The sequence below is a fragment of the Phocicoccus pinnipedialis genome (genome assembly GCF_903994035.1).
Lineage (GTDB): Bacteria > Bacillota > Bacilli > Staphylococcales > Salinicoccaceae > Phocicoccus > Phocicoccus pinnipedialis.
The window spans coordinates 1-115,343 of sequence record NZ_CAJEWB010000005.1; the positions used below are offsets into that span (position 1 = coordinate 1).

Annotated in this window: 110 protein-coding genes, 1 other RNA gene, 1 pseudogene and 1 other annotated feature (1 of these 113 running past the window's edge); of the genes and pseudogenes, 43 read left to right on the forward strand and 69 right to left on the reverse strand. The window is 37.4% G+C overall.

Going from position 1 to position 115,343, the window contains the following annotated elements; translation table 11 throughout:
* Positions 1–380 precede the first annotated feature (380 nt).
* The 5 genes from recR to H9D55_RS01745 form a co-directional block, all read right to left on the reverse strand.
* Positions 381–977 (reverse strand): recombination mediator RecR, encoded by a 597-nt coding sequence (gene recR, locus H9D55_RS01725; RefSeq protein ID WP_186076318.1) that lies wholly within the window; start codon positions 975–977, stop codon positions 381–383.
* A gap of 1 nt (position 978) precedes the next feature.
* Positions 979–1,302, reverse strand: coding sequence for a YbaB/EbfC family nucleoid-associated protein (locus H9D55_RS01730; RefSeq protein ID WP_186076320.1), 324 nt, complete (start codon positions 1,300–1,302; stop codon positions 979–981).
* Between the two features lie 45 nt (positions 1,303–1,347).
* Positions 1,348–2,973, reverse strand: coding sequence for a DNA polymerase III subunit gamma/tau (dnaX, locus tag H9D55_RS01735; RefSeq protein WP_186076322.1), 1,626 nt, complete (start codon positions 2,971–2,973; stop codon positions 1,348–1,350).
* Between the two features lie 144 nt (positions 2,974–3,117).
* An RNA gene (ffs, locus tag H9D55_RS01740) (signal recognition particle sRNA large type) lies at positions 3,118–3,382 on the reverse strand.
* A 38-nt stretch (positions 3,383–3,420) separates the two neighbouring features.
* On the reverse strand, positions 3,421–4,218 hold the full coding sequence (locus tag H9D55_RS01745; protein ID WP_186076324.1) for a carboxypeptidase-like regulatory domain-containing protein: 798 nt from the start codon (positions 4,216–4,218) through the stop codon (positions 3,421–3,423).
* A gap of 104 nt (positions 4,219–4,322) precedes the next feature.
* On the opposite strand from H9D55_RS01745, the gene H9D55_RS01750 reads away from it, so the two are divergent.
* Both H9D55_RS01750 and H9D55_RS01755 read left to right on the forward strand, forming a co-directional pair.
* Positions 4,323–5,321, forward strand: coding sequence for an NADH:flavin oxidoreductase/NADH oxidase (locus H9D55_RS01750; protein ID WP_186076325.1), 999 nt, complete (start codon positions 4,323–4,325; stop codon positions 5,319–5,321).
* An 18-nt stretch (positions 5,322–5,339) separates the two neighbouring features.
* Positions 5,340–6,104: a 2OG-Fe dioxygenase family protein gene (locus H9D55_RS01755; protein ID WP_186076327.1), complete on the forward strand. Its 765-nt coding sequence runs from the start codon at positions 5,340–5,342 to the stop codon at positions 6,102–6,104.
* Positions 6,105–6,193: 89 nt separating this feature from the next.
* On the opposite strand, the gene H9D55_RS01760 is transcribed toward H9D55_RS01755, so the two are convergent.
* From H9D55_RS01760 to H9D55_RS01780, 5 genes are all read right to left on the reverse strand, one after another.
* Positions 6,194–6,466: a GNAT family N-acetyltransferase gene (locus H9D55_RS01760; RefSeq protein WP_186076329.1), complete on the reverse strand. Its 273-nt coding sequence runs from the start codon at positions 6,464–6,466 to the stop codon at positions 6,194–6,196.
* 16 nt (positions 6,467–6,482) lie between these two features.
* Complete coding sequence (locus H9D55_RS01765) at positions 6,483–7,076, reverse strand: alpha/beta hydrolase (RefSeq protein ID WP_186076331.1); 594 nt, start codon at positions 7,074–7,076, stop codon at positions 6,483–6,485.
* Positions 7,077–7,080: 4 nt separating this feature from the next.
* Positions 7,081–8,028, reverse strand: coding sequence for a VOC family protein (locus H9D55_RS01770; protein ID WP_186076333.1), 948 nt, complete (start codon positions 8,026–8,028; stop codon positions 7,081–7,083).
* An 11-nt stretch (positions 8,029–8,039) separates the two neighbouring features.
* Entirely contained in the window at positions 8,040–8,993 is a 954-nt protein-coding gene (locus H9D55_RS01775) for a VOC family protein (protein WP_245202378.1), read from the reverse strand.
* A gap of 81 nt (positions 8,994–9,074) precedes the next feature.
* Entirely contained in the window at positions 9,075–9,512 is a 438-nt protein-coding gene (locus H9D55_RS01780) for a MarR family winged helix-turn-helix transcriptional regulator (protein ID WP_186076335.1), read from the reverse strand.
* A 225-nt stretch (positions 9,513–9,737) separates the two neighbouring features.
* On the opposite strand from H9D55_RS01780, the gene H9D55_RS01785 reads away from it, so the two are divergent.
* Positions 9,738–10,547 (forward strand): gluconate 2-dehydrogenase subunit 3 family protein, encoded by an 810-nt coding sequence (locus tag H9D55_RS01785; protein ID WP_186076337.1) that lies wholly within the window; start codon positions 9,738–9,740, stop codon positions 10,545–10,547.
* Positions 10,547–12,298 carry a GMC family oxidoreductase gene (locus H9D55_RS01790; protein WP_186076339.1) on the forward strand — a complete coding sequence of 584 codons (1,752 nt, stop codon included), beginning with the start codon at positions 10,547–10,549 and terminating at the stop codon, positions 12,296–12,298. The genes H9D55_RS01785 and H9D55_RS01790 overlap by 1 nt, the downstream gene beginning before the upstream one ends.
* Before the next feature lie 166 nt (positions 12,299–12,464).
* On the opposite strand, the gene H9D55_RS01795 is transcribed toward H9D55_RS01790, so the two are convergent.
* Entirely contained in the window at positions 12,465–13,463 is a 999-nt protein-coding gene (locus H9D55_RS01795) for a DUF1307 domain-containing protein (protein WP_186076341.1), read from the reverse strand.
* 116 nt (positions 13,464–13,579) lie between these two features.
* Between H9D55_RS01795 and H9D55_RS01800 the strand changes: the two genes are divergently transcribed.
* Both H9D55_RS01800 and H9D55_RS01805 read left to right on the forward strand, forming a co-directional pair.
* Entirely contained in the window at positions 13,580–14,185 is a 606-nt protein-coding gene (locus tag H9D55_RS01800; protein WP_186076343.1) for a hypothetical protein, read from the forward strand.
* Positions 14,186–14,557: 372 nt separating this feature from the next.
* Positions 14,558–14,965, forward strand: coding sequence for a hypothetical protein (locus H9D55_RS01805; RefSeq protein ID WP_186076344.1), 408 nt, complete (start codon positions 14,558–14,560; stop codon positions 14,963–14,965).
* Positions 14,966–15,054: 89 nt separating this feature from the next.
* On the opposite strand, the gene H9D55_RS01810 is transcribed toward H9D55_RS01805, so the two are convergent.
* The 6 genes from H9D55_RS01810 to H9D55_RS01835 all read right to left on the reverse strand — a co-directional run bounded on the left by H9D55_RS01810 (position 15,055) and on the right by H9D55_RS01835 (position 19,648).
* Entirely contained in the window at positions 15,055–16,113 is a 1,059-nt protein-coding gene (locus tag H9D55_RS01810) for a nitric oxide synthase oxygenase (protein WP_186076345.1), read from the reverse strand.
* 51 nt (positions 16,114–16,164) lie between these two features.
* Positions 16,165–16,662, reverse strand: a complete 498-nt coding sequence (locus tag H9D55_RS01815) for a dihydrofolate reductase (RefSeq protein ID WP_186076346.1) — start codon at positions 16,660–16,662, stop codon at positions 16,165–16,167.
* Positions 16,663–16,812: 150 nt separating this feature from the next.
* Entirely contained in the window at positions 16,813–17,664 is an 852-nt protein-coding gene (locus tag H9D55_RS01820) for a M15 family metallopeptidase (protein ID WP_186076347.1), read from the reverse strand.
* A gap of 121 nt (positions 17,665–17,785) precedes the next feature.
* A complete protein-coding gene (locus H9D55_RS01825) occupies positions 17,786–18,259 on the reverse strand; it encodes a hypothetical protein (RefSeq protein WP_186076348.1) in 474 nt (157 codons plus the stop codon).
* Positions 18,260–18,404: 145 nt separating this feature from the next.
* On the reverse strand, positions 18,405–18,605 hold the full coding sequence (locus H9D55_RS01830; RefSeq protein ID WP_186076349.1) for a cold-shock protein: 201 nt from the start codon (positions 18,603–18,605) through the stop codon (positions 18,405–18,407).
* A 506-nt stretch (positions 18,606–19,111) separates the two neighbouring features.
* On the reverse strand, positions 19,112–19,648 hold the full coding sequence (locus H9D55_RS01835) for a cysteine hydrolase family protein (RefSeq protein ID WP_186076350.1): 537 nt from the start codon (positions 19,646–19,648) through the stop codon (positions 19,112–19,114).
* Positions 19,649–19,819: 171 nt separating this feature from the next.
* On the opposite strand from H9D55_RS01835, the gene H9D55_RS01840 reads away from it, so the two are divergent.
* A complete protein-coding gene (locus H9D55_RS01840) occupies positions 19,820–21,190 on the forward strand; it encodes a sodium/glutamate symporter (RefSeq protein WP_186076351.1) in 1,371 nt (456 codons plus the stop codon).
* A 123-nt stretch (positions 21,191–21,313) separates the two neighbouring features.
* Entirely contained in the window at positions 21,314–22,717 is a 1,404-nt protein-coding gene (locus H9D55_RS01845; RefSeq protein ID WP_208454717.1) for a YfcC family protein, read from the forward strand.
* Between the two features lie 308 nt (positions 22,718–23,025).
* Here the strand turns inward: H9D55_RS01845 and H9D55_RS01850 are convergent, their stop codons facing one another.
* From H9D55_RS01850 to H9D55_RS01890, 8 genes and pseudogenes are all read right to left on the reverse strand, one after another.
* A complete protein-coding gene (locus tag H9D55_RS01850; protein WP_186076700.1) occupies positions 23,026–24,321 on the reverse strand; it encodes an acetamidase/formamidase family protein in 1,296 nt (431 codons plus the stop codon).
* A 123-nt stretch (positions 24,322–24,444) separates the two neighbouring features.
* Positions 24,445–24,999, reverse strand: coding sequence for a hypothetical protein (locus tag H9D55_RS01855; protein ID WP_186076354.1), 555 nt, complete (start codon positions 24,997–24,999; stop codon positions 24,445–24,447).
* 43 nt (positions 25,000–25,042) lie between these two features.
* Complete coding sequence (locus H9D55_RS01860) at positions 25,043–27,886, reverse strand: DUF3427 domain-containing protein (protein ID WP_186076356.1); 2,844 nt, start codon at positions 27,884–27,886, stop codon at positions 25,043–25,045.
* A 135-nt stretch (positions 27,887–28,021) separates the two neighbouring features.
* Positions 28,022–28,827 (reverse strand): annotated as a pseudogene (locus H9D55_RS01865) (creatininase family protein).
* 16 nt (positions 28,828–28,843) lie between these two features.
* A complete protein-coding gene (locus H9D55_RS01875; protein WP_328795560.1) occupies positions 28,844–30,076 on the reverse strand; it encodes an APC family permease in 1,233 nt (410 codons plus the stop codon).
* Between the two features lie 319 nt (positions 30,077–30,395).
* Positions 30,396–30,890 (reverse strand): AroM family protein, encoded by a 495-nt coding sequence (locus H9D55_RS01880; protein WP_186076360.1) that lies wholly within the window; start codon positions 30,888–30,890, stop codon positions 30,396–30,398.
* Entirely contained in the window at positions 30,887–31,828 is a 942-nt protein-coding gene (locus H9D55_RS01885; RefSeq protein ID WP_186076362.1) for a DUF1177 domain-containing protein, read from the reverse strand. Before H9D55_RS01885 ends, H9D55_RS01880 begins: the two co-directional genes overlap by 4 nt.
* A gap of 13 nt (positions 31,829–31,841) precedes the next feature.
* Complete coding sequence (locus H9D55_RS01890; protein ID WP_186076364.1) at positions 31,842–32,888, reverse strand: S-methyl thiohydantoin desulfurase domain-containing protein; 1,047 nt, start codon at positions 32,886–32,888, stop codon at positions 31,842–31,844.
* A 195-nt stretch (positions 32,889–33,083) separates the two neighbouring features.
* Between H9D55_RS01890 and H9D55_RS01895 the strand changes: the two genes are divergently transcribed.
* Genes H9D55_RS01895 through H9D55_RS08190 form a run of 5 tightly spaced genes read left to right on the forward strand, consistent with a single transcriptional unit; the run spans position 33,084 to position 39,377 of the window.
* Positions 33,084–35,141 carry a hydantoinase/oxoprolinase family protein gene (locus tag H9D55_RS01895; RefSeq protein WP_186076366.1) on the forward strand — a complete coding sequence of 686 codons (2,058 nt, stop codon included), beginning with the start codon at positions 33,084–33,086 and terminating at the stop codon, positions 35,139–35,141.
* Positions 35,134–36,813 carry a hydantoinase B/oxoprolinase family protein gene (locus H9D55_RS01900; RefSeq protein ID WP_235963083.1) on the forward strand — a complete coding sequence of 560 codons (1,680 nt, stop codon included), beginning with the start codon at positions 35,134–35,136 and terminating at the stop codon, positions 36,811–36,813. The genes H9D55_RS01895 and H9D55_RS01900 overlap by 8 nt, the downstream gene beginning before the upstream one ends.
* Before the next feature lie 5 nt (positions 36,814–36,818).
* The gene (locus H9D55_RS01905) at positions 36,819–37,595 is read left to right on the forward strand and encodes an IclR family transcriptional regulator (RefSeq protein WP_186076369.1); all 777 of its coding nucleotides are present in this window, start codon (positions 36,819–36,821) and stop codon (positions 37,593–37,595) included.
* Between the two features lie 20 nt (positions 37,596–37,615).
* A complete protein-coding gene (locus tag H9D55_RS01910) occupies positions 37,616–39,208 on the forward strand; it encodes an OPT/YSL family transporter (RefSeq protein WP_186076371.1) in 1,593 nt (530 codons plus the stop codon).
* Positions 39,209–39,245: 37 nt separating this feature from the next.
* Positions 39,246–39,377, forward strand: coding sequence for a hypothetical protein (locus tag H9D55_RS08190; protein WP_268883996.1), 132 nt, complete (start codon positions 39,246–39,248; stop codon positions 39,375–39,377).
* Between the two features lie 405 nt (positions 39,378–39,782).
* On the opposite strand, the gene H9D55_RS01915 is transcribed toward H9D55_RS08190, so the two are convergent.
* The 4 genes from H9D55_RS01915 to H9D55_RS01930 form a co-directional block, all read right to left on the reverse strand.
* Positions 39,783–41,471 carry a DUF262 domain-containing protein gene (locus H9D55_RS01915; RefSeq protein ID WP_186076372.1) on the reverse strand — a complete coding sequence of 563 codons (1,689 nt, stop codon included), beginning with the start codon at positions 41,469–41,471 and terminating at the stop codon, positions 39,783–39,785.
* Positions 41,472–41,558: 87 nt separating this feature from the next.
* Positions 41,559–42,335, reverse strand: a complete 777-nt coding sequence (locus H9D55_RS01920; protein ID WP_186076373.1) for a DUF6339 family protein — start codon at positions 42,333–42,335, stop codon at positions 41,559–41,561.
* Positions 42,332–43,174 (reverse strand): hypothetical protein, encoded by an 843-nt coding sequence (locus H9D55_RS01925; protein ID WP_186076374.1) that lies wholly within the window; start codon positions 43,172–43,174, stop codon positions 42,332–42,334. Before H9D55_RS01925 ends, H9D55_RS01920 begins: the two co-directional genes overlap by 4 nt.
* The gene (locus H9D55_RS01930; RefSeq protein WP_186076375.1) at positions 43,158–45,101 is read right to left on the reverse strand and encodes a hypothetical protein; all 1,944 of its coding nucleotides are present in this window, start codon (positions 45,099–45,101) and stop codon (positions 43,158–43,160) included. Before H9D55_RS01930 ends, H9D55_RS01925 begins: the two co-directional genes overlap by 17 nt.
* Positions 45,102–45,219: 118 nt before the next feature.
* On the opposite strand from H9D55_RS01930, the gene H9D55_RS01935 reads away from it, so the two are divergent.
* Positions 45,220–45,918 (forward strand): gamma-glutamyl-gamma-aminobutyrate hydrolase family protein, encoded by a 699-nt coding sequence (locus H9D55_RS01935; protein ID WP_186076377.1) that lies wholly within the window; start codon positions 45,220–45,222, stop codon positions 45,916–45,918.
* Between the two features lie 13 nt (positions 45,919–45,931).
* Here the strand turns inward: H9D55_RS01935 and H9D55_RS01940 are convergent, their stop codons facing one another.
* The gene (locus H9D55_RS01940) at positions 45,932–46,447 is read right to left on the reverse strand and encodes an Rgg family transcriptional regulator (RefSeq protein ID WP_328795561.1); all 516 of its coding nucleotides are present in this window, start codon (positions 46,445–46,447) and stop codon (positions 45,932–45,934) included.
* 213 nt (positions 46,448–46,660) lie between these two features.
* Here H9D55_RS01940 and H9D55_RS01945 point away from each other — a divergent pair, with 213 nt between their 5' ends.
* Positions 46,661–48,085: an FAD/NAD(P)-binding protein gene (locus tag H9D55_RS01945; protein ID WP_186076380.1), complete on the forward strand. Its 1,425-nt coding sequence runs from the start codon at positions 46,661–46,663 to the stop codon at positions 48,083–48,085.
* Positions 48,086–48,160: 75 nt separating this feature from the next.
* Positions 48,161–48,856 carry a hypothetical protein gene (locus tag H9D55_RS01950; RefSeq protein ID WP_186076382.1) on the forward strand — a complete coding sequence of 232 codons (696 nt, stop codon included), beginning with the start codon at positions 48,161–48,163 and terminating at the stop codon, positions 48,854–48,856.
* 60 nt (positions 48,857–48,916) lie between these two features.
* Here H9D55_RS01950 and H9D55_RS01955 read toward each other — a convergent pair whose 3' ends face one another.
* The 3 genes from H9D55_RS01955 to H9D55_RS01965 form a co-directional block, all read right to left on the reverse strand.
* Entirely contained in the window at positions 48,917–49,399 is a 483-nt protein-coding gene (locus tag H9D55_RS01955) for a cupin domain-containing protein (protein ID WP_186076384.1), read from the reverse strand.
* Between the two features lie 111 nt (positions 49,400–49,510).
* Positions 49,511–50,104, reverse strand: a complete 594-nt coding sequence (locus H9D55_RS01960) for a hypothetical protein (RefSeq protein ID WP_186076386.1) — start codon at positions 50,102–50,104, stop codon at positions 49,511–49,513.
* Positions 50,105–50,481: 377 nt separating this feature from the next.
* On the reverse strand, positions 50,482–50,862 hold the full coding sequence (locus H9D55_RS01965; protein ID WP_186076388.1) for a RidA family protein: 381 nt from the start codon (positions 50,860–50,862) through the stop codon (positions 50,482–50,484).
* A gap of 263 nt (positions 50,863–51,125) precedes the next feature.
* Between H9D55_RS01965 and H9D55_RS01970 the strand changes: the two genes are divergently transcribed.
* Positions 51,126–52,622: a peptide MFS transporter gene (locus H9D55_RS01970; protein ID WP_186076390.1), complete on the forward strand. Its 1,497-nt coding sequence runs from the start codon at positions 51,126–51,128 to the stop codon at positions 52,620–52,622.
* Positions 52,623–52,679: 57 nt separating this feature from the next.
* On the opposite strand, the gene H9D55_RS01975 is transcribed toward H9D55_RS01970, so the two are convergent.
* From H9D55_RS01975 to H9D55_RS01995, 5 genes are read right to left on the reverse strand one after another with little or no spacing between them, the layout of a single operon-like run.
* Positions 52,680–53,429: an ABC transporter ATP-binding protein gene (locus tag H9D55_RS01975; RefSeq protein WP_186076392.1), complete on the reverse strand. Its 750-nt coding sequence runs from the start codon at positions 53,427–53,429 to the stop codon at positions 52,680–52,682.
* Positions 53,426–54,202 carry an ATP-binding cassette domain-containing protein gene (locus H9D55_RS01980; protein ID WP_186076394.1) on the reverse strand — a complete coding sequence of 259 codons (777 nt, stop codon included), beginning with the start codon at positions 54,200–54,202 and terminating at the stop codon, positions 53,426–53,428. Before H9D55_RS01980 ends, H9D55_RS01975 begins: the two co-directional genes overlap by 4 nt.
* Positions 54,195–55,007 carry an ABC transporter permease gene (locus H9D55_RS01985; protein ID WP_186076396.1) on the reverse strand — a complete coding sequence of 271 codons (813 nt, stop codon included), beginning with the start codon at positions 55,005–55,007 and terminating at the stop codon, positions 54,195–54,197. The genes H9D55_RS01980 and H9D55_RS01985 overlap by 8 nt, the downstream gene beginning before the upstream one ends.
* Entirely contained in the window at positions 55,004–55,951 is a 948-nt protein-coding gene (locus H9D55_RS01990) for an ABC transporter permease (RefSeq protein WP_186076397.1), read from the reverse strand. Before H9D55_RS01990 ends, H9D55_RS01985 begins: the two co-directional genes overlap by 4 nt.
* A 17-nt stretch (positions 55,952–55,968) precedes the next feature.
* Positions 55,969–57,483 (reverse strand): ABC transporter substrate-binding protein, encoded by a 1,515-nt coding sequence (locus tag H9D55_RS01995; RefSeq protein WP_208454718.1) that lies wholly within the window; start codon positions 57,481–57,483, stop codon positions 55,969–55,971.
* A gap of 493 nt (positions 57,484–57,976) precedes the next feature.
* On the opposite strand from H9D55_RS01995, the gene H9D55_RS02000 reads away from it, so the two are divergent.
* Positions 57,977–58,378 (forward strand): general stress protein, encoded by a 402-nt coding sequence (locus H9D55_RS02000; RefSeq protein WP_186076398.1) that lies wholly within the window; start codon positions 57,977–57,979, stop codon positions 58,376–58,378.
* Positions 58,379–58,416: 38 nt separating this feature from the next.
* Here the strand turns inward: H9D55_RS02000 and H9D55_RS02005 are convergent, their stop codons facing one another.
* The 4 genes from H9D55_RS02005 to H9D55_RS02020 are packed head-to-tail and all read right to left on the reverse strand — an operon-like array spanning position 58,417 to position 62,560.
* A complete protein-coding gene (locus H9D55_RS02005) occupies positions 58,417–59,352 on the reverse strand; it encodes a hypothetical protein (protein ID WP_186076399.1) in 936 nt (311 codons plus the stop codon).
* Between the two features lie 32 nt (positions 59,353–59,384).
* Positions 59,385–60,326, reverse strand: coding sequence for a DMT family transporter (locus H9D55_RS02010; RefSeq protein ID WP_186076400.1), 942 nt, complete (start codon positions 60,324–60,326; stop codon positions 59,385–59,387).
* Between the two features lie 18 nt (positions 60,327–60,344).
* Entirely contained in the window at positions 60,345–62,249 is a 1,905-nt protein-coding gene (locus H9D55_RS02015; protein WP_186076401.1) for a heavy metal translocating P-type ATPase, read from the reverse strand.
* A gap of 11 nt (positions 62,250–62,260) precedes the next feature.
* A complete protein-coding gene (locus H9D55_RS02020; RefSeq protein ID WP_186076402.1) occupies positions 62,261–62,560 on the reverse strand; it encodes an ArsR/SmtB family transcription factor in 300 nt (99 codons plus the stop codon).
* A gap of 261 nt (positions 62,561–62,821) precedes the next feature.
* On the opposite strand from H9D55_RS02020, the gene H9D55_RS02025 reads away from it, so the two are divergent.
* From H9D55_RS02025 to H9D55_RS02035, 3 genes are read left to right on the forward strand one after another with little or no spacing between them, the layout of a single operon-like run.
* On the forward strand, positions 62,822–63,154 hold the full coding sequence (locus tag H9D55_RS02025) for a DMT family transporter (RefSeq protein ID WP_186076403.1): 333 nt from the start codon (positions 62,822–62,824) through the stop codon (positions 63,152–63,154).
* Complete coding sequence (locus H9D55_RS02030; protein ID WP_186076404.1) at positions 63,151–63,465, forward strand: DMT family transporter; 315 nt, start codon at positions 63,151–63,153, stop codon at positions 63,463–63,465. Before H9D55_RS02025 ends, H9D55_RS02030 begins: the two co-directional genes overlap by 4 nt.
* A 27-nt stretch (positions 63,466–63,492) precedes the next feature.
* Entirely contained in the window at positions 63,493–64,410 is a 918-nt protein-coding gene (locus H9D55_RS02035; RefSeq protein ID WP_186076405.1) for an ornithine cyclodeaminase family protein, read from the forward strand.
* A gap of 104 nt (positions 64,411–64,514) precedes the next feature.
* Here H9D55_RS02035 and H9D55_RS02040 read toward each other — a convergent pair whose 3' ends face one another.
* The 3 genes from H9D55_RS02040 to nadX are packed head-to-tail and all read right to left on the reverse strand — an operon-like array spanning position 64,515 to position 68,169.
* Positions 64,515–65,543, reverse strand: coding sequence for a M42 family metallopeptidase (locus tag H9D55_RS02040; protein ID WP_186076406.1), 1,029 nt, complete (start codon positions 65,541–65,543; stop codon positions 64,515–64,517).
* 57 nt (positions 65,544–65,600) lie between these two features.
* Positions 65,601–67,376: a DUF2207 domain-containing protein gene (locus tag H9D55_RS02045; protein ID WP_186076408.1), complete on the reverse strand. Its 1,776-nt coding sequence runs from the start codon at positions 67,374–67,376 to the stop codon at positions 65,601–65,603.
* 25 nt (positions 67,377–67,401) lie between these two features.
* Positions 67,402–68,169, reverse strand: coding sequence for an aspartate dehydrogenase (gene nadX, locus H9D55_RS02050; RefSeq protein WP_186076410.1), 768 nt, complete (start codon positions 68,167–68,169; stop codon positions 67,402–67,404).
* A gap of 101 nt (positions 68,170–68,270) precedes the next feature.
* Between nadX and H9D55_RS02055 the strand changes: the two genes are divergently transcribed.
* Entirely contained in the window at positions 68,271–68,933 is a 663-nt protein-coding gene (locus H9D55_RS02055; RefSeq protein ID WP_186076412.1) for a YoaK family protein, read from the forward strand.
* 192 nt (positions 68,934–69,125) lie between these two features.
* On the opposite strand, the gene H9D55_RS02060 is transcribed toward H9D55_RS02055, so the two are convergent.
* Positions 69,126–69,827, reverse strand: coding sequence for a VOC family protein (locus H9D55_RS02060; protein WP_186076414.1), 702 nt, complete (start codon positions 69,825–69,827; stop codon positions 69,126–69,128).
* 264 nt (positions 69,828–70,091) lie between these two features.
* Here H9D55_RS02060 and H9D55_RS02065 point away from each other — a divergent pair, with 264 nt between their 5' ends.
* The gene (locus tag H9D55_RS02065) at positions 70,092–70,808 is read left to right on the forward strand and encodes a 3-ketoacyl-ACP reductase (protein WP_186076416.1); all 717 of its coding nucleotides are present in this window, start codon (positions 70,092–70,094) and stop codon (positions 70,806–70,808) included.
* A gap of 269 nt (positions 70,809–71,077) precedes the next feature.
* Here the strand turns inward: H9D55_RS02065 and H9D55_RS02070 are convergent, their stop codons facing one another.
* The 3 genes from H9D55_RS02070 to guaB all read right to left on the reverse strand — a co-directional run bounded on the left by H9D55_RS02070 (position 71,078) and on the right by guaB (position 74,769).
* Complete coding sequence (locus H9D55_RS02070; protein ID WP_186076418.1) at positions 71,078–71,383, reverse strand: DUF4298 domain-containing protein; 306 nt, start codon at positions 71,381–71,383, stop codon at positions 71,078–71,080.
* 353 nt (positions 71,384–71,736) lie between these two features.
* Positions 71,737–73,281: a glutamine-hydrolyzing GMP synthase gene (guaA, locus tag H9D55_RS02075; protein ID WP_186076420.1), complete on the reverse strand. Its 1,545-nt coding sequence runs from the start codon at positions 73,279–73,281 to the stop codon at positions 71,737–71,739.
* 18 nt (positions 73,282–73,299) lie between these two features.
* A complete protein-coding gene (gene guaB / locus H9D55_RS02080) occupies positions 73,300–74,769 on the reverse strand; it encodes an IMP dehydrogenase (RefSeq protein ID WP_186076422.1) in 1,470 nt (489 codons plus the stop codon).
* Positions 74,770–74,968: 199 nt separating this feature from the next.
* Between guaB and H9D55_RS02085 the strand changes: the two genes are divergently transcribed.
* On the forward strand, positions 74,969–75,385 hold the full coding sequence (locus H9D55_RS02085) for a general stress protein (protein ID WP_186076424.1): 417 nt from the start codon (positions 74,969–74,971) through the stop codon (positions 75,383–75,385).
* A 66-nt stretch (positions 75,386–75,451) separates the two neighbouring features.
* Here the strand turns inward: H9D55_RS02085 and H9D55_RS02090 are convergent, their stop codons facing one another.
* Both H9D55_RS02090 and H9D55_RS02095 read right to left on the reverse strand, forming a co-directional pair.
* A complete protein-coding gene (locus tag H9D55_RS02090; protein WP_186076426.1) occupies positions 75,452–75,958 on the reverse strand; it encodes a hypothetical protein in 507 nt (168 codons plus the stop codon).
* Positions 75,959–76,159: 201 nt separating this feature from the next.
* Positions 76,160–77,005, reverse strand: coding sequence for a helix-turn-helix domain-containing protein (locus tag H9D55_RS02095; protein WP_186076428.1), 846 nt, complete (start codon positions 77,003–77,005; stop codon positions 76,160–76,162).
* Positions 77,006–77,114: 109 nt separating this feature from the next.
* Between H9D55_RS02095 and H9D55_RS02100 the strand changes: the two genes are divergently transcribed.
* The 3 genes from H9D55_RS02100 to H9D55_RS02110 all read left to right on the forward strand — a co-directional run bounded on the left by H9D55_RS02100 (position 77,115) and on the right by H9D55_RS02110 (position 78,707).
* Positions 77,115–77,507, forward strand: coding sequence for a general stress protein (locus H9D55_RS02100; protein ID WP_186076430.1), 393 nt, complete (start codon positions 77,115–77,117; stop codon positions 77,505–77,507).
* A 71-nt stretch (positions 77,508–77,578) separates the two neighbouring features.
* The gene (locus tag H9D55_RS02105; RefSeq protein WP_186076432.1) at positions 77,579–77,854 is read left to right on the forward strand and encodes a hypothetical protein; all 276 of its coding nucleotides are present in this window, start codon (positions 77,579–77,581) and stop codon (positions 77,852–77,854) included.
* Complete coding sequence (locus tag H9D55_RS02110) at positions 77,841–78,707, forward strand: prohibitin family protein (RefSeq protein ID WP_186076433.1); 867 nt, start codon at positions 77,841–77,843, stop codon at positions 78,705–78,707. Before H9D55_RS02105 ends, H9D55_RS02110 begins: the two co-directional genes overlap by 14 nt.
* A gap of 194 nt (positions 78,708–78,901) precedes the next feature.
* On the opposite strand, the gene rpsR is transcribed toward H9D55_RS02110, so the two are convergent.
* From rpsR to rpmH, 18 genes are all read right to left on the reverse strand, one after another.
* The gene (rpsR, locus tag H9D55_RS02115) at positions 78,902–79,141 is read right to left on the reverse strand and encodes a 30S ribosomal protein S18 (RefSeq protein WP_186076434.1); all 240 of its coding nucleotides are present in this window, start codon (positions 79,139–79,141) and stop codon (positions 78,902–78,904) included.
* Positions 79,142–79,270: 129 nt separating this feature from the next.
* Positions 79,271–79,927 (reverse strand): molybdate ABC transporter permease subunit, encoded by a 657-nt coding sequence (modB, locus tag H9D55_RS02120; RefSeq protein ID WP_186076435.1) that lies wholly within the window; start codon positions 79,925–79,927, stop codon positions 79,271–79,273.
* A gap of 9 nt (positions 79,928–79,936) precedes the next feature.
* Complete coding sequence (gene modA / locus H9D55_RS02125; RefSeq protein WP_186076436.1) at positions 79,937–80,671, reverse strand: molybdate ABC transporter substrate-binding protein; 735 nt, start codon at positions 80,669–80,671, stop codon at positions 79,937–79,939.
* 3 nt (positions 80,672–80,674) lie between these two features.
* Entirely contained in the window at positions 80,675–81,472 is a 798-nt protein-coding gene (modA, locus tag H9D55_RS02130; protein ID WP_186076437.1) for a molybdate ABC transporter substrate-binding protein, read from the reverse strand.
* Between the two features lie 186 nt (positions 81,473–81,658).
* Positions 81,659–82,138, reverse strand: coding sequence for a single-stranded DNA-binding protein (ssb, locus tag H9D55_RS02135; protein ID WP_186076438.1), 480 nt, complete (start codon positions 82,136–82,138; stop codon positions 81,659–81,661).
* 24 nt (positions 82,139–82,162) lie between these two features.
* Positions 82,163–82,465, reverse strand: a complete 303-nt coding sequence (gene rpsF / locus H9D55_RS02140; RefSeq protein WP_186076439.1) for a 30S ribosomal protein S6 — start codon at positions 82,463–82,465, stop codon at positions 82,163–82,165.
* Positions 82,466–82,604: 139 nt separating this feature from the next.
* On the reverse strand, positions 82,605–83,876 hold the full coding sequence (locus tag H9D55_RS02145) for an aminotransferase class I/II-fold pyridoxal phosphate-dependent enzyme (protein ID WP_208454719.1): 1,272 nt from the start codon (positions 83,874–83,876) through the stop codon (positions 82,605–82,607).
* Between the two features lie 127 nt (positions 83,877–84,003).
* On the reverse strand, positions 84,004–85,104 hold the full coding sequence (gene ychF, locus H9D55_RS02150; RefSeq protein WP_186076440.1) for a redox-regulated ATPase YchF: 1,101 nt from the start codon (positions 85,102–85,104) through the stop codon (positions 84,004–84,006).
* Between the two features lie 22 nt (positions 85,105–85,126).
* On the reverse strand, positions 85,127–85,312 hold the full coding sequence (locus H9D55_RS02155) for a DUF951 domain-containing protein (protein ID WP_186076441.1): 186 nt from the start codon (positions 85,310–85,312) through the stop codon (positions 85,127–85,129).
* 1 nt (position 85,313) lies between these two features.
* Positions 85,314–86,252 (reverse strand): mechanosensitive ion channel family protein, encoded by a 939-nt coding sequence (locus H9D55_RS02160; RefSeq protein WP_235963084.1) that lies wholly within the window; start codon positions 86,250–86,252, stop codon positions 85,314–85,316.
* 1 nt (position 86,253) lies between these two features.
* Positions 86,254–87,051 carry a ParB/RepB/Spo0J family partition protein gene (locus tag H9D55_RS02165; RefSeq protein WP_186076443.1) on the reverse strand — a complete coding sequence of 266 codons (798 nt, stop codon included), beginning with the start codon at positions 87,049–87,051 and terminating at the stop codon, positions 86,254–86,256.
* Between the two features lie 11 nt (positions 87,052–87,062).
* Positions 87,063–87,872 (reverse strand): ParB/RepB/Spo0J family partition protein, encoded by an 810-nt coding sequence (locus tag H9D55_RS02170; protein ID WP_186076445.1) that lies wholly within the window; start codon positions 87,870–87,872, stop codon positions 87,063–87,065.
* Between the two features lie 11 nt (positions 87,873–87,883).
* Positions 87,884–88,600 (reverse strand): 16S rRNA (guanine(527)-N(7))-methyltransferase RsmG, encoded by a 717-nt coding sequence (gene rsmG, locus H9D55_RS02175; RefSeq protein ID WP_186076447.1) that lies wholly within the window; start codon positions 88,598–88,600, stop codon positions 87,884–87,886.
* A gap of 44 nt (positions 88,601–88,644) precedes the next feature.
* Positions 88,645–90,528 carry a tRNA uridine-5-carboxymethylaminomethyl(34) synthesis enzyme MnmG gene (mnmG, locus tag H9D55_RS02180; protein WP_186076449.1) on the reverse strand — a complete coding sequence of 628 codons (1,884 nt, stop codon included), beginning with the start codon at positions 90,526–90,528 and terminating at the stop codon, positions 88,645–88,647.
* 13 nt (positions 90,529–90,541) lie between these two features.
* Positions 90,542–91,915 carry a tRNA uridine-5-carboxymethylaminomethyl(34) synthesis GTPase MnmE gene (gene mnmE / locus H9D55_RS02185; RefSeq protein ID WP_186076451.1) on the reverse strand — a complete coding sequence of 458 codons (1,374 nt, stop codon included), beginning with the start codon at positions 91,913–91,915 and terminating at the stop codon, positions 90,542–90,544.
* 13 nt (positions 91,916–91,928) lie between these two features.
* A complete protein-coding gene (gene jag / locus H9D55_RS02190) occupies positions 91,929–92,873 on the reverse strand; it encodes an RNA-binding cell elongation regulator Jag/EloR (protein ID WP_186076453.1) in 945 nt (314 codons plus the stop codon).
* The gene (rnpA, locus tag H9D55_RS02195) at positions 92,874–93,221 is read right to left on the reverse strand and encodes a ribonuclease P protein component (RefSeq protein ID WP_186076712.1); all 348 of its coding nucleotides are present in this window, start codon (positions 93,219–93,221) and stop codon (positions 92,874–92,876) included.
* 113 nt (positions 93,222–93,334) lie between these two features.
* Positions 93,335–93,472 (reverse strand): 50S ribosomal protein L34, encoded by a 138-nt coding sequence (rpmH, locus tag H9D55_RS02200; protein WP_186076455.1) that lies wholly within the window; start codon positions 93,470–93,472, stop codon positions 93,335–93,337.
* Between the two features lie 439 nt (positions 93,473–93,911).
* Between rpmH and dnaA the strand changes: the two genes are divergently transcribed.
* The 16 genes from dnaA to H9D55_RS02280 all read left to right on the forward strand — a co-directional run.
* Complete coding sequence (gene dnaA, locus H9D55_RS02205) at positions 93,912–95,240, forward strand: chromosomal replication initiator protein DnaA (protein ID WP_186076457.1); 1,329 nt, start codon at positions 93,912–93,914, stop codon at positions 95,238–95,240.
* A gap of 167 nt (positions 95,241–95,407) precedes the next feature.
* Positions 95,408–96,541, forward strand: coding sequence for a DNA polymerase III subunit beta (gene dnaN / locus H9D55_RS02210; protein ID WP_186076459.1), 1,134 nt, complete (start codon positions 95,408–95,410; stop codon positions 96,539–96,541).
* A 192-nt stretch (positions 96,542–96,733) separates the two neighbouring features.
* The gene (locus tag H9D55_RS02215; protein ID WP_186076461.1) at positions 96,734–96,958 is read left to right on the forward strand and encodes an RNA-binding S4 domain-containing protein; all 225 of its coding nucleotides are present in this window, start codon (positions 96,734–96,736) and stop codon (positions 96,956–96,958) included.
* Positions 96,949–98,046 carry a DNA replication/repair protein RecF gene (gene recF, locus H9D55_RS02220; RefSeq protein ID WP_186076463.1) on the forward strand — a complete coding sequence of 366 codons (1,098 nt, stop codon included), beginning with the start codon at positions 96,949–96,951 and terminating at the stop codon, positions 98,044–98,046. Before H9D55_RS02215 ends, recF begins: the two co-directional genes overlap by 10 nt.
* A gap of 4 nt (positions 98,047–98,050) precedes the next feature.
* Positions 98,051–99,979 (forward strand): DNA topoisomerase (ATP-hydrolyzing) subunit B, encoded by a 1,929-nt coding sequence (gene gyrB, locus H9D55_RS02225; RefSeq protein WP_408634752.1) that lies wholly within the window; start codon positions 98,051–98,053, stop codon positions 99,977–99,979.
* 12 nt (positions 99,980–99,991) lie between these two features.
* A complete protein-coding gene (gyrA, locus tag H9D55_RS02230; protein ID WP_186076467.1) occupies positions 99,992–102,514 on the forward strand; it encodes a DNA gyrase subunit A in 2,523 nt (840 codons plus the stop codon).
* Between the two features lie 206 nt (positions 102,515–102,720).
* Entirely contained in the window at positions 102,721–103,158 is a 438-nt protein-coding gene (gene hutP, locus H9D55_RS02235; protein WP_186076469.1) for a hut operon transcriptional regulator HutP, read from the forward strand.
* 89 nt (positions 103,159–103,247) lie between these two features.
* Complete coding sequence (gene hutH, locus H9D55_RS02240) at positions 103,248–104,735, forward strand: histidine ammonia-lyase (RefSeq protein ID WP_186076471.1); 1,488 nt, start codon at positions 103,248–103,250, stop codon at positions 104,733–104,735.
* A 13-nt stretch (positions 104,736–104,748) separates the two neighbouring features.
* Complete coding sequence (gene hutU, locus H9D55_RS02245) at positions 104,749–106,401, forward strand: urocanate hydratase (RefSeq protein WP_186076473.1); 1,653 nt, start codon at positions 104,749–104,751, stop codon at positions 106,399–106,401.
* Positions 106,402–106,404: 3 nt separating this feature from the next.
* Entirely contained in the window at positions 106,405–107,637 is a 1,233-nt protein-coding gene (hutI, locus tag H9D55_RS02250) for an imidazolonepropionase (RefSeq protein ID WP_186076475.1), read from the forward strand.
* A gap of 59 nt (positions 107,638–107,696) precedes the next feature.
* Positions 107,697–107,886, forward strand: a binding site (T-box leader).
* 59 nt (positions 107,887–107,945) lie between these two features.
* Positions 107,946–109,223, forward strand: a complete 1,278-nt coding sequence (gene serS, locus H9D55_RS02255; protein ID WP_186076477.1) for a serine--tRNA ligase — start codon at positions 107,946–107,948, stop codon at positions 109,221–109,223.
* Between the two features lie 62 nt (positions 109,224–109,285).
* Positions 109,286–110,209, forward strand: coding sequence for a DUF2232 domain-containing protein (locus H9D55_RS02260; protein WP_186076479.1), 924 nt, complete (start codon positions 109,286–109,288; stop codon positions 110,207–110,209).
* 5 nt (positions 110,210–110,214) lie between these two features.
* On the forward strand, positions 110,215–112,191 hold the full coding sequence (locus H9D55_RS02265) for a DHH family phosphoesterase (RefSeq protein WP_186076481.1): 1,977 nt from the start codon (positions 110,215–110,217) through the stop codon (positions 112,189–112,191).
* A complete protein-coding gene (rplI, locus tag H9D55_RS02270) occupies positions 112,188–112,634 on the forward strand; it encodes a 50S ribosomal protein L9 (RefSeq protein ID WP_186076483.1) in 447 nt (148 codons plus the stop codon). The genes H9D55_RS02265 and rplI overlap by 4 nt, the downstream gene beginning before the upstream one ends.
* A gap of 12 nt (positions 112,635–112,646) precedes the next feature.
* Positions 112,647–114,050, forward strand: a complete 1,404-nt coding sequence (gene dnaB / locus H9D55_RS02275) for a replicative DNA helicase (protein ID WP_186076485.1) — start codon at positions 112,647–112,649, stop codon at positions 114,048–114,050.
* 108 nt (positions 114,051–114,158) lie between these two features.
* Positions 114,159–115,343: the 5' portion of an adenylosuccinate synthase gene (locus H9D55_RS02280; protein ID WP_186076487.1), read on the forward strand. 102 nt of this gene lie beyond the right edge of the window; 1,185 of the gene's 1,287 nt are visible here — the first part of the coding sequence; its start codon is at positions 114,159–114,161; the stop codon falls past the right edge of the window.

A 115,343-nucleotide genomic window follows, 5' to 3' on the forward strand; every position in this document is an offset into this window, starting at 1 on the left:
TATATCCGTGTTTTATACTGTTCTCTCAGTCACTCCGTAGAGTGTATTTTTGGAATTAACGTTGACATATTGTCATTCAGTTTTCAATGTTCTTGTTTGAAATCGCCTGTTTCAGCGACATATTCAATCATAACACGTTCAATTTATTAATGCAAGCATTAATTTGATTTTTTGTGTTTCGTTTGAACCATGTGGCGAATGTCTCTCGCTCACAAGATATAACTATACATGGTTTGAATATATTATGCAACTGTTTTTTAAGAATTTATTCATTTTTTTCTAGATTTTTTGCTAGAGCTTGATAAAACAGGCTTTAATCTGTCTTTTTTATATAACAGAAATTAAAAAACGCATCAATAGCTCCCTATCAATGCGTAAGATTACATTTCTGTTCGATGTGCGATTGCTTTTGAAAGTGTTACTTCGTCTGCATATTCCAAATCTCCTCCGATGGATAGACCTTGCGCTGGTCGCGTTGTCTTTATTCCAATCGGATTGATCAGTCTTTGAATATACATTGCAGTTGTTTCACCCTCGATGTTTGGATTCGTCGCGAGTATCACTTCTTTAATCTCATCATCTTTAAGTCTTTCTAATAGACTTGGTACGTTAATGTCTTCAGGTCCAACTCCATCCATCGGACTGATTGCACCATGCAAAACATGATAGAGCCCTCTATATTCACGCATTTTTTCCATTGCAATGACATCTTTCGTGTCTTGCACGACGCAGAGTGTAGAACGGTCTCTTGTTTTGTCGCTACATATATAGCATGGATCTACGTCTGTGATATGTCCACAGACTGAACAATAGAGGAGTTCTCTTTTAACTTCTATTAAGCTCTTCGAGAAACTGACTACGTCCTCTTCTTTCATATTAAGTACATAAAAAGCAAGGCGTTGGGCCGTCTTCGGTCCAATGCCTGGCAATTTCATGAAACTATCGATCAGCTTCGATATGGGTTCTGGATAATGCATATTACATCAATCCTGGAATGTTAAGACCCTTAGTGTGTTGTCCAAGACGACTCGATGCTAACTCATCTGCTTTAGATAATGCATCGTTTGTCGCTGCTACTACTAAATCTTGTAGCATTTCGATGTCTTCTGGATCTACTACTTCTTCTTTAATTTCAACATCCATAATTTCTTTATGTCCATTTACTGTTACAGTGACCATTCCACCACCAGCAGTACCTTCAATTTTTTCTTCTTTAAGCTTCGCTTGCTCTTCTTCCATTTTCTTTTGCATTTTTTGCATTTGTTTCATCATGCCTTGCATATTACCCATTCCGCCACGCATATTAAAAACCTCCATGTTTAATTTACTAGTCTTATTGTAATCGGCTTATTCTTTTATTTCAATAATACTGCTATCAAATATCTCTTTCGCAACGTCTGAAGGTTTCTTCTCTTCCTTCACACCTTGTCGTCTTTTATCAATATATTCCTGTCTGACTTGTTGCCAATTCGATTCCGGAACTCCAACGACTCGAACTTCTTTACCTATAATGGAAGGAATCAGGTTTTCTAATTCCTTTTTCTTCTCATCATCATTGTTGATGAGTTCAGAGTGTACATCACTTTGGAACATGATTAACACCTGCGTTTCACTCGCAGCTACTGGTTCCGACTCTTTCACAAGTGCACGCAGTGGTTGGTTGTCCATCTCTTCGATCTTCCTATAGACGTTCGGCCACTCTGCTTTTAACTTTTCAAGATCTTCCCGGTTTGCTCGATCTAACACTTCTTTAATTTTCTCAACCGAGAACACATTGCGGTTACGACGTACTTTTTCTGGACGTTTGCGTTCAGGGCGTGTGAACTTACCATCCTCGAGTTTCGCTTCAAGAGCTCTAATCTGAGATTCAAGCCTTCTAATTTCATCACTCGAAACACTTGAAGTGCTTGCTTCTGTTTTGTTCAGTGCTTGAACCATCTTCACGATCACTACTTCAAGGTGCACGGATACATTTACGCTGTAACGCATCATGACCATCGAGTCATTCAAGATTTCGATTAAATCATAAATCACGGAGTCATCGAGTGTGACGAATGCCGTGTTATCATCGACTTGATTTGAATGTTTCATTAAGATGACATCTCTTAAAAAGTATAGAAGTTCGTGAACGAGACGCACTGGATCTTTACCCTCATCAATAAATTGATGATATTTCAGGAATGCATCTTTCGTGTTCTGTGTTTCAACAAGCTTCATCCACTCATTTAAATCTTCAGTCTTAATACCACCTGTGATGATTACCGCGTCGTCGAGCGTGATTTTATCTCCACTATAAGCAATTACTTGGTCAAAGATTGATAATGCGTCACGCATACCACCTTCTGCAGCGCGTGCGATATACTCGATCGCTTCATGCTCATATTCAATACTTTGGTTTTCTGCTACATATTTCAAGTGTTCAACAATCTCATTCAGCTCAATCGCCTTGAAATCGAATCGTTGCGTTCTCGAGATAATAGTCGCCGGAATCTTATGTGGTTCAGTTGTTGCTAAGATAAAAATAGCATGTACTGGTGGTTCTTCTAATGTTTTTAGGAGTGCGTTAAACGCGCCAGTCGTCAACATATGAACTTCGTCTATAATGTAGACCTTGAACTTCGCTTCACTTGGCGCATATTTTACACGGTCTCTAATATTTCTAATTTCATCTACACCGTTGTTTGACGCTGCATCAATTTCAATCACGTCGTTTGCGCTACCGTCCGTAATCGTCTGACACAGATGACATTCATTACAAGGCTCTCCATCTAAGCCATTTGGACAGTTCAATGCTTTTGCAAAGATTTTAGCAATCGATGTCTTCCCAGTGCCCCTAGGGCCTGAAAATAAATATGCGTGGGACTCTTTACCACGCTTTATTGCGTTTCTTAGTGTTTGAGTGATATGTTTTTGACCCACTACCTCACCAAAACTCTGGGGTCTAAACGCACGATACAGTGCTTGGTACTCCATGTGCCCGCACTCCCTTTTTACAAATTAATTCTTACATATTATATCACAGTCTCATTTTATTATTCCTTAAATACCTCACTTACACTCTATGCATGATTTAAAAATGGCATAAAAAAAAGACCACATTAGTGATCAATTTAAAAGCCGTGCACCACTTCTTCGAATATTTAACACAAGCGTTACGCTTACTTTCAGCTCAACCTCGGCTACCCTACGGCACATAGAATGGGTTACTTAATGCTGCTTCCTTCCGGACCTGACATGGTTCGTAACGTTCTATTGCATAGGACCGAGATCTCAACACCTCTGGTAAGCGGCAGTCCTCACATCCAATTCCTCAGAAGTGGAATTCAGTCTTGCTAGAGCGGATTGCAAGTACAGGGCACCGCTAATTCCCCACTTAGCACGGTAAGTCTAATAATAGCAAAACCATCTTACTTTTTCAACTTAATTCCTCTTAAAAACGAAATAAAGAATGACTGAAACAGGAACGAGTATAGATAGTACAACAATCAACCATCTTAAATATATAGGTAATCCTTCGTCTTCTTTAGAATCATCAGATTTAATTAGAAATTCTTTTTCATTTTCCTCTTCTTTTTTCACGTCATTATTGATATCAAAGTTGATGTTTACTTTATCACGATTCTTTATTTCAACAGTGATAGGAGAAATACTGCCTTCGATATCTTTGTCATTTACAGAGATATTATATTTCCCTGGAGATAATTCGGTAAATACAAACTTCCCATTTTTATCCGTTTTTACAGTTTGTTCAGCATCCCCTGAGACAGTGACTTCAATATCTTTCATAAGTACCCCATTCACGCGCACGTGTCCTTTTATGAGAAAGCGTTCCGTTTTAATTTCTTTTGTGAGTGGTTCTTCAGATGGCGATTCGTAGACAGGTTCTTCGGAAACAGGCGCTTCATAAGTTATCGGTTCTTCGTATACTGGTTCTTCATATGTATCGTCTTCATACGTGTTATCGTAAGTATTCTCTTCATCAGTTGCAGGCTCTTCTAATACCGAGGATTCACTATCACTTCCTGGATCTGTCATACCAGGATCTGTCCATGTATTGGTGTCATCAGTGCTCGTGTCTGAATTTTCATATCCATCTGTGGGTGTTTCATTCACACTCTCATCGGGATTAGTCGTTGTATCATCTACAGTTGTCTCATCTGCCACAGCAGTATTCGCAAGCATTATTGAAATCAGAAAAATCGGCAGCCATTTCTTCATCAGTAAGGTCCCCTTTTATATTCTATTCCTTTTATTATACATGAGTCGTGACACGTGACAAACCATGTTTTTTATCTCAAAATAAATTAATGAGGAGTGATGAAATGAAAATTTTTGAGCCATATAAAATTAAAGATTTAGAATTAAAAAATAAGGTTGTGATGGCACCAATGTGCCAATACAGCGCAACGTATGGCTATCCGAATGACTGGCACCATGTCCATTACACGACACGTGCTGTTGGTGGTGTTGGGCTAATCGTTATAGAAATGACTAACGTTGAACCAGACGGCCGTATTACTAACAACTGTCTTGGTCTTTGGGAAGACGGTCAGGTCGAGGCTTTTAAAGGTATTATTGATTCGCTACATTCATATGGTGCGAAAGTGAGTATTCAGATTGCCCACGCAGGACGTAAGGCGACAGATGCAAAAGTTCCTGTATCTGCATCAGATATTCGCTATAGTGACAAATACAAAACACCCAGAGCGCTGACAACTGAAGAAACGTATGAAATGATAGAAAAGTTTGGTCAATCGGCAAAGCGTGCAGTGGAAGCAGGTGTGGATTCCATTGAAATTCATGGCGCACACGGATACTTGATTCACCAGTTTTCATCTAAAAGGACCAATAATCGTACAGACGAATTTGGCGAAGACTTAAGCCTGTTTGGTCGCAAAGTGATTGAACGTGTGAAAGAAGAGATGCCTACGGGGATGCCACTCGCAATTCGTATGTCTGCAAAAGAGTATGTGACAGACGGATACGATCTGGATCATGGTGTTTATCTTGCAGAACAGTTTAAAAATGCAGGTGTCGATATGATCCATGTGTCTGCTGGCGGTGAAGGGACACCGGACAAATCACGACTCGGAACGATTGGCCCAAGTTACATGGTACCTTTTGCGAAAGAAATTAGAGAAAAGGTAGACATCCCGGTCATTGCTGTTGGTATACTAGATGATGTAGAAGATGCAGAGGCGGCACTCGGGTCTGTCGACCTCGTTGCGCTTGGGCGTGTGTTACTGCGTAATCCATATTGGGTTGTGAATAATGATGAAAAACATCGATTTGCAGCTAAGCAGTATCAACGCGGATATTAACGAAAAGGATGACACATAATGAACGATTTACAAACGGTTGGGTTTGCGCGTTATGATTATATGAAAGAACTCGCATATGATGGTATTGAGAGTGATTACGACGCGCTCTTGAAATATTTTGAAGACTTGCCGAAAGATGACTATGCGGTAGGACTCAATCGCTATCGAAGATATTCACGCGCACTCGTGTTACCGACTTCGAAAACAATCGAATGGTTACCGAATATTGAGAAAAATGGCAGCGCACGCGCCGCTTATTTCCAAGGGAAATTCAACCCGGAACACCCTGGGGATTATAGAGAATTTCCAGCCATAGATGAGGACATTTTAGATAACAAATTACTGCAAAAAATTATAATCGCAGATTATGAAAAGACATTCTGGAATGCTGAAGATACAATCATGCCAATCCATGTGGGCGTCCACTTCGTGAAGTTGAGTGTGGAAGAGAAAGACGATGTTGCAGTATCTAGTCCAAACAGTCTACACCAAGATGGCGAGCCATTTACGTTCGCACACTTGATTGAGCGATATAATGTAGATGGCGGAACAAATGCGATTGGTATTCCAGAAGTACGTCATAAGTTACCTGAAGAAACAGAAGAAGGACAGTTGCACGATATATTTGAAATAACACAACCACTGGAGTCATATGGTGTAAATGACAAAAAAGTCAGTCACTATGTATCACCAATTACGCGTGGACCTCTAGACGAATCAGGACGTAGATCCGTTATCTTGATTGACTACCAGCTGACTGTCGTTGCAGAAATGGAAGAGTAACAATAAGAAAGAATGCCGAACTCGGCATTCTTTTTTTATATTAGAAAATAAAAAAAGCCGCAAGCATCTCAAGCTCGCAGCGGATTATCCTACAAAATATCTTCTAGTTTTTTCTTATGTCGCTTGATCATCACAACACCGAATGAGCACGTCGCATCCTGCTTCAATTTCAAGTCATGTTCTCTCGCATATTCTACAACTTCTTTGAACAGTGCTTCTCCTACACCTTGTCCACGAAGTTCTTCTGATACTAGAGTATGGTTAATGTCTATTACGTCGTTTTCCACGCTAAACTTCATTACTGCTTCTGGTTTATCGAGTTCTCCTACATAAAACTGATGTTCTTTTTGTTTTATATCCATAAAGCTCACCTCGTTTTTATTGGTGCAGCCAATCTTTAGCTGCCATAACCGCTTCACCTGTCAATTCATGACCATTTACCCAGTATTCTTTTACCCTTGAGCCACGCGATTTAAACAACTCCACGACGGTGTTGTTATCTGCCAACGATGCCATCGGATCATTTTTACCCATAGTGATAAAAACATCCAGTCCACTTAAGTCTTTGTTATCCTTTAGTTCAATTGAATAGAGTGGCGCAAATAAAATTGCACGTTTAAAGTTTGCATCGTCTCGAAGCAACATATTGATTGCGATATTTGAACCGTTTGAGAATCCAACAAAAATTGCATCGTCAACATCGAAGTCGTTCTTCTCAGCTTGTTCTTTTATGAAATCAAGCAGCTCACGCCCTCTAAAATCTAAGTTCTCCAAATCATACTGCCCCATGCCTGTTCTTCTAAAGAATCGATTCATGCCGTTTTCTGGCTCTTTTCCGCGAACAGATAACACACCATATTCACTGTCTAACATTTCAGCAAGTGGTAAGAGATCACGCTCATCTCCACCCGTTCCATGCAACAGCACAAATACTGGCATGCCTTTTTTACCTGGTTTAAAAATATGTTCCATATTTTTATCTCCTCGTTTCAAATAATTTTAACTCGTTTTCAATTTCTTCTCTTTTTGGTTCTAAGAAAGGGGGCAATGCAAGGTTTTCACCAAGCGTTTCATATGCTTCATCCGTCATGAATCCAGGTCCTTTCGTCGACAGTTCAAATAAGATGTGTTTGATTCGGACGTATAGCGCACTGAAATAAAAGCGATCGCGTATTCCAGAATGGTTCAGTCCTCTAGACTCATAAAGACTTTCCCAATACTTCAATGCGTCCATATCCTCTACCATTAGTGCAACGTGGTGTATTTCTCCAGAGCCTGGTCTAGCAGATTTTTCATTACTTTTCTTTAAAATAACACTCGCTTCGTTTCCACCATCATGTACTTCTAATAATACATATGAACCTTCTTCTCTTGATAGCTGAAAACCATATAGTTCCGTTAACGTGTCTATCATTAATTCAGGGTACTTCGTATGAATTTCAACAGGTCCTAATGCATGAACTGCGTACGCTTCAGGTACCGGGCCATTTTTCCATGGTGTACCTTTAAGTTTTGAATGATCATTTTCATCAGAAATCAAGAAATACTTCATTCCGTCTGGTTCTTCAAATCTTAAAATTTTTCTTCCAAAAAGTTCTGTGATTTCACCTGATAAAACCCCGAACTCTTCAAATCTCTTCTTATAATATATAATCGCATCATCACTCGGCACTCTTAATGATGCTCTGTGAATAGAGTTGTTCCCTGAAACCCCCCGTTTTTGACCAGGTACATCAAAGAACGTCATGTCCGTACCCGCATGGCCCACATCATCTGAGTAAAACGCATGATACGTTCTTGTATCATCTTGGTTGACCGTCTTTTTAACAAGTCTCATTCCTATTATTTCTGTGAAAAATTTATAATTACGTTCGATGTCATCTGTCATAGCTGAAACATGATGCGTGCCTAGAATTGGATACATACACTCGCTCCTTAATTCATTGTCGTATCAAACATTCTAATCTGACTTTCGATGTACTCACGCTTTGGTTCGAGTTTCGGTGGTAATGCGAGACTTTCTCCCATCGTCTCGTATGGTTCATCTGTGTCGAAACCTGGTCCATCAGTAGAAATCTCAATTAAGATATGTCCAATTCTTGCATACAATGCTTTGAAATAGAAACGGTCAATAATGGTTGAGTTTGGAATACCCATGCCTTTATAGCGTGCTTCCCATTCTTCAATCGCTGCGTCATCTTTAACTCTGAATGATACATGGTGAACTTCACCATATCCTTGTACACCTTCTGTTTCTTGATTGTTATATAAGAACACACGTCCGCCGTTTCCACCTTCGCCGACTTCTAATACTGCAAATTCATCATCTTTATGGATTTCTCTCATCTTATAAATTTGTTTTAAAGTTATTAAGAAATCTTCGTAATAAGATACATGGATTTCAATTGGACCTAAACCATAGATCGCATATTGTTCAGGAACTGGACCATTTTTCCAAGGTGTTCCTGCTGCAACACCTGTATTATTCTCATCTGAGATTAATTGGTATAGTTGTCCATCCTCTTCTTCAAATCTAAGTACTTTATTACCAAATACTTCACTAATATCTTCATGTTTTACATTGAATTCTTCAAATCTCTTCTTATAATATTCAAGAGCCTCATCACTTGGCACACGGAATGATGTTCTATAGATTGAGTTTGTTCCAGCCTTACCCTTAGGTTGACCTGGGAAATCAAAGAATGTCATATCCGTACCTGCAGTTCCACCATCATCTGCAAAAAATGTATGGTATGTGTGAATGTCATCTTGGTTGACCGTTTTCTTTACAAGTCTCATTCCGAGTACTTTAGTGAAAAATTCATAGTTTCTTACTACATCATCTGTCATCGCTGTTACATGGTGAATACCTAATAAATTATTTTTCATTATCCATTACTCCTAATAGCAAGTTTATAAATACATTATATCTCGATTTCGAGATATATATCAAAAATTATGCTCAAAGTATCAAATGATATTTGATACCCGAGCAGAAACTTTCTTTAATGCTTCTTTTAATATTTCTAATTCATCATCTTCTAAGCAATCAAAGAAAGATTGAATCATTGCTGCGTGCATTGGAAAAATCTCTTCCATAACAGTTCGCCCTGCGTCTGTAATGCTCACATAAAATGTTCGTCTATCTTTTGTGTCTTGTTCTTTAATTACATACCCTTTTTCAATAAGTCTCTCAATTACATATGTTGTTGAGCTACTAGCAATTAAAATACGGTCTCTAATGGTTTGAATCGTTAACGGGCCTTTTGTATAAAGCACCTCGAGTACTGCAAATTCCGTAACAGACAAGCCATATTTTCGAATATCTTTACGAATTGCAATATCAATAGCATCATTCGTACGCTTTAATGCAATAAACGCTTTTAACGAGGTTTCATCTCTTTTCATATAATTTACACCTCTATTTAGTTCGAATTTGAGATAATTATACTACCTTGATTTCGAACTGTCAATTTTGCATATATAAAAGTCATTAGCCTTAATTACAATCTCCTTAATGTTGAAATATCCATTAAATTTTGACTAAATTGTGAAATTCGTTAAAATTATCAATATATGATTCATGTATTAGAGTATAGAATCATTAATACATAAAAAGGGGAGGTAATTTCAATGTCAAACGATGAAAAGAGACCACATGAGCGTAATGAAAAACAATTTTCAAGACGTGATTTCTTGAAAACAACTGGGGTAGCAACTGGTGGTATTTTAGCAGGTAGCTTACTTGGTGGTGTGGTCACTCACTTTGGTGACTCTGGACTCAAAGACCAAGAACCTAATGGTGAAGGTGGTACAAATGAAACTCCGGAATCTCAGAAAGGTAATCTTACGGATGCACGTGTATTCTTCAATAGAAAATCAGACTTCAGTACATTAGCTGCTGCAGCTGAACGTATTTTCCCTGAAGATGATCTTGGTCCAGGTGCAATCTCACTTGGTGTTCCTTACTTTATCGACAAACAATGTCACAGTTGGTGGGGATTCAATGGTAAAAACTACACAGATGGACCACACGACTTTGAAAAGACGCCAGAATTCGGTATACAAGAGAAGCTAAACCGTGGTCAAATCTTTAAGCTTGGCCTTGAGAAAATGAATGAAATAGCGAACGATGAATTCGACGGTAATTTCTGGGAGATCGATTCAAAAGATCAAGACGAGATCCTAAAGAAATTTGAATCAAATGATGACGATGTAAAAATGAATGGTGTGCGTGCAGACGTATTCTTCAGTTTACTTCGAGATACAACTATTTGGGGTGTATATGCAGATCCCGCATATGGTGGAAATCGCGATATGGAAGGTTGGAAAATGATTGAATTCCCAGGTCCACGCATGGGCTGGGCGAACATTATTCAAGAAGAAGAATTCCATAAAGAAGCACCACAAAGCTTAAGAACATACCAAGGAGGTAAAATGTAATGGCTAAAAAACTTGATAAAGTAGATGTAGTTGTCGTTGGTATGGGATGGGCTGGCGGTATTGTTAGTGCTGAGATGGCAAAAGCAGGAAAAAAAGTTGTTGGTCTTGAAAAAGGAGACCACATTAAACGAGAAGATTATATCGGCGTTAAAGACGAACTACGTTTTGACAATCAATTCCAAATTATGCAAGAACTTAAAAAAGACACTGTGACTTCTCGTAACGAAATAGACGAAACTGCTTTACCTATCCGTACACGTAAAAAGATGCAGATTGGAGCAAATCTAGGCGGTGCATCTGTACACTGGGCTGGTGCAAGCTATAGATATTGGCCATACGAATTTGAAATACGTTCTAAAACTATTGAAAAATATGGTAAGGATAAGATTCCTGAGGATATGAACCTACAAGACTGGGGCCTTACGTATGATGAAATGGAACCTTATTATGAAAAATGGGAATATACAGCTGGGATCTCTGGAGAACAGGATCCAAACGCGCCAAAACGTAACAAGCCTTGGCCAAACCCACCACTTCTAGAATCACCATCACTAAGACTTTTTAAAGATGCATGTAAAGAACTTGGGCATAAACCGTTCCAAATTGCTGCGGGTAACATGTCCGAGAACTATGAAAACCCAGATGGCGAGAAGCTAAATGCGTGTATGTACTGTTCATATTGTACACGTCATGGCTGTGACTTCGATGCTAAATCGGATCCACTTGCAACAGTTATCCCAACAGCTATGAGACATGATAATTTTGAACTACGTACACGTGCAAACGTACGACGCGTGATATATGATAAAGATTCTAAGAAAGCAACTGGTGTACTTTATGTTGATGAAAATACAGGTCAAGAATATGAACAACCAGCTGAGGTTGTTGTACTAGCAGCATTCGCATTTACAAATAACCGTCTGCTCATGCTTTCTGATATTGGTGAACAATACGATCCGAAAACACGTAAGGGTATAATCGGTCGTAACTTCAACGGACAATACAATAACGCATTTGCTGGTGTAAGAGGTTTCTTTGATAATAAGAAATTTAACTTATATGCCGGTGCTGGGGCAATGGGGGCAGCAATCACTGATTTCGCTGCTGATAACTTCGACCACACAGATCTTGACTTCCTGGGTGGAGGTGCAATTGAGTTACGTCAGTACGGCTTTGCAGCAATCAAGAGTTCTGGAAACATTAAGTCTGGTACACCAAATTGGGGTGCAGAGTATAAAAAAGAATCTCTTAACTATGCGCATCGTATGCTCCAAATTTGGTACACAAACAACACGTTCTCATATTGGCATAACTACGTAGATCTCGATCCAACATATAAGGATGAATATGGCGATCCACTCTTACGTGTGACGTATAAATTTGGTTCAGGATCAAAAGAAATCATGGAGTTCGGTGTAGAGAAATGTCGAGAAATTATGGAAAAAATGGGTGCAGATCATATTGAAGAAGATAGTATCCCAGAAGAATTTGACCATGAGTTCTCAGGCGGACACTATACTGGCGGTGTTGTAATGGGAGAAGACCCAGAAACATCGGCAGTGAATAACTACCTACAAATGTGGGATGTCGACAACCTATTCGTAGTTGGTGGCTCTGCTTTCCCACAGTTTGGCGGACACCACCCAACACCAACAATCGGCGCACTCTCGTACAGAGCAGCTGAAGGTGTCGAGAAATATCTTAAAGATAAAAAACCGCTTGCAAAAGCAAAGAAAACAACAAAAGCATAACTTTATTTTGAAATTTAAAAAACCTTGGAATTAAATCCCAAGGTTTTTTTATGATTATCTTACACTGACTCAAAACACTTATTCTATAAGAAAATAATATTAACAGTTAAATTATAATTTAACTAAAAAACACATCTCCCGAAATTTCAGGAAACGTGCTTCTTTCTTACTTTTTAGTTTCGATATACTGTAGTCCATTTGATAGAAGTCCACTAGCAGTTACTGTATAGTTTCTTGCTTCTTCTTTTGCTTCTTTACTCGTTGGATCAATGCCCATTATCGCTAATACTTTGTCTATATCTGCAATTTTTTCATAATCAATGACACCGTCTACCGTGAATTTATCTTCTTCAAATTTCATTTCAAAGCTCACGCCGTCTTCTTTACTTAATTCTTCGTACCCTTTAACCGTATCTTTAAATTTTTCTTCTGCAGCTGCCTTGTCCGCTAAGTCTAGTGATGCATATGTTTGTTCATTATACGTCGTTTGTTTCAAGACTTTATTTTTACCATCCTGCAAGATCGCTACTTCGTAAAGATATCCTTCTTTTTCGCCACGGAATACTTCAGTCGTTTGTTCGCCTTCTAAATAGTATCCTTGCTTTTTAAAGTTATCAACACTTAACTGATAACTTACAAACTGCGATTCTTTGCTTGTGCCCTCTGGCATTGATGCGACTAAATTAAGGTCTGCTACTGTGTAGTCTACTTTGAACGTTTCAATAAATGTGTTATCCGTGTACTCTACTTTGTACTCGACACCCTCTTGATCTTTGTATTTTTCCGCGTCACCGATATCTTTAATTTTATCGCGTGCTTCTTGTTCGTTTTCTACTCCAAGGGTGCTATAATCGCCTTCAGTAATTTGAGTTTGCTCAAGCAATACATCCTCTGCATGCTTCATCTCAATAGAGCTTTCTAATCCAGTCGCTTCTTTCTTCATAACATTGGTTTTAGCTTTCGACTCATCGTATAATGATTTTGATGTCGTATTATTATCCGCTTCACTATCAGTTGCTTCCTCAGAAGACGTCGCTTCTTTCTCTACCTCTTCCGTCTTTTCATTCTTCGACTCTTCGGTGCGTTCAGTTTTTTTATCATCATTCGAACACGCGACAAGTGTTATGAATGATAAAGACAGCAATACCAACCAAAATTTTCTCATTAAAAATTCCCCTCCCATAAATTATGTAACATTCACACTGCACCTATTATGGTAGCACGTTTAAAGAATCAGATAATAGTGTATAGATACATAAAGAACCATTAAAGGAGAACAGTATGCAACTTATAAATCTATCATTCCTACCAGAAAGCGTACTTGGATGGGCAGTGTTCCTTATAACTACAGTTACCTTATTTATACTACTTCTAAACCTAAGGTCTAAAAAGTATAAAACACCCTACGCCGAAGATTTACTAAGTCCGGTTATTCAAGATCCATTTCAACTCGTGAAAGAAAAGGCGCTTGCGACTGCACATAACAGAAAATCTGAAGCGGCTAATGATCGTAACAGCGATGTATTTATTTCATTTAAACCCGAAATAAACGAAGCATCCGTAGTAAAGTTAACGCATAATCAGGCAGTCGTTACTGAAATTGAGCGTACGACGTATTTTATACATCACGAAGAAATATCTGTCGATAATCTCGATGAGACAAAAGATAAACTCAATACAGCGGTAGATAAAGGTATCGATGCATTCAATAATATTCTTTCTGTCGATTCAGATACGTTCGTAGAAGCTGATAAAGTGATTGGAATGACAAACGTCGTTCAAAAAGTAGATGAAAACACAGGTGAGACTGTACTTTTTATTGCAAGTGATCTTGACTACGAAAAATATGAAAACAAGCTCTACCATGAAGGTTATGAAAAAGCTTAAGCGTGCCTCGGCACGTTTTTTTATTTAAAATAGCCATTCTATTTATTTCATAGAAATAATAAGATTGATGATAGTCTCAACCTTGCGACAAAAATATCGCCACGATTATCGTGGATAGCTAAACAGTATGAAGAGAAAGTCATGCTTGATATTCACCCGCTTACTTATTGAATTTAAGCAGATCTTTTATAGGATTTATTTACAAATCTAAGATACTTCGTGTACGATTAAAAGAAAGCGCAAGGAGTACTTATGTATATTATCTCTCTTATTATCGCTGCTGAGTTACTGATTTGGGTGTGTATTAGTCTTATAATCTTTTCTCGTTATAAGTTAAAGAATAAGCCTCTGTCAGTCTTCTTTTTTATTTGGATGATTATAATTAATATTATCTTACTAATTTTGACAGCAGTAGATTTAAAATCTGGAAGTACCGTAACGTTTGCTCATGGACTTGCTGCAATATACATTGGGATTAGTATCGCATTTGGTAGTCAAATGATTGGGTATGCAGATCGCATGTATCAGAACTATTTTTTAAAAGAACATACCCCTATTGAAAAGCCAACTAAACGGCAAAAGCTCATGACGACTTTGCGTCACTTCTTAGCTTATATTATTGGTGCTGGGTTGCTTTACATTATGATTCAATATATTGGAAACGAGCCAGCAACAGGCAAATTACAATGGTTCATTAAAATTTGGACAATTGTGATCGCAGTTGATCTCGGGATTACAATTGTTGCACTCACAAAACAGAATAAAACCAAAAAAGCTTAGACTGCTGGTCTAAGCTTTTTTGGTTGAGTACACTTATTCTCTAGAAGAAGCTTTATAACTAGACACTCTCTTATCACAAAACATCTACTCTAATGATATGGACAGGTCTCTATAACTTCCTTCTTGGCATATTTAAATCTCGGACTGTGAACTGTATTATCAAAGCCATAATGATAATTATGAACGAGTGAAGGGGATAGTGGCGGCGCCAGCCAACTCCACTTTCCTGTCACTTTTCGTCCAGCTTTCTTTTCTTTGTCTTCAAAAAGTTTAAATTGCTTAGATGCTGTGATGTGGTCAACCATCGATACGCCACTCTTTTTAAATGAGTGATAAACCGCATAGTTAAACTCGACGAGTGCGCGGTCGCGCCAATAAGAATCCGTACGGTTTGTGTCTAAGTCAAACGCCTCAGCAATCGGCTTCAATTTATTATACCGATACGTATCAGTAAAGTTTCTCACGCCGATTTCCGTCTCCATATACCATCCGTTAAACGGCACAGTATGATATTCGATGCCACCAATTTCTAGTATCATATTCGATATCATCGGCACCGCATACCACTTGAGCCCAAGTGCTGCGAGCTTCGGATAATCGTCATGCACAATATCAATCTCGGTTATAACTTCTCGATTATACTCGTGCACATGCCACTGACCATCAAAATGAAATGTAAGTGGCAACAGATTAAAGTCCGCTTCACTCTTTTTCCATCCTAAAGACTCAATGAACTGTGTCGTATCTCTTGAACGTGGATCGCCTTTATTTTCGTATCCAGCATAGCGTAAAATCTGCTCATTTTTGAGTTTAAAATCGTTACTAAAAATTGATATCATTGGCCGGATTTTTCCAGCATTTGTCGCATCAACAATATGCGTTTCAATCTCACTAATAAACACTTCAGGCGAATCCACATTTCTTAAGTCTCGCACGATTAAGGTCTCCCAAAAGAGTCGCCCAATGCAGTGGTTCGAGTTACGCCACGCAACACGCGCACCATACTCTAATTCAGCTGTCGTATGGGTGTATGTGCCAGTCTCATTAATTTCATCTTCTATTTTGCGTAAGCGTGTGTCTTTATCTTGTGTCTCTAAACCACACTCTTCGTACATCATTTCAATAAATTTTTTCGCTTCATTAAACATCTAGTCACCTCACTCACCTAGTATATATGAGCAATATGACTTCCGTGTGAACTATTCCCGAATTCTTTTCCACACTTCAAACGTGTGCGGGTAGATGTTTTTATCGTCCACCACACCATCCCAATATTTCACTCGCTCGAACTTAGAATAATCAAAATCACCCGGGAAATACGTATCTCCGTTGAACGATTCATGTATCACTGTACGGTACAGCTCATCCACCTCATTTTCAAACATCTCGAACAAGGTCGCACCACCGATAATATAAAAATCCTCACCGGAGTGCTCATGTAACCTTAAAATTTCTTCTTTAGAATGAACAATAATTGCACCGTTACCATCGTAATCTTCTCGGTGCGTGAGTACGATGTTGCGTCGCCCTTTCAGAGGACGTTTCGGAATCGTCTCATACGTGTCACGCCCCATCACAATATCCCCCCGCATCGTGACATCCTTGAAAAACTTTACATCTCCAGGAAGTCTCCATGGAAGTTCATCATCCTTACCAATTAAACGATTTTCATCCTCTGCCCAAACATACGCTAACATACACTCACTCCTATATTTACTGTTTCTATACTATACCCGCTCTTTATAATGATAAAAACACGATCTTATTGGTGAAAAAAGACAGACGCGATCGCGTCTGTCTTCATTCCTACTATACAGAAAATTTTAATGTGTAATCATATTTCTAAATTAATTCTTTACATCGATCCCTTGCTCCCATAGATACTCTTCATACGTGAGTCCAGACTCATAAAGAGCATATGAAAGTTCTATTCCTACGTAGCGAAGGTGCCACGGCTCGTACATATAGCCCGTAACACGATCTTTTCCATATGGATATCGAATAATAAATCCGAAACGGTGTGCATTGTCATTTAACCAAACGCCGTCGTCTGTGTTTCCAAATGTGTCTACAAGTTGATAAGCGACGTCTTCACTCGTTACGTCAATCGCAAGACCCGTTTGGTGCTCGCTTGCTCCAGCTGGAGCGCTAAATGTGCGCGCAACTTCTTCGCCATGAGACGCAACGTAGTTATCGTAAAGCTCTGCTTGATAGTCATATGAACGGTATCCACTCACAGCATAGAGTGTCGATCCATTTTTCGATGCATCGTCAAAAAGTTGTGTTAACGCTTCGCTCGCTTCATTTCTGAGTTGGTTAACCATCGGAATTTCATTCACGTATGGTACCTCAATCGTCACGAGGTCATCAGGTACGTACGAAGGTTCGAGCGTTTCCCCACGGTTTACAATGGCTAAGATGCTCGACTGATCGTAAATATTATTCTCATTTGGCATTTTTTCATCTACTTCTTCTTTTTCTACTTCAGTCGTTTCATTCGATTTTTCCTTTGAAGCGTCAGATTTTTCAGCTTCAATAGATTCCTCTTCGATTTCAGCCAAATCTGTAATCTTCGGTTCATTCTTTTTATTCCCAAAAGGAATATTGTTCAACTCTGCATTTTTTTCGTTATTCGTGCACGCAGCGAGCATCATCACCGACACCCCAATGAGCGCAAATTTAACATTTCGTTTCTTCAAACCCATCTTCCTTACTCAATATGTATTCGTTACTTTATTATTTTATCACGTATTTAAACCTCATTACCAACATCCTAATATCGTCATAAAAATAAAAAAGCGCACTGTAAATGTACGCTTTTTAATATGTCGTTTCTGTAATAATAAGCTCTCCAAGATCGTCAGGTGAGAACCTGCTCGCTCTCTCATTGAACCACTTCACGACAACCGCATTGTAGAATCCGTCGTGTAGCGTGTTTTTATCCTCTTCATTACCTGTAAAGTTCAGTACTAACGCGTTGCTGCCTTTTTTATAGCTTGCCACGAGTTGTGAATCACCCTTTATGACAATCGTCTCTAGTCTTTCATCATCATCGAAATGGAACGTCGTCACCGTGCGATCAATTCCATTTGATAATTCCTCTTTCGGAACATTCACTTCATATGTATATACTTTGTCTTCATGTGACTTAATATTTGTCTCTTGCGTCTTTGTAATTGAATAAATTTCTTCAAATACATTATCGTATTTTGTGTGTTGAGAGATTTTTACACCCATTACAATTAAAGCAACAGCCAAGATTATTGTTGCACCAATCACGAAACTGCGTTTCATGACCTCCACTCTCCTGTTCTTTTCATATATTATAAGTGTCCTACTTTTTTGTAAATATGTCCACATATCTATGGATCGTTCACATATTTTGACATAAAAAAAGTCCCAACACGTATGTTGGGACCCTTTGTACTGTCTTTAAAAATTAAAGCGCAGTAACGTTTGTAGCTTGCTCGCCACGTTGACCTTCAGTGATTTCGAATTCTACTTCTTGGCCTTCTTCTAATGATTTGTATCCATCGCCATTGATTCCTGAGAAATGTACGAATACATCATCTCCGTCTTCTCTTTCGATAAAACCGAAACCTTTTTCAGCGTTGAACCATTTAACTGTACCTTTATTCATAAAGAATACCTCCGCGTGCTTTTGCACAAATATTTGTAACTTATTTCATAAATCATCGGAGAGAATTCTATAACGAAATTACTAACCTATCACGAAATATTACTTAACCTAAGTATACTCGTCCTTAGAGGAAATGTAAAGCAGAATCGACTAAATAGTTTTGAAATGTTTACAAAACCCACTTATATCAAGGTTTTTAAAACTAAAAAGTTTCGAAATTCGGCAGTTTTATCTAAATTTGCTATGATATTTATACCAAATATTTTTGGAGGCCACTATGCTCTTAAAAAGATATGCCCAATCGCTTATCCTTTTCCTGATGATCGAATGCTCACTGCTTTCATTTTATTTCATAGATAAACACATCGAAACCACGAGACTTACCATTACAATAATCACCGTCGCCATTGTTTATGTCGTGTGGTTGGTGGTGGATATGTGTAAGAATCGTCGTTGAATGCACCACGCCTTACTTCACACACCATGAAACAAGCCAAATACAATATCTACACTATCTCCGTGTGGAAGCATCGTGTCATGTGCTCGAGCATCGTGTCGCCAAGATCTGTAAATGTTGCCACACCGCACTTATGTACCACAGTCTTAAAGCCTTCCGCGTCTGCGCCGGCCACCGTCATGAAATCGCAAATGTCTGTTGTCACCCCAACAACGTGGACCTTTTCAACTTTACGTGCTCGCAAGAGTTCAGCTAACCCAGTCTTAAAAAACGCATTATAATTTTCTTTTTCAGAGTAGATCAAATTCTCGTGTTCTTTATTTTTATCGAACCAAATGCCTAGTTCACCAAATGGTTTCTGCCCTTCAGTGCCAACAACATTATGCACTGGCCAAAGGTCAAAATGTGGATCATTCTCCTGGTGAGCATCCATCGAAATGACCACTGTTTTTCCTTCAGATAAAAATCCTTCTGCGAGCTCTGTCACGTAAGGAACGATGTCTATCGCCGGCTGTCCAACAGTAAGTCCGCCATCCAATGCCACAAAATCATTACTCATATCAACAATTAATAAAGCTTCCTTCATTTAAACCTCTCCTTTAAGTTGTTTTACTTACTATTCATGATACGCTTTTTAATCATCTAAAACTATAGAACTTGCTATAATATAAATGTTATAATAGTGTTTGCTTTTTATAACATACATTTATATAAGCGTTTTCAAAATTTTAGATTGATTAGATATAGGAGGGTTTTTATGACAGTCGCTGATTTACTCATTGACTTCGGTATTGCTTCAGTCTTAATTTTAATTGGACAACTCATGCGTTCCAAACTGAAAATTTTCCAAAAGTTTTTCATACCGGCAAGTGTGCTTGCTGGATTCCTAGGCTTAATTTTCGGGCCAAATGTACTCGGATGGTTACCATTTACTGAGAACATCGGTACATACGCTGGATTCTTAATTATTCTCGTATTCACAGTGGTCGGTGTAAATGGTTTCGAGATATCAAAAGGTAGTGGTAAAGAACAAACAAAACGAATTCTCGGTTATCAAATCTTTAAGGTACTCACTTGGGGACTTCAGATTATGATACCGATATTCTTTACAATGTGGATTTTAAAGCCATTATTCCCAACATTAAATGATGGATTCGCGATGCTCTTACATTCCGGATTTTATGGTGGACATGGAACAGCTGCAGCAGTAGGTCAAACATTCTTTGATCTCGGCTGGACAGAGGCTCGTGACATTGCGATGACATTCGCAACTATCGGTATCTTAACGGGCGTATTTGGTGGAATCTTATTCATCAATATTGCTGCTAAAAAGGGACAAACAGCCTATCTTAAAGATTTTAAAAATATCGATCCAGAGATGAAAACAGGACTGATTCCTCAAAAATTACGTAAGTCATTTGGTCAAGAAACAATTTCACCAATCTCACTCGATACATTAACATTCCACTTAGGGTTAATCCTTGCGGTTGCAGGCGGTGCGTACATGCTGAACTCATGGATTGGCGAGAACCTATTAAAAGGAATCCCAGATTTTACAGTGGCATTCCTAGTAGCGTTAATCGTGTTCTTATTAATTAGAAAGACACCTATGTATACGTATGTCGACAAAAACATCAACAACAGAATCGCCGGAACGTCAACAGACTACCTCGTATTCTTTGGTATTGCGGCAATCAAGTTAGACGTTGTACTTGCATACGCTGGTCCAATTATACTTTCAGTATTGCTCGGAATATTCCTTGTTGCAATTATAATCTGGCCATTCGGTCGTGCGTATAACACAGACAACTGGTTCGAACGTTCGATCTTCGTATTTGGTAACTACACTGGAGTATTCGCAATCGGATTTGTATTATTCCGTATCGTAGACCCTGAAAACAAATCAGGTACAATCGAAGATACTGCGATGACACCAGCGACGAATATTGCTGAAATTGCGATTTGGTCGACATTCCCAGCATTACTCATCAGTGGACAATGGATGATTGCAGGAATTGCATCCGTACTCATTGTTTTAGCAATGGTCATCCTCACTAAATTTACAGGTACTTGGGTATTCAATGTACCAGACAGTGAACGTAATATCTTGAAAAACAAAATAAATTAAATGAAGCAATACACACTCAGTCGATTTAACAATAATCGATTGAGTTTTTTTTATCTTTTAAAAGTATTGTCTGAATATTTAAAAATCTGTATAATATAAATTACCAATGAAAGGGGTTTTATGATGAATAATAAGAAGAATAAAAAAGAGTTTAAAATGCCTCATATTTATGTGATACTCTTTGTCATTATCGCTTTTGCATCACTGCTCTCATACATAATTCCTGCGGGAACATTTGACCGTGAAGAAGTAGATGGTGTCACACAAATTATTCCGAATACGTTTCATGTCGTAGAATCAAACCCTGTTTCATTTTTTGAGTTTATGACATCTATTCCAAGAGGTATACAAGAAACAGTTATAATCATATTTGGTATTCTCGCTATTGGAGCGATGTTTAAGGTATTAGAAAAATCAGGTATTATTAACCTAGCTATAGACGGCTTAATGAAAGCATTTGGAAATAAGAAAGTACTCATTATTCCAGTTATCGCATTTGCACTTGCACTTATTGTGTCACTGACAGGGATGATTGAATCGTCACTTATTTTCTTACCCGCTTTAATTCCATTATTTTTAAAACTTGGATATGACCGATTAACAGCCACAGGAACCATTTTAATTTCCACTGTTGTTGGGTTCACAGTAGGGCTTACCCCTGCAGCAAACCTTGGTACAGCACAAACAATAGCAGAACTTCCACTATTCTCAGGTATGGGATACCGTGCACTTATTCTTGTCGTAATGCTGACGATTGGTATATTTTTTGTCATACTCTACACAAGACGTATGCAAAAGCACCCAAAAGGATCGTTGCTATCAAACGCCGATGAGAATGATTCATTCTTAAAAAATGAAGCGATTATGTCATCAGAGAACAATAAGCGCGTCATTTTTGCTGCAGTGTTCTTCTTGCTCAGTCTTGGTTTTATGTTTTATGGAATATTCGTTCATAAATGGTACTTTATAGAACTTTCAGGATTCTATATCCTATCTGGTTTAATTTCAGGACTCATTGCAGGTCTGAAACCATCTGAAATTGCAGAAGCGATGAATGATGGTATGAAGCAAATTTTACTTGGTGCGCTAATCGTAGGTGTCGCACGCGCAATCTCTATCGTACTTGCCGATGGACAAATTTTAGATACAATGATTAACTCATTAAGTTCCGTTGTGACAATATTACCAGATACAGTTGTACCTGTTGCAATGATGATTGTACAAGGTTTAATTAACTTCCTGATACCATCCGGAAGTGGACAAGCAGCTGCAACAATGCCGATTATGATTGGTCTCGTAGACTTAACAAATATGACAAGACAAACAGCTGTACTTGCTTTCCTAATGGGAGACGGATTCTCAAACATCTTCTATCCAACATCAGGGTACTTCATGGCAGCACTCGCAATTGCAAAAATTAAATACAACGAGTGGCTTAAGTTTATTTGGCCATTACTGATCGTTTGGTACGTGGTAGGTGCAATCTTCTTAGTCATTGCACAACTCATTCAATACGGACCATTTTAATAACAGGGTGAACCCCTGTTATTTTTTTGTGTACAAAAAAGAGTGTCACGGTTATGTGACACTCTCCTAAAATTTTATGAAAAGTATGTTTCAAATCTAACCAAGAGAACTTTATTATTCGTTAGTCTCCTCCGCCGGTAATATTGTCTGGTTTATTTTTGAGTCCATTGCTTCGAATGCATCGAGTTGAATTATGTCGTACAAATCTTTTCGAGTTTGAAGTTCACTTAAAAATTCTTCTTGTGATCCGTTATTCCGTATAGACAGGGCTATCAAAGAAATAAGCACTCGTAACGAGTGCTTATTTCTTATTTATAAAATGATTGAACATACTGATCAATTTTAATTTTTTCTAGAATACTCTTTGGCACTAAGAATGTGACTGTAATTACACCTGGATTACGCCCAACATCAATGGATCCAGTAATTGTTGCTCTATTTTTTACCTCTTCAACTGAGAGACCGAGTAAATTTGCCGCACGACTCAGTCCATTATCAGTTGCCTCATTTAGATTAGCTCCAGTACCTACAAAACTGACAGGGTAACTTTCTTCCACATTACCCTCCATGCCCCATTCTTCAGATAGCAAACGCGCCGCTTCTAACTCTTTTTCACTAAAGGGCTTTGCAACGAGCGGGAGGTCTTCAACTAAAGGTAAGATGACCGGCCCCTCGAGTTTCAACCCTTTAATGACAGAAACTTCAAGCTTTACGTTACCAGATACATCCGTTGTATGCCCTGCAATTTCACCGTTCCCTTGCATTGCGTGCATGTCTCCCATGTAGACACCGCCACCTTCAACTTTAACCGGTGCAAAGACAACAGTACCTTCTCTCACACGATTAATATCCATATGCCCGTCCGTACGATGTTCAATATCGTCTACACTCATGGAGAAACTATGCGGTGCGTCAATTAAGAACTGAGCAAAATCCCCAGCGTTATGAGAATCAGGGAATGCTTTAGAAGGCGTCGTGCCAAGCTGACCGAGAAATGGGATAACACGTGCGGGTACATAAGGAATATCATGTTTTGCGAATGAAACAATCGGATTTTGTATCGAACACTTTGGTGTATTCATATACTTTTTAGGATCCTCTGTGATGATATCCACTGCTTGTTTATCTACAGTAATTCCAACTGTCTTATTGTCGTTAAATACCATCGTATATCCATGAGTAAGATGGAACGGTGTAACTGGATTACCACACGTTGCACAACGTACAGAATCCTCTCCTGTACCCTCAACTACTGTTTTAGGATTTTCGACTTTACACGTTTCACAGTAGCCAGCAACGAAAGGATCACCGTGGAACCTCCCCTCGACAGGCGCATCGGTACCCGAACTTGTTGCGATAGAAGTGACTTCGATAGACTTTATTTTGATAGCTATGGTATCTCCGACTTCAGCCCCTTCAACGTAGACAGGCTGAGTCACCTCATGTCCACCTTTTAATTCAGGAGTAATCATAGGCCCCCAACACCCAGGAGCCGTGTTAGCAACGATAGTACCACCATCTTTAACGTGAAAGCGCATCGGTTCATTAGGGTCAAGAACGCCATTAGTGAGCTGATCGACAAAAACTTCAGAACTAAACTTCATTTCAGTCATAATAAAACACCCCTATACTATAGTACTTTAAGTATAAGGGGGTTTAGATTGGTTTGAAAGGAAAGTGATGCTTAAATAGCTCTTTCATCTTTCTGGAGTTAATACATAGTAATTTTAGATACGTTTTGTTTCATCGTATATTTCATTCCATTGTTTGTTTAAGAACGCACCGATGCGTTCACGATAATCATTTCTTACAAGATTGAATTCGTTATTATATTTCTCTCTAAAATTATTTTTACCCTCTTTTATAATTTCAGAGGTTAAATTAACTGGAGTTTTAAAAGCACCATTGGTTAGATTTCTTATCACTCCATCATTATCTTCATCATCTAGCTCTGAGAAATAGAGGAGTAACTCATCTCTCTTATATTGCAAGTTATTTAGAAGCTTATAGAGCATGTCATAATCACCATTCTCAAACTCCCCTTTATTAATCATAGTATTAATAAAAGCTTTCATATCATAGGCCTCTCTTAAGTAATCAACAGAAAGTTTACGAATGTCTTCAATTCTCTTCATTTTTGAGTCAATATTTACTGTTGCATTTAATTGATTGATATGAAGTTTTCTATTTTCATGAATTCCCATGAAATAAACCGCAGCTGCAATTAGTAGAATAATAGCTGTTTGCCAAATAGGCATAGCACTTATATCTGTTTGAATCATAATATAAAATCCTTCCTAATTATCAATTTTAGTTTCTAAATAACTATATAGTTTCTAAATAACTATATAGTTCATGCTCAACAGGATTTATTAGGTGCATATTCATTGTTACCACTTCTTTTCCTGCTTGTGGCATTGTTGTTTCTTTTACCGTTGAATAATCGATCATAGTCTGTCCTAAATAATAGAAATCTGTACCCTCATCGTCGTCCTTTTTAATAAATAAGTATATTGGTAAATCATGAATTTGATGATTTCTAAGTAAACTACTTATTTGTTTGTCTTTTATATTCCCAGGTCGCGTGTACCAATGAAGAGTATGAGGATCTAAAAGTTCATCTTCATAGAGTTGTGTATCTACTTTTGTTTTGTCTTTATGATATGTAATAAAGATTGGCAAAGTATTATATTTTTCTCGATAACCATATATTGTTGATGATTCATCTGTTTCCCAATTTAACAATCGGCAAAAATCTTTTCTTGTGTACTTTTTATATAAAGTTAAAGGTTCCGTCTGTTCATATTTTTTCGCGTTTTCTTTACCTATTTGCACCAAATGCTCTAAATGTTCCTTTAGCTTTTTATTGTTCAGGGCATCTTTTAGTTCATTTCCAGGTAATAGTAAGTTTCCATTCTTTACCAGAATTGGATATTCATATTTCTTTTTGCTCTGCATAGTAAAAAATGATAAATCTAAATATCTAATCAGTGCAGATATATCTGCTTCAGTGGAAGGCAATCCTAGTGCATTTAATTTTATCCGCAATTGATTAATAGATATTCCACCATGCATCAAGTGCTCTAAAAGAATCACCTCACCTAATCTCTTTCCATCAATAATTTCGTGACTAATGAAGTGAAGCATCTTAGAAAACCGTTGTGGCAAATTTGTTTTATTTTCTCCAACTTTATTTAAAAACTCTATGTAGTGTTTAACTTTAGAAAAAACGAGAGCTAAGTCGGGTGTATCTAAATCATTATAAAACTCTAATACATTAGGCTCATGACCCAGTTTGTGTTTTAAATTAAGAAAAGCTGATTTTAATTGGCGTATAGAATTTACAGTAGCACTTGTTATAGATTTAAAAATCCGTTCTTTTGCTACTTCCTCAAAGTTTACTGTAGAGGCTCCTGTTACAATTGTTTTTCCTAGTACTTCTTTTCGCAAATGATCTTTGTTATAGGAATTATCACCCGACAGTGCAACAGGAATTAAATAGTTATTTTTATAATTTCCAATAAAATCAATTACTGTTAAAAACTCTTTTTCATCATGCTTTCTAAGCCCTCTTCCAAGCTGTTGAATAAATATAATTGCCGATTGAGTTTGCCTCAGCATAACTACTTGGTTCACTGACGGTATATCCACTCCTTCGTTAAATATATCGACCGTTATCAAGTAATCTAAAAAGCCATTTTCTAGGTCTTTGACTGCTGATTCTCTTTCTTCGTTGCTCTTATCACCGGATAAAGCTTTCGCTCTAAAGCCGTATCCTGCTAATTTTTCTTCCAACATGTAAGACTCGGCAACATTTCTCGCGAAAATTAACCCACGTAGCGTTTCGCCGGAGTGTCCATAATAATTTATTTTATCTACTATATTTTTAATACGGCTTTCTTCAGAAAGTTCATCAATTTTACTTTCTTCATCTACCTCAAAGTCTGTAACCCCGAAATAATGAAATGAAGTAAGAATACCAGATTCCAGTGCTTGTTGTAATCTAATTTCATACGCAATATTGTAGTCAAATAATCTAAAAATATCTGCATCATCTGTACGTTCGGGTGTTGCTGTCATTCCAAGTAAAAATTTAGGTTTAAAATAGTTTAATAATTTTTTATATGTATTTGCAGCAGATCTGTGTGCTTCATCAATTACAATATAATCAAACTCATCTCTGTTAAATTGTTTAAGATGATGCTCTTGAGACAGAGTTTGTACTGTAGCGAAAATATATTGTGCGTCCTTTTTTTTATCATTTCCACTATAGATACCAAAATTGTTTAAATCACCTTTAATAAGTCCTGCATAATCATCCCTGGTTTTTCTTAAAATTTGTTCTCTATGTGCTAAAAACAACATTTTTTTAGGCTTAAATTCTATAACGTCAAATGCTGATAAATAAGTTTTACCCGTTCCAGTTGCAGATACAATTAACCCTTTATTTTCACCTGTTGCTCTCAATTCTTTTAAAGATTGTAGTGCATTTGTTTGCATTATGTTTGGTGATATTATCTGTTCTTCTACGTGATGATATTGATATCTTGATGGATCCTCAACAATAGAAATTAATTTGTCCTTGCCTTTATTCTCTTTATAAATTTCTTTATATTTACGAATCCAGTCATCGTCCAGAGTTTTTGATGTTTCCCAAAGCTCTTCAAATTTCTGGTAAAAATGTTGAATCACTTCACCATTTTCAAGGCTTGTAAGTTTCACATTATATTCATAGTTCTTTTTAAGAGCAGTGTCAGTTAAATTTGAGCTACCAATAAACATCGAAATGTATTTACTATTTTTAAACACATAACCTTTGGCATGAAATCCCTCAATGTCCGTTATTCTTACATCTAAATTTTCTATTTTTAATAACTCTTTAAACACTTTTGGTGCATTAAAATTCAAATAGGTAGACGTAATAAGTCGACCTCTCACACCATTCTCTTTTAACTTCAAAAGCATTGCTTTTAAGGTAGCAAGGCCTCCTTCCGTTACAAAGGCAACAGAAATCATAAAATCATGGCACTTATCCATTTCATCTAATATTGGTGAAAGTAAATTTTCATCAATATTATTTACAATTAACTCAGGAGGATAAGCCGTTAATTTATTGGAACTTCTATCAATAAATCCACGTTCATAAGAATTCAATAGGGACTTACTCACATTATAACTTCCTTTCTGTATCTATCTTATTTAACTATAGTTTAACCAGTAAATAGTTCAAGAGCTTAGTATATAATTAAAAAATCAGGTTCACCTAAAAATTTAGGTTACCCTGATTTAGTTGTTATTATTTAGTTAGAGTGGTATTTCTGTTTGGATAATTTCTATATTTAAACCTTCTAGGTATAGTACAAATTCCGATATATTATCCACCATTCTTTGCTGATATTCGCTGTCTTTTTCTTTATTTGCTGTAGTGGAATCTCCCATTACACCAATATCTTTTGTTCTCTCTCTATATTGATGCACGTCACTTGCAGTCAGAATTTTATCACAAAAAACGTTTGGATCATGTTGTAGATATTCATTCCTTTCCTCAGGGATATTATTCACTGCATTTTTTGGTGAGCATAGATCGGGGTATCTATCATACATAATAGATGTCTCAAGCTCTTCAGCATGACCGATACCTCCAGGTTCAACATCACTCAATTCTTTACCTGCTAAAGCATTAATATAAAATGGGTCCGCAATTCCTATAAACGCCCCTGTTTTATTTCGAACTCTACCCATTGCTATTTTTAATGGTGGTAGGTTAGCTTCTCTATGCCCATTTACAATGATGATCTTTTTGAAACCATGATAAATTAAAGAATTCAATATATCCTCAACCATATTTGTTAGTGTTTCTGGTCGCAATGTAACTGTACCTGAGTATGCCATATGATGAGGAGTCCATCCATACCAGACTGGTGAAGCTATCAATGTGTTCGTTTGTTTAGCAACATCCTCTGCAATTTCCTGAGATAATAACGAATCTGTTCCAAGCGGTAAATGTTACCATGTTGTTCTACACTTCCGACTGGTAAAATAATTACATCGTTATTTTTTAAGTAGTCCTCAATGTCTTCCCATTTATTTTCATGCAAATAATATTTCATAATTATCTAAAACTCCTTACTGTAAATTTTCTATATCTTCAGGTGTTAAGAAATTCCAATTCTTTCTTGCATATACGAAATACCAAATCGTAATAAGTATCATCCAAATTAAACCAATACCTATCGCAATTGGATTCACGAATGTAATGACAATAATGCACCCGACAATGGCAATAACAGCCATTATTGGAATATTTTTTATATTTAATGGGTATCTAAAATTTGGCTTTAAGTCTGGTCTTGTTTTTCTTACGATTATTAATGCGATATTCATCAATATCATCATTAGCCAGTTCGAGAAAACCGCTGCACTAATCAATATATTTAATACACTCGCATACCCAAAAACACTCATGAGTGTTGCAACTAAAGCCAATACTCCAGAGGCTAAAACTGCTGTATAGGGAACACCATTTTTAGTTAATTTTCCAAAAAATAGTGGAAATGCATGCTCCCTTGCACCTGCATATAGCATTCTAGATGATCCCAGTAAGCAGCCGATTGTTGAAGTTACAGTTGCTGTAAGTGCTGCAATTACAATAAGTATCTTACCAAATGATGGGAAGATGTTTTCTACAGCAAGTGCTAAGGGCGCCACTGATTCTGCAAGATCATTTACTGGTGTACTTGATACTACTCCATATCCAACTAGGACATATAAAATAACTACCGTTACTAATGCAGAAATTTGAGCACGTGGTAAATTAATTCTTGGTCTCTTAGCTTCCTCACCTAACGTTAGTACCGCTTCAACCTGCATCTGTCCAAATGCAATCAGTGCGACAGCTGCTAGAAGTCCACTAAAACCATGTGCTAAAAATTCAGTTGTCATAAATGGGCCAAAGGGACTCACTGAAATTGTTAAAACAGCTATGAGGAATAGCGATAAAATTTGAATAATTGATAATAACGTATTTACTTTCCCTGTAAAGTTAACTCCAAATAACAACATTACTGTAATTACTATTGAAACACTTGGGCCAGTAATATATGTAGGAACACTTGGGATTAATACACTTAAATAACCTGCAAATCCTAAGTTAACTTCACCTGCCGCAAATGAAAAGGATAGAAAGTAAAGTCCAGAACACTGCAAAGCAATTAATTTTGCTAAATCTCTAGAAACTGGGTAGAATGCATACTTCGCGTACACATAAGAAGCACCTTGATATGGCCAGTATGATGCAAGTTCCGCATAACTCATAGAAGAAAATAGTGCGATTAATCCTGCAATTAAAATGCAGCAAATAACGAAGGCCCTGTCTCACTTACAGCTGGACCAATAACTGTGAAGATACCTCCTCCTACTAATGCACCGACTCCTATACTTCATAAATCTACAAATCCTAAGCTCCTGATAATCATTCCTTGTTGTCTTGCTTCCATTTATATCTCCCTTCTATTACTAATTATTAGAATAGCGATTTAACATAATTTGCAACGAATTCTCTTGCAAGTACAACTGCTATACCATAATGCTCTCTCAGTTGCTTTTTTATGACCCTCACTGTATCCCATACAATTTAAGACAATAAGTGATGTTTCTGATTTTTAAAAATGAATATTCTCTAAATCCAATTGTTCTGAATCATCATAAGGTGAACATTCTTATTGGTATTTATTCGATTCCATTTCTCTGTAATCTTTTCTCTTTGTTCCTCTAAAGGAATGAGTAACCCCATCTTCTGATTAAAATTTAGTGCATCTACCATATTTGTTAATACTTTATCTGGATATATTATTGGTTTATTGTAATTGAGCATAGGAAAGTCACCTGTACATAACATCACTACCATATCCACCTGCTTTTCCAAATCTTTTAATTCCTTTTTTAATAATGGAACAAGTTTATCTTCACTTATTTTAATGCTTTGACCATTTCTTAATTTTGAAACATAAGTAACTTCTTCATCTGTTGCTCTTACCTCATCCAGTTCTTCTTCTGATAACGAATCGAGAGCCCCTTTTTGTATCAGTTCGATATCATCACTTAAAACACTTTCAAACGTGGACACAATATCATTTCTCGGAGGCTGTCCAATAGTTAAAAGTCCTAACTTCAAGTTTCATCAACTCCTAGGGTTTGTAACTGCTTCATCGATCCGTACAATTTAACCATTCTCTCAAATTCAGCTTGATCATGGAATGATAGTTTTTCTTGACCAAACTCTTTTGCAACTTCAATACAATATCTAGCAGCTTCTGCAATGTCCACTTCATGACTTGCGCCTGTTCCGCTTCCTGGTACCGTACTTTGAGTTGTGATTGCAAGTCCAACAACTGGTGCATCTGTTGCTGTACATGGCTGTAATATACTGTTGATATGGTATATATCATTGCCGTATGGTGTGACATCTTGCATAGATAGTGCAAATGTTTGGGCCAATTTTCCTGTTACCATTTCAAGGATTCTTACTAAATCATTAGAAATTCTTAAAATGTAACCTTCTTTAACTGTTGGAGAAATAGATATTCCTCTATGATTAAATACATTATTTCCTTTCGTTGTATCTATAGAAATAATTGCTTCCATCTCAGGAAGAACCTCATAGATATTCATCGTTATCATATCTACAGGTGCCCCCATGAATTCTACCGGTTCATGCGGAATTGTTGGTGCTGTTGGACATACATGTGTTGAAATCCATACGTCACCAACTACACGGTCTCCTCTTTCACTCATTTCTGCTAACTTTAGAGCTGATGTTAGTGCTGCTGCTGCACCATCTCCATCCGAAACAAAACCAATTCTTTCTGGTCTCGCTCCAATACCGCCTAATCTTCCGATGATTCCCATCGTCGGAGCACTACCTCCACCACTTTTACCTGAAGTTCCTTTAATTAAAATATTTACAAAATCTGTAGAGCCTTTTTCTCCTTCAATTGTTTGTGTTGTTGCTTCTGCATATTTGTATCGCTCAAATAGCTTTATAATATCTGTCCCATTTACTTTAGGGTGATCTAATTGATCTAAAATTTCTAAAGTTTGTTTTAAAGTCATTTTAAGCACCTCTTTATAATATTTGTTTATGAATAATTGATTCAATCTGTTTTAATAGGTTGTGATTATACATTGTACTTCCTAGAATTAAGTTCTCTTTCGGAACACTTATAACTGTAATATGCATTCCTTCTTTTAAGTTTGCAGATACAACTGGCAATCCTGTTTTTGTATCAAATGTCATGATTAAATCAGGGAATGTACTTACTCTCTCTTCTCCTTTTTCAAGTGTCATATATTCATTGAAAAATGTGAGTTCATGGTCAATAATATTACAGATCCCTATATCATAACCACCTTCCATTTTTAATTCATAGTCACTAACCGTACCACTTGTAACAACACTTCCTTGTAAATGTTCTACTACATTTTTAATCTTTTCTTCTGGTGATTTAGAATTTAAATATACTTTTCCAAGTTCTATAGCAAAAGAAACTCCTCCGATTGCTGCATTTTCTTTTAAATAATTTACTGTCACTGGATTTCTACAAACAGCCACCATTCCACCTGCAAGAACGGATGTATCTCTCACACCTTTTGACGTAGTATGAAGTCCTCCTTTAAAATATCCTTCTATATGATATTCATCTTTACCACCAGAATATGTTTGAGTTGAGACATATGTTTTATCTTCTGATAAATTTAAAGAGCCCATTTCACCTGTTGGATGTGCTCTACCGTTGCTCGGAGCATCAATCACGGGTAGTCCTGTTAATACAGATTGTAACCATCCATTAATTGTCGTAGCTGCTCCATTCTCATTTGTCGTTAGCCCTTTTAATTCTTTTGATAATAGTGATGACATAAGATCTACAGTAAATTTATAGTCTTTCTCTCGAATATGTTGGTAAGCTGCTGATGGAGCACCTACTAGAGATACGTTAACGACTATATCATCATCGTTTAAATCTTCAACGTCTATAATCTCTAAATCACCATGTTTAAAAATGATGTCTACAGTCTTTAAACCCTCCTCAATGTGACCACCACCTCCTCCACCTAATATTGCTCCCCCGTATACTGCTGAAATCCCATTGTCTTTTGTAAGTTTTCTTCGCATTTTTACCCTCCGATTTCATTCTTTATATTTATTAATATACTAAAATGAGTAAATACTTCACATCATTTATCTTAATTTTCTATAAATTCTCTCAATTTAATAAAATATGCTTGCAAAATATTTTTGAAACAATTAATATTGATTCAAACTAAGGACCAACGGTTCCTTAAACGAACCAAAGGAGGTTTTAATGTCATGAGAACAACAACTGATATTGGTGGTACATTTACTGATTTAGTTTATCTAAATGAATCTGGTGATATTGAATTCAATAAATCAGACTCTACTCCACCTAATTTTGAAACCGGTATCATGGAAGTGCTTAAAAAATCTAAAATCACTCTAGATGATATTAGTATGTTTATACATGGTTCTACAGTTGTTATAAACACACTTACTGAACGAACTGGTGCAAAAGTGGGATTAATTACGACTAAAGGCACTAGAGATGTTTTAGAAATCGCTAGAGGAAATAGGCCTGATCTGTACAATTTTAGATATCAAAAACCAAAACCTTTTGTAGAAAGATATCTACGACTTGAGGTAGATGAGCGATTGAATCATCGTGGTGAAGTATTAAGACCAATTATCTTAAAAGAAATTGATGCTATTATAGAAACATTTAAAAAAGAGAATGTAGAATCTATTGCAATTTCTTTTCTTCATTCATACAAGAATCCTGTACATGAGATTGCTGTAAAAAACTATATAAAGAGTATAGATGAAAATATCTCTGTTACAGCATCACATGAACTCATTAAAGAATGGCGCGAATATGAGCGTACAAATACTACAGTTTTAAATGCATATGTTCAACCTGTTACGAAAAAATATATTAACAATTTAGAGTTAGAACTTTCTAAAGTTACGCAAACTAAAAATAAATATGTAATGCAATCTAATGGAGGCCTCACCTCTTTTGCAGACTCAAAAGAATATCCAATTCATATGGTTGAATCTGGACCAGTTGCTGGTGTATATGGCTCTCAATTATTAGGAGAATTAATAAACGAGCCAAATGTAATCGCATTTGATGTTGGTGGCACAACTGCAAAATGCTCATTAATAACAAACAGTGAAGTAAAAATAACAACTGAATACTATATAGAAAAGAGTGAAAAAACTTCTGGTTACCCCATTAAAGTACCTGTTGTAGATATTGTAGAAATTGGGAACGGCGGTGGCTCTATTGCATGGATAGATGAACTTGGTTCTCTAAAAGTTGGACCAAAGTCAGCAGGTTCAACACCTGGACCACTTTCCTATGGTAAAGGGGGTAAAAACATTACCACGACAGATGCAAATTTATATATTGGTCGATTATCTGATAAAAATTTCTCAAATGATGTTGATCATGACGCATTAAAGAAAGCGATTTCTGAACAAGTAGCAAAACCTTTTAATTCTTCAACTGAAGATGCAGCACTAGGTATCATTGAAATTGCAAACTCAAATATGCTAAATGCATTAAAGTTAATTTCTGTAAGGAAAGGCTATAACCCCCAAGATTTCACGATGATTGCTTTTGGTGGCGGTGGTCCGATTCATGCAGCACAACTCGCAAGAGATTTAAGAATGAAAAAGGTTGTCATCCCTATCGCTGCTTCAGTTTTTTCAGCTTGGGGCATGTTAATGTCTGATATCCGAAAAGACTTTATTCAAACAAACTTAATTCCATTAAAAAATGTTACTGAAATGACTATGGATGACAACTGGAAAAGAATAGAACTAGAAGCTACAGAAGAATTTAAGAAAAATCATTTTGATAATATTCCAATTGAGCTCCATCGTTCTGTTGATATGAGATATAAGGGACAAGAACATACAGTACACTTAAAAATCGATAATCAAAATTGGACGAATAATTTTTTGAAAGATCTTAGGGAAAAATTTCATAAAGAACATGAATTTGCATATAACTTTAAACTAGATGAAGCAGAAATCGAACTTGTAAATATACATTTAACTGCTTTTGGTAAGATTGAAAAACCATCAATTAAAAAGATTGATCAATTAGATGATCCCATTGAAGAAAGGGCATTAATTGAAGTTAGAAAAGTGTATTACAGAAATGATAACTGGCAAGATACAAAAGTATTTCGTAGAGAATCTCTCGGATATAAAGACCAGATCTCTGGCCCAGCAATAATCGAAGAAAAAACGACTTCGACCCTTGTTCTTAAAGACCAATTGGCAGAGATTGATGCATACGGAAATATCATTATAGAAGTGGATGTGGATAACAATGAGTAATCAAAATCCTTTCATTAAAGAAGTAATCAAAGATTCTCTATTATCAATTGGGGAAGAGATGTTTATCGCTTTAGCTAGAACTTCTATGAGTCCTATCATCTATGAAGTACTCGACTATGCATGCGGTTTAACTGACCATAAAGGAAATCTCATTAGCCAAGGTAACGGTGTTACTTCATTCATTGGCATGCTAAGTCCGATGGTTAAATCTGTAATTGAAAAATTTAATAATGGTGAATATCTAAAAGAAGGAGACATTATAATAATTAATGATCCTTTTGTAGGTGGTGGTTCACACCTTTCTGATGTTGGCCTTGTATTACCTATTTTCCATGAGGGTAAACTTATCGCCTTCTCTGCTAATAAAGGACACTGGACTGACGTTGGTGGTAAAGACGCAGGATCTATCACAAGTAATTCAACTGAAATTTACCAAGAAGGTCTTCAACTTTCCGGAGTCAAACTGTTTAATGCAGGTAAATTGAATCAGGCAGTTCATGACATCATCAGAGATAATATAAGACTTCCAGAGTATTCAATTGGTGATATGTGGGCTCAAGTTGCGTCACTTAAGACAGGTGAAAAAAGATTTAAAGAACTTTGTCAGATACAAGGTACTGCTTTAGTCCAAGAAGTATTAGACGACCTTATAAAAAGTTCTGAAGACTACTCTAGTAAAATTTTAAAAGAATTACCAAAAGGTACATTTGAAGCAGAAGATATCATTGAAGGCGATCCACGCTTTGGGGGACCGTATAACATAAAAGTTAAAGTTCTGATCACAGATAATGAATTTATTTGTGACTTTAGAGGGTCTCATCCACAAGTACAAGTACCAATGAACTGCTCATACTACGGTTTAATGGCAAGTGTGAGAGTAATGTATTTAGCTATATTGAGACCAAAATTTAATATAACTGAAGGCCTGTTTAAGCCGCTTCAAATCATTACTGACAGAAAATCAATATTATCTGCAGAAAGGCCTGCTCCAGTATCACTTAACTTTGAAGCTAGAATTGGTGGAGCAGAGCTCATTTGGAAAGCGCTCTCTCCTCATATACCAGACCGTTTATCAGCGGGTCATAGTCTATCAGTTTGTACAGTAACACTGGATGGCAAGATGCCTAATAATAATGAATCATTTCTAATCGTTGAACCCTCGGCAGGTGGCTGGGGAGCAATGAATAATGCAGATGGACAAAATGGACAATTCTGTATGGGAAACGGAGAAACATATAATGTGCCAATTGAAGTTGCTGAAAACAAATATGGGGTTGAAATCACAGAGTATAGCTTAAGAAATGATCCTGCTGGCGCTGGTCAGTACAACGGTGGCCGAGGTGTTCAACGCTCTTATAAAGCACTAACTGATAAACAATTTATATCAGCAAGCTTTGGTAGACATTCAACACCTCCTTGGGGAATGAACTCTGGTGATGCTGGTGCGACTAGCTATATTACTATTGATCGAACATCAGGTGAAACTGATGGCCCTTATGGTGTGTTGAACCGATTATCACTACAAAAAGGCGATATCGTAAACCTTGTTACACCTACGGGCGGAGGTTACGGTAATCCTAAGAAAAGAAATAAGGAACTGGTAGAAAAAGATGTAAAGAATGGATTCTTCACGCTAGAAGAAGCTAAGAAAATATTTGACTATAAGGAGTAATTCATATGGCTCTTAAAACATTAAGTTTTGGCATTGACGTTCTAAACTATTTCGCTCGACCTCATGCTTCGTGGGGTTTGAGAGAACTAGCCAAAGAGATGGATGTAAATCACTCGGTGTTACACAGAGCTCTTAAAGAACTTGTAAATAAAAACTTTCTAGTTCAACATATGACAACTAAAAAATATACATTAGGTCCAGGAATCGAGCCTTTTATTAACAGTTATAAGGCACAAAATAATCTCCAAAAGCTAGTTAGATCACGGATGACTTCGTTGTCGGATGTTACAGGCGAATCTATCTTTTTACTAAAAATAATCAATGACAAGGCAGTAACTGTAGAGGTTATTGAAAGTCCAAGCCCTTTAAAGTTTATAGTATCTAAAGGAACGGAAGTCTCTCTGCAGTCCGGGGCATTTACATGGAGTATTCTCGCGTTCTTACCTGAGCAAAAAACTGCAGAGATTCTTGATCAAAAAGTTATAAAACGTACGGAAACTACACATACTCATAAAGATGATATTTTAAAAGAAATTTCAAAAATTCAACAGCAAGGATGGGCATATTCTGTAGGAGAATATGCAGAAAATATATTCGGCATAAGTGTTCCAATATTTTATTCAGACGACACACTTTTTGGCTCTCTAACCATTTCAGGTCCATCGTTTAGAATGAATGAAGAAAAATTTGATCGGATATTTCCTTATTTGTTGAATACAAAAGAGGCTTTGGAGAATTTATTTTCTATTTATGAGCAAACAGTGGATGAGACCTATTACTAAAACGAACTGGAGTGTTTAAAATGAACAACACCAAAAAGAAAAGTGTGTTTTTAGATCCAATATTTATGTTAATTGTCTTATTACTCAGTGTTCTTGGGGCAATTATCGGTATGCAGTTAATCACAACTTTAGGTATTACTGCAAACACCTCTATAATTGGTGCATTATTCGCTATGCTAATTGCAAGAGTTCCTATCACATACTTACAAAAATTTAGAGATATTAATAACCAAAATTTATTACAAACTGCAATTTCTGCAGCTACATTTGGTGCAGGTAACACCCTGTTCATTCCTATTGGTATACCGTTTGTACTCGGTATGCCTGAGTTGGTTACACCTATGTTAATTGGTGCTGCAATTGGTCTATTTATTGATGGTACCTTAATGTACCTTTTATTTGGTTCAAAAGCATTTCCTGCAAGTGGTGCTTGGCCACCGGGTATCGCAACAGCTGAAGCAATTAAAGCAGGTGACCAAGGTGGTAAAAAAGCAGGTTTACTCGGCCTAGGGGTTTTAGGCGGTATTGCGGGTTCTGTAGCTGGAATTCCAATGTCTGCATTTGGTGTTGCATTTATTGGTAATATAGTTGCATTAACAATGTTTGGTATTGGTTTGTTACTGAGTAGTTATTCAGAAGCACTATTCTCTACAGATATTTCAGCACAATACGTTCCACACGGTATTATGGTTGGTGCTGGTCTAGTGGCATTTTTCCAATTCATCTATATTTTAACTAAAAAAGATAACAAACAAACAATTCTTAGTAATGAAGCAGATGAAGAATATCAACGCGCTACTTCTCGTAAAAATAAAACTGTAGGACTATCTCTAGTATTCGGATATATTGCTTATATTATAGGTGCTATTCTCCTTGCAGCCCTGGGTGGCATATTAACAGATATGTCTATTTGGATGATCATATTATTTGTAACTTTCGCTGCATTCGCTGCTTTAATTACTGAAGTTATTGTAGGTGTAGCTGCAATGCATTCTGGTTGGTTCCCCGCATTTGCGGTTTCATTAATCACATTAGTAATTGGTATTATCATTGGATTCCCAGTACCTGCACTAGCATTACTTGTTGGTTATACAGCGGCTACTGGGCCCGCATTCGCAGATCTTGGATATGACTTTAAAACGGGCTATATTCTTAGAAGAAAAGAACCTCTTGAAGGTGAATTACTTGGTAGACAAATCCAGTTTATGATTTCACTTATTGGTTTCGGTATTGCCATTCTCATGGTTGCTCTGTTCCACAATGGATATTTTGCACAAGACTTAGTACCTCCAGTTGATTATGTATTTGCTGCAACAATTGAGGCAGGTGCTGATAAAGACGTGGCAATAGCGATTGCTTTATGGGCAATTCCTGGTGCGATCTTACAGCTAATTGGCGGACCAAAAAGACAAATGGGGATTCTTTTTGCAACAGGTTTATTACTTGTGAATCCCATGGCTGGTTGGGCAGTACTTGCGGGTATTATCATTAGATTTACTGTTATTAAAATCAGGGGGGAAGAAGCGCAAAATACAATGTACACAGTGGCAGCTGGATTCATTGCTGGAGATGCGCTTTACAGCTTCTTTAACTCAATGTTTAAAGCAAAATAATTAAGTAGACTGTAAGAATCTTCTAAGCTCAATTGATATGAATCTATTAAGAAGTTTAAAGCCTCTCTCTTATGCGAATGATGGTGTCATCGAGGTTTTAAAAGTACAACGTATCATTTTATTCTTGGTACCAATGGCAACAGGAGTATATTTAAGAAGACACGACTAATCGTTTATTTGAAACGTTCATAATTTCATACAAAAAATAAAAGCCTGAAATCAGGCTTTTATTTTTACACGATTAAAGTTTGGTGCCAGATGAACATAATTATATAATTTGAATATGTCTATCATTTCATTCAACAACTGTTTATCTTCCAATTTTATAAGCGAAATATTCATATGATTGATGTGCTCTAATATTAAAATTCCGTCTATTTCAAACAATGTATTCGTTTAGTTATTGTATCATCGTGAATTAAAAGTTATAAAGCGTTGAATACTCATCTACTTATAACTTACAGTCTTTGCACTGATTATCGGAGATTTCATGAGTTCTGTTGTAATTAGTTAGGTCTTTATAAGACCAATGTATTCATCGAGTTCCGAATAGATAATTTTATAGAATCGCCATTTACTTTTTCCATATATTTAATGCTACTTTTGCTAGTTCCGACTGTCTATCTTCAATAGATTTTATATCCCATTTATTTAGATCAGATAGTTTACGTGTTATTTCAATTTTTGAATCTCTATATATTTCTTTCTTTTTCTCAAAACTCGAGTTTGAAGCTGATCTATTATATTCATCTCCTAATAACGTTAAATTCCCAAACCGTGTAAGATATTCTGCATGTTCTTCTTTGGCGATTCCCCATCCTCCGATTTTTTCAGGCATAATATGCTCTATATGTACTTTATTATTATCAGTAATCACTTGTATTTCTTTTTCATTATGGTTTGCAATTTTACGATACATATAACGTATAGCTGGTTTCTGTTTGATACTGAACGTTTTAAAACTATTCTCAAATTCATCATCGGAGATCATATTTTCACGTATTTCTTTAATAATCTCTTGAACAGAAGATAATTCTTTATCGTAAATGCTTTTTGCAATTTTACTAAATGTGATCTCATATGAGTTTGCTGTTTTTCCTGCAACAACAAAGTTTCTAACAATAAGTATTTCAATTGCACTTAATACTCTAAGTACATCGTCTTCTCTAGTATTTTTCAACTCCATTGCTATCATTATAGGGAAGAAAGTTTTAGCATTTAAATCATGTATTTCTCCTAATTTCTCATTGATTTTTGAATTTTTAAAATAGGTAGATTCAGTAGGTTTATCCAAAGCTGAGTATAGACTCGCATACTTTGATAATTCAGTTACCAATTTATATGCCTCTTCTTTAGAATTTACTTTAGACCTAATCATTTTATATAACTGAACTGTTCTAACAAATTTGTATTTTGAATTCCAATAACTTCTTATAAACTTCGTTGCATCAGAGCTTCCTAAATGATCAATCATTCGATTCCACTCGTTCTTATTTTCATTTATTTGATTACCAGACATACGGAATATATGATTCTTTAATAGATCCGATGTTTCTAATGACTTACCTCTGGCATTGAGAGTCTCAAATATTATAAATGCTTCATTAAGATTATTGGTTTCAACATACATTATTTGCATAGAATTGGTATAACATTTATATAATTTTTCTAGTTGTGTATATTTTTCTAAATTACTTTTTAAATTAGATATCTGTTCTTCTAATTTTTGCAAGAAATATTTACTAGCATCATAAATTCTTTTTTCTGATCTACTCAGTTTTGATTTTGAAACATTAATTTTATTATTGACCTGACTTTGTATATATTCTTCAAAAAATTTTTTGTCAGCCTCACCAAGGAATAGTTTTGTTTTGTCTTCTCTTGAGGTTTTCTTGCCAATATATTCATAATTTATTTCTTCAATAATATCATCGATATTGTAATTTAAATCTTCTTCATTGAGTTCATCATATAATTGAGAAAATTTTATTCTAAATGCATCTAACAAAATAATACTTGTGCTGGTTCTTTGTTGTCCATCGATTATAAATTTTTCACCTTTACTAGAATCATGATGCACAACAATTTGACCTAAAAAGTGCTTTTCCAAAATATCATCTTCATATAGATGTATGAAGTCGAGCCATAAATCTTCTAACTGCTCTTTCTCCCAAGAATATCCTCTTTGATACTCGGGTATAAAATATGGTGCAGAAGCTAAAAACTCTTTTATACTTTTAAAATTTGAGTCAATTATAGCCATTTATATCACTCCTTAAATCTATTTGATCATTAAAGTAGTAGTTTTACAAGATCTTAGATTAAAAAAGACCAGTAGGTGTTTCTTAGTCTATATACTCTTGGTTGTCGAATTAAGCAGTATATTTTCTGTTATTTTATATGCATCTTCTCTTGTGTATAAATCAATAAGTGTTCCGCCTCCAAGTGTATTAAAATGTTTGGTAACGGGAACTAAATGCCTTTGTCTATTTATTTTCTCAATTTCATTGTTGTAATCTTTAAGAGCTGTCAATATTCCAAGTGATAATTGTTTATTAGCAGTATAATTACTTGAAAAATAAATTATAGCTCTTCCAGAAAAATCACTTTCAGAAAAGAATTTTGCCAAATGATATGGGTTGGAATGATCTTTATCATAGGTTAAATAACCAGTCCACCATAATCTTGATAGCCTACATACAAACAATGATCTTTTCTGACCCCATGAATACAATATAGCCGCTTTTAAACCTTTAATAGATTCTTCTATTTTTATGCCTTCTTTCAGATTATTAAAATAGGATTCTGTCCTATACTTAAAATAGTCCATATAATGATTTAAGGTTAGACTAACCCATAATCTCTCTTGCGAAGCTTGGACAGGAGTTAAATTCTCAAAAGTTTCATAAAGAATTTTGATATTCTTATAATCCGTGACATTATAAGTACCATTTTGAATTAATGGTGTATATTCAAACTCTATATTACTGTCACTAAAATTATTCTCATCATATAACTCACTTAAGACATTTTTATCTCCTGTAGCTATACCTCTAATAAAATACTCAAAGTTAGCGGTAAAATGATTTAACGCTTCTGAAGTGATTAACTTTAATCTTGTTTTCAATCAGCCCCACTCTCCTCAACTTTTTTTAATACATTAATAGCTCCTTGAATTGGATCTTTTAATAGTTTTTGAGCAATCTCCAATGGCGTTTCATCAAATAAATTCAAATCAATTCCTATACTTTCTAAGGAATGCTTAAGTGAAATGTACCATCGAGTATCTTCATATGCATGTCGATCAATTTTGATTCTATTTAATACTTCTACTAATCCGGGTACAATTACAACCGAGATGAGTATATTGTTAAATACTGTTTTAGAAAAGGTTGCATATTGCTCATATTGATTTTTAGGCAGAGCTATAACAATCTTGTCTGAAGAAGAATCCACAGTCATTAATTTATTTTCATAACTCAGTACAACATTTATTATTGATGAGAGCTTTTCAATAGACTGTTCACTTTCAAATAAGTCTATTGTATACTCAGCTGCTTCAGCTAAAATATTACCTCTTTCAAAATCGAATGTTAAACCTCCATAAAGATCATTAAAATTATCACTTTGAAAATCCGCTATCTCTGTAACAGCTATAATAAAACCGGTAACTTCTACTCTTCCTCTAAGTTCTTCTTTTTTTAATGGTATTTGCTTTTCTGTACCATTTACAATAAATGCCTTTCGATATAAAGTTTGTGGACATTCAATATGAACAATTTTTCGCGCTTTATTTTCATCTATAAGATTTTCTAATGCAGCCTCTTCGAGACTAAATGACACTCTTAAATTTGTTTCATTCATAACCTGAGTGAGTTCTACAGCAAGTTCGATATTCCCCTGTATATAATCATCATTATTATTTCTTAATACGGGATATGGATATGTATTACTTTTTAGCTTCATTGAAATTCACTCCAATTCTTGCCAATCCATCAAAACTAATAGAACACTTTAAATGAGTAACTTCTTTACTTTTTAGAAACGGGATATGGATCATATTATTTCTGATTTTAAGCTCTACTCCATTTAACTCTGCTGAATATAAGATTGCTTTGCTTTTACTTACTTCCCCTATTGTAAAAATTTCTATAATTACATCTTTAAGGTTGGTAGAGGATTTCATAATAATTTGATATTCATTCGGCTTTTTAGTTACTGCGACTTTGTGGAACACTTCCACCGGCTTACCTTTAGACTGTCGATAAATCGTAAATATATCGTTGCCTTCAGATCCGTCTACGCCAAGATTTCCAGATCCTGAACCTGGATGATTCCTCACATGAGAATTGTCGCCTGTATTACCGTTAGCACCGCCTCCTGTATCACCATCGTCTGGTGTACCAACAATTTCATCTAGGACTTGAGTAAGCACATCCCCGGAATCACTTTGAATATCCTTGGACATTTTATTTTTTGGTAATTCTATCTTTTTGATATTCGAGCGACTAAAATCTGTTTCAAAAACCTCCGTGGGTCTCAGACCACTTGGATTACCCCCAAAATTATCTGGTAAAAAATCACTCATTCCCATTGCGTCCATTTCCTCGCCAGTGTCCTCTTGAAATTGAGAGATAACAGCATTTCTGTTAAATTTGCGTAGATTTTCATACATACGTTTCGCCTTTTTAGGGTCCTCAATATACCTTTCAGGAGACCACTCCGTATGCGATGGATTTTCCATTTTCTTAAAATCCGAGTTCATTTTGTCTCCTTCTATCATTAAGATTCCCGTGAAAAATATAGATGCACTGATGTTTTTTTGTTCAAATAACCACATTCCTGTACTACGGGTCATCAAAATTCTTCTATTGCCAGTTTCTGTCTTTAGTAAGTACAATTGAGCATCCTGCTCCTGATAACCAAATTCCTCACCATATGGTTCTCCCATCTCTTTACTATAATTGACAACATCTAACTTTATTGTTTGTTCGTTAGTTAATACATCATAGTATCCCTTTGTATCCTTTTCTCCATACTTTTCTATAAACTTATGTAAATTATTTTGGTTAATCTCTTTTCCATCTACAATTACCATTAATTTACCTTTCCATATTGTAATAAAAAAGTTGTTTATAACTGATTTTATGACTTCAGTAATCCAAGTATCATCCTTGTTGAATCCTGCAACAAAAACATCAGTTCCATGTTCATCACCCCTATGTTCATCGTAAAAAGGAGTGTGACCTCTTATAGGATCGGAATTTATTGAACTACTATAATAACCTACACCAGTTGTAGTTTCACCATTAACAGTGTCGAATGACATAAACTTTGAAACACCTATATAAAATTTTCCATTTGGTATACATGTTGCATAAAATACAGTTCTAATGTCCGAATTAGCGAATGGGGCAAATTTGCCTATGCCAAAACTCCCTCCCGAAGTATCACTCTTATTCGATGAGCCGACTTCCTTTACTAAAGTACTCCATGGACTACCTAACTTATCCGTATCCGCACCTAGTAGTCCCTTTGTATTGTAATCACTGATTTTCAAAAAATTGATTCTTGGAGCATTTAATACTTTTTTCGCTTTTTCTATGTACTCTAATGCTTGTGAATTATCACGCCAAGTCTGTTCGGCATATTCATGATTCTCCCTAAATTTTTCTATTCCAGGAAAGTCCTTACTTTCAATTGAGAATCTGTCAAACGTTACAGTGACAGGTTTGTTAAAATCTTCTCGTGCATCTAATGAATTCTGACAGATTTCGCGTGCTAATGAGTTTAAAGGGTGGTCTTTAAATGTTTCTATACCGGGATCATTTATAGACTCTCTTTGTATCCCCCTAGCTGATGGAAAATTCCACAAATTTTTCGTGCTATACATGTTATCACTCCATAGTTATTATTCTCTTTTCAATATAGGCTAATATAATTTTTTTCACAATATACTCTATGATTTTAAAGTTATAATTACCTTAACATTTCAAAGCAGGTGATCTCATATGAAACCATTAATCGGTGTTACTGCAAATCTAGTAGATGAGAACAGACTCTCTCTCCATCAAAGTAATTACAATCGTATTATTGAAGCTGGTGGTGTTCCAGTAATGCTACCAATCAATGATGATGAAACAACTATTCAAGCGCTTATCGAACGTCTCGATGGTATAGTTTTCACAGGTGGAGCGGATGTGAATCCCATTTATTACAATGAAGACCCGCTTCAACAACTCCAGGAAATTTCTCCTGGTAGAGATGCATTTGAATTTGCACTGGCTGAAGCGGCTTTAAAGTCACGCACACCTATCTTAGCGATTTGTCGTGGTGCACAAGTCATTAATGTGGCTTGTGGGGGGACTTTATACCAAGATATCCCAACTCAAGTCGGTGCCTCTGCAATGCAACATGTACAACTGGCTGTAAACGAACATGCATCACACTCTGTAACGATTGACCCGCAGTCACAGTTTGCCGGTATCTATAGCGATGCAAAAATCATGGTTAATTCTTTCCATCATCAGTCTATTAAGACACCTGGTTCGGGCCTTAAAGCAGTTGCTCATTCGAATGATAGTATCATCGAGGCTATCGAAAGTACTACCGATCATTACCTATTGGGCGTACAATGGCATCCTGAATATATTGTTGATGAAGATACAAATCTTTTATATCGTACATTCGTTAATGCTTGTACAAAGTAAAAAGCCTTTGATATCAAAGGCTTTTTTTCACATTCTTTTCATAATGATCTTCAAAATTACTTGCAAGATGCATACATTTATATGTATTAAATGTTTCTATCGCCTCTTTCATCAACTTTCTCCCAGCTTCATCTTCTCTACATTTATACATATGATAGCCTTCTAAATAATGAAGTTTAATGCGTTCTAAAACTAATGTTTCGTCTTTTTCTATACTCTTCCATGTTTCTTTTATGAGTTCTTTAGCAAATTCTAACTCTTTCTTTTCAATCATCGTTAAAGCGACATTATATAGAAGTTGAATTCTGAGTTGTGTATTCTTCCTAACTTCTACAGTCAGTACTGGTGATTTTACCAATTCTAGCGTAACCATCTTTAACATATCTGTTGTAAGTGTCATCATGGAGTTACCAAACAGCACTACTTCGTAATAGCGCCATTTATCTACTTCAAATAAGTATTCTGCGAGAGCGTTTCTCATGTCATCTCTTACATAATCTTTGTCATATCTTCTAATAATGTAAAAAATATGATTAAGCTCGGTTTATAAATAAACAGCAAACAGCTTTTTCTTTCAGAATCACGATTTTTTTATTTGATTGAATCGGTTTAAGTGTCTTAATTTAAGGATAAAATATATAATGAATGAAATAATTAAAAGCAATTGAGTCAAGGCCTTGAGTCTTCTATTGACGTAGGGGCTTTAAGAGACAGCTGTCTTTTATATTTAAAGGAGCATATTATGAAAGTAGCAATTATTGGTGCTGGCATGGCCGGCATTGGAACAATGCGATACTACATCGATCATGTGGAAGTGCCTTTTGAACTGTATATCTATGACACTAAACGCGATGCTGGTGTCGGGTATCCATTTGGTCCGGATGACAAAGCGTTATTACTCAATCAACGATTAAGAAAAATGACTCTAGCACCTTGGGATGATAAGGAAGAATACATTAAATATTTAGAACGTAAGCGTCCTGAAAGTTTAGAAAAAGAATTTATTAGTCGTGCGGAGTTTGGTGAGTATACTAACGATGTCTTTAATCAATATATCGAGGATCCTAGGGTTACATTTATACCTGAAATCGTTTCTGATATTACTGTTGATGGCGATAGTTTTACCTTACATATTGAGGATAGACAAGAAGTGTTCGACGTCGTACATCTGTGTATTGGTCAATTGCCACAAACAGACTTTTATGATTTAAAAGGTACGGATGCATTTATTTCTACGCCCTTTCCAATCAATGCCTATAAAGATCAGTTACTTCGTTCAGACTCCGTCGGTATTATCGGATCGAGTCTAACTGCAATTGATATCATGATGTTTTTATACACTAATCAGTATAACGGAAAGATTCTCGCTGCTTCTAGAAGCGGTGTGTTGCCGTTTATACGAGGTTCGGAAGCTGATATCACTATAACAAAAGATTCGTGGATGCAAGAGCAAGAAACGCCTTCTATCTCTCATTTTATGGAAGCTATAGAAGATGAACTAAATGCGCTTGGTATCGACTTTAATTTAGTTTATGAGTTAAACGATATGAGTGTCGAAGAGTCTCTTAAATGGCAACTACAGAATATAGAGACGATGGGTAAAATTGAAACTGTCGTTACAACTCTGACAGTGACACTGAGAAAGTTATGGAATCAGTACCCCCAGCATGACCGTGAATATTTTATGAAGGAACTAAAATCCCTCATTATGCAATTAGAGGGGCCTTTCCCTATGGAAACCGCAGAAAAGTTAGTTGAAATGATTGAAAAGAATCAGCTTTTATTTGTTTCGCACTTGAGTGATATTGAATATAGAGACACGTTTATTCTACGCGACGATAAAAGTACTTACAATACGGAACTACTCGTGAATGCCACTGGTCCAAATATGAACGGTGAACATTTAGCCGATACTAATAATGCTTCTGGTCTTGTAAAGCAATTGATTGACCGCCGTATATTCACTCGTGATGAACTGGGTGGCATCTTAGTTACATATCCCGAGTTTTCAGTAATCTCACAAGCTCACGGTGTACTGTCTCGCATGAAATTATATGGCAATTTAATATCTTCTACGCATGTGATTAATTCAGGAGTAAATCTTATTTTGTCCCAAATTCCGCAAACCATTGATACGATGCTTGAAAGTATTAAAAATAAAAAATGATTTGTTAAATAAACAATCTGCGTTTTCTTTGATTTCATCTGTAATACGTTCTAAAGTAGTAATGAGGTGTAAATCATGGATCCAAAAGGCTATATTGTAAACTACTTTATTACTAATAATACGTCAGGGACAATGCAGTACATGCTAATAAAAGAAAAGGACATAGATTCTGATACAGTCGAGTTTTATTTAGGCACCGTGCGTATCAATGATAATACGACGGAAGCTTTACTTCAGGGTTTCTTAGCTGCACAACCAATTATGGTACAAAGTGAAGAATACCGTATTGATAAAAACCCAATTAACCGTGGTATTTCATCTTACGACTTTGCACGACGTTTTGCGATGTTGTCAAACTATGAGTTGCTAGAATTTGGCATACCGAACGTTCTGGAGACGGTACGAAATGACAGGTTCCAAGATACGATTGTAAGTCCTGAGGAAAGACGTGCGCAAGAAGAGGCGCGCCGCAGCGAGAGTGTGCTTAAGCAAGAAATCGACCGCGAAGTGCTCACAACTGGAACGGATGAAATGCTTGAAATCGTTAAGAATACGTTTATGATTTTTAAAACGGATGTAGGCGTTATGAATAAAGTTGGTGCGTTAGTAGATGAAAACAACGCGCTACTAAGTGAAGAATTGACGCCACAAATCGTTAGAGAAATTGACGACAATATCAGAGAAATGCTCAATGATCCTTACGTCATCAAGAACTATACGCTCGAACTCACGCGCGTAAGTCGGTTCTTAGAAGAAATTATAAAAAATTAAGTTTGTTTTAACATACAAGATAGAAAAACTGCCGGAGCTTAAATCGCTCCGGCAGTTTTTTTATTCAATCTCTTTTAGCGCATACTTTCTGATAATCGCTTCATGCTGTGGGAATTTCTTCATTAACTCATCTTGCGTGAATAGTTTAAAGTCATCGAATTCAAACCCAGGTGCGACCATGCAACTAACGAGAGCATACTCTCCCTCATTCTCCACAGATGAGCCGAAAATTGTACCTTTAGGTACAACTGCTTGAAGAACTTCTCCATTTTCGACATCCGTTCCAAGTTTAATTGCTTCATATTCTCCACTTTCATAAATCATATGAACTGTGAGGGTATGACCTGCATGATAATACCAAACTTCATCGGCAGTTAATTGATGAAGATGTGACGGATTGCCATGCTCTAAGAGAAAGTAAATACTCGTGTAAAGTGCACGTTCACCGTGACGAGATTCTGACTTTAAAATCTGCCTAAAATAACCACCCTCAACATGACGCTCTAGGTTTAAATGCTTCACCCAATACTGACTATTTTTCATAGCGAGCCTCCTACTTATCACCCATTTAATTAACAGTGCTATAAATATAATTTGAATACCCATGTTCAGATTTTAAAGTCACACTTCATTTAAACATGGACGCATTCACTTTTATTTTGTAGGAATGAGATATGTTTTTTGGTTATCTGTCATTCCCTCGAAATGTAAATATACATTCCCATCTGGATCATAAACCGTCAGTAAATCCTGTATATATACAAAATCTAACTCTATTTCCTCACCAGGTGCAAGTTCTTGTGAAAGCTCATCTTCTGATAGCTCAAAAATAAAGTCTTCACCACTACCATCTGTATCAATACCTAATCTAGGCATGACATATTCACCTGCAAGCATCGGTTCCTCACTTGTATTCTTTATAACTGTATCTGCAACCAGAAATTTAATATTTTCGTCAGCATTACTAACATACTCAGTGATATCTTCACCATCATATTCATTAATAAAATCAACAGACTTCACGGTAATCTGGTATGGAACTTCCCATTCAAAACTTTCTACATCGACTGTTTCACCGATTTCTACAATTTTTTCTCCAGATTCTTCCGCTGTTTCTGTTTTGTCAGACTCTTCAGTCGTCACTTCTGACTGGTCTTCTTCGTTTTTACTTTCATCATTTTTTTCGTCATTGCACGCGCTTAAAAATAATGCACCACTCATTAATAAAATTAACCATTTTTTTGTCATCTCAATACTCCTCACTCGTAATGATAATATTTTGTTACTTCAAAGGATTTATTATTCCTATTCACTTCACCTGGGAATAATTATGATTATAATAGTACCTTAGATTCTATTGTTGTAACCCCTTTCATAATCGTATTCCCCATTCTCGTAAAATATACACTTGTTTTCGGAAATGCCTGAAAGAAATCTAATTCTTTTGTTTATGTTAAACACTTTTCCATCGTTTGAACATAAAATAGGTATGATCGTTTTACCCCTTATGTCTATTGTAATATTTCTCGTTGATAATTTAGATAATATTCTATAATTAAACATTGAAATTTGTTATTTTTATAAATAAAAAACTCCTACCGATAAAGATAGGAGTTTAGTTAATTTTACAATCCACGCTTTGCTACGATTTCAATTTCAACATCTGCACCGAGTGGTAATTCTTTAACCGCTACACATGTACGTGCGGGATATGGTGATGTGAATTTCTCAGCGTATACTGCGTTGATTTCTTCAAAGATATCCATTGAAGTAATAAACATATTTACTTTAACAATTTCTGTTTCTTTAATGCCTACCTCGGCCATTGCGTCAAATAAGTTTTCGATCGCAATATCCATTTGCTTTGCAGGATCTGGTTTTTCTATAACATCATTTCTGTTCATTGCTGTTTGGCCAGAGAAATATACGTAGTCTCCTGCATCTACTACGTGAGAGTACGGACCTGATGCGCCTACTGTTGGTGCGTTGTATGTTTTCCTAGTCATTAATTATTCCTCCAAAAAGTTTCTCTCACTTATTATAGCCAATTTTTCACAAAGTTAGTAGTGACCCCCTACTTACTGTTAATTTTTCTAGCACTTTTAACATTCCATTTTTATAGTTCTTTCTAATATATAATTGATTTTTGGTCAGTCGTTTTGTGTGTTGATCTTTTAAAAAAAGTTACAAAATTGTAAGAATATTTTTATGACTCAGAACTTGGATTTATGTTAAACTAGAAAAGTCATTTTTAAGGAGGGTAACAACAGTGTCCCAAAATAATAACTTATCGTCCGTCCCACAAAAGGGGTTCTTTGGACACCCACGTGGGCTTTCCACTTTATTCTTTACTGAATTCTGGGAGCGTTTCAGCTACTACGGTATGAAAGCAATTCTTGCTTACTATATTTATTATTCAGTCGCTAAAGGTGGATTCGGCCTCGATCAAAGTACAGCTTTACAAATTGTTTCTATTTATGGAGCATTAATTTACATGAGCGGAATCATCGGTGGATGGATTGCCGACAGAGTACTAGGTATTCGCGCGTCAATCTTCTATGGTGGAATTCTCATCATGATTGGTCATATACTACTTGCTTTACCGAATAACTTTACATTATTGATGCTTGCATTATTATTCTTAATTATCGGTACAGGTATGTTAAAGCCAAACATTTCAACAAATGTAGGTTTATTATATGAAAAAGGTGATAACCGTGTAGATGCTGGTTTTACAATCTTCTACATGTCTATCAACTTAGGTGGTTTAATTTCACCATTACTTATCGGTTGGTTACAAGTGAATTATGGGTTCCATGTTGGGTTCTCTCTTGCAGCATTTGGTATGTTCGCAGGGCTTGTGACTTATCTATTAACAAGTCGCAAAAACCTTGGCGATCTTGGGATGAAGCCAACAAACCCATTAGTTGGTACACAGAAGAAACGTTTTGCCATTCTTCTTGTCACAGCACTTGTCATCATTGCGATTTTTACTCTAATTGCATATGTAACAAACACACTTACAATTAGTAACTTTGCAAACCTCATCACAATACTTGGCGTTATTCTGCCAATCGTTCTTGTGATTACAATGGTTTCATCTAAAAGCGTTACAAAAACAGAGCGTACGCACGTTTTTGCTTATATTCCATTATTCATTGTTGCAGTTGCATTCTGGATGATTCAAGAACAAGGGGCAACAATTTTAGCTGCATTCGCAGATACTAAAACTGAACTCAGTGTGGCGAACTTAACAAACGGTGCGATTGATTTCAACATTCCGGCAGCATGGTTCCAATCTTTAAACCCAATCTTCATTGTGCTTTTTGCACCTCTATTCTCAAGAATTTGGGTTAAACTTGGAGAGCGCAACCCGTCAACTGTAGTCAAATTTGCGATTGGTGCTATTTTAGCAGGTTCTGCGTATCTTGTAATGGTGATTCCTTTAGGAACAGATGGGTTAATCAACCCAGTATGGTTAGTACTTAGTTTCTTACTCGTAACACTTGGAGAACTTTGTATTTCCCCTATTGGTTTATCAACAACTACGAAATTATCACCGGATGCATTCCGCTCACAAATGATGTCTCTATGGTTCTTAACGAACGCTATGGCCCAAGGGCTGAACGCGCAAATGGTTAAACTATATGCCATCATCAGTACTCAACAATATTTCTTATACTCCGGACTTGTAGCGATTGTTCTAGCGATCATTCTGCTCTTCATTAGTCCTAAAATTAAGCGTATGATGAGTGACGTAGAATAAATAAAAAATCGACCTCTTAAATGGAGGTCGATTTTTTTGTATGATACAAAAATTAATTTATATCGCACTCTCTATAAGTTTTTTAGTGTACGAATTCTGTGGGTCGTTTAAAACATCCTCCGTTTTACCTATCTCTACGATTCTGCCGTCTTTCATGACGATAATTCTATCTGTAAGTGACTGTACAGTCGATATATCGTGTGTGATGAAGAGGTATGAAGTACGTATATTTTGTCTCAGTTTTTTCAAAATCTCAATCACTTCTCTTTGCACTAATATATCTAGTGCGGACACTGCTTCATCAAAAATGACGACTTTCGGATCTGTAATCATCGCTCTTACAATAGATACACGCTGTGCCTGACCTCCACTGAGCTGGTGCGGGTATTTATCTAATACACTTTCATTTAGTTGAACACGTTCTAATGCGCGCAATATCTGACTATCGATTTCTTTCTTCAAAGTGCGTCTTCTACCCTTCGCATAGAATGGCTCTCTGAGTGATGTCCGCACTTTCAAGTATGGATGGAGACTTTCTTTCGGACTCTGAAATACAAATTGTACATTTTGTCTAAAATTCATATAATCCGTCTTTTTCATGTCACTAATTTTCTCTCCGTCAAAATATACTGTTCCAGACGTTGGTGGAATGAGTCCACCGAGTATATTTGCGAGCGTTGATTTTCCTGAACCGGATTCTCCAACAATCCCAATAGATTCAGCTGCACCGAGTGCTAAACTCACACCTTTTACTGCCACCGTATCTTTAAAGTGCTTTGATACGTCTTCACAAGATAGTATTGTCATCTCACTTCCTCCCCATGTGTCACTTGAACGAGTGCTCTTGTATGTGGATGGTACGGTTCTGAAAACAACATTTTTGTATCGTTTGTTTCCACCATTTCGCCTTGATAAAAGACATACGCCCGATCTGTATATTTTTCAATCAGTTTCATATTATGTGTAATTAAAATTAGTGAAACGCCTTCTTCTTGATTTATATTTTTGAAGAATTCCATTACTTCGTGTTCCGTAATGCTGTCCAACGCCGTTGTGGGCTCATCTAAAATAATAATACGTGGCTTCGTCATTAATGAAAGTGCGATATTCACACGCTGACGCATGCCTCCTGACAGTTCGAATACATATCCATTCAAAATTTTCTTAGGGTTATTAAGCCCAACAAGTTCTAAAAGTTCCGTTGCTCGCTTAAGTCCTTGTTTTTTTGTTCCACATTGATGCGTGACATACCCTTCTAACATCTGATGCTTAATTTTAACCAAAGGGTGTAAAAACTCTGTCGTATTTTGTGGGATGTATCCTACATCCAGACCAATAAGCTTACGGTACTCACGTGGAGAGAGCATATCTAAGTTTCTGTCTTCTACGATTTTCTTAATCGAACGAGAGACTAACGCGCTTGGTAATAAGTTAAGCATCGCTTGGGTCGATATGGTCTTTCCTGAGCCAGACTCACCAAATATCCCAACAATTTCCCCTTTTTTCAAATGAAAATCAAACGGCTGAACGAGCGCTCTTCCTTCGTGTGTATGGACTTCTAATTGTGTTATATTAATCATTCGTATCACCTAGTTTCATGAGTCGGTCGTTTAATGTGTCTCCCATCAAGTTAAGTCCTAATACGGTAATTACTAGAAGAATACCAGACGGTAAAATTAAGTACGGATAACTGAGCATAAAACTTTGTGCTTCCTTCAACATAAGTCCGAAACTCGCATTCGGTGGAACGACACCAAGCCCAAGGTAGGATAATGCGGATTCTATTAATATTGCAGAACCAATACTTGCGCTGAATTGAGTCACGAGTCTCGGCAAGATAACGGGCAGATAATGTCGCCACACAATTCTCGTTGTAGAAAGTCCGATGCTTTTAGCCGCAACAATATAGAGTGCATGTTGTTGTTCTTTGATGAGTGAATAGGTCAGTCGTGCAAATATCGGTATCATAAATATCGCAATTGCGACGAGCGTCGAGTATATTCCATCTCCAAACACGACGACAAACATCATGGCAAGTACAATGCCTGGGAAGGCGAGCATCCCATCTATAAATCTTAAAAAAATCATACTGATCCATTTTTTCGATAACGCCGAGATAATGCCAATTAAAGACCCGATAAATAAGCCTAAAGTGACTGATACAGTCCCAAGCAATAATGCATAGCGTGACGCAACCATCAGTCTGGATAATATGTCCCGTCCAAACTGATCTGTTCCAAGTAAGTGTTCTGTAGACATCCCTGAAAATCTATTTCCAAGATCCATCTGAGTAATCGGATATGGCGTATAAAATAACGATACTAATCCGAGTGTTGATGGAATGAGCAACAGTACAATACTTAATATAAGCAGATACTTTCTCATGACTCATTCCTCCTCATCTTCTTATTCAATAGAATATAAAGTATGTCTGTGATGAGTGTAATAATAATCACGCTGGTCACAATAAAGCTCACGAGCCCAAGTATTAAGAATAGATCTCGTTTTAAAACAGCACTAAACAACAGTCGACCGACTCCCGGTAAACTGAAGATACTCTCCACGACGATTACACCTGAAATTAAGCCTGAGATTTGAATCCCAATAACCGTAAGTGGTGCAATCAATGCATCTCGTAATGGATATTTAATAATTGCGCGTACTGGATGGACACCAGACACACGCGTCATGAGCATATAATCTTGTTTTAAACTATGTAACATGGAACTTCTTACAATCCTGATCAGTGTCGCAATCATTCCAAACGCAAGGACGACTGCCGGTAAAAACAAACTCATTACCCCGCCATATACACTTTCACTAAATGGTGTAAATCCAGATATTGGAAAAATTTCAATCTGCGCGGCAATGTAAACGAGAAAAATTAGCGCGATCCAAAATTGTGGCATCGCATCTCCCATTTGCATGAGTGTTCTTGCAATAATATCAAAAGTCTTATTTTGTTTTAATGCTGCAATAACGCCAATCGTGAGTGCTAAAGGCACTGCAATCACAATTGCCATAAGCATGAGTGATAATGTGACAGGCAATCGACTTAACAGCAATGTTGTCACGTTTTCGCCATATGTAAATGACACTCCAAAGTCACCTGCTAATGCATGCGTAAACCAACTCATATATTGCGTATACCATGGTGCGTCCATTCCAAGTGCAGCACGAAGTTCTGTCACACGTTCCGGAGTGGCTTCTGTTCCTAAGCTAATTTCAACCGCATCCCCTGGTATCAACATCAACATAAAAAAGGTGACGAATGATACGACAATTATAAGTACTATGCTACTCGCTATGCGTCTTATAATTTCTTTCATCACTCATCACCTATTAATTACTCTTTAAATTTTAAATCCTTAAGTTCGAAAACATCGATCGGATATGCAGAAAACCCTTCTAAATCATCACTGATTCCATAAATCCGTGTCGGTTCTTGAATATATAGTGCTGGGACTTCTTCTGCTAAAATCGTTTGAACTTGCTCATACATATCCATACGTCTCTCTTCGTCTAATTCTACTTTAATAGATGAAAGCAAGTCATCTATTTCTGTGTTTTTATAATTAAAGTAGTTATCTGAGCGCGTACTATTATATTTCTCTAATAAATCATACCCTTCGATACGACCTGTATGACCAACAACTGTGAGATCATAATCACGGTTGCCATACACATCCGTTAACCATGTGCCCCATTCTATCGTCTCTATCTTAACATGGATTCCAATTGCTTCTAATTTTTCAGCAATGATTTGTCCTGCAGCAACATAGTTTGGATAGTCTGAAGGTAACTTCATATTTAATGTGATACCTTTCGCACCACTCTCTTCAACGAGTGCTTTGGCTTTCTTAACATCATATGGATATGTCCCTGTAGTATCTACATATCCCTTTAAAACCGGTGGATAGTGCGAGCCAATTTGTTTGCCGTAGCCCCACCACACTGCATTAATGAGTTCTTCTTTATCGACTGCCATATTAATTGCTTGACGCAATTTTTTATTGCTAAGATAATCGTTTTCTAAGTTCATTGCCATGAGTTGCACAGAGTTGTTGTCGATTTCGATAATCGTGGCATCACCTAAAGTATCCACAACATCTCCAGTCGTTTCAATTAAATGGATATCTCCTTTTTTAAAGCTCGTCACTTGTGCGGTTGAATCTGGCATCATTTTGAATTCTACATTTTGAATTTGGCCTTCGTTATAGTGATCTACACCCTCTAAAACAATCTTATCTTGCGGTGTCCAGTTCACGAGTTTGTATGGTCCTGTCCCCACTGGATCTTTCTTTAGCGTTTCATCTGCACCGTCTTTAACGATTGCTGCCCATGGGTACGCAAAATCACTTATAAATGACGCTGATGGTGATTCTGCTTTGAATTCTATTGTGTAATCATCTATCACATTGACTTCAGTTATATATGCGTAGTTATCTTTTCTGGGTCCCAATTCATCTTTAATACGTTCAAATGAGTATGCAACGTCTTTTGCCGTAAGTGCCGTGCCATCGTGAAATTGTACGTCTTCTCTAAGGTTGAATGTGAGCGTCTTCCCGTCTTCCGACTGTTCATATGATGCAGCCAGACTTGGCTCAATTTCACCGTCTTTCGTTACTTTTACAAGTGTGTCGTAAATATTATTTGTAATAACAAATGTTGAACTCGCTGTTGTGCGATGTGGGTCTAAGCCATCTGGATCAACTGAGATCGCGATTTTTAATCCATCTTTCGCTTCCGTGTTTTTATTTTCATTTAAAAGCTCTTTGGCTTCGTCTGAACCGTTGCCACATGCGCTTAAAACTAAAGCGAACATGAGTGTTATGAATAAAACACCAATTTTTGTTTTCATTTTGGTCTCCCTAGTATAAATAGTTTATTCAATTGATTATATTTTCCATGATTTTTACTAATTTAGCAATTAAAAAAACCGAGAAGTAATCCCTTCTCGGCGTATTTTAGTCACTAATATTGTGCGTTTTATTTTTAATTTTGAGTAGTATGATACAGAAAATAGAAATTACCGTACCTACTATGAATAACGTGTATATAATCTGTGCATCAAATAAATTTGTGAGCCAAAAACATATTGAGGCAATCATCAAAATATCTCCAAAAATAAAAAAAGAAAATACATGCACGTTCTTAATTCTTTCCATTCATAATGCCCCTTTTGTGGTTTATCCACAAATGAATATATCATAATTATTATCTGTATGGTTTGTGTTTACCCATTATTTTTGAATGGTAATCCTGTTTTTATCAAAATAATTATTTTAGTTTTGCTCAGAGAGATAGGTGGTATATATCTTATAAGGTATTGAACGAAATGGGAGTTGATGTTATTGAGGAAAATTGAGTCATATTTAGGTCCTGATGAGGTTTTAGCGCGCATCACCGAGCTCAGAGAATCTGGTGTTTTGGAAGAAGCCATTACTATCATCACGAAGCCGGATATCTATGAGGCGACATTCGAAGCGTATGGTTTGGATTCTATGGTTGTAAAGAGCAGTACCTGGGAGAAGTTCAAGTCATTGTTCTCACCCCAAGACTCGGAGAGCCTCGCAATGAGCAAGTTAGATTTAACGGATGAAGAACAAGACCTTTATAGTAGAAAGCTCGCAGAGGATGAGATTCTTTTATATGTAAATGACTATGAATCTCATGATGGGCATCCGCACCATGTTCCGAAAGCAACAAGTGGGTCAAACTTTACGACTGAAAATATTTTTGAGGATAACGAATAATAAAAACCGAAACAACTGACTTGCTTCAGTTGTTTCGGTTATTTTTCTGTGAAATCGATAATTTCATATTTATTGTCGCCGATTTTTTTCATCTTGTAGGTAATTGTGCTTGTTTGCTTACCTTTTGATTTGTCGTGCGCATAGTCACGCTCAATCGTTACGTCGTATTCATTGTTTACATACGTGTATTTGATGAGACGCACGTCAAATGACTCTTGGTTTTGAAAGTCACCTATCTTTTTGTTTTCTTTGATCTGTTTCTCTGCTTTACTTCCAGACTCAACAATAGATAATACGTCCTCATTGTCTCCGTTATAGTAATCTACAAGCTTGTCGACATAAGCTTCCATAAACTGTTCGACTGCTTCGTCTTCATTTTTAGGCTCAGACCTCTTACCGTCCTTTTTAGAGTCCATGTCTTTATATTTAGCGCTGTCTTCGTTTGACATCTTTTCATTGTTCGCAACCGTTTCGATTGTTACAGGACCCATTTGTTTGCCGTCTTTTGACCACATGACCAGGTGAATTTCATTATCGCCGTTGTTTTTAAGCATATATGAATACTGATACAGACCCGCTTTTTCGAGTGCTCTATCTGGTTCACCGAGCACCTTCACAGCATTTTCTTTGCTATTATTCATGTAGTACACGACGTCTGCAACTTCGCTCTCTTCATAATAGAGTCCAACGTTACTATAAATTTCATACGTCTTGCTTGCCGTCTTAAACTTCGCATCAGGCTTACCATATGAATCTAGTATTTCAGAGCGTGTCATGCCCTTCTTAAATTCTGTCCCACTAAACGTAACCGCACCCTTCTCATAGTTCGGTAACACAAAAATTTTCTTGACTGTCTCTTTGTTCAATTCAACTATTGGCGCTTCCTTCGTCTCTTTCTCAGCTTGTGTCGGGCTGTTTTGACATCCTGCCAAAATAAGCGTGAGCGCCAGACACATCGAAATGACATATTTCATGCGCGTCACCTCACGTTCTTTTCTCTAGTATATTACACATCATTATCCAGTTGTGATTTCATCGTTCTATTACTGCGTTTCAAAAACTTTGCTTCAACGTAACCCGTACCAAATAATACCCCAAGTACTATGAAGATAAAACCAGACATTTGAATTATGTTAATAACATCCTTTAAGAAAATTGCCGAGAATATCAGTCCAAATAGTGGTACCAAGTTATTAAAGATCACTGTATTCCCTGCACCAATACGCTGAATCGATCCATTAAAGATGATGAATCCAACACCAGTTGCCACAATTCCTGAGAATAAGAATACAAACATTACAGGTAGGCGCATAGAAAAGAACGCACTGATACCACCGGGTTCAGTGAATAGACTGATCATGAGTAAAATCGTTGACCCTATTAAAAACATCACAGATGTCGCTTGTTTTGAGTCCAATGTGAACGTCAGTTTACGTATAAAAATGAAGCTCATCGCCTGAACAAACATGGCAATAAATAGGTACAGTTCTCCTCTTGAAAACACAATATTGCTGAAAGAACCGCCTTGAATAAAGAACACACCAATCAGTGCCATAATAAACCCAACGAGACGAAACTTCGTCATCTTTTCTCCTAAAAACATGACGCCCATAACGGCTGTCGTAATTGGTAAAAGTGCGAGTATTAATGATGCGTTCGATGCATTAATCAAGACGAGCCCCTTCGCAATAAACAAATGGTGTAACACGACGCCAAAGAGCGTTCCAATTAAGATATAACGCCATTCCGTATTCGTCATTTTACGATATGATTTTAAACAGATAATGATAATCAACGTCGTAATTCCTGCCGTCATAATACGAAATGCGGTCATTGTTGCTGGTGGTAATTCAGTGACAAGCACTTTTAAGAGAACCATGTTGAGTCCCCAGATGACTGTCGCCATCACAATGCTCAAATAAATAAAAGTCAGTTGATTTTTTGTCATTGCACGCTCCCGTGTAATTTACTTTCCGAGAAGTAATCTCAGTCCATTTAAGATTACTACAATTGTGCTCCCTTCATGTAGAACAACGCTCCAAGCAATATCTGTTATACCAGTAAGTCCGAGCACAATTAGCATCAATACAACTGCCATCGCAATAAAAATGTTTTGCCAGATGACACGAGACATACGTGTCGCAATATTGTGAGTGTTTATCAGTCTATCTAGATCATTATGCATTAAGACGATATCCGACACTTCTACCGCGACGTCCGTACCGTTTCCCATCGCAATCCCCACGTTTGCTTTCACTAGTGCTGGCGCATCGTTCACACCATCTCCAACCATTGCAACTGTTTCATACCGTTTTTGCTGCTCACTGACAACACGTGACTTATCCTCTGGCATCACATCTGCAATCACCGCATCGATATCGAGCATATCTGCCACTGCGCGCCCTGTTTCTTCGCTGTCTCCTGTGATCATTGTCGTCTGTACACCGCGTGATTTAAAGTAGTTTACTGCTTCTTTCGCATGATACTTTGGTGTGTCCATGAGTGCAATAAGACCAATTACATGTTCATTTTTCGCGATAAACACAACAGTTTTTCCAGAATGTGCCAGCGCCTCTTGCTCTTTTGTAATGTTACTTGATACATCCTGAAATGATGTCGGTTTCCCGATTCGATATACGTCACCATTATACGAACCTTCAAGCCCCTTACCAATATGGTTCGTCGTTTCAATATCGAGAATCTCTTTGGGTTCGAAAAAATCTAATATCGCAGTTGCGAGTGGATGGTTAGAGTTTCTTTCAAGTGCGAGGATAATGTCAGTCAGGGTGTCTTCATCTTCAAAAAACGTATAATCAGTCACTTCTGGACGACCGTTCGTGAGAGTGCCTGTCTTGTCAAACATGATTGCTTTAATGTTACTGAGTTCTGTAAGGTAAGCACTTCCTTTAGATAACACTCCACGACGTGCTAAGTTAGATGCTGCTGATAATGTAACGGATACTGTGCTTGCTGCGAGTGCACATGGGGATGCTGCTACGAGTAAAACGAGTCCCTTGTAGAATGCGTCAAAGAAAGTGAAACCAAATATAAAGAATAATAGTATAACTACGGGCACTGAGATGAGCACAATTGTGACGTATTTCGGCTCGAATTTTTGAATGATACTCGCCGCTCTTGTTTGGTTGTTTTGGTTTTCCTTAACGAGTGTTAAGATTTGTGCGAATACAGTGTCTCCGCTCTCTTTGGTCACTTCCATCGTAAATGAGCCTGTTCCGTTAATTGTGCTTTGGAGCACTGTGTCGCCAATCGTTTTTTCTTTCGGCATGCTCTCGCCGTTAATTGCGGATTCATCGATTGATGTTGTTCCAGATAAAACCACGCCGTCTATTGGAACTTGGTCTCCATTAAGCACTTGAATTTTATCTCCAATTTTCAATGACTCTACACTGACTTCTTTAGTACCGTCATCTGTGATAAGTCTCGCTGTTGTTGGATTCATTTTAAGTAATTTGCTAATTTCACGGTTACTTTTACCTTCTGCGTAATCTTCTAAGAAATGAGCCCCTGCAAATATTAAAATTAAGAGTGCCGCTTCATAAAAGTTACCCATAATAGACGCACCAATCGCTGCGAGCCCCATTAATATATGTGAGTTTGGCATAAATTTTTTAGCGATTTTTGTATTTTCAATCGTATGCCCAATTCCTTCTAAAATCACGACATGATACCCTGCAATGATTGTTGAAATCACCAGTACCACGTTCGTCATAACTGCATATTCTTTTGGAATTAGAAATGCGATTATAAACAACGCAAGTCCAATCAAATATAAGACAATTGGTGTTTTTCCATGAGTGTGGTCATGAAGGTGTTTATCTGGACCACAACATGTTTTGAGTTGTTCTGTCATAATGATTCCTCCTAATTATGTCTTGCATGATCGATCATTTCTCGTAGTATTTTAATAACATGAGTATCGTCATGTGAATAATATATCGATTGACCTTCGCGGCGAGACTTCACCAGTCTTAAGTTCTTTAAAAATCTCAATTGATGAGACACATTGGATTGTTTCATATCTAGCGTTTCTGCAATCGAACTAACAGAACGCTCGCCGTCTAATAGTAAACTTAAAATTCGAATTCTAGATTCTTCCCCTAACGCTTTAAATGTATGTGACACGATAAATAAAGTTTCTTCATCTAAATTAAAACCACTCATTTCGCATCTCCTTTTTGTTCTTATCTCTTACTTATATATTAATATATGTTCATATGATAATCAATAACCATCCATTGATTGATTTTTATCGAAAAATTTGGTATAATATACAAGTTCATAAAAAAATTACTATGGCTTCTCTACGTAAGTAGTCTGGCCCATAGGAATTCACGCAACGTATTTTTGCGTTATACGGAGAGACAAAATTCTAGGAGACACCGTTCTCTTAGGTTTTTTTATTTTATTTAGGAGGCTGTTTTTATGTCAAATGCATGGCTTAAACTACTCACTGCTTCTATTCTCGAAATCGGTTGGGTGGTTGGCATTACACATTCAGATAGTATTTTTGATTGGAGTATCACTATTGTAGCCCTGATTATATGTTTTTATTTATTAATATCATCTACATTAGTACTTCCTGTTGGCTCAAGTTATGCGATTTTTGTTGGTCTTGGTGCGACTGGAGTTACATTAATGGATTTTTTAGTCTTTGACCTACCATTTAATATTTGGAAGGTTATTTTTATTGTGATTTTACTCGTAGGTGTGATTGGTCTTAAGCTCGTTACAGATGAAGAGGAGGAAGCTGCATGATTTGGTTTATTTTGATATGTGCAGGACTGTTTGAATTGCTTAGCGTTGTGTTCATGAACCGTTTCACGGTTAGCAAAGCTAAGAGAGATATTCTTGGTATCATAGTTATGTTTTCAATGAGCTTTGCACTTCTCACATATTCTCTTCGATATATTGAAATGAGTACTGCATATGCCGTTTGGACTGGAATCGGAGCAGTTGGTGGCGCACTGGTGGGTATGTTGTTCTATAATGAATCTAAGAATATTAAGAGAATGCTCTGTATTGCCTTAATTCTTGGCGCAACGATTGGCTTAAAAATGTTGAGTTAAAGAGATAGTCATATAAGGAGTGATTGCATGATCATCTTTACAGAAGAAGAAGTATTCAACTACCATATGGCAGACGCGATTAAAGATATTAAACGGACGCTCATGCGTCAAAATAACGGTAAGATTGTTAACCGTAAGCATGTGATGATGCCTGTTGGAGACAGCAACATGATTATGAACTTCCCGGCACTAGACATTGAACAAGGACTGACGAGCACAAAAATCATGTCGATTAAAGATGGTGTTTCAAAAGCACACTCAATTCTAACTGACACTGATTCTGGAGAGGTCATTGCAAACGTTGCTGCTTCGTACCTGACTGAGTTACGCACTGGTGCAATGAGTGGCATTGCGACGGATATGCTCGCAAGAAAAGATGCGTCTGTACTTGGTGTCATTGGCACAGGACGTATGGCCGTTCAACAGGTGTTTGGCGTTTTATCAGTCCGAGATATTGAAAAAATCATTCTATTTAACCATCACCCAGAAAAAGCAGAATACTTTAAAGATAAAATTAGGGGACTCACAGTTACGTGTGATATTGAAATCGCATCTAATGTAAATACGTTGACGAAAGCATGCGATATTATAATTACTGCAACACCGTCACGTGAAGCTGTGTTTGATGATACGTATCTGAAAGAGGGTGTTCATATTAACGGAATCGGAGCGTTTATGCCGAGCACGAAAGAGTTGAATGTGGATACGATCGGACGCGCGAAATATGTGGTTGTGGATTATAAAAAAGGCGTGGAATCATCAGCTGGCGGATTCATTGAAGCCGTTAAGCAAGATAAATTTAAGTTCGAGAATATGATTCAGTTGAACGACGCTATAGAAATGTCGTTCGATAGAAACGAAAAAGATATTACAATTTTTAAGTCAATCGGCGCATCATTATATGATATGGCAGTCGCAATCGGCGCATATGAAAAATTGAAATAGGTGTTCTTTGAGATATTATCGTGTTTAAAGAAGAAAATCAGGTTTAGAAATCAAAAAAAGCGTGTTTCCTAAATTCCAGGAAACACGCTTTTTTATATTTTAAGTTAGTTCTTAACGTATTCGACAAGGAGTTTATAAGTATTCTCTAAAGCGTCTACGTGTGTGCGTTCCATGCCATGGCTGTTCGCAACGCCTGGTCCGATCAGGCCAGCGCGAATATTGCTACCACCACCAAGTGCGGCGCTCGCGTCACTGCCATAGAATGGATAGATGTCGACGGCGTAATTAAGCTCTAATTTTTTCGCGAATTCAATGAGCTTGGAAGTCAGTGCGTAATCGTACGGACCAGACGAGTCTTTTGCACAGATTGACACATCAAATTCTGTACATTCTAAGTCTTCTCCAATACATCCCATGTCTACCGCTAAAAGTTCCGTGATGTCTTCTGGTATCCATGCCGCACCATGACCGACTTCTTCATATACAGTAAAAATAAACGTCACGTTTATAGATGGTGTTAAGTCCTCCGCTTTGATTGCTTTTAACAGTGAAACGAGAAGCGCAACGGATGCTTTGTCGTCTAAGAATCTTGATTTCACAAAACCTGATTGCGTCACTTGTGTTTTTGGATCATATGCAACGATATCTCCATTATCAATCCCAAGCTTCTTCACATCTTCTTTTGAAGATACACGCTCATCAATTTTTACGACTAAGTTATCAACATCTCGCTCTTTTTTCGCAGCATCTTTAAATACGTGAATTGAAGGTGATCTCGATAGAATCGTACCTGTATACACATCGCCGCTTCTCGTTATAATGTCACAGTACTCACCATCTAAGGTTGGTGTCAGTGGCCCGCCAAGCTTAGTCAGATTAAGTGTACCGTCACTATTGATCGAGCGCACCATGAGTCCGAGTGTATCTACGTGCCCACTTAATGCTCGTGTTATAGAAGTATTCTCACCTTTGACAGGAACAATTAAGTTTCCTTTTGGATTACGCTCCGTTTCAAATCCAAGATTTTGAATTGTTTTCTCTAGGTAATCAATCACATCCACAGTGTATCCAGTCGGACTGTTTATTGCGAGTAATTCTTTTAAGATTTTGAGTGTTTCATCTTTTTTAAACATGGACCTACCCCTTTTATATAAATTAATTAAATGATACCACTTTTAATACGATTCGGACTAACGGGCACCACCGCCGCCTCCACCGCCAGCACCAGCACCACCACCGAATGACGTTGCGCCTCCGCCACCGGATGATCCGGAAGCCCCATTGGTCGATGAAAAGCCACCTGACGCGAGTCCTTTATTGTAAGTTGTATTTACATTGTTAGAGTATAAGTAGTACATCAGATACGGATTATACGTATCAACTGTCATGTATTTTCTACCGAGTAAATCTAGATCTGATGTGTCAGAAGTAATAATATCCCAAATGATATCGTGGGATTCTAAATTGGGTTCACTTTTTTCTTTTTTCATTTTCTTAACATCTTCTTTATAAAAGTTACTGTATTGAATAATCTCGTCTATGAGATGCTGACCTTTTTCAGTCGGACTTACAATTTCATTTTTTATGCCCCAAATTTTTACATCTTCATACGTCATTATTCCATGTCTCTTTTGGTAATTCTTAGAGTAATCTGTCATGAAGTCCGCGATTTTTGAGACGTCTTTCGCATTTTTTTTCGCCCATTTTTTCATCTGTTTGCTTGTTAGTTGGCCATTTGAATCAACTGCATCCTTAATGAGTAACCAGTAGAGCAGTTCGAATGTCCCGTTATATGTGTCTTTTTTGACCGCTTCAACCGCTTCAGCAAACATAGAATCACCATTTCTAACTTCTTCTAAATCTTTTTCACTTTTCATTTGAATCAACGATTTTTTATCAGATCCATTTTCATTTGTGATTGTGATACGTCCTTCATCTTGCCACTTTACAAGATATGCTTGGAAGAATGTTTCAAATCCACTCATACCTAACGCTTTTAGAGTGTTATAGATACCGACATAGTCATCGTCATCCAAGCTCGGTACTTTATTTGAAACGATATCTTTATTGCGTGTTCTTAATTTACCCGCACTTTCGATATGACCTTTACGCTTTCTCACTTTCGATACAGCCGTACTGAACGCTCCAATTAAAATCACAATGATTGTGCCCACGAACGCTCCAATAATTCCGAACACTTTACCGACAATACTTTTTTTCGCACCATTTGTTGACCCGGAATTCTCTAAGTATTCATCTTCATAATGAGAGTCTTGTAATGCTTTATCTTGTTGCTCTTTAAGCGTGATGTCCTCAGTATGTGTTGTATTGAACGTGCCTTCATCAAACTGCATCAACAAAGTTGCATAGTCTCGACTATCTAAAGTCCCGTTTGATTTCCAGACAAGCGCATCTCCTTCAAAGTCTAAGAATCCGTCGAATCCGAATCCCCAGAACTTCATCATATCTTTACTGAGTGGCACTTCTGACATCACTTCTATACGAACACGATGTGTTAATAATTCATTAAAAGTATTGAAATCCCAGTAAATCGACTGACCATCTTTTAAGTTATGAACTAAGTTTTCTAATGTGTAATGTACTTCGTACGTTTGGTTTTGGTAATTGCCTATGCCAAAAACAAGCTCAAAGCCATCACTCGTTTCAATCGTACCGTATTTACCACGTTTTTCTTCTAGGGAACCGTCTTCTGGCCATGGCTCTAATTTTTCCATACCTGTCACACTAAAATTTGTAACTTTCGCGCCTTGCATACTGTCTTCATCAAACACCATGTACATCTCGGTGCCCTCATCCATCAGTTGACGACGTTTTTCTGTCACATCCACTGAGCCGTCTTTATTAATAAAAATAGCCATTTCTATAGCGTCGATTTCGTTTGCCTGTGCCGAGTAAGTTGTGCCCATCATAAATATGAACACAAGTGCAAATATTAACCGCTTCATATTTAGCCAACTTTCTTTTTAAGTTTTAGCCAATCACAATATTGTCTTCTAATCTTTCAAGAGTTGCATAAATAGAAAGTGCTGCAAGCGCACTTGTTTTTGGATTTTCTTTTAGTGGGTCATTCACAAATGTAAATGATGCTTGTCCGAATTCACCTGAAACTTCTATATTGTGTATGTTTTTATCGATCGTCGGATCTGCAACAAGTACAACTTTCGTATTCTCAGTCCCAATGCCTGCTACTGATAAGATAATGGATATGTTCATATTTTTTGGATATTTTGCAATCGCATCTTTTGCACTGCCTTCAAAGATAATCGTTTCTTCACTCAGTACTTCCTCTGTTAGTGACGACGCTGGTTTTCTCGTCGTCAGCGTTAGCGTATCGATATTTCCAAGTGCGCGCGCATTTTGAATGAGATCGAGTCCACCGATACCGCCGGATGGTAAGTATAATTTATGGCTATCCGATTCTTGAGCAATTTTAAGCAGTGTATCATCACTAAATGCACCAATCGAAATGGACATCATATTTTTTTCTTTAATAATTGTGTGGAAATATTGCTCGACTGTTTCTATATTTGTCGCCTCCACGACAATATCGATGTCGGATTCCAGAAATTCATGGATATCCGTAAATAATTTCACATGAAACGTTTCTTCTAAGTGCTTATATTTTTCAATATTTCTCACAAATACACTCTTCACCGTCATGTGGTTCTCACGATTACCGTTTATGTGTTTTAAAAGGTACTGCCCAATTGCGCCTGCACCCATCAGACCTATTTTCATTTTAACCGCTCCTTTTATTCAATATACCATATTTATTTCCTTTTATTTGCGCTTACAAAACGTATAATAACACTATACATTAGATTTTTAGGAGAGGTTAAATGCTGCTTAAAGATAAACTCATGACTGCTCTGACTTTGTGGTGTACATTTTTAATGGGATATATTGATACATATGCCTTTTTGCATTATGATGATCTGCTTGTGAGTGCGCAAACTGGAAACCTTGTATTACTCGGTGCGAATCTTCGAAACGGACTATCTGTTATCATGCCACACGTCGCATCTTTCGGTGGATTCTTACTTGGTGCGTTTTTAGCAGAAGCTTTGGTAGAATTTACGACGAAAAATAGTAGTAGAAAGTTCTCTGTCTATATACTGATACAGATAATCGTTCTGTTTGGTGTAGCGTATTTCGAGAATCTGATTGGTGTATATGGGTTTGCCGTGGTTCTTGGTGCATTCTCTGGGTACACACTGACTGTCTTTAACCGAGTGGGAACAACGAAAATCAATAATGGTATTATGACGGGCAACGTTCAGAAGCTCATGACGCAGCTGTACCGCGTGATTTTTCTACGTGAAAAAAACGCGTGGTCAGTGTCGCGCGTGATCCTGATTGGCGTTTTAACATTTATAATAGGTATTTTTACAAGCGCATTACTCTACATTAACTTTGCATCACACATGATGATGATTGCAGCATTCCTTTCCCTAATTGTGTTCTTTGTCATTGTGTTGGTTGGTCGGGTCCCACAAAAATAGGCAACCGGATGGTTGCCTTAGTTATACTTATAATTCGTTTGAAAATCTGTGTATGAGTCTCTACGTGGACAGAGATGTCTAGGTGTCATAGAATTTCCACTGTTCTTTTGAGCACAACCTTTTACCGTACGATTCTTTACGAAATGAGACTATCATAATTGCAATAGTTTTCTTATCCCTTCACCAACAGTTTTATAATACAAAAGTCTGTCCATCCTTCATGATGAGTGCCTGATTTTCCTGTAGTGCTTCGCTAAAAGTTAGTTTTACATTTCCTAAAATCAGTGTTTCTTCATTCATTTTTTTAAGGTGAAATGCGCGCTTAAACACACGCATCGCATCACTCTTACTCGACACTGCATTCTTGATTTCTACGAGTTCTCCGTTATCACCTAAAACGTTAGTTTTCTTCAAATTTTCTAGTCTCTCATCATCACTCATACCCCAATCGATAATAAATGGCATCGGGACATTCGTCTTATTATCTTTAACGAATAACAGTTTCCAAGAGACTATTTTGTCATCTTCTTTTTGTCTATTGAACTTGTGCGGTCCATCGACTTCGAATCCTTCTGTGACAAGCGACATACTAAGTGCATCAATGTCAGTTGTTCTAAGCGCAAAATTATGCATACCGATACGATAGTTCTCTTTATATATGGAGGACATGAGCGTGTAGTCCACACTTGAATCGTTGTAGCTCTCAAAAGTTTGTCTGTTTTTTATACCTAAAAATTCAATATAAGAAAGGCCACAATGTAGCAATGTGTTATGTGTACCCCACACATCGTGCGTTCCTCCTGTCACGGTGTGAAACCCTTCTTTATAGTATTGGGTTTTCATTGCAGCTGGGTCCTCTGAAAAATAAATGATGTGATCGAACAATAGTGTCATCTAAACGTCTCCTTTATTTTAATTATCCTGTGTTAAGAAAGATTTCGCGAGAAATTCGTCTTGTATTAGGTATGTTTGAATAACCTTTCTCATTACGATACGTAATAAAAAACGTGAATCAAGTTCTTCTATGATCCTTACGTGTTTTAAAGAATTTTGGATTAGATACAAGTTGTATTTAGAAACACAATTCATTTCATTGAAAGAATCACTCGGTTGGTCGTACAATATTATAATAAGACAAAAATTTAAGGAGAGATCTTGATGCAAGAAATTAAAGGAAAAGTGGCATTAATTACTGGAGGCGGTCGTGGAATCGGGCGTGCAACTGCAATCCAACTCGCTAAAGAAGGCGTTAATATAGGTCTCATTGGACGTACGCTTGAAAATCTAGAAAAAGTAAAAGCGGAACTTGAGACATACGGTGTAAACGTTGCTGTAGCAACAGCAGATGTGTCTAATCTAGACAAAATAACGACAGCTGTTGAATCAGTAAAATCAGAGCTCGGCCCTATCGATATTCTTTTAAACAACGCAGGAATTTCTAAATTCGGTGGATTCATGGAACTCACTCCTGAAGAATGGACAAACATCATCGACGTAAACTTAAAAGGGGTCTACTACACAACACACGCAGTATTACCAGAGATGATTGAGCGTAAGACTGGAGATATTATCAATATTTCATCAACTGCAGGTGAAAAAGGCGGTCCAGTTACAAGTGCCTACTCAGCATCAAAATTTGGAGTGATTGGACTCAGTGAATCGCTCATGCAAGAAGTGCGTAAACACAATATACGTGTTTCAACACTCACACCAAGTACAGTCGCAACAGAAATGGCTGCAGAGTTGAATTTAACTGATGGGAATCCAGAAAAAGTCATGCAACCAGAAGACCTTGCGGAGCTGATTGTCCTACAACTTAAATTAAATCGCCGTGTCGTACTAAAACACGCAGGATTATGGTCAAATAACCCATAGGATATAAGGTTAAAAATAATATTAAATGGACATCCGCTGACAGCGAAGTTTAATATAGTCTCAAAATATATACTAGATTTTTCATTAAATAAGAAAGAGCTGGAACCTTATTTTATAAAGGTTCCAGCTCTTTCTTTTACTCCCTATTTTATACAAAATTTTATTTCGTTAGTACATAAAGTAGATCACTATAGAACTTATATTTAAGCTAAAAAAATACATTTTTTAATTTGATGTAAAGATTAGCGAGGATTCAACTCAATTATTTTTTATTGCTCGTTTATATTTTGAATTTGAATTGCCTTTATCATTTGTTGTAGTTCGAAATCATCAATGAGAAGTGTATTAATGCCATCTTCAGATAATACTCCCCTGTTTAGATCTTTAGGTAATTTATCGTTTCTCTCGTCTTCATAATCTTGAAACCAGATTTTACTTCCATAATAATCTGACAGTTCTTCTATTTGTTCTTTCACTTTCAAGTAATTCAAAAGCGCTTTTTGAAGATTATTAACGGCCTCTGTACCATCATTCAAAATTTTTTCCATGTGCATGATACGTTCAATTTGATTCACTCTAGTCACCCTCTTACCAAATATTATTAGAATTATACAATCAGACCGTTATACAAACAAGTTTCAAGTAACGCGCAATAACATATTATAGGTTGTGGGTGTTATAACAATAGTAAATGGAATACAGTTTAGAAATAATGGTTTTAAAATGAATTAGCTGGTTAACTAAAAAGGAGCTAAATCTTGAGTGATTTAGCTCCTTTTTCTATCTAATTTACTTCTCTATATTTAGTCAAATTTTACTTAACCTAGTTAAAATACAGGGAACCCTCAGCTTAAAAGTTACTCTAAACAAATAGCTTACCTTAAAATATATCTAAATCAAAGCAAGATATTTTTGATTTTTTACTCTGCTATTCCCACTCAATTGTCGCTGGTGGCTTACTTGTGATGTCATAGACTACACGGTTAACGTGCTTTGCTTCATTTACAAGACGTTTTGAAATTGTTTCTAGCACATCCCAGTCAATTTTAGCAAAGTTTGATGACATGCCGTCTACACTGTGTACTGCACGGATTCCGATTGTATAATCGAATGTGCGTACATCGTCTTTAACACCTACTGAACGAATACCTGGTAATACTGTAAAGTACTGCCAAATATCTCTGTCGAGTCCTGCTTTAGCAATCTCGTCTCTCAGAATCCAGTCTGTTTCTCTAACTATTTCCAATTTCTCTCTCGTAATTTCACCAAGTACACGAATACCAAGTCCTGGTCCTGGGAATGGCTGACGCCATACAAGATGTTCTGGAATTCCTAACTCTAAACCAAGTTCACGTACTTCGTCTTTAAATAACGTTGAGATCGGTTCGATTAATTTGAATTCTAAGTCCTCTGGTAATCCACCTACATTGTGGTGAGATTTGATTGTTTCAGCAGTTTCAGTACCCGATTCAATAATATCTGAGTAGATCGTACCTTGTGCAAGGTAATCAATACCTTTTAGTTTAGCCGCTTCATCATTAAACACTTCAATAAATTCATTACCAATGATTTTACGTTTTTGTTCTGGATCTGAAACGCCCGCTAACTTATCTAAGAATCTATCTTGAGCGTCTACTTTAATGATGTTAATGTTGAATCCTTTGCCGAATTCTTCCATTACCATATCCGCTTCACCTTTACGTAATAGGCCATGGTCAACGAAGATACATGTTAAGTTGTCACCAATTGCACGTTGTAATAACACTGCTGTTACTGATGAATCCACGCCACCACTCATGGCACAGATGACTTTTTTGTCGCCAACTTCTTCTTTAATTTTTTGAATTTCTAAATCAATAAAGTTCTCCATCGTCCACTCGCCCTTACATCCAACGATGTCTCTGATAAAGTTCTTAACGAACACGTCACCCTTTGGTGTGTGTTTTGATTCTGGATGGAATTGAATACCATAGATGGGTAACTCTTTATGCTTAATTGCCGCAAATTTATTTCTATCAGTTGTCGCAATTACTTCGTAATCTTCCCCTATAGACTTCACATCATCATGGTAGCTCATTACAACTTCTTCTTCATTGTTTAAACCTTTGAACAATTCTACAGATGAGTCAAGATTTATTGTATCTACACCTGAGAATGCTTCTTCAAGTCGGCCAACTTCTCCACCTGTATTGTGGACGATTAGGTTCATACCATAGCATACACCGAGTACAGGAATGCCTAAGTTAAATATCTCAGGGTCTACGGTATATGCATCGTCTTTGTAGACAGAACGTGGTCCGCCTGAAAGTACAATTGCTTTAGGGTTAAATGCTTTGATTTCATCAATTGTAATACTTGGGTTGTGTAATTCACTATACACTCCAAGGTCGCGAATACGACGTGTTAAGAGTTGGTTATACTGACTACCGTAGTCAATGACTAAGATAAACTCTTGTTCTTCTCTAAATTCCATGATTTTATTACTCCAGTCTTAAATTGAATAGTTTGGTGCTTCTTTAGTTACTTGTACATTGTGTGGGTGACTTTCAATGAGTCCTGCACCTGTAATGCGCACAAACTGTGATTCTTCTCTCAGTGATTTTAGGTCTTTAGATCCTGTGTAACCCATACCTGAACGGAGTCCACCAATCAGCTGATAAATCGTGTCTGCAACTGGTCCTTTGTACTCCGTGCGTCCTTCGATACCTTCTGGTACAAATTTCGTTGCCTCTTTGTCTTCTTGGAAATAACGATCTTTTGAACCTTGCTCCATTGCTCCTAATGAGCCCATTCCACGATATGTTTTGTAGCGTCTACCTTGGAACATTTCAACATCACCAGGTGATTCAGTCGTGCCTGCAAGTAAGCTTCCGAGCATTACTGCATGTCCTCCAGCTGCAAGTGCTTTAACAATATCTCCTGAAAGTTTAATCCCACCGTCTGCAATGATTGCTTTACCATGTTTCATTGCTTCTGTCGCACAATCGTAAACCGCTGTAATTTGAGGCACACCTACACCAGTAACAACACGTGTCGTACAGATAGATCCTGGACCAATTCCTACTTTGACTACGTCTACACCCGCTTCAATTAAAGCTCTCGTTCCTTCTGCTGTTGCAACGTTACCTGCAATGATTGTTACTTCTGGGTAACGATCTGCGATTTTCTTGATTGCATCAAGCACACCTTTAGAGTGACCATGTGCCGTGTCGATAACGAGTGCATCTACACCTGCTTTAACGAGCTCTTCTGCACGTTTGTCAGTCTCTCTCGCAATACCGATTGCTGCCGCTACAAGTAGACGACCTGCTTCGTCTTTTGCTGCATTCGGAAATTCAATTACTTTTTCAATGTCTTTAATTGTGATTAAGCCTTTTAACACACCATTATCATCTACGATTGGCAATTTCTCAATACGATGGTGTTGAAGGATTTGCCCGGCATCCTCGAGCGTAGTTCCTTCTGGTGCAGTCACTAAATTTTCTTTAGTCATTACAGTATCAATAACGACTGAATAATCATTAATAAAACGGAGGTCACGGTTTGTAATAATACCAATTAACTTTTTCTCTTCTGGGTTGTTTACAATAGGAACACCTGAGATTCTGTATTTACTCATTAAATGTTCAGCTGCAAATACCTTCTCTTCCTTCGTTAAGAAAAACGGATCTGTGATCACACCGTTTTCTGAACGCTTTACTTTCTCAACTTCATCACGTTGGCGTTCGATTGACATGTTCTTATGAATGACACCAAGGCCACCTTGCCTTGCAATTGAAATTGCCATAGACGCTTCTGTTACTGTATCCATACCTGCACTGAGTAATGGAATATTTAACTTAATACGTTCAGAAAGCTCTACAGATAAGTCAACATCAGCTGGTAGAATTTCTGAGTGTGCTGGGATGAGTAGCACATCGTCGAAAGTTAATCCTTCTTTTGCGAATTTATTTTCCCACATTTATTTGGACCTCCTAAAATTGATTATTACTATTATAGACTAGAAGATAAACGAATAAAAGTTTTCTTTTCTTTATTACAAGAAGTCCTAACATTCAAAATTTTATATACATATCACATTAAAATGTTGGTACCGTTTTACTTTTTGGATTTCGGGTAAATAGATTATTAGTAGCTAATTTAAAAAGGAAGTGCAAATAATGTTTGAAAAATTTGAAATTATCAATGATGTACCCGCACTCATTCGTCGAATTAAAGAGCTGAGAGATGTTGAAGGCATAGATCCTATTGACATTCATGTCTACGCAAAACAAAGTCAGACTTCGGAGATTCATACAAATTATAAAGTAAATCTTCATAGAGGGGAAGGAAATCTTTTCCAAAAATTTACTGCATTATTCTCAGATGAATCTGCAGAAGATAAAGCGACGGAACGCATGAAGTTAACTGAAGAAGAAGCGCAAATCTATCATGAAGCAGTTGAAGACGGAAAACTCGTTCTACAAGTGACACAAGATGCGAAGCTAAAATCCTTACAACGAAGACCGATTGAAGATGTTGGGTCTAACAGTGATGATTCTGTGCATATCGATTTAAGTAAACGAGACGATTATTAAAAACGTCTCCAAACCTAGGCTGTTTTATTATGCCTAGGTTTCAATAAAAAATGATATCCATGGATATCATCTAGAATCACATACGTTATCATATTTTGATTCGAATACTATTTTTAAGGAATGGATATTCACTGGATATTCTAGTTTCTCATATCGCTCTAAGTATATTAGGTATTCATCTAAATATTTTGGGTTATAGTTCTCACATGTTACAGTACTCGTACCATATTGATTTAAGAACATGTAATAGGCATGGTGACTCACATCTTTAAAACCCGTAAATTGATATGGCGTGCATGAAGAACTGATTGCTTCAATTTCCTCATACATTCTGAGCACACGTCTAATGAGATTCGTCTCTTTGTTACCCGTTATCTTACATTCAATACCTAAAAATTCGAACACTTCTCCAAAATGTTCTTCATACCCACTCTTCATAATTTCTAAGCAATAACAACAACGTTCTTTCTCAAAATCACATACAGACGTACTAAGTCTATTTTCTAATAATTTAATGATCGTCAATCTGAACATGATTTTGTGTTTCTTTTTTACTTTCCAAGAGACTAACATTACCAGATAAAATCAGGACACTCGCAGTCAAAAACGGATTCTGATGATACAGTGCCTACTCCTATTAAAATAGTTAAAAACGCTACATAAACAATTTTTTTCATAACAACGACTCCTTCTTCAAAATGAATGTTCTAGATTCTAAAGCTTACGTACATTATAATCAGGCTCTCGCTGCATTCACTAGTAAAAATTAATCAATTATTCAAAATTGAATATTTTATTTAAGGAATCCATATTTGTCGAGCTTCCCAGCGCTTTTGAAAACTTTAAAAAGAAGAGTTTTTGTGACTCAAATTCCGGACTTTGCTGTCTAAAGAGTAAAATTAGTCGAGATAATTCCAATTTTACCCTTAGGTAATTAGATTCGTATTTATTTAATTCTTTTATTGCGATATCGATATGTGAATGTGCGAGATTGTATTTTTCTGTTCTACAGTGTGCAGCAGCAAACAAATAGTTGATGCGAACGATATCCTTGTATGTTTCACTACTAGATATCGGGTGATATAACTTATTCGCTTTAATGTAGTAGTTAAGACCATTTTTATTTTTTCCAAACGTAATATTGCCTTTTGCGATAAGTATTTCAGGAAATAAGTGTCTAAACTGATTCGTATCTTCAATTTCTTTAATCGCAGCATCTATTAAACGATCCGCCTTGTAATATTCTTTTCGAGATGCATGATATATTGATGAATACCAATAGTAGTAGATGGAGCGTTTAATATCTCTTTCGTAATACTCTAAGGGATAAGACTTTAATAATCGCATCATTTTGCTAAACTCACCACGAATTCTTAACTCTTTTAAATTATTCAGTAACTGTCTTTCTTCTGTTATCTCTTCTTCCATCACATCTGTGATGGAAAGTTCTAAAACATTTAATACTCTAAATAAATCTTGGTAGTTCACCGCCCCATGATTATTCTCAAGTCTCGAAATCATTGACTGTGAGTCGCTATTACACATCTTGGCAACAGTTTTTTGACTGTAGCCGAAACTAATGCGTTTTTGTCTAATTTTATCTCCAATTAACCTGACCATATCATCACCTCACTCTTATAATAAAACGCTTTCAAAATAAAGCAATTATTTTACTGTTTTTTTGTAATTCATAAGTGGTATATATAGAGTAACTTGAGGAGGCGTTCAAATGACACATATTTATTTATTTAACTCAGAAGAGTCACTTACAAAAAAAATAGACACATTAAAAACTCAGGAAGTTCTATCTTCAGATATGATTGTCTCTGCTATAAACCGTCCGGTTAGTAATTTTCTTAATTACAAGGACATTGAATTTGTTAAAGCCGATGGTTCTATTTGGGAAAAACTCGTTGGAAAGGTTTTTGATCAAAATGCGATAGACCTCGTCGCACGACGTTTTAATCTTTCTGAACGCAAACTTGCAGAATACAAAAGAGGCGTGAATAGCGGACAAATGGTGTTACTTGTAAAAGGCGACGAAGCGCCAGAGACAAAGCACGATAATCTAAGTTTAGACGAAATTTATGATGAGTATGGGCTTAATTCTGAGAAGGATTAAAAAATAAGATGGATATCTAATTGATATCCATTTTTGTTATACTATAACTATCTTAAATCAGAGGTGATGACTTGATTATTTTACGGATTGGGATTATCGTTTTCTTTTTACTTTTACTCGTCATTATTTTGTTAATGTTAAATAAACGACGCGTTGATCATTATTTATATAAACGAGAGCTTAAGCAAAATGAATTAGACCGTAAATCAGAAATAAAAAGACTCGAATTATTGATTGCCCATGAAGAATCCATGCTCGAATCTGCAGTGGATATGGCTGAACACGAGAGTCGATTAAAAGAAATTCACCAGTTGAAGGAGGAAATTAAACAAATTGAAAGACATTAAAGATGTAAACGAATCACACGCACCTAAAGGTAACAAAAGGACTTCATCAGCAAAACTTATTGGTAAACTGATCACTTCGGCAGTCGTTTTAATCGCAGTAATAGTCCTATTCTTCGCTTTTTTCGTAACAAAAATTGACAACGGTAACGTTGGTGTAGTGTATAAAATAAGTGGCGGTGTTCAAGATGAGATGCTCTCACAAGGATGGCACGTTATCCTTCCGACAGAGCGCGTTATTGAATATCCAGTTCGTACACAAACAGTAAGTTATGATGGACTTGCGGTTGCAACAGTAGATGGTAAAGCACTTTCGATGCCAGTATCACTCAACTATCATGTTGACCCAGAGAAAGCGAGTGCCGTATATAAAAAATTTGGTAATGTAAGTATCGAAGACTTGCAGGCGGGTTACATACAAAGTCGTTCACAAGATGCACTTAGACAAGTCGTTTCACAGTACACTGTTATTGAAACATTTGGTGAAAAAACTGGAGAAATTAAGAACGGCACATTAGAAAGACTTGCAGCAGATCTTGAAAATATCGGTATTATCATCGAAGACGTCATCGTTAATCCACCTCAACCAGATGAAGAAACGCAAAAAGCAATTGATGAACGTGTGAAGGCAACACAGAATTTAGAACGTACGAAGACAGACAAAGAAATCGCAAAACAAGAAGCTGAGAGAAAAATAATCGAAGCAGAAGGAGAGAAAAAAGCGAACGAAATCCGTTCGAAATCATTGACACCTGAAATCATCCAAGAAAAACTCATTGAAAAATGGGACGGAAAACAACCCATTACAATTGGTGGCGAAGGTATCATTGTAGATTTCAATCAAAAAAATGAGTAAGCAGAAATTTGAGGCCGACAATGTCGGTCTTTTTTGTAGGTTTTTATCTTATAACTAGCAGCTGGTATTGGTCCCTATCTCGAAAATCCTCAAGCGATGAATCATTCCACTCAAAGCCAGATAATAAAAAGTAAATCTTCACAAAAAAACTCCAAGATACCTCTTGTATCTTGGAGTTTTTATATCTTATCGACTTATGCTTCTTCTTTAACGAATGGAAGTAAAGCCATGTGACGTGCACGTTTGATTGCAGTTGTTAACTGACGTTGATACTTCGCTGAAGTACCTGTAACACGTCTTGGTAAGATTTTACCACGTTCTGAAATGAATTTTTTCAGAAGATCTACTTCTTTGTAGTCGATGTGTGTAATTCCGTTTGCTGTGAAATAACAAACTTTTTTACGACGACGACCGCCTCTTCTTGGACCTGCCATTTGAGTTCCTCCTCTATTATAGATTCAATATTGGTATGTGTGGTACCTGTTATGAATCCACAATTACAAATCGAACGTGTGTGTGTTGTGTATGTGCTTTTAACATTATACATACTTCTAAAGTCAATGTCAATTCTCTTTTCTACGTATAAACCACATCATGAAGAAACTGATGGTGATGATAATTACAACGTATGTCCAGGCGATTTCCATATTCCCTGCCTGTATCGCTGAATATATCGCTGTCGGCATCGTTGTCGTACTTCCAGGTATATTTCCCGCAAACATGAGTGTCGCACCGAATTCACCGAGGGCACGTGCAAAAGCGAGAATTGTTCCCGTGATCAGTGCGTTCTTAGCAAGTGGCATTGTAATGTGCGTAAATATTCTAAACCTTGAAACACCGTCTACGATTGCAACAGTTTCTATATTTTTATCAACCGATAAAAACCCAGTCTTCGCTGATTGATACATGAGCGGAATCGCAACAACTGTACTTGCGATAACTGCTGCATACCATGTAAAAAGAAGTGACTGGTCAAATAGCATCATAATCGCTTGTCCAACAAAACCGTGTTTACCGAAAATAATAATTAAGATAAACCCAACCACTGTCGGCGGTAACACGAGTGGGAGCATTATGAGTGTTTCAACAATCACTTTTCCCGGGAAATCTTTACGTGCTAAAAAATATGCAGCTCCCACTCCAATAATGAAAGAGCATATGAGCGCAATGGTCGCTACCTTAAGAGATAATATGACTGGTTCCCACATATTTTCTAGCATCCAGAATCCCTACTCTACCTTAAATCCGTATTTTTTAAAAATATCTTTAGCTTCTTGTGACATTAAAAATTCATAATATTCTTTAACGATGTCACTGTTTGTCAGTGTACCAATTGGATATACAATTGCGTCATGGAGATCTCTATTGAACGTATCAACAATTTCAACTCTACCTTCAGTCAACGCATCTGTCTTATAAACAACTCCGGCATCTACTTCGTCTTGTACAACATATTGTAATACTGCACGAACGTCTTCTGCATAAATAAATTTGTCTTCGATTTTACCTGTTAAGTCTAAATTACTAAACGACTGCTCAGCATACTTTCCTGCAGGCACACTTTCAGCGGTACCAACCGCAATCTTGTTTGCATTGACAAGTGTATCGATGCTTGTCACTGTGTCGTTATCTTTAGGTGTTACAAGTACAAGTTCGTTTTCTAGTAGTTTACCTGCTTCAACATATTCCACCGACTCATTTAGTAAGTCAAAGTCTTTTTGGCTCGCAAAAATTACGATATCCGCTGGCGCACCTTGCTTAATTTGTTCACGAAGCCCTCCAGATCCGCCAAAATTAAAGTTGATTTCTACATCCGCATGCTCTTGTATAAATAGTTCAGTCGCTTCTTGTAATGCATCCGTTAGACTTGCTGCTGCAGATATAATCACTGTTTCATCTTCTTCAGAAACGTCACATGCTGATAAACACAATACAACTATCAAAAAGCCAAATATCTTTTTCAATATTTAAACCACATATCCATGATTTTTTAGAATCTCTTGTACTTCTGTTGATAATAAATAATCGTAAAGTGTACGCTCTGTGTCAGTGATATCTGATTTTGATACTAGTCCAAGTTGATAAATAAACGGCTCAACAACACGTCTTGGTGCGCGTACGAGTGTTTTTAACTCTTCGTTATTGTATATTGTTGATTGATATAACACACCGACTTGTGCGTTATTGTTCATAACATCTTGAATTACGTCTTCTGCTGAATCTCCGATGACAAAGTTTTCATCTTCAACTTTTTCGAACTCATCGTCTACAAAGATGCTCTTACTGAGTTTTCCTTCTTCATAATTATCTGGGCTCAAGATTGCTACGCGAGTAGACTGATCCATATCACGCACGCGCTGAACGTCTGGATCTTCATGCTTCGTGAATAAAACAAGCTCGTCCATCATTAAGAATTTCGTATCCTTAACGCCAACGAGATCATCCTCGATGAGTTCTTTTACAGCGTCTTCTGTTGTGAAGACCACTGAGCCTTTCTCATCGTTCTTTACACCTTGAACAATTTCATCATTAGATAAAAAGATAGGTTCAACATCGATATCTTCATGCTCTTTTTCGAAGTTCTGAACGATTTCACCAAACGCACCTTCAAGATTTTCTTTAATGTAGATCTTGACAACTTCGGGTTCTTTAGGCTCTTCTACTTCTTCGGTTTCTTCTTTCGTTCCTCCACACGCCACAAGTATTAAAGATACTGACATGAGGGTTAAAAAAACAATTCTTTTCGTCATTTGGAAACGACTCATTGTAATACTCCTCTTTATTTATGACCGACTTTAGCCACTCAAGTTTATATAAATTAAGACTGATCCTATATGTAAAAAAATAACCGAGACAAAAGTCTCGGCTACACACACAACCGAAATCTCACACATGATCTCAGTTTTACACAACAAATTACACACACATTTGTAATTCGTGAACACATTTCCCTAGAATGGTAAATCGTCATCACTAATATCTACATTACCTGTAGAGTTCGCGAACGGGTTCTCCTCTTGTCTAGAACCGAATGACTGATTTCCACCACCATAAGAATTCATCGGATATGCTTCAGCAGCATTATCCGCTTGATTACTGCCTTGTTGTCTGCCTTTTGGCTCTAAGAATTGAACGCTATCGCATACGACTTCTGTCACGTATACGCGCTGTCCTTCCTTATTCTCGTAACTTCTTGATTGAAGTCTGCCATCAATCCCAACTAAGCTACCTTTTTGTACAAATTTTTGTACGTTCTCTGCTTGTTTACGAAAAACAACACAGTTGATAAAGTCAGCGCCACGTTCTCCATTTTGATCAGTGAAAGGACGGTTTACTGCAAGTGTAAAGTTACCTACAGAAATATTGTTCTGACTTACTCTTAAATCAGGATCTCTAGTTAGACGACCCACCAAAACCACACGATTCAGCATGTAATCATCTCCATTATTTTAAACTTACTTTTCTTCTCTTTGTTCATCGCGAACAACAATATGACGGATGATATCGTTGTTGATTTTTGCTAGACGTTCGAATTCATCTACTGAAGCTGAATCTTCTGCATCAAGCTTAACAATGCGGTAAAAACCTTCTTTGAAATCTTCGATTTCATAAGCTAAACGACGTTTACCCCACTCTTTTGATTCGATGATAGTAGCACCGTTTGAAGTAAGTACATCGTCAAAACGCTCAACTAAAGCTTTTAACGCATCTTCTTCAATGTTCGGACGTACGACGTATAAAATTTCGTATGCTCTCATCTTTACACCTCCTTATGGACTTTGCGGCCAAAACAACGGTTGTTTTGGCAAGGAATAATTTTCATTACTCACAATCAGATATTATATCAGTCTTAATCAAAAATAGCAACAACTGGCTGGCAGTTGTTGCTATTAATTATTACTGTTCGTTTTTTAACATTTCTTCGATCGCAATTTTCTGTAAAACTGTTGTGAACACATCCATTGCTTGAACGAGATCGCTCCTACCTAAGAAAGATGGGGCTATTCTTAAGTTGTTGTCTTTCGGGTTATCATAGTAAGGGTATGTTGAACCTGCTTTAGTGATTTTCAGACCAAGTCTTGCACACTCTTCTTCGATTTTCTTCGCACATCCTGGATACGTGTCTACGCTGATGAAGTATCCACCGCGTGGATTACTCCAAGTTGCAATCCTTTCGTCTGCTACCGTACTCTTAAGTGAATCTAGAACAATATCAAACTTCGGCTTAAGGATTGCCGCTTGCTTCTTCATGTGTTCAAGAAGCGTATCGAAATCTTTTAAGAATAACACGTGTCTCAGTTGGTTTACTTTATCTTGAGAGATTGATTGTGCAGCAATTAATTTCTCCATGTAATCTAAGCTCTCTCTATTGGCACTAATTACACCAACACCTGCACCAGGGAAAGTGATTTTAGATGTTGAAGCAAAAATAATGACGCGGTTTGGGTTACCCGCATTTTTACACGCTTCTAACATACTCTCTTGTTCGATAAACTCACCATCTAAGAAATGTACTGCATATGCGTTATCATAGAAAATCTTGAAGTCTTTTGCAGCTGTTTCCATGCTTGCTAAGCGTTCAATCGTTTCTTTAGAGTAGATCGCCCCATCTGGATTTGAATACTTCGGTACACACCAGATTCCCTTGATAGATGCATCTTCTTTAACAAGTGCTTCTACCGCATCCATATCTGGGCCGTTTGGCGTCATGTCTACCGTAATCATCTCAATGCCTAATGACTCACAAATAGCGAAGTGACGGTCATAACCAGGCACTGGACAGATGAACTTTACAGTATCTTCTTTCATCCATGGACGATTACTATCGACCATTCCGAAATACATTGCTTTGAGCATTGTGTCGTACATGAGGTTTAAACTTGAGTTCCCCCCAACGTAAATCTCGTCACTTCTCACTTCTAACATGCTCGCGAATAATTGTTTTGCTTCTTCAATCCCATCACCAATACCATAGTTGAAGATATTTGGGTTACGGTCAAACACTTCTTCATCGATATTAGTAAGGATATCTCTTGAAAGTCGGATTTGCTCGAAGCTTGGTTTACCTCTCGTCATATCCACATTAAGGTCTAATTTCTCTAAATCTCTAAGCTTACTATTGGTAACTTCAAGTAAACTTTTTAACTCGTCTAAGTTAAGCGTAGCCACGATACTACCCCTTTTCTATTATATATACATACACTGTCAGTATATAACTATCCAATAGCGTTTTCAATTCACGAAACTAAATTTTAAAATAAAAAAATGGCAAACATTTGTCTGCCATTAAAAACATTTATACGTTGAATCTGAAATGTACGACGTCGCCGTCTTGCATGATATAATCTTTTCCTTCTAAGCGTGCTTTCCCAGCTTCTTTAACTGCCGCTTCACTACCTAATTCTACAAGGTCATCATAGCTCATGACTTCTGCACGAATGAATCCTTTTTGGAAGTCTGTGTGGATGATACCTGCACATTCTGGCGCAGTCATTCCTTTTTTGAATGTCCATGCTCGAACTTCTTGTACACCTGCAGTGAAGTAAGTCGCAAGGCCAAGTAAGTCATAAGCGTTTCTAATCAGTTTATCAAGACCAGATTCTTCAAGGCCAAGTGCTTCTAAGAATTCTAACTTGTCTTCATCGTCTAATACGGCCATTTCTTCTTCAACACGTGCTGAAATCACTACCACTTCTGCGTTCTCACTTGCAGCGTATTCTTTGATGCGTTTTAAGTGTTCGTTGTTATCAAGGTCCATAAGTTCATCTTCAGCAACGTTAGCAACGTATAGAATTGGTTTCTGTGTTAAGAAGTTTAAGTGCTTAATAAGTGCTTTTTCTTCAGCAGTCATATCGAGTGAACGCACTGGTTGGTTGTTTTCAAGCGTCTCTTTAACTTTTGTAAGAGCTGCAGCTTCTGCCATCGCATCTGCATCTTTTTGACGTGCCATTTTTTCTAAACGTGGTAGGCGACGTTCGATTGACTCAAGGTCTGCGAAGATTAACTCCATGTTGATCACTTCGATGTCGTCAATTGGATCTATTTTGCCTGACACGTGAGTAATGTTGTCGTCGTCGAATGCACGGACTACTTGACAAATCGCATCTACCTCACGGATGTGAGATAAGAATTTGTTCCCAAGTCCTTCTCCTTGTGATGCACCTTTAACGATACCTGCGATATCCGTAAATTCGAATGCTGTCGGTACAGTTTTCTTAGGAATAACGATCTCCGTAAGTTTATCGAGTCTTTCGTCTGGTACTTCTACGATACCGACGTTCGGATCAATTGTTGCGAACGGATAGTTTGCTGCAAGTGCCCCTGCTTTTGTGATTGCATTGAATAATGTTGATTTACCAACGTTTGGTAATCCAACGATTCCAGCTGTTAATGACATGTTTATTTCTCCTTAGTGTAAATTATTGTTTAATAATACGTTTGATACGTTTTTTAAAGTCTCTTCTTGAAAGCATGATGACACGCTCACAGTTTAAGCATTTAATTTTAATATCGGCGCCAAGTCTTACGACTTCAAATTCATTTGTACCACATGGGTGTGGCTTTTTCATCTCTACAATACTACCAAGATCAAATTGTTGTTCCATATTATGACCCCTTTATATTTATATCTTTACCAAAATCCATCACTGGTACAGATAGCTCTATTTCATGTGCATTTAGATAATCTTTAATTTTACCGCGATATTTACGAAGCACACCAAATTGCTCCATCGGTTGTGTTATAAATTGGATGCGTAGCATTGCCTGTCCCTGTTGGAAATCTTGAATTCCCAGAACTACTGGGCTTGAAACAAGACTTGGATCATTTGGCCACTCAATTTCAAAGTATTTCGTCAGCAATCGCTCTACTTCAATTGTGTTCGTATCGAGCGATAAGTTCAAGTCTAAGAATGCAATGGCATTTTCTACAGAAAAGTTAACAACTTCGTTTATTGTTCCATTTGGAATCATGTAAACTTCACCATTATATCCTTTTATCTTTGAAGATCGTAATCCTAGATAGATAACCTCACCTTCGGCAACTGTTGTACCAGTCGTATTTGCACGGATGAAATCTCCTGTATCAAATTGGTTTTCTAAGATAATAAAGAATCCAGTGATCATATCTTTAACTAAACTTTGCGCTCCAAAACCAATTGCGAGCCCGACGATTCCTGCCCCGGCAAGTAGCGTACCAACGGGAATGTTAAATGTTTCAAGTATCGTCACTACAACGACAAACCAGACGACTATTGTAGTCATATTTTGCAGTACGTTAATTAATGTCTTATTGCGCTTTGCACTGCCTTTAATTTTTAGCTTCGAACGGGCCTTCATCATGAAGAAGTTTTGAATCAATGTTTTAACGACTTTCATCACAATCAGTCCGATAATAACAAATCCGATCGACCAGACGACGCGTTCTAAGATGTTTATCCAGTTTTCAGGATTCGTAATTTTTTCGTAGATTGTAGTTAGAAAACTCGTATCCATAGGTTTCTCTATTGCTGATACGACTAATGTACTTAAAAACTCAAGATTCAATCTATTCTCCTCCGTTCAATATGTAGTTTACAATTCTCTCGAATTCTTTTTGGTTTGTAAAATCAATCTCTATATACCCGCGATTATTTACGCGCTTAATTTCTACTTTTGTACCGAGAGTTTCTTTTAGCTTCTGTTCAGTCTGCTCAACAATTCTCGGTTTTTTTAAATCATTTTGTGTTTTCTTTAATCCACGTTCTGTCTTAAATCTTTGCACGTATCGCTCGAGTTTTCTAACGTTCCATTTTTCATCTCTACTACGTTCAGCAACTTGTTCAATCGTTATCGGGTCTTTGAGACTTAGGAGTGTGCGACCATGTGCACTTGTGAGCTCGTTATCTTTAATCATTTTAACGACTCGGTTTGGTAAGTTTAAGAGTCTAATTGTGTTTGCGATATAACTTCTGGATTTTCCAAGATTTTTTGCGACTTGTTCTTGATTTAAGTTGAGTGCTTCCATGTATTTCTTATAGCTTATCGCTTCTTCGAATGTATCCAGATCTTCACGTTGAAGGTTCTCTAAAATCGAGTGCGTCATCATCTCTTCATCTGTGAGATTCAATATGACTGCTGGAATATACTCTCTCTTTAGAGACTGCATAGCACGAAAACGTCGTTCACCAGCAATCAGTGTGTACCCAGTTACAGTCTTTCTTACTGAGATTGGTTGCAAGAGTCCATTTCTCTCAATGGATTGTGCTAGCTCTCTCAATGATGACTCTTTAAATGTGAGGCGCGGTTGATATGGGTTCGGTTTAATATCGCTGATTTTAATTTCTTTCAGTTGTCCCTTTTCCATACCACACCTCCTTATTTATATATTCGTATCACGACTTCGTGATACGCGTTTTCTTCTGTCCTGTCATAATCGACTCTAAAGCCACGTGCTTTCAATTTCTCTATGTCATTATCTAAATCATTCATGACGAAGCTGACATCATCGTTGAAGTTAATTTGTTCATTTTTCTGCTCTAGACGATTTTTAACTGCAAGCTCTGTATCCTTCACAGTTAGTTCATCTTGTTTTACTTTCTTTAAAATTTCGTATTGCGTATCGTTATCTAAGGAGAGCATTGTTCTCGCATGTCTCTCGGTTATTTCATTATTTTGTAATGCTGAAATAACGCTATTTGACAACTTTAAAAGTCTTAGTTTATTGGCAATAAATGACTGACTTTTGCCTAGAGATATCGCGAGATCTTTTTGAGTGATATCTTCCATTGATAACAGCTCTTTATAAGCAAGTGCTTCTTCATACGGAGATAAGTTCTCTCTTTGAATGTTTTCAATAATTGCAATTACGGCAGCTTCTTGGTCCGTTAGATACTTAATTATCGATTCCACATTTTCATAGTGGAGTGATTTCATTGCACGAAAACGACGTTCTCCTGCAATGATTTCATACATGCCCTCTTCTATCGGACGTAAGGTGATTGGTTGAAGTAAACCATGCTGTTCAATCGACTGTGCGAGTTCTTTTATAGACTTCCCGTGAAACACGCGTCTGGGTTGGAAACGGTTCGGAACGATGGACTCTACAGGGATCAATTCAATTTTATCTTCTTCATGTTTCCCTGTTTTATCTAAAAGATTAAACAGTTTCGAAAATGGTTTCTTCATATCTTTCACCTCTAATTCATTAATGGTTTTTTGTTAGGTGTACCTGGTTTTCTCGGGTACTTTCTAGGTGTCTTACTCGTCTTCTTAATTTCTAAGATATAACGGTCGCTTTCTTCTTCAGGTAATGATAATTCATGTATCGCTTCAAGCTTTCCGCCTAGTAATTTCAGCGCAAATTCCGCTTCATCAATTTCTTCCATCGTACGTTTTCCCTTTAGAACAATAAATTTTCCACCTGTTCTAACGAGTGGCAAGCATAGTTCTGCTAGGACATTTAAACGTGCAACTGCGCGTGCGGTTACAACATCAAACATATGACGTGCTTTATGTTGGCCAAACGTTTCTGCGCGATCATGGACAAGTGTGATTTTATCCAGTTCTAAGTTTGCAGTCAATTCATTCAAGAACATGATGCGTTTATTTAGTGAATCCACAATCGTTATTTTTAAGTCCGGACGGATAATCTTCATTGGTATAGATGGGAAGCCTGCACCTGCCCCTACGTCACATAGACTTGCACCTTCTTCAAAGTCTGTGTAGAAGAGCGGCGTAATTGAATCGTAGAAGTGTTTTTCATATACTTCATTTTCTTCAGTCACAGCTGTCAGGTTAATTTTTTCATTCCACTCAACCAACATCTTAAAGTAAGTATCAAACTGTTCCATCTGACGCTCTGTAACTTCAATGCCTTCTTCTTTCAAGTATAAAATAAATTCATCTTTAGTCATTTTTATCCCTCTATATTAATAAAAAGGCTTAATGATAAGCCTTTTTAGTTTTGCACTTTCGCGATTTTTCCTTGTTCAATATATACGAGTAGAATTGATATATCCGCAGGGTTCACACCTGAAATACGTGACGCTTGGGCGAGATCTAATGGACGTACTTCTTTTAGTTTATCTCTTGCCTCACTCGCTAACGAGTGCACTGCATCATAATCGATATCTTCAGGAATCTTCTTGTCTTCCATGCGTTTCATTTTTTCAACTTGCTGAAGTGATTTCTTAATATACCCTTCATACTTAACTTCGATTTCAACTTGCTCTTGTTCATCTGGAGTAAGTAATGATTCTTCACTTAAAATCGTCATGATGTCCTGGTATGACATTTCAGGACGACGGAGTAATTCAATTGCTAGGATACCATCTTTCAGACGCGTACCGCCTTTACTTTCAACGACGCTCTGAGTATGTTCATTTGGTTTAATACGTACGTTTCTAAAACGCTGAAGTTCAGTTTCAATTCGTTCTTTTTTAGATAAAAACATCTCATAACGCTTATCCGATACAAGCCCATGTTCACGACCAATCTCAGTGAGTCTCATATCCGCGTTATCGTGTCTTAAGATCAGACGGTGTTCTGCACGTGATGTTAATAGACGATATGGTTCATTTGTACCTTTTGTAACTAAGTCATCAATTAATACGCCGATATAAGCTTCTGTACGACTTAAAATTAGTTCTTCTTTACCTAAAATCTTGTTTGCAGCATTAATACCTGCAATAAGTCCTTGTCCCGCAGCTTCTTCATATCCACTTGTACCGTTAATCTGACCTGCTGTATATAGGTTCTCAATCTTTTTCGTTTCAAGTGTTGGCCATAATTGAGTTGGCACTAACGCATCGTACTCAATCGCATATCCAGTACGCATCATACGTGCATTCTCTAAACCTGGTATTGTCTTCAGCATTTCTCTTTGTACCGCTTCAGGCATACTTGTTGAGAGACCTTGAACGTAAACTTCTTTCGTATGTCTGCCTTCTGGTTCTAAGAAAATTTGGTGACGTGGTTTATCATTGAATCTTACAATCTTATCTTCGATAGATGGGCAATAACGTGGGCCCGTTCCTTCGATTAAACCAGAGTACATCGCAGATAAATGTAAGTTTTCATTGATGATTTGGTGTGTAAATTCATTTGTGTGTGTTAACCAGCAAGGGAGTTGATCCATGATGAATTCAGTCGTTTCATAACTGAATGCACGTGGTACATCATCTCCAGGCTGGATTTCTGTTTTATCATAATCAATGGAGTCTGCATTCACACGAGGTGGTGTACCTGTTTTGAATCTTACAATTTCAAATCCAAGATTTTTTAACTGATCCGCGAGTTTAATTGACGGCATTTGGTGATTCGGACCACTTGAATACTTGAGATCACCTAAGATAATCTCCCCACGTAAGAACGTTCCTGTCGTAATGATGACAGACTTCGCTTCATATACTGTGCCGATGTTTGTTTTCACACCAACAACTTTATTGTCCTCAATTAAAATCTCATCAACCATGCCTTGCATGACATCTAAGTTTTCTGTTTCTTCAATTACTTGCTTCATTTCAGTTTGATAAAGAACCTTGTCAGCTTGTGCACGTAGCGCACGTACAGCCGGCCCTTTACCTGTATTTAACATGCGCATTTGTATGTGCGTCTTATCAATGACTTTCGCCATCTGACCGCCGAGAGCATCTACTTCTCTTACGACGATTCCTTTAGCTGGTCCACCAACAGACGGGTTACATGGCATGAATGCGATGCTGTCTAAGTTAATCGTTAACATCAATGTCGTAAGACCTTTACGTGCAGTAGCAAGACCCGCCTCGACCCCCGCATGTCCTGCACCAATGACGATTACATCATATTTACTATGCTCTACCATACAATTCCTCCTATTATTTTCCTAAACAGAATTTGGCAAATAACTGGTCAATAAGTTCTTCAGACACGTCTTGTCCAATGACCTCACCGAGTAATTGCCACGTTTTTACTAAATCAATTTGGATCATATCCACTGGAATATCAAGTTTTGCTGCTTCAACTGCATCGTGAATCGATTGTTTTGCAGACTCGAGTAAGTGGATGTGACGGTTATTAGAAACGTAAGTTGAGTCACTCATGTTGAGTCCACCACTGAAGAATAAGTCTCTGATGTTTTCTTCAAGCTCATCTACACCTGTTCCTTCAGTGATAGAGGTTTGGACGATATTAAACCCATAAGGTACAAGCTCATCTACATTTAACCTCTGAGTTAAGTCGAGCTTGTTCACGATGATGATTACTTTACGTCCTTGTAAATTCTCTAAAATTTCTTTGTCTTCATCTGATAATTCTTTTGTATAATCAATGACGTAAAGTATCAGTTCAGCGTTACTTAGTGCTTCGCGTGAACGCTCTACACCGATGCGTTCAACGACGTCATCTGTCTCACGAATACCTGCAGTATCAACGAGCTTCAGTGGAATTCCGTTGACGTTTACGTATTCTTCTAAGATATCACGCGTGGTACCTGCAATATCTGTTACGATCGCACGGTTATCTTGAATAAGATAATTTAAGAGTGAACTCTTACCTACGTTTGGTTTACCTACAATAACAGTGTTGAGTCCTTCCCGTAAAATTCGACCTTCTTTAGAGGTCTTTAAGAGTGTCGCAATTTTTTCTTCTATTTTAACTGCTTCTTCAAGTAAGAAAGCAGTCGTCGCTTCTTCAACATCATCATATTCTGGATAATCAATATTTACTTCTACTTGAGCTAAGATTTCTAAAATTTCTTGTCTCAATGTTTCAATATATGTTTTCAGACGACCTTGCATCTGTTGGTTCGCAACTTTAGATGCTTCGTCTGTCTTAGATCTAATGAAGTCCATGATGCCTTCGGCTTGCGATAAATCGATACGTCCATTTAAGAATGCACGCTTCGTAAATTCACCAGGTTCTGCCATTTCAGCACCATGTTTTAATGTCAGTCTTAAGATGTGATTAATTGTATGCACACCACCGTGACAATTAATTTCCACAATATCTTCACGCGTATATGTGCGTGGCGCACGCATAACGGCCACCATTACTTCTTCAACTGTTTCGTTCGTATCTGGATCGATGATATGACCATAATTGATCGTATGCGAATCCACATCTTTAAGTTTTTTCTTACCTCTATAGAGCTTATCTGCAATTTCTACAGCGTCGATACCTGATAATCGAACAATTGCGATGGCACCTTCGCCTATAGGAGTTGAAATGCTCGATATCGTTTCTAACTGCATACAAATGTCTCCTTTATTTTTTCTGTATTACCAAGTAACGGTTTGGCTCTTCACCTTCTGAGTGAGTTTTTATGTTTGTAACGTTACTTAGAGCGTTATGAATCACTTTTCTTTCATTTGCTGGCATAGGTTCTAAGTGTACCGGAAGTCCCGTCTGTAATGCTTTCTTAGTCATGTTCATTGCGAGCGTTTCTAGTGTTTCTTCACGTTTCATTCTGTAATTCTCTGTATCAACAATGATACGTCCGTAGCTCGTATAAATGCGGTTAAAGTAACTTTGTGCAACTTCTTGAATTGCGTTTAAAGTTGCACCGCGTTTACCGATGATTTTCGACGCATAATCACTTTCAATTTCAATGTTGATTTCTCTATCATCTATTGTATAAGTGACTGAATTTTTAATACTCATTTCAGTGAGCACTGAATGCACATAGTTCATTGTGCGTTCTGCAGCTTCTTCAAATGTTATTTTTGGAACTTTTACAACATCTTCTGTTTCTTCAGATTTTTCTTCACTGAAATTTACTGTTTCAGTTATTTCTTCATCTTCTAATCCCTCAAGAAATTCTTCGTCTTCAACTTGTGAGTGATCTTCAATAATCTCATTTGGAACTTCGATCGCTTCTTTCGTGATCGCATCTACTTCGTCACGTGCTTCTTCTTCTGTAAACTCTTCTTCGATGACGTTCGATTCTACTACCGTATCTTCGTCAGTAATATTCGCTTCGTTATCCAGTCTCGTATGCCTGAACTTTAATGCATCTAAACTTTCATACATCTTAAGTTCTGGATTGATTACTGTAAGTTTAACTTCAGCATCTTTTTTACCTAGACCGAAAATCCCGCGCTTTCCTGGATCAACAACATCTATCTTAATGTCATTTTCCTCTACGTTTAAGTCTTTAAGTCCTACTTGAATCGCTTCTTCTACAGTTTCTGCATGATAAACTTTGTACATTTAGTTGCCTCCATTATTTATGCATTGCGCAATTTTTAAGACATGTAATAATGATTTTTCGATTTCCTTGTACTCCATGTGTGGAACAGGCTGCCTCGCAATCACTACGTATTCTGTACTCTTTAGTTCGTCTTTGTGTGTTTGGAAGAAACTTCGGATTCTTCTCTTGATTTTATTTCTTGTCACTGCGTTCCCAAGTTTTTTAGACACACTGATTCCAAGTCTTAAATGAGATATCTCTTTCTTATCTTTAACGTATACGACAAATTGACGGTTCGCAAAAGAACGTCCTTTTTTAAAGACAAATTGAAAATCTCTTTGCTTTTTTATTCTATACTGCTTCTTCATCAAAATACGCTACTCTCATTATATGATTACTTAATTATACAAAATCTTGCTCGTTAAGAACACTCATCAGAATTGGCATAAAAAAAGATCACCTAGTGATAGATGATCTCTTACTATGCTGAAAGCACTTTTCTTCCTTTTCTTCTACGACGAGCAAGAACTTTACGGCCATTCTTTGTAGCCATTCTCGCGCGGAATCCGTGTACTTTAGAACGTTTACGTTTATTTGGTTGATACGTACGTTTTACCATCTCTACACCTCCAAATTAATACTTCCACTTATATGTGTATCTAGTCTTTATTTTAGCAACTATTTAATAGTAACAGAGTCCCTTATAAAATTCAAGACCATTTTTTGATAAAAACAGAGTGATATCAAGTGTTATCCACACATCCTGTGTATGATTATATCACAAGATAAACTTATCCACAGTTAAATCCTATAAATATCCACAACATAACAGCCCGTTTAAAAATGCCTGTGGATAAGTTGTAGATGTGTGGATAGTTTTTAAATTTTATTGATATATCCGCTGATTTTCGGTATAATTTTTATGAAATAGCTGTGGGTAACTCTGTTTTTTTATCTGACTTATCCACAGTTTGTGCACAACTTGTGGATAACTTTACAACAGCCGTGAATTAAAGTTATCCACATCGTGTGAATTTGTTAAAAGTGAGGAAAATTTTATGAATGGTCTCGATCAGATTTGGCAGAAGGCCTTAGAATCTATTAAAGAGAAATTAGCTGGCCCGAGTTTTGAAACGTGGTTTATGGATGTTACTCTTACTGAACTCACTAAAGAACAGGCGATTATTGAAACACATAATACGTTCAATAGAGATTGGCTAGAAACGCATTACACAGATGTCGTTCAGGATGCACTTTTTAATTCTGTAGGTGAAAGACCAGATGTTACTTTCATTATTAAAGGAGATCCTGTAAGTCAAGAGGCACCTAATAAAGATGAAGAAACTGTGGATACGTCGTTTGGACCTAACTTCCAAATCAATGATCAAAACACATTTGAAACATTTGTCATTGGTAGTGGAAACCGCTTCGCGCACGCAGCAAGTCTTGCGGTTGCTGAAGCACCTGCAAAAGCTTATAACCCACTGTTTATCTATGGTGGTGTTGGTTTAGGTAAAACGCACCTGATGCATGCGATTGGTAATTATGTCACAGAAACAAGACCTGGTGCGAAAGTCGCTTATCTATCTAGTGAGAAATTTACGAATGACTTCATCAACTCAATTCGTGATAATAAACCAGAAGCGTTTAGAAATAAGTATCGTAATGTAGATGTATTATTAATTGATGATATTCAATTCTTAGCGGGAAAAGAATCGACCCAAGAAGAATTTTTCCATACATTTAATGCGCTACATGATCATGATAAACAGATTGTGATCACGAGTGACCGTACGCCGAACGAGATTCCTACTTTAGAGGATCGTCTGCGCTCACGTTTTGGTTGGGGACTCATCACAGATATTACACCACCAGATTTAGAAACTAGAATTGCAATTTTAAGAAAAAAATGTGAGGAAGAAAACGTAGAGATTCCAAATGAAGCAATGCTTTATATTGCGAATCATATAGACACGAACATACGTGAACTTGAAGGTGCCTTAACGCGTGTTGCTGCATACTCTAAACTCACGAACCAAGTAATGACGCCTGAGCTTGTTGCCTTAGCATTGAAGGATATCGTTTCACAACCGAAGTCAAAAAAGATTACAATACCAGATATCCAAAAAGCTGTCGCAGAATATTACGGCATTCAAATCGAAGACTTTGGTTCGAAAAAACGTACACGTTCGATTGCATTCCCTCGACATGTTGCCATGTATTTATCTAGAGAGCTGACAGATAACTCTTTACCGAAAATTGGAGAAATTTTTGGAGGCAGGGACCACACAACTGTAATTCACGCTCATGAAAAAATTGCAAAGTTGAGAGAAAATGATGAATCTTTCCTTTCAGAGCTCGCGCAAATAGAATCTAAGTTGAATTAAATAATGTGAGTAATGTGGATAAGTGTTACACTATTACCAACAGGTTATCCACATGTGAATAACTTACGTATTCTAAGCGTTTTTATAGTTATCCACATATTCACAGGACCTACTAATGCTTTTAATATCTTTATATAAATAACTAATAATAAATAAGGAGATTACAAATGAAAATTCGTATTAAACGCACATACTTTATAGAGCAATTAAACGACGTTCTAAAAGCCATCTCACCTAGAACTGCATTACCAATTTTAAATGGTATTAAGCTTGAAGCTACTGAAGAAACTTTAGTTCTTACAGGTAGTGATTCTGAAATTTCAATTGAAATCACAATTCCTACCGAAGTGAATAATGAAACAGTCTTAGAAATCGAATCATCAGGATCAGTCGTTTTATCTGCACGCTTCTTTACAGATGTTATAAAAAAATTGTCTGGAGATTTTGTAGAGTTAGATACAAATGCACAATTCTTAACGCATATTCGTGCGGGTAAATCGAATTTCAATTTAAGTGGAAATGATCCAAATCAATACCCATTACTTCCAGAAGTGAATAATGAATCAAGCATCATTATTCCATCTTCTGTACTTAAGACAATTATTAATGAAACAAACTTTGCGGTATCTCCTTCAGAAACACGTCCAGTTTTAACAGGTGTAAACTGGCAGTTCTTAGATAATGAAATTAAATTTACAGCAACGGACTCTCATAGACTTGCTTTAAGAAAATTAACAGACAAGCCAAACTCTGTCGAAATCAGCAATGCGATTATCCCAGGTAAAGCGCTTGGAGAATTAAACAAAATTATCGATGATAAAGAAGATGACGTAGAAGTGAACTTCTCTCAAAATCAAGTATTATTCAAATACGGAAATATGAGATTCATTTCTCGTTTGCTTGAAGGGAACTATCCAGACACGTCACGCTTATTCCCTGAAAACTACGAGACAAAATTAACTGTGAACAATAGTGAATTCTTACACGCAATTGACCGTGTATCTCTTCTGGCACGTGAAGGCGGCAACAACGCAATTAAAATGACGATTGAAAATGGTAAAGTAGAACTTTCTTCTAATTCACCAGAAATCGGTAACGTAGAAGAAGATGTAAACATCGGCGGACTTGAAGGAGAATCATTACAGATCTCATTCAACTCTAAATATATGATGGATGCACTTCGCGCTGTTCCAGATGAAGAAGTTGCGATCGAGTTCTTCGGAACGATGAAGCCATTCACAATTCAGTCGAGCAATTCTTATGATGTCATTCAATTAATTTTACCAATCAGAACATATTAATAAAAATATGAATAATAAGTAGTAGTAACGCTTAAAATTAAAAATAAGGCGTTCCTGCTACTTTTTTTGTTTTTTGTGTAGGTTTTATCATAAAACGCTCTAAACGTCTTAAATTGGCTCTAAATGATTGAGAAGATGAAATATTCTTGAATTTATAGTATAATAATAGAGTGTATGTGAGGAGGAAAGCCCATGGAAATCATTCAATTAGAAGATCAAATTACTTTAGGTCAATTTTTAAAACATCAAGCGCTTATCGGTTCAGGTGGAGAAGCGAAATGGTTCTTACGAGAAAATGATGTACTTTTAAATGACGAACCAGAAGATCGTCGTGGTAAAAAGTTACACCATAACGATGTATTAGACCTTGGAGAATTTGGTCAATTTAGAATTGAGTATAAAAGTGAATGCGATTAAAAGAGATTGAGCTGTCGGATTTTAGAAATTACGAGTCTTTATCTCTAACATTTCATGACAAATTGAATGTCTTCATTGGTCAGAATGCGCAAGGGAAAACGAATTTACTAGAGGCAATCTATTTTTTATCTCTCTCAAAGAGTCACCGTACACCACGGGACAGAGAGATGATTCGATTCAATGCCGAGGAAGCTTACATCTCTGGTCGTGTTGAAAATCTTAGAAGCACTATCCCTTTATCTTTGGCAATTACAAAAAAAGGAAAACGTGCAAAAGTGAATCATTTAGAGATGTCAAAACTCTCAGAGTATATCGGGCACTTAAACTGTGTGCTATTTGCTCCAGAAGACCTAGAAATCGTAAAAGGCGCACCACAAGTTAGACGTACGTTTATTGATATTGAATGTGGTCAGATTTCAAAAGTTTACCTCGCTCACTTAAGTAACTACAAACGACTTTTACAACAAAAAAATCAGTATTTAAAAGAAAGACACGTCGATAGTGTCATGATCAGCGTGTTGAATGAACAGCTTTCGGTTGAAGCAGCTGAAGTCATTAAGAAGCGTGCTGATTTTATTAAAACGCTCAGCAAATATGCAAAGAGAATTCACAGTGATATATCGAATGGAATTGAGACGCTCACAGTGAATTATCATCCGAATATAAAATATGACGATGATAATAAAGACGCTCTGAGCGCTTTTATTTTAGAGGAATATGAAAAGAATATTGATAAAGAAATAGAACGTAGACAAACATTAATTGGACCGCATCGTGATGACATCAAGTTTTTAATCAATGGATTTGATGTACAAACATATGGTTCACAAGGACAGCAACGTTCAACAGCACTCTCACTGAAACTTGCAGAACTCGATGTAATTAAAGAAGAGATTGGTGAGTATCCAATTTTACTATTAGATGATGTGTTAAGTGAGCTCGATGAATCGAGACAAGCCCATCTACTGACTTCGATTAGAGACAGAGTGCAGACCTTTGTAACTACAACGAGTATCAGCGATATTAACCATCAAATTATGGATGATATGAAACTCTACACTGTAAACAAAGGCACAGTTAAAATTTAGGAAGGTGATCGACTTGGCAGAACAAAATATTGAACAATATGATGCGAATCAAATACAGGTTTTAGAAGGACTTGAAGCGGTTCGTAAACGCCCAGGGATGTACATAGGATCTACAGCCTCACGCGGACTACACCATCTCGTATGGGAAATAGTAGATAACTCTATTGACGAGGCGTTAGCAGGATATGCATCACAAATTGATGTAGTAGTTGAGGAAGATAACTGGATCAGAGTAACAGATAACGGACGTGGAATTCCTGTAGGTATTCAAGAATCTATGGGACGTCCTGCAGTTGAAGTTATTCTAACTGTGCTTCACGCCGGTGGTAAATTCGGCGGTGGCGGATATAAAGTTTCAGGTGGGTTACACGGTGTCGGTTCATCAGTTGTTAACGCACTTTCTGAAACACTAGAAGTTTATGTTCACTTAGACGGTGAAATTCACTATCAAAGCTATTCACGTGGTGTGCCTGATGCGGATCTTAAAGTGATTGGTGAAACAGATAAAACAGGAACGACAATACGCTTTAAAGCGGATCCAGAAATATTTACAGAAACGACTGAGTACGAAAGAGAAATATTAGAAAAGCGTATCAAAGAATTAGCTTTCTTAAATAAAGGACTCTACATTCGCCTAATTGACGAACGTGAAGAAGTACCAGTGACAATTGAGTACCACTTCGAAGGTGGTATTAAATCTTATGTTGAGGAACTAAACCGAAAAAAAGAAGTGCTTCATGACGATGTGATCTATTTAGATAGTGAACGCGATGAAATTGAAGTAGAAATCGCAATGCAGTACAATGCAGGTTTCAATACGACCTTATTAACTTATGCCAACAATATTCACACGTATGAAGGTGGGACGCACGAAGAAGGATTCCGCCGCGCATTAACACGCGTAATAAACAACTATGCATTTAATCAAAAAATATTAAAAGATACAGATGATCGTTTATCTGGAGATGATGTGCGTGAAGGTATTACTGCAGTTGTATCTATAAAACACACAGATCCACAATTCGAAGGACAGACGAAAACGAAACTTGGCAACTCTGAAGCTCGTACGATCACTGATCAACTATTCTCTGAAGGGTTTGAACGTTTCTTAATGGAAAACCCACAGACAGCACGCACAATCGTAGAAAAAGGTATTACGGCACAACGTGCTCGTGTTGCAGCACGTAAAGCGCGTGAGATGACGCGTAGAAAGTCAGCATTAGAAGTATCAAGTTTACCTGGTAAACTGGCGGACTGTTCTTCTAAAGATCCAAGTAAATCTGAACTGTTCATCGTAGAGGGTGACTCTGCCGGTGGTTCAGCAAAATCAGGTCGTGACTCAAAACATCAAGCAATTTTACCTTTACGTGGTAAGATTCTGAACGTTGAAAAAGCACGTCTAGACAGAATTCTAACGAACAATGAGATACGCATGATGATCACAGCACTTGGTACAGGTATTGGTGAGGAGTTCAACCTTGAAAAAGCACGCTATCATAAAGTTGTTATTATGACCGACGCTGACGTAGATGGGGCTCATATCAGAACCCTCTTGCTCACGTTCTTTTATCGATTTATGCGTCCATTGGTTGAGGCTGGATATATCTATATTGCGCAGCCACCACTTTACAAAGTAGAACAAGGACGTAAGAAACACTATGTGTACGATGACGAAGCTTTAGAGGAATTACGTGTAACATTACCCGAAACTCCTAGACCAAGTATTTCTAGATATAAAGGTCTTGGTGAGATGAACGCAGACCAATTATGGGAGACAACGATGGATCCAGACAACCGTACGCTCTTACAAGTAGAATTAACAGATGCGGTTGAAGCGGATGAAGTGTTTGAAATGCTCATGGGTGACATCGTAGAGTTGCGACGCGAATTCATTGAAGAAAATGCCAGATACGTAGAAAACTTGGATGTATAGGAGGAAACATGAATGTCTGAAAGACTTGGAACAGAACAAATAAATATTAGTAAGACGATGAAATCATCTTTCCTTAGCTATGCGATGAGCGTCATCGTTTCTCGTGCATTACCAGATGTACGTGACGGTTTGAAACCTGTTCACCGTCGTATTTTATACGGAATGTACGACAATGGTATGACAAATGATAAACCATTTAAAAAATCTGCACGTATTGTTGGGGATGTAATGGGTAAATTCCACCCTCATGGTGACTCATCTATCTATGATGCGATGGTTAGACTCGCCCAAGACTTCTCAACGCGCTATCCACTCGTTCACGGACAGGGTAACTTCGGTTCGATGGATGGAGACGGAGCAGCAGCAATGCGTTACACAGAAGCGAAGATGTCAAAAATTGCAATGGAACTCATGAGAGATATCAATAAAGATACGATTGATTTCATGCCAAACTATGATGAGAATGAACGAGAACCGGCCGTATTGCCTGCCCACTTCCCTAACCTATTAGTGAATGGTACCTCAGGTATCGCGGTTGGTATGGCAACAAACATTCCACCACACAACTTAGTCGAAGCAATTGACGGTGTGCTTGAAGTGTCTAGAAATCCAGATGTTTCTATCATGGAACTCATGAATATTATTACAGGACCAGACTTCCCAACAGCAGGGTATATCATGGGCAAATCTGGAATTCGTAAAGCATATGAAACAGGTCGCGGTTCAATCATCATGCGTGCAAAATGTGAAATTGAAGAAATGAAAAATGGTCGTGAACGTATTGTTGTTTCTGAAATTCCATATCAGTTAAACAAAGCACGTCTTGTTGAAAAAATCGCAGAACTTGCGAGAGATAAAAAGATTGATGGTATTACGGACTTACGTGACGAAACGTCACTTAAAGAAGGCGTAAAAATTATCATCGAAATCAGAAGAGATCACAATGCGAATGTTGTTCTGAACAACTTGTATAAACAAACACCGTTACAAATGACGTTCGGTGTGAATATGTTGGCACTTGTTAACGGTGAACCACAGGTTCTTAATCTTAAACAAATGCTTGTGCATTATTTAGACCATCAAAAAGAGGTCGTGACGAGACGTACACGTTTTGATTTAAAACGTGCCCAAGACCGTGCGCATATCTTAGAAGGTCTGATGATAGCGCTCGACAATATCGATGCGATTATTGCGTTAATTCGAGCATCACAAACAGATGAAGAAGCGAAGAATGGATTGATGGAGAAATTCAATCTCTCTGAGAAACAATCTCAAGCAATTCTAGATATGAGACTCCGTCGCTTAACAGGACTTGAGCGCGATAAGATCCAAGCGGAATATGATGAACTTATGAATAGAATTCGTGAGTTGAAAGAGATTTTAGAATCTGAAGATAAACTTCTAGAACTCATTCGTGAGGAACTTATTGAAATACGTGACAAGTATGGTGACGAAAGACGTACAGAAATACTTGCGGGTGTGATTCATGACATTGAGGACGAGGATTTAATCCCAGAAGAACAAATTGTTGTGACACTTTCTCATGGTAACTACATCAAACGTTTACCATCAGACACATATCGTGCACAGCGTCGTGGAGGTCGTGGCATCCAAGGTATGAACACACAACAAGATGACTTCGTGTCACAAATTGTGACGATGTCGACGCATGATTATCTGCTATTCTTCACAAATAAAGGTCGCGTATTCAGACTGAAAGGATACGAGGTACCAGAATTATCACGTCAGTCAAAAGGAATTCCAATCATTAATATGATTGAAATCGACAAGGACGAAATGATTACAACAATGTTATCTGTGAAAGATAAAAAAGACGAAATCGACGAACACTACTTACTCTTTGCGACTAAGAACGGTATTGTGAAACGTACGTCACTCACTGAATTTAATCGTATTAATAAAAACGGTAAGATTGCAATTACGTTTAAAGATGAAGATGAATTGCTTGCGGTTAGATTAACAGACGGCAGTCAAGAAGTAGTTATCGGTTCTAAAGATGGTTCACTGATTCGCTTTGATGAAAATGAAGTACGATCGATGGGACGTACAGCTGCGGGCGTGAAAGGTATCCGCTTACGTGAAGGCGACGAAGTAGTTGGACTCGACGTGCTGACGGTAGGGCAAAATATTCTTGTTGTAACAGACAAAGGATATGGTAAACAAACACATGAAGCGGACTATAGACAAACACGTCGTGGTGGTTTAGGTGTGAAGACAATCAACCTAAACGAACGAAATGGACGACTAGAAGCGATTGCTGCAGTAAATGGTGATGAAGATATTATGGTCGTAACAGACGGTGGCGTTATTATCCGATTTGCGATCGAGGATGTATCAACATTAGGACGCGCGACACAAGGCGTTAGACTCATGCGCTTAGATGACGATCACGGCGTCGCAACCGTTGCGGTAGTTAAAAATATAGATGCAGAAATTGAAGAAGCAGAAGATGATATTGAAGACCTCACAGAATTAACTTTAAAAGATGAAAATATGCTCGACTCAGAAGAGTAAATGAAATGCACGACACGATAAAAATTCCGTGTCGTGCTTTTTTGGAGTAGAAATTGGGTGTGCGATTAGCAGTTGCAAGTATTCCATCATTAATTATGGTTTTAGTACATTTGTGATAGGATTATGTTTTTATCTCTAAACAATTGCGAACAATTTATGAAAAAGCTATACTTATGATAGTTAATAGACGTTAGTTGAGGGTTAAAATGAGTAAAAATCTTAGATTCGGTAAGTTTGCGAGCCTTGTTGCGCTCACGGATGAAGATACGGCACGTAGTTTAATGCCGGAGTTTAAAAATTTTCGTGTCATCACTGGTAAGGTGGGCACGATGGATTTAAAAAAGGTCATTGCGTCTGTTGAAACAGCTGCGAAACGTGAGGGACTCATCAATGGTGATTTCTATAGAGAAACACATGCGCTCTACCACGCGATTGTTGAGGCGATTCAAGGGGTGACGCGGGGTGATCTCGCGGTTGGAGATATCATGCGTACAGTCGGACTTGAGTTTTCGATTATTCGCGGTGAACCTTATGCTGAGGACAGCGAAGGTGAATGGCTTGCAGTATGCTTCTACGGTACGATTGGAGCGCCGATTCGTGGAAAAGAACACGAGGCTTTAGGTCTTGGCATTAACCACATTTAAATAAATTATTTGTCATAGACATTAGTTATTAGGGACATAAATATCAAAGGGATATTTATGTCTTTTTTTGTACAAAAAGGAGGAACACCATGTCAGTTTTAAAACTAGACGGTAATCATTTAACAATCGAAGATATCAAAGATTTCCTGGGAAATTCAGACTCTACAGTCGAAATCACAGAAGATGCGTATGCACGTGTACGGGCATCTCGTGCAGTCGTAGAAAGTATTATTAAAAATAAAAAGACGATTTATGGAATTACAACAGGTTTTGGTCTCTTCTGTAACGTGCTTATTACTGAAGAAAAAACAGCTCAACTTCAGACAAATTTAATTCGCTCACATGCAGTTGGTGTAGGTCGTCCGTTCAAAGAAGAAGTTGCGTTACTTATGATGGTTTTCAGATTAAACACAATGTTAAAAGGACATTCAGGAGTCCGTGAGGAACTCGTTAACCAATTGAAGACATACATTAACAAGCGCATCATTCCGGTTGTTCCAGAACAAGGATCACTCGGTGCTTCGGGTGATCTTGCCCCACTTTCTCATATGGCACTCACGCTAATTGGTGAAGGTGAAGTATTTAAAGACGGAATTGCCGTAGATACTAAAGAACTATTAAATGAACTTCAAGTCGCACCAATCTCACTGGAAGCAAAAGAAGGACTCGCGCTCATCAATGGTACGCAACCAATGACCGCACAAGGTGTTGTTAACTATATCGAAGCGGAAAAGCTCATGGAAGATAGCTTGTGGATTGCGTCACTCACACACCAAGGACTGCGCGGTATTACGGATGCATTCGATCATAAAATACATGAGTCACGCGGCTATAAAGAGTCTGTGTATGTGGCCGAAAAAATGCTCGATTATTTAGAAGGCTCGAAGCTTACAACTCGTCAAGGTGAACTCCGTGTCCAAGACGCGTACTCACTTCGCTGTATTCCACAAGTACACGGTGCGAGCTTCCAAACACTTACCTATGTTAAAGAGAAACTAGAAATCGAAATGAATGCCGCAAACGATAACCCGCTCATCTTTAGTGAAGCGGAAGTGTATTCGGGCGGTAACTTCCACGGTCAACCAATCGCGATTGCGATGGACCTACTTAAAATTGGTGTGGCAGAGATTGCTAATATTTCAGAACGTCGTATCGAACGTTTAGTGAATCCGCAATTAAACGAAGACCTGCCAGCATTCTTAAGTCCAGAAGACGGATTCCAAAGTGGCGCGATGATTCTTCAGTACATGGCAGCAGCGCTTGTATCCGAAAACAAAACATTAGCACATCCAGCATCTGTGGACTCAATTCCTTCATCAGCAAACCAGGAAGACCACGTATCAATGGGAACAATCGGTTCTAGGCATGCCCGGGATATCATCGACAATGTACGCAACGTACTTGCGACAGAGCTTTTCATTGCAATGAGTGCCGTTGAAATTCGTGGTGTGGACAAACTCTCACCAAAAACAAAAGAGAAATTCAACCAATATCGCCAAGTCGCAGACTTTTTAGATCATGACAGACAATTCAGCATTGATATACAAAATCTATCAACAGCATTAAGAAGTATTTAAGGAGGAAGAACAAATGGCTAGAAAAATAGTGGCAAAAAAAGGCTTAGAACTTGAATGTAAAGGTTGGGAACAAGAAGCAGCACTCCGCATGCTATACAATAACTTAGATCCAGAAGTTGCTGAACATCCAGAAGCGCTCGTCGTCTACGGTGGTATCGGTAAAGCAGCACGTAACTGGCCAGCATTTGAAGCAATCGAGAGAACACTAAGAGAATTAGAAGATGATGAAACAATGCTGATTCAATCTGGTAAACCGGTTGCTGTATTCAAAACGCACGAAGAAGCACCACGTGTCCTTTTATCTAACTCAGTACTCGTACCAAAGTGGGCAACATGGGATCATTTCCACGAGCTCGATAAAAAAGGACTGATGATGTATGGACAAATGACGGCGGGTTCATGGATTTATATCGGTTCTCAAGGGATTGTGCAAGGCACTTATGAGACGTTCGCAGAACTCGCCGAGCAAAATTATGAGGGTTCATTAAAAGGGACAATTACGTTAACGGCAGGCCTTGGTGGTATGGGTGGCGCACAACCGTTAGCGGTCACTATGAACGGCGGGGTTGCACTATGTGTTGAAATCGATGAGACTAGAATTGATAAACGAATTGAGACGCGTTATTGTGACATTAAATGCACAGATTTAGATGAAGCATTAGAAAAAGCACAAGAAGCAAAAGACAAAGGTGAAGCACTCTCGATTGGATTACTCGGGAATGCTGCTGAAATCCATCACGAAATTTTACGTCGTGGATTCCCAATCGATATCGTCACAGACCAAACATCAGCGCACGACCCGTTAAACGGTTACATTCCTGAAGGGTATGGACTAGAGCCCGCTTCGAAGTTACGTAAAGAAGATCCCAAAGCATATGTTAAACTTTCCACTGCCTCTATGACAAAACATGTTGATGCAATGCTGAAGTTCAAAGACAGAGGGGCAATCGTATTCGACTATGGTAACAACATTCGCCAAGTGGCGTTTGATAATGGTTTGAAGAATGCATTTGATTTCCCAGGATTTGTTCCTGCATACATTCGCCCACTTTTCTGTGAAGGTAAAGGACCATTCCGCTTTGTGGCGTTATCGGGAGATCCAACAGACATTGCTGCTGCTGATAAAAAAATGCGTGAACTCTTCCCGGATAACGATAAGTTGATTCGCTGGTTAGACATGGCAGAAGAAAAAATTACATTCCAAGGATTACCAGCACGTATCGCTTGGCTTGGATACGGCGAACGTGCAAAAATGGGACTCGCGTTAAATGAAATGGTTAGAACAGGAGAAATCTCAGCACCAATCGTTATAGGACGTGACCATTTAGACTCAGGTTCAGTCGCATCCCCTAACCGTGAAACAGAATCAATGAAAGACGGTTCAGACGCAGTCGGAGACTGGGCGATTCTAAACGCACTTGTAAATACTGCAGCAGGTGGCTCATGGATTTCAGTTCACCACGGTGGAGGTGTCGGAATGGGCTACTCATTACACGCTGGAATGGTGGTTGTAGCAGATGGTACAGACCGTGCCGCACGTAGACTAGAGCGCGTACTGACGACAGATCCGGGTATGGGCGTTGTACGTCACGTTGATGCAGGATACGATATCGCGATTGAGACAGCGAAAAAGAACAAAATTAACATACCTATGATGGAGGACTAATTCATGAATGATTTAATCATAAAAAATATCGGCCAACTATTACTACCTAAAAAAATGGATCGTCCGTTAAAAGGAAGTGAGATGGACGCGCTTGAGATTGTAGCAGATGGAATGGTTGTCATCAAAGACAGTAAGATTGTGTATCGTGGAAAAGAAACAGACAAATACGAAGCAACAGAAACAATCGATGCTGAAGGCAAAGTAGTCTCCCCTGCTCTGGTTGAAGCCCACACGCACACAGTGCACGGTGGTTCACGTGAACACGAAATGGCACTGAAAGTTCAAGGTGTCGACTACTTAAAAATCTTAGAGCAAGGTGGTGGTATCTTAAGCTCCGTGAAAAGTACGCAGGAAGCGACATTCGATGAACTCTATAAAAAAGCGGAGAAAAATATCATACGTATGATTCAACACGGTGTCCTCACAATCGAGGCAAAAAGTGGTTATGGTCTAGATAAGGATACGGAAATCAAGCAATTAAAAGTGGCACATAAGCTTGAAGAAAACTACCCAGTTCAAATGAAGCATACATTCTTAGGACCACACGCAATTCCAAAAGGACGTGAATCGGAAGAGTTCTTAGATGAAATGATTGAACTTCTTGATGACGTAAAAGATTTAGCAGATTTTGCAGACATATTTACTGAAACAGGTGTATTTTCTGTAAATGAATCACGCAGATACATGGAAGAAGCACGTAAGCGTGGATTTAGAGTAAAAATACATGCGGATGAAATTGACCCACTCGGTGGTTTGGGTCTCGCGATTGAACAAGATGCAATCAGTGCAGATCATCTTGTTGCATCTGCTGAAGAAGATAAACAAGCACTTAAAGACAGCGACACGGTAGCAGTACTCTTACCAGGAACAACATTTTATCTTGGTAAGAACGAATATGCGGATGCACGTGGCATGATCGGGCATGGTGGAGCTGTTGCTCTTGCGACAGATTATAACCCAGGGTCAAACGTGACAGATAACTTACAGCTCATTATGACGATTGCTGCATTAAAGCTCAAAATGACGCCTAATGAAATTTGGAACGCTGTAACAGTAAATGCCGCGAAAGCTATCGACAGTGATCGTGGAACCATGGAAGTTGGAGACGATGCAAATATTGTATTATGGGACGCTCCGAATCATGAGTATGTTTTATATCACTACGGTGTAAACCATGCAGAAAAAGTTATTGCGAATGGTAAAGTCGTATATGAAAGACCCGGACTTTTAAATTAAGTTTGCCACGCTTAACTTTAAATTTTTAACAACTTGTAGTATATTAAGTGTAATCAAATATATACTACTTGTAAGATGCAGTAACAATTCCCCTACTTCAAAGAGAGACTATGGTGCTGGAAATAGTCAGTAGAGATTGTGAATTTCTATCTTGATAAACACGAGTAGACGGTCTTTCCGTTATGAAAATGAGAAACATCACAATAGTGATGTAATTAGGGTGGCAACACGTACAACCACGTCCCTTTTAGGGGCGTGGTTTTTTTGTTCTCATCGAACAAGTAGTAAAATAATTGGAGGTAAACCAAATGTTAGACATTAAACAAATTAGAACGAATCCTGATTTTGTAAAAGAGCGTACAGAAAAACGGGGCATGAATCCAGTTGTAATCGATGAGATTCTCACATTAGATGAAGAACGACGCACTCTGATTCAAAAATCTGAAGAGTTAAAAGCGAACAGAAACAAAGTATCTGAGCGTATTGCACAGAAAAAACGTAATAAAGAAGATGCAGATGCTGAAATTAAAGAAATGCAAGATGTCGGTAAAGAAATCGCAAATATAGATACAAAGCTAAAAGAATTAAACGCAGACTTTAATGATAAAATGGCACGCATTCCTAATCTAATTCACGAAGAAGTACCTGTTGGTGCAGATGACTCAGAAAACGTTGAGATTCGTCGTAAAGGCAAGAAAAAAGAATTTACTTTTGTGCCAAAACCCCACTGGGAAATCTTAGAAGACTTAAAACTTGCAGATTTCGAACGTGCATCTAAAGTTTCAGGTACACGTTATGTTTATCTAACAGGAGATGGTGCACGATTAGAGCGTGCGTTAATGAACTTCATGTTAGATATTCACGCGAAAAATGGGTATCGTGAAATGATGACACCACAAATCGTACGTGGCTCTGCAATGTACGGTACAGGTCAATTACCAAAATTTGAAGAAGATTTATTCAAGATTCAAGACATGGATATGTACACGATTCCGACTTCAGAAGTAACGTTAACAAACTACTATGCCGGCGAAATTATGCCAGCAGAAAAAGTTCCAACACGATTCACAGCACAAACGGCATGCTTCAGAAGTGAAGCGGGATCAGCTGGACGTGATACGCGTGGATTGATCCGTCTACATCAATTCAACAAAGTAGAAATGGTACGTTTTGAGCGTCCGGAAGATTCTTTTGCAGCGTTAGAAGAAATGACAGAGCATGCAGAAAACATTCTAAACTTACTTGAGATTCCACATCGTACAGTCATCCTATGTACTGGAGACATTGGTTTTGGCTCTTCTAAAACTTACGATGTTGAAGTGTTCTTACCAGCATATGATGGATACCGTGAAATCAGCTCAATCTCAAATATGACAGATTTCCAGGCGCGTCGCGCTAACATCCGCTTCAAGAGAAATAAAGATTCAAAAGTAGAGTATGTTCACACGTTAAACGGTAGTGGTTTAGCAGTTGGACGTACGATGGCAGCACTCTTAGAGAATTACCAAAATGAAGACGGAACAGTAACGATTCCGGAAGTACTAAGACCGTATATGGGTGGTCAAGAACTCATTGAAAAGGTATAATAATAATACTGAATGCTCCTAATTCTTAGGAGCATATTTTTATAAATTGAGGAGTGCTTGAATTGAAATTAAATACCGACATCCAAGTATTATTAGCAGTACTCGTCGGATTTGTATGTTTTTTACTATTTGATTATACAATTATATTGGGACTCATTGCGTTTCCCTTTTTAATATATTTCTTAATGAAGATAAAAACCGAATCGATGATGCATCTTTGGATTACAACACTCATTTTAATTATAGTAGCGAGTGTGTTTTTCACAGTCTTTAGTTTCATGTTACTCATGATTGCATTCTTTGTCGCGATGTTCTTAGAACGCACAATTCGAGGTGGATACACACAGGAGAATGCGATTGTCTATACAGGATTTATGCTAGGACTCATGTTGCTATCCTTTATTATAATGCTTCAAGCAGTTGGCGAAATTCCGTCATTTGACGTGATTGCTGGAAGAGTCATCGACTGGTATTCAGGACAGTTGAAAGAAGTTGAAAAAATAGTTGGTGCAACAGAAATTGTTGATATGAAACTCATCAGTGCTTATATCAATCAATTTTTCATAACATTACCAGCACAAATTTTAATTTTTGGATTTTTTATGTCACTTTACACTGTTTTAATGGTTCGAGTGTTGAACCCAATAGGTAGAGTATGGCAGAAGAGACATTTCATGTATTGGATCGTGCCACGATTTGTCGCACATTTATACTTCATTGGTTTACTCATATCGTTATTTATTGCACCAGAAGGTCCAGTGTTTAACGTCTTATCGAATGTAATGTTATTATTAGAGTGGGCATTATTCGTGCATGGTGTTGCATTTACGTTTTATTTTGTTAAAAAGAAAAACATGCATACAGCAGTGGTTGTGCTATTCTTCGTATTAGCGATTCTATTACGACCAATCACTATCTTTATTGGATTTATGGAATTGATTTTAAGAATTCGTTTAAGAATGGAACTCGATAATGGAAGGAAGTGACCTGGATGTTTAAAGTGCTAGATAAAAAGCTCATATTAATACCGTTTGCAATTATGTTACTTCATATCGTCATTTTGTGTACGTTTATTTTAGTAAATAACTTTAGTTTTGGGATACTGAGCTTTTTCGTAAGTACAATTATTCTAATACTTGTTTATATTTACGCTAATCGATGGCTCTCTTTAAGTGAAAACAATCTGCAATTACTTGCTAAAGATATTGCGACGGGTAAACAATATACTGTTGACGATTTGCCGTTTGGGTTAATCATTCTAAACGATGATGATGAAATTATGTGGATGAACGAATACATGGAAAGCGTTGTGCCTGAGGAACTTTATAAAGAACCCATCAATGTGACGTTTCCAAATTTACTTACAACACTCCGTACAAATAATTTAACATCGACGGAAGCTGTTTATAATGATAGATATTACAGTGTCTATCATGAAGAAGATATTAAAGCACTTCATTTTGTAGATATCACAAAATTAAAAGAGCTTGAGAATAAAATTGAGAACGCACGTCCAGTCATCGGTATTCTATTCTTAGATAACTATGATGATGTAACTCAAAACATGACAGAAGCGCTGAAAAGTGAACTGAACAATATGATTACTACAGCAATCAACGAATGGGCTACGGAACATCATATCTATATCCGTCGTTTCTCAAACGACAGATTTATGATTGTGATGAATACCGAAAGTCTGAAATCACTTGAAAAAACTAAGTTCGAATTACTCGATACTGTGCGTGATAACACACAAGAGATTGGCGCGCAAATTACCCTATCTATTGGTATTGGTGAAGGTTCAGCCGACTATACTGAAGTTGGTCAACTTGCACAGTCTGCCCTAGATTTATCCCTAGGACGTGGTGGAGACCAAGTAGCAATCAAAGCGGTGAACGGTGCAGCTCGCTTCTACGGTGGTAAGACTGATCCTATGGAGAAACGTACACGCGTGAAAGCACGTGTTATGGCACATGCGCTAAGAGATATTCTGAAAGAAGGAGATAACGTCATTATCATGGGCCATAAAAGCCCTGATGTTGACTCAATTGGTGCATCGATTGGTGTGGCGAAGATCGCAAGCTCAAATGATATCGATGCAAAGATTGTCCTAAATGAATCGGATCTTGATGATACACTGTCCCGTCTCATGAACGAAGTACGCGATCACGAAAGTCTATATAACCTCTTCATCAGCAGCGATGATGCGTGGGACATTATGACGCCGAATACAACGGTTGTAGTTGTAGATACGCACCGACCTTCTATGGTGTTAGACGAAGACATTCTAAACAAAGCAACGCGTAAAGTCGTGATTGACCATCATAGACGTGCAGATGAAATGATTTCTAACCCGTTACTTGTTTACATGGAACCATATGCATCAAGTGCATGTGAACTTGTTGCGGAGTTATTAGAATATCAGTACAAACAAAATAAAATGTCTCGTATCGAAGCTACAGTGATGTTAACAGGTATTATTGTTGATACGAGAAACTACACGCTCCGTACAGGAAGTCGTACGTTTGACGCTGCGAGTTATCTACGGTCAAATGGTGCGGACCCAGTACTTGCCCAGAAATTCTTAAAAGATGATATCGACACCTTTATCGCACGTAGTGATTTAATTAAATCTGCAAATATCGATAAGCATGGTATTGCAATCGTTAAAGCAGATCCTACGATGACGTATCACCCTGTGACTGTAGCACAAGCTGCTGACACACTACTCCAAATGGAAGGTGTACGTGCATCATTTGTTGTCGCAATACGTGAGGATGAATCCATTGGTATTTCTGCCCGCTCGCTGGGTGAAGTGAATGTACAGATTATCATGGAAGCGCTTGGTGGTGGCGGGCACTTAACAAACGCTGCGACAAGACGTACGGATCTTACAATAGATGAACTATATGATGAATTAGTAACAGAAATAGAAAACGCAAGAGATTCTAGGAGTGAAGATGAATGAAAGTAATTCTATTAAAAGATGTTAAAAATATTGGTAAACAAGGTGAAGTCAAAGAAGTCGCTTCAGGTTATGCGCATAACTTCTTATTTAAAAAGGGATTTGCTGAAGAGGCAAACGCTAAAAACTTAGCGAAACTCGAAGCCCAAAAAGAGAAAGCGAAAGAAGAAGCAGCGTCTGAATTAAAAGAGGCGCAAGAGTTGAAGAAAGAACTCGATGGTTCAGAAGTTGAGATTGCAATGAAATCAGGAGACGACGGGCGCTTATTTGGTTCAGTGAGTTCTAAACAAGTAATCGAAGCGTATAAAGCACAAAAGAACGTGACACTTGACCGTAGAAAACTCGATATGCCAGAGCCATTTAGATCTCTTGGATATCATAAAGTAAGTATCAAATTACATCCAGAAGTCACTGCACAATTAAAAGTTCATGTTGTGGAACAGTAAGGGTGTTTCATTATGGAAAACTTTGATGTAGGGAAACAGATGCCTCACAATATTGAGGCAGAACAAGCCCTACTTGGTGCGGTTCTACTTGATCCTGTCATCATTTTAGATGTGAGAAACGTCTTGGATATCGATGATTTTTATCGTCGAGAACACCAGTTAATTTACCAAGCGATGATTACGTTAAGTGATAACAATAAAGAGATTACAGGAATCTTGCTTGGTCAAGAGCTGATTCGTATGAATGCGATAAATGATATAGGTGGCGTAACATATTTACAGACGCTCACGCAGATTACCCCTTCAAGTTATAATTGGGAGCAGTATGCTGAAATTGTATACGCCATGTCATTAAAGCGAACAGTCATTCAAAAAGCGAGTGAACTCGTCGAGAGTGGGTATTCGACAGACGTCGATGTGGATGATCTTTTGTCAGTTGCGGAAACTTCGATGATGAATATCGGTGAAGACCGTGGACGTGAGGGATTTAAGTCGATGCGTGACGTCGTTGTTAATATCTTCGAAGAGCTCGATGAGTATTCAAAGAAAGACAACTCGGGTATTACGGGGATTCCAACAGGATATCGTGAACTCGACCGTATGACGAGTGGTTTGCAGCGCAATGACCTGATTATTGTTGCAGCGCGACCATCTATGGGTAAAACGGCGTTCGCTTTAAACATCGCAGAGAACGTTGGTATGGCTCGTGATGGCGAGTATTCTGTTGCGATATTTTCGCTTGAGATGGGTGCAGAACAGCTCGCAACACGTATGATTGCATCAGTTGGTCACATCGATTCTTCTAGTCTTAGAAACAGGAGTTTATCGAATGACGAATGGGATAACCTCGCGATGGTGACGAACCGCCTAGCAGGTACGCGTATTTTTATCGATGACTCACCAGGTATTCGTGTAAACGATATACGTTCGAAGTGCTTAAAGCTTCAGGCGCAACATGGGCTTGATCTTGTAATTATTGACTACCTACAATTGATTCAAGGATCCGGTGGAAAGCGTAGTGAGAACAGACAACAAGAAGTGTCCGAGATTTCTCGTATGTTAAAAGCACTGGCGCGTGAGTTAGAGAGTCCAGTCATTGCACTGTCGCAGCTCTCTAGGGGAGTAGAACAACGTCAAGATAAGCGCCCGATGATGAGTGACTTGCGTGAATCTGGTTCTATTGAGCAAGACGCTGACATCATTGCGTTTCTCTACCGAGATGACTACTATAATCGCGGTGATGGAGATGAAAATGATGGTGGTACACAGAGTGTTCAAGATGAAATTGAAATCATTTTAGCCAAACATCGTAATGGACCCACTGGCACTGTGTCCTTGATGTTTAACAAAGCACACAGTAAATTTATGGACATTGACTTTAGAGAATATGGTGATGGATATATCCCACCAAATTAAGCACGGCGTCGCTATCTACAATGATAGACGACGCTTTTTTTATTGATAATTCAGTAAATTTGTGGTAGATTAGATAAGGTTTAAAAAAGATTTAATGGAGGCAATGCTATGTCTGGAACAGTTGTTGTGGGAACACAATGGGGAGACGAAGGTAAAGGGAAAATCACAGATTTCCTAGCGGATGAGGCAAACGTTATTGCACGATTTTCTGGTGGAAACAACGCGGGTCATACGATTCAATTTGGTGGAGAAACATATAAATTACACTTAGTTCCATCTGGAATTTTTGCGAGTGATAAAATCGCTTTAATTGGAAACGGTGTTGTGATTGACCCGCTATCACTAATTAAAGAATTAGATGGACTCGAGTCACGTGGAATTAATACAAGCAACTTAAGAATTTCTAACCGCGCAAACGTTGTACTTCCCTATCACATCACTCAAGATGAGCTAGAAGAAGAGGCACGTGGAGACAACAAGATTGGTACAACAAAACGTGGTATAGGACCATGTTACGTAGACAAAGTGCAGCGTATCGGTATCCGTATGGCGGACCTTGTTGATGACGAAGTCTTTTCAAAACGCTTAAAAGATAATTTAGAACTCAAAAACAACTACTTAAATAACATGTATGGTCATGAAGGATTTACGTTTGAAGAAATTCACAGTGAATATAAGAAAGCTGCAGATCGTTTAAGACCATATGTGACAGATACGTCTAAAATTTTAGATGATGCATTCCAAAACAATGAACGCGTATTATTTGAGGGCGCACAAGGTGTTATGTTAGATATCGACCATGGTACATATCCATTCGTAACTTCATCTAACCCAATTGCTGGTAACGTTACAGTCGGTTGTGGCGTTGGTCCAACACACATCAAGCACATCATCGGAGTTTGTAAAGCATACACGTCACGTGTAGGAGACGGTCCATTCCCAACAGAATTGTTCGATGAAGATGGAAATCACATCCGTGAAGTTGGTCGCGAATATGGTACAACGACAGGACGTCCTCGACGTGTCGGATGGTTTGACTCAGTGGTTGTACGTCACTCACGTCGTGTAAGTGGAATAACTGACCTCTCATTAAATTCAATCGACGTATTATCTGGATTAAAGACAGTTAAAATCTGTACTGCATACGAAATAGATGGAAAAGAAATTACAGAATACCCGGCAACTTTAGAAGATCTTTCAAAAGCAAAACCGATCTACAAAGAATTACCAGGTTGGGATGAAGACATTACTGGAGTACGTAAATTAGAAGACCTACCAGAAAATGCACTAAAC

Bases quoted from the DNA above. Each gene is read 5' to 3' on its own strand.
- recR (WP_186076318.1), bottom strand. From the start codon at position 977: ATGCATTATCCAGAACCCATATCGAAGCTGATCGATAGTTTCATGAAA.
- H9D55_RS01730 (WP_186076320.1), bottom strand. From the start codon at position 1,302: ATGCGTGGCGGAATGGGTAATATGCAAGGCATGATGAAACAAATGCAA.
- dnaX (WP_186076322.1), bottom strand. From the start codon at position 2,973: ATGGAGTACCAAGCACTGTATCGTGCGTTTAGACCCCAGAGTTTTGGT.
- H9D55_RS01745 (WP_186076324.1), bottom strand. From the start codon at position 4,218: ATGAAGAAATGGCTGCCGATTTTTCTGATTTCAATAATGCTTGCGAAT.
- H9D55_RS01750 (WP_186076325.1), top strand. From the start codon at position 4,323: ATGAAAATTTTTGAGCCATATAAAATTAAAGATTTAGAATTAAAAAAT.
- H9D55_RS01755 (WP_186076327.1), top strand. From the start codon at position 5,340: ATGAACGATTTACAAACGGTTGGGTTTGCGCGTTATGATTATATGAAA.
- H9D55_RS01760 (WP_186076329.1), bottom strand. From the start codon at position 6,466: ATGGATATAAAACAAAAAGAACATCAGTTTTATGTAGGAGAACTCGAT.
- H9D55_RS01765 (WP_186076331.1), bottom strand. From the start codon at position 7,076: ATGGAACATATTTTTAAACCAGGTAAAAAAGGCATGCCAGTATTTGTG.
- H9D55_RS01770 (WP_186076333.1), bottom strand. From the start codon at position 8,028: ATGTATCCAATTCTAGGCACGCATCATGTTTCAGCTATGACAGATGAC.
- H9D55_RS01775 (WP_245202378.1), bottom strand. From the start codon at position 8,993: ATGAAAAATAATTTATTAGGTATTCACCATGTAACAGCGATGACAGAT.
- H9D55_RS01780 (WP_186076335.1), bottom strand. From the start codon at position 9,512: ATGAAAAGAGATGAAACCTCGTTAAAAGCGTTTATTGCATTAAAGCGT.
- H9D55_RS01785 (WP_186076337.1), top strand. From the start codon at position 9,738: ATGTCAAACGATGAAAAGAGACCACATGAGCGTAATGAAAAACAATTT.
- H9D55_RS01790 (WP_186076339.1), top strand. From the start codon at position 10,547: ATGGCTAAAAAACTTGATAAAGTAGATGTAGTTGTCGTTGGTATGGGA.
- H9D55_RS01795 (WP_186076341.1), bottom strand. From the start codon at position 13,463: ATGAGAAAATTTTGGTTGGTATTGCTGTCTTTATCATTCATAACACTT.
- H9D55_RS01800 (WP_186076343.1), top strand. From the start codon at position 13,580: ATGCAACTTATAAATCTATCATTCCTACCAGAAAGCGTACTTGGATGG.
- H9D55_RS01805 (WP_186076344.1), top strand. From the start codon at position 14,558: ATGATTATAATTAATATTATCTTACTAATTTTGACAGCAGTAGATTTA.
- H9D55_RS01810 (WP_186076345.1), bottom strand. From the start codon at position 16,113: ATGTTTAATGAAGCGAAAAAATTTATTGAAATGATGTACGAAGAGTGT.
- H9D55_RS01815 (WP_186076346.1), bottom strand. From the start codon at position 16,662: ATGTTAGCGTATGTTTGGGCAGAGGATGAAAATCGTTTAATTGGTAAG.
- H9D55_RS01825 (WP_186076348.1), bottom strand. From the start codon at position 18,259: ATGAAACGCAGTTTCGTGATTGGTGCAACAATAATCTTGGCTGTTGCT.
- H9D55_RS01830 (WP_186076349.1), bottom strand. From the start codon at position 18,605: ATGAATAAAGGTACAGTTAAATGGTTCAACGCTGAAAAAGGTTTCGGT.
- H9D55_RS01835 (WP_186076350.1), bottom strand. From the start codon at position 19,648: ATGAAGGAAGCTTTATTAATTGTTGATATGAGTAATGATTTTGTGGCA.
- H9D55_RS01840 (WP_186076351.1), top strand. From the start codon at position 19,820: ATGACAGTCGCTGATTTACTCATTGACTTCGGTATTGCTTCAGTCTTA.
- H9D55_RS01845 (WP_208454717.1), top strand. From the start codon at position 21,314: ATGAATAATAAGAAGAATAAAAAAGAGTTTAAAATGCCTCATATTTAT.
- H9D55_RS01850 (WP_186076700.1), bottom strand. From the start codon at position 24,321: ATGAAGTTTAGTTCTGAAGTTTTTGTCGATCAGCTCACTAATGGCGTT.
- H9D55_RS01855 (WP_186076354.1), bottom strand. From the start codon at position 24,999: ATGATTCAAACAGATATAAGTGCTATGCCTATTTGGCAAACAGCTATT.
- H9D55_RS01885 (WP_186076362.1), bottom strand. From the start codon at position 31,828: ATGACTTTAAAACAAACTTTAGAAATTTTAGATCAATTAGATCACCCT.
- H9D55_RS01890 (WP_186076364.1), bottom strand. From the start codon at position 32,888: ATGCGAAGAAAACTTACAAAAGACAATGGGATTTCAGCAGTATACGGG.
- H9D55_RS01895 (WP_186076366.1), top strand. From the start codon at position 33,084: ATGAGAACAACAACTGATATTGGTGGTACATTTACTGATTTAGTTTAT.
- H9D55_RS01900 (WP_235963083.1), top strand. From the start codon at position 35,134: ATGAGTAATCAAAATCCTTTCATTAAAGAAGTAATCAAAGATTCTCTA.
- H9D55_RS01905 (WP_186076369.1), top strand. From the start codon at position 36,819: ATGGCTCTTAAAACATTAAGTTTTGGCATTGACGTTCTAAACTATTTC.
- H9D55_RS01910 (WP_186076371.1), top strand. From the start codon at position 37,616: ATGAACAACACCAAAAAGAAAAGTGTGTTTTTAGATCCAATATTTATG.
- H9D55_RS08190 (WP_268883996.1), top strand. From the start codon at position 39,246: ATGAATCTATTAAGAAGTTTAAAGCCTCTCTCTTATGCGAATGATGGT.
- H9D55_RS01915 (WP_186076372.1), bottom strand. From the start codon at position 41,471: ATGGCTATAATTGACTCAAATTTTAAAAGTATAAAAGAGTTTTTAGCT.
- H9D55_RS01925 (WP_186076374.1), bottom strand. From the start codon at position 43,174: ATGAAGCTAAAAAGTAATACATATCCATATCCCGTATTAAGAAATAAT.
- H9D55_RS01930 (WP_186076375.1), bottom strand. From the start codon at position 45,101: ATGTATAGCACGAAAAATTTGTGGAATTTTCCATCAGCTAGGGGGATA.
- H9D55_RS01935 (WP_186076377.1), top strand. From the start codon at position 45,220: ATGAAACCATTAATCGGTGTTACTGCAAATCTAGTAGATGAGAACAGA.
- H9D55_RS01945 (WP_186076380.1), top strand. From the start codon at position 46,661: ATGAAAGTAGCAATTATTGGTGCTGGCATGGCCGGCATTGGAACAATG.
- H9D55_RS01950 (WP_186076382.1), top strand. From the start codon at position 48,161: ATGGATCCAAAAGGCTATATTGTAAACTACTTTATTACTAATAATACG.
- H9D55_RS01955 (WP_186076384.1), bottom strand. From the start codon at position 49,399: ATGAAAAATAGTCAGTATTGGGTGAAGCATTTAAACCTAGAGCGTCAT.
- H9D55_RS01960 (WP_186076386.1), bottom strand. From the start codon at position 50,104: ATGACAAAAAAATGGTTAATTTTATTAATGAGTGGTGCATTATTTTTA.
- H9D55_RS01965 (WP_186076388.1), bottom strand. From the start codon at position 50,862: ATGACTAGGAAAACATACAACGCACCAACAGTAGGCGCATCAGGTCCG.
- H9D55_RS01975 (WP_186076392.1), bottom strand. From the start codon at position 53,429: ATGACAATACTATCTTGTGAAGACGTATCAAAGCACTTTAAAGATACG.
- H9D55_RS01980 (WP_186076394.1), bottom strand. From the start codon at position 54,202: ATGATTAATATAACACAATTAGAAGTCCATACACACGAAGGAAGAGCG.
- H9D55_RS01985 (WP_186076396.1), bottom strand. From the start codon at position 55,007: ATGAGAAAGTATCTGCTTATATTAAGTATTGTACTGTTGCTCATTCCA.
- H9D55_RS01990 (WP_186076397.1), bottom strand. From the start codon at position 55,951: ATGAAAGAAATTATAAGACGCATAGCGAGTAGCATAGTACTTATAATT.
- H9D55_RS01995 (WP_208454718.1), bottom strand. From the start codon at position 57,483: ATGAAAACAAAAATTGGTGTTTTATTCATAACACTCATGTTCGCTTTA.
- H9D55_RS02005 (WP_186076399.1), bottom strand. From the start codon at position 59,352: ATGAAATATGTCATTTCGATGTGTCTGGCGCTCACGCTTATTTTGGCA.
- H9D55_RS02010 (WP_186076400.1), bottom strand. From the start codon at position 60,326: ATGACAAAAAATCAACTGACTTTTATTTATTTGAGCATTGTGATGGCG.
- H9D55_RS02015 (WP_186076401.1), bottom strand. From the start codon at position 62,249: ATGACAGAACAACTCAAAACATGTTGTGGTCCAGATAAACACCTTCAT.
- H9D55_RS02020 (WP_186076402.1), bottom strand. From the start codon at position 62,560: ATGAGTGGTTTTAATTTAGATGAAGAAACTTTATTTATCGTGTCACAT.
- H9D55_RS02025 (WP_186076403.1), top strand. From the start codon at position 62,822: ATGTCAAATGCATGGCTTAAACTACTCACTGCTTCTATTCTCGAAATC.
- H9D55_RS02030 (WP_186076404.1), top strand. From the start codon at position 63,151: ATGATTTGGTTTATTTTGATATGTGCAGGACTGTTTGAATTGCTTAGC.
- H9D55_RS02035 (WP_186076405.1), top strand. From the start codon at position 63,493: ATGATCATCTTTACAGAAGAAGAAGTATTCAACTACCATATGGCAGAC.
- H9D55_RS02040 (WP_186076406.1), bottom strand. From the start codon at position 65,543: ATGTTTAAAAAAGATGAAACACTCAAAATCTTAAAAGAATTACTCGCA.
- H9D55_RS02045 (WP_186076408.1), bottom strand. From the start codon at position 67,376: ATGAAGCGGTTAATATTTGCACTTGTGTTCATATTTATGATGGGCACA.
- nadX (WP_186076410.1), bottom strand. From the start codon at position 68,169: ATGAAAATAGGTCTGATGGGTGCAGGCGCAATTGGGCAGTACCTTTTA.
- H9D55_RS02055 (WP_186076412.1), top strand. From the start codon at position 68,271: ATGCTGCTTAAAGATAAACTCATGACTGCTCTGACTTTGTGGTGTACA.
- H9D55_RS02060 (WP_186076414.1), bottom strand. From the start codon at position 69,827: ATGACACTATTGTTCGATCACATCATTTATTTTTCAGAGGACCCAGCT.
- H9D55_RS02065 (WP_186076416.1), top strand. From the start codon at position 70,092: ATGCAAGAAATTAAAGGAAAAGTGGCATTAATTACTGGAGGCGGTCGT.
- guaA (WP_186076420.1), bottom strand. From the start codon at position 73,281: ATGGAATTTAGAGAAGAACAAGAGTTTATCTTAGTCATTGACTACGGT.
- guaB (WP_186076422.1), bottom strand. From the start codon at position 74,769: ATGTGGGAAAATAAATTCGCAAAAGAAGGATTAACTTTCGACGATGTG.
- H9D55_RS02085 (WP_186076424.1), top strand. From the start codon at position 74,969: ATGTTTGAAAAATTTGAAATTATCAATGATGTACCCGCACTCATTCGT.
- H9D55_RS02090 (WP_186076426.1), bottom strand. From the start codon at position 75,958: ATGTTAGTCTCTTGGAAAGTAAAAAAGAAACACAAAATCATGTTCAGA.
- H9D55_RS02095 (WP_186076428.1), bottom strand. From the start codon at position 77,005: ATGGTCAGGTTAATTGGAGATAAAATTAGACAAAAACGCATTAGTTTC.
- H9D55_RS02100 (WP_186076430.1), top strand. From the start codon at position 77,115: ATGACACATATTTATTTATTTAACTCAGAAGAGTCACTTACAAAAAAA.
- rpsR (WP_186076434.1), bottom strand. From the start codon at position 79,141: ATGGCAGGTCCAAGAAGAGGCGGTCGTCGTCGTAAAAAAGTTTGTTAT.
- modB (WP_186076435.1), bottom strand. From the start codon at position 79,927: ATGCTAGAAAATATGTGGGAACCAGTCATATTATCTCTTAAGGTAGCG.
- modA (WP_186076437.1), bottom strand. From the start codon at position 81,472: ATGAGTCGTTTCCAAATGACGAAAAGAATTGTTTTTTTAACCCTCATG.
- ssb (WP_186076438.1), bottom strand. From the start codon at position 82,138: ATGCTGAATCGTGTGGTTTTGGTGGGTCGTCTAACTAGAGATCCTGAT.
- rpsF (WP_186076439.1), bottom strand. From the start codon at position 82,465: ATGAGAGCATACGAAATTTTATACGTCGTACGTCCGAACATTGAAGAA.
- ychF (WP_186076440.1), bottom strand. From the start codon at position 85,104: ATGTCATTAACAGCTGGAATCGTTGGATTACCAAACGTTGGTAAATCA.
- H9D55_RS02155 (WP_186076441.1), bottom strand. From the start codon at position 85,312: ATGGAACAACAATTTGATCTTGGTAGTATTGTAGAGATGAAAAAGCCA.
- H9D55_RS02165 (WP_186076443.1), bottom strand. From the start codon at position 87,051: ATGGAAAAGGGACAACTGAAAGAAATTAAAATCAGCGATATTAAACCG.
- H9D55_RS02170 (WP_186076445.1), bottom strand. From the start codon at position 87,872: ATGAAGAAACCATTTTCGAAACTGTTTAATCTTTTAGATAAAACAGGG.
- rsmG (WP_186076447.1), bottom strand. From the start codon at position 88,600: ATGACTAAAGATGAATTTATTTTATACTTGAAAGAAGAAGGCATTGAA.
- mnmG (WP_186076449.1), bottom strand. From the start codon at position 90,528: ATGGTAGAGCATAGTAAATATGATGTAATCGTCATTGGTGCAGGACAT.
- mnmE (WP_186076451.1), bottom strand. From the start codon at position 91,915: ATGCAGTTAGAAACGATATCGAGCATTTCAACTCCTATAGGCGAAGGT.
- jag (WP_186076453.1), bottom strand. From the start codon at position 92,873: ATGTACAAAGTTTATCATGCAGAAACTGTAGAAGAAGCGATTCAAGTA.
- rnpA (WP_186076712.1), bottom strand. From the start codon at position 93,221: ATGAAGAAGCAGTATAGAATAAAAAAGCAAAGAGATTTTCAATTTGTC.
- rpmH (WP_186076455.1), bottom strand. From the start codon at position 93,472: ATGGTAAAACGTACGTATCAACCAAATAAACGTAAACGTTCTAAAGTA.
- dnaA (WP_186076457.1), top strand. From the start codon at position 93,912: ATGAATGGTCTCGATCAGATTTGGCAGAAGGCCTTAGAATCTATTAAA.
- dnaN (WP_186076459.1), top strand. From the start codon at position 95,408: ATGAAAATTCGTATTAAACGCACATACTTTATAGAGCAATTAAACGAC.
- H9D55_RS02215 (WP_186076461.1), top strand. From the start codon at position 96,734: ATGGAAATCATTCAATTAGAAGATCAAATTACTTTAGGTCAATTTTTA.
- recF (WP_186076463.1), top strand. From the start codon at position 96,949: ATGCGATTAAAAGAGATTGAGCTGTCGGATTTTAGAAATTACGAGTCT.
- gyrA (WP_186076467.1), top strand. From the start codon at position 99,992: ATGTCTGAAAGACTTGGAACAGAACAAATAAATATTAGTAAGACGATG.
- hutP (WP_186076469.1), top strand. From the start codon at position 102,721: ATGAGTAAAAATCTTAGATTCGGTAAGTTTGCGAGCCTTGTTGCGCTC.
- hutH (WP_186076471.1), top strand. From the start codon at position 103,248: ATGTCAGTTTTAAAACTAGACGGTAATCATTTAACAATCGAAGATATC.
- hutU (WP_186076473.1), top strand. From the start codon at position 104,749: ATGGCTAGAAAAATAGTGGCAAAAAAAGGCTTAGAACTTGAATGTAAA.
- hutI (WP_186076475.1), top strand. From the start codon at position 106,405: ATGAATGATTTAATCATAAAAAATATCGGCCAACTATTACTACCTAAA.
- serS (WP_186076477.1), top strand. From the start codon at position 107,946: ATGTTAGACATTAAACAAATTAGAACGAATCCTGATTTTGTAAAAGAG.
- H9D55_RS02265 (WP_186076481.1), top strand. From the start codon at position 110,215: ATGTTTAAAGTGCTAGATAAAAAGCTCATATTAATACCGTTTGCAATT.
- rplI (WP_186076483.1), top strand. From the start codon at position 112,188: ATGAAAGTAATTCTATTAAAAGATGTTAAAAATATTGGTAAACAAGGT.
- dnaB (WP_186076485.1), top strand. From the start codon at position 112,647: ATGGAAAACTTTGATGTAGGGAAACAGATGCCTCACAATATTGAGGCA.